Raw genomic sequence first — 115,343 nt, 5'->3', positions numbered from 1 at the left:
GAGCGAAAATCTCCAACCCAAGATGAAGAGAGCGAGGATCACAAGACCCACGTTGATGATATTGTAGGGATAAGATGCCGGGATCTCGAACGCCCAACTGATGACAGACGCGATACCTGCAAGACCCCCTGTGGTGATCTTGTGCGAGAAGATCAGACCTTGCCACGCAAAGCCATAGATGAGGATACTGACGAAGATGAACGCGTAGTCCTTGATCGCATTGATAAGATTTCTTTTTGTATTCATTTTTTGTGAGTAAATATTGTTTTTATTGTTGTTGTGACATTACATGACGATGTTGACGATACGCCCGGGGACGACGATGACCTTCTTGGGGGACTTGTCGCCAAGGGCTTTTTGTGTTTGTTCGTTGCCGAGGACGACCTCCTCGACCTCCTTGGGTGAGAGGGTGGCAGGGAGTTCGAGCGTGAAGCGTACCTTGCCGTTGAAAGAGATGGGGTACTTCACCGAGCTCTCCACGAGATAATCCTCATTACACTCGGGATAAGGGACGGTAGTCACTGTACCCTCGTGTCCGAGCAAGTGCCAAAACTCTTCTGCCAAGTGTGGCGCAAAAGGAGAGATGAGCACCGTGAGTGGTTCGAGGATCGCACGCTTGTTGCACTTGAGTCCCTGGAGCTCGTTGACACAGATCATGAAGGCACTCACGCTCGTGTTGAACGAGATACCCTCGATGTCGCTGCTCACCTTCTTTATGGTCTTGTGGAGGGTTTTGAGCTCTTCGGGTGTGGGAGCTTCGTCACTGATGGAGAGGTTGTCACCGTCGAAGAAGAGGCCGTTGAGCTTCTTCAAGAATCGGTGTACGCCATCGATGCCGTTGGTGTCCCAAGGTTTCGACTGCTCGAGTGGTCCGAGGAACATCTCATACAGCCTCAAGGTGTCTGCCCCGTAGTGTTCGATGATGTCGTCGGGGTTGACCACGTTGAAGTACGACTTGCTCATCTTCTCGACCGCCCAGCCACAGACATACGAACCGTCGGCTTCGAGGACGAACTCCGCATCCTTGCGATCGGGGAGCGACGTGCGGAACGCTTCGAGATCCAGCTTGTCGTTGTGTACGATGTTGACATCCACGTGGATAGGGGTCACATCATAATTATCTTTGAGTCCGAGGGAGACATAAGTGTTTGTGTCCTTGATGCGATAGACGAAGTTGGACCTGCCCTGTATCATCCCTTGGTTGATCAACCTCTTGAACGGCTCATCCTCGCAGATGTAGCCAAGGTCGAACAAGAACTTGTTCCAAAATCTACTGTATATCAAGTGTCCCGTAGCGTGCTCCGTACCCCCGAGGTAGAGGTCTACCTGTCTCCAGTACTCGTTCTTGTCACGAGCCACGAGTGCATCCTCGTTGTGCGGATCCATGTATCGGAGGAAGTATGCCGACGAGCCCGCAAAGCCCGGCATCGTCGATAGTTCGAGCGGATAGCCCTCCTCTGTGTGCCACCCTTCGGCACGACCGAGCGGAGGTTCGCCTGTCTCGGTAGGGAGGTACTTGTCGATCTCCGGAAGGAGAAGGGGGAGTTTGTCCTCGGGTAGGGTATAAGGCATCCCCTCCTTGTAGTACACGGGGAATGGTTCGCCCCAATAACGCTGACGACTGAAGATCGCATCACGCAGACGGTAGTTGACACGCCTCTTGCCGATGCCTTTTTCCTCGACAAAGGCACGCATACGCTCGATGGCCTCATCGACATTGAGACCGTCAAGGAAGTCCGAATTGATCATCACGCCCTCGTGGCTGTCGATGGCATTCTCCCAGTTGGCCGTATTTTCGTCAAAGTCATCACCACCCTTCACCACAGGGACGATAGGGAGGTCGAACTTACGCGCAAATGCGAAGTCTCTCGTGTCGTGTCCGGGTACGGCCATTACAGCTCCCGTGCCATAACCTGCGAGGACATAGTCGCTGATCCATACCGGTATCTCTGCTCCCGTCACAGGATGGATGGCATAGCCACCGCTGAAGACACCTGTCACTGCCTTGTCCATCATACGCTCACGCTCCGTGCGCTTCTTCGTGCGGTCGAGGTAAGCCTCCACGGCTTCACGCTGTGCCGGCGAAGTCACCACGTCGACGTAGTCGCTCTCTGGCGCAAGCACCATGAAGGTGACACCGAAGAGTGTGTCTGCACGTGTCGTGAAGACCGTCATCACCTCGTCGCTACCCTTGATCGCAAACTTCACCTCTGCCCCCTCGGAGCGACCGATCCAGTTGCGCTGAGTCTCCTTGAGCGCATCGCTCCACTCGAGACGCTCAAGGCTCTTGAGGAGACGATCGGCATAAGCCGACACACGGAGACACCACTGCATCATACGCTTCTGCTCGACAGGATGACCGCCACGGATGGATACGCCATCGCTCACCTCATCGTTGGCAAGGACGGTACCCAGCGCAGCGCACCAGTTGACCATCGTCTCACCGAGATAAGCCAAGCGGTAGTTCATCAGCGTACGACGACGGCTTTGCTCGTCCATCGCCTTCCACTCCTCAGCGGTGAAGCAAAGGTCTTCGCCACAAGCCACATCAAGGTCTGCCGTGCCTCGTGCCTCGAAGTGCGCCACGAGATCGTCGATGGATCTCGCCTTCTGCACCTTGTTGTCGTAGTACGAGTTGAACATCTTGACGAAGGCCCACTGCGTCCACTTGTAATACTTCGGGTCGGAGGTGCGCACCTCACGATCCCAGTCGTAACTGAACCCTATGTTGTCCAACTGCTTGCGGTAACGCTCCGTATTCACCTGAGTCGTCACCTCGGGGTGCTGACCCGTGAGGATCGCGTACTGCTCCGCAGGCAGACCATAAGCATCATAACCCATGGGGTGTAGGACATTGTAGCCCTTATGGCGCATGTATCTCGAAATAATGTCCGAAGCGATGTAGCCCAGAGGGTGTCCCACGTGTAGCCCTGCCGCCGATGGGTAGGGAAACATGTCCAAGACATAAAACTTTGGTTTAGAGGGGTCTTCTGTCACCTTGTAGGTGTCATTCGCCTTCCAAAAAGCCTGCCACTTCTTCTCTATTTCGGTAAATCTGTATTCCATATCATTGATGCTAAAAGGGTTCGACGTCAATTATCCTGCAAAATTACACAAAAGTCGGCAGATAATACATTTATTTTCGTCAGACTTCTATCACTCTGACTTGTCAAATCCCTGCCCCGATCCCTCATCCCTCAACACCTCTCTCCTCCAAACGAATAGCTCCGTTTTTTTTCTCCTCACGGCATCCTCCGATCTTTGGGGGCTGAAAAAAGTCCTAGGACTCGATGACGAAAGTCGTAAGATTCGTTTTCGAAAGTCCTAGGATTCGTTTTCGACCTTCCTACGACTTTATTTTGCCCCTCTTTACACGTGGCTCAGGGGGCGAATGAAGCTACTCGGATGTGACCCGAAATCCTGAATCTGTTTTCGAAACTTTTTTGATGGTCGCGATTTTCTTTTCCTTTTGAATATCAGATCATTGTGTTTTTTAGATGTGAGGTGAGATTTTCGAAAATACTTGCGGATGCTCTTATCTTCACTCTATTTTCGAAGAAATGCTGTTTTTGTTCATTCTAATCTCCTGATTATCAGTGGTGCTCTGCTGTCAATCTTCGAAAATTGAAAATCGTGAAAATTCCTCTCCGAATTTTCGAAAAATGAAATTCTTTATATATCTTTGTCTCGCAGTGGATTAAATAGAGGTTGTGACCACATGATGTTCACGTAGGAGCATCTCCGAATAGCGATTTTCGAAGAAATAATGACTGCTGATTTTCAGCGTGTTAAGAAAAGGTTTCTATTCAAGTTGCTGATAATCAATCTCTATCTATACATATTCAGTCATTAAGACTATTAAGACAACTCCTTGCTACCTCTTAGGACGGTGATATGAGTCTATCTATACATATTCAGTCATTAAGACTATTAAGACTGCTCTTAGCTTGTAGAAAAGTGCAAAAGATAGGATGCTCTATCTATACATATTCAGTCATTAAGACTATTAAGACAGCAGACGTTTCTTTTTCTCCTCAATCGAGGTAGATCTATCTATACATATTCAGTCATTAAGGCTATTAAGACGCCGTCGGGCTTATATATCTGCATATTGTCTTATATCTATCTATACATATTCAGTCATTAAGACTATTAAGACCGTATTTCGAGCTTCATTCGATTGGTTTTCGATTATCTATCTATACATATTCAGTCATTAAGACTATTAAGACTTCAGAGCCATCGCTGTTAGTCCGCTCCCCATTTGAGCTATCTATACATATTCAGTCATTAAGACTATTAAGACATTTGAGTATGTAAAGTATCATGGATTTAGTTTTCTTTCTATCTATACATATTCAGTCATTAAGACTATTAAGACATCATTAAAGTGTTTTCTAAACCCATCTTCTTCGGTCTATCTATACATATTCAGTCATTAAGACTATTAAGACCCCGACCCAGCTCCGTGTCCAGCTTGTAATGTTCAACTATCTATACATGTTCAGTCATTAAGACTATTAAGACCCCGACCCAGCTCCGTGTCCAGCTTGTAATGTCCAACTATCTATACATGTTCAGTCATTAAGACTATTAAGATCTCTATCGAGGTGGCTCTGTAATGCTCTCCCTTGTGATACACTTATACATATTCAGTCATTAAGAACATCAAGGCTTTTGAATTATTTGTCGTATCTTTGCAGTGAAGAGGTGTGAGCCTCTCCGGTGAGATGTCCGTAAGACATCGCGCCCCAGAGGAGATGAGAAGTTGTCTCCTCTTACTTATTTATATCCACTCATTGATCGAGATCATGGGGACACTGCTTATAGCATGGTTATAAGATAGGGCGTTGCCCTTTTTCGAAATATGATCGGAAAGAAGACAAACAAGACCGCCCCCGAAAAGTCGAATGAGACTTTTCGGGGGCGGTCTTGTTTGTCTGGTGTGCCGTATGGCCGTCTTAGGGTGTGGTCACACTTCGGGCTCGATGTTGCCCGAAGCGACATAGGTGCGCCATTTCTCGATCAAGGCTACCATGTCGGAAGGAAGGGGGGCTTCGAAGGTCATTTCTTCCTTCAATATGGGGTGATAGAAGCCGAGGGTCTTGGCGTGGAGGGCTTGTCGGGGGCAGAGGGCGAAGCTGTTTTCGACAAACTTCGTGTACTTGCTGAAGCGATTGCCACGCAGGATCTCGTGCCCTCCATAACGTTCGTCATTGAAGAGGGTGTGTCCGATGGACTTCATGTGCGCTCGGATCTGGTGGGTGCGGCCTGTCTCGAGGCGGCACTCGATGCGAGAGATGTAGCCGAGGCGTTCGAGCACACGATAATGGGTGACGGCGGTCTTGCCTACCTCCCCTTCGTAGGGGAAGGTGGTCATCTGCATGCGATCCTTGGGGTCACGTGCGAGGTTGGTGCGGATGGTCCCTTCGTCCTCTTGGACCGATCCCCAAACGATGGCTTCGTAGAGGCGATGGGTCGTCTTGTCGAAAAACTGTGCGGAGAGGTGTGTCTTCACCTCGGGGGTCTTGGCGATGACCAGGAGACCGCTGGTGTCCTTGTCGATGCGGTGGACAAGTCCCAAGCGTGGGTCGGAGGGATCGTACTCGGGCGTGTCTTTGAGGTGAAAGGCGATGGCATTGAGCATCGTGCCTGTGTAGTTGCCATGCCCGGGGTGGACGACGAGTCCGGCCTGCTTGTTGATGACCATGACGTAGTCGTCCTCGTAGACGATGTTGAGAGGGATGTCCTCGGGGATGATCTCAAACTCGTACGGAGGACGCTCAAGCCTGAGGGAGATGACATCGAGGGGCTTGACCTTGTAGTTGGACTTGACCGGCTTTTGGTTGACAAAGATGACGCCTGCATCGGCGGCCTGCTGGACACGGTTGCGCGAGACATTGGGCATCCGGTCGACGAGGTATTTGTCGATACGTATGGGTTGCTGGCCTTTGTCTACCGTGATGCCGAAGTGTTCGTACAGTTCGGTCGGTGTGGGGTCTCCGTCCTCATCGATGAGGTCGGAGAGGTGTTCGTCGTTTAGGTCTGTCATGTGTGGGGGATGTCGAGGGCGATCAAAACCAATTTTCGTCTTCGGTCTCTTCGATGATGACCGGTGCGGACTGCATCAAGGAGTCTTCTCGCATCATGAGCGAAGGGTCGCTGATGGAGACTTCGAGGACAAGGGCGGTGTTGTAAGGGATGTTTTCGCCTTTGCTGAGGAGACGTCCGCTCTCTGTCTTGAGTGCCAAGACGAGGTCGTTGTGCGCTCCGCCGACATACTTCACCGTGATGCTCTCGAAGCCGGCGGCACGAAGGGTCGCCATGGCTTGGCGGAGAGAGACGTTGTTGACATCGGGGACTTGGCGTTTGAGGACACCTGTGGCGTTGACGATGACGAAGAGGGAGCGTTGTCTCTTGATCATCGAGCCTACCTTGGGAGTGGTCTCCAGGATGATGCCGGGAGCCATCTTCATGTTGAAGACGGAGTCGGCAATCACGAGGGTGAGATCTTGCGCTTCAAGGACTTGTGTGGCTTCTGCTACCTTCATGCCTGTGATGTCGGGGATCTCCACGACATCGTTGTGGCGGGTGTAGCTTTTGAGCCAAAAGAGTACGCCGAAGACCACTGCGCCTACGAGGGCGAGCATGAGGGCGATATTGATGAGTAAGATGTTTATTCGTTTCATTTTTTTTACTGCGTGAAAGAGTTATTTACTTGTTGTCGAGAGGATACGCACGACCTCTTTGACGATCTTGGCATCTGTCTGTGTGGTGCTGTACTCGTCGATGGTGACGGTGCCGCCCATGGAGACATGAGGATTGCGGTAGAGCATCTGACTTGGGATATCGGTGCGGAGGGAGCCGTGAAACTCGCTTGCGCCACTTTCGAGAGCGATCCGGGCGATGTTGGATACCCCTATGCCACAGCCGGGCATGATGGATATGCGCCCTGCACTCTTGTCGACCAAGTGGCGGATGGTACTCAGCCCCTCGTGGGCTGTCGGAGCACCGCCCGAAGTGAGGATGCGATCGAAGCCCAAAGCGATGGCATCTTCGAGTGCCTCATCAAGGTCACGAGCCATGTCGAAGGCTCTGTGTAGTGTGACCTGACGGCCTTGGGCTGCTTCGATGAGTCGTGCACAGACCTCTTTGTCGATACGACCTTCGGCTGTCAATGCCCCGATGACGACTCCCGGCACTCCGAGGTCGACGAACATCCGGATGTCGCACTCCATCGTGTCTATCTCTTCCTTGGTGTATAAGAAGTCTCCACCCCTTGGCCTGATGATCGGGAAGACGGGGATGGATACACGCTCAAGGGCACAAGTCACCATGCCTATCGAAGGTGTGGTGCCGCCCTCGGGGATACCTGCACAGAGCTCGACACGTGATGCCCCTCCACGCTCGGCTTCGATGCACGAGGCGATGGAATTGGCGCAGATCTCCAGAGTGAACTTCCTGTCCATCGGCGGATGGGTCTTTAGAGACGCTTTTCGAGCCACTCCTTAGCCTCTTCAAGGCTCTTCACCCTGAGCTCTATGACCCCTTCTTTGTTGATGATGAAGAGCGAAGGGATCGAAGTCAGGTTGTAGTACCCCACGAGCTGAGAGTAGACACCGTTCTTGTCACGGACGTTGGTCCAAGGGAGGTGCTGTACGGTGTTCTTCCAGATATGGCTGTCTTCGTCAAAGCCCACCTGGTATATGCGCAAGCCTTTCTTCTCGAACTGATCATACAGCCCCGACAGACCGTTGTTGTAACGTGTCGTCCAGTCCGTCGCCATCGATGTGAACGAGAGCAGGGTGTAGTGTCCATCGGCGATGTCGGAGAGCTTGATCATCTTGTTGTTGAGGTCCGGAAGCTCGATGTCTACATAACCGATCTCCGAAGCCATGTCGCTATTGATGATGCTGTCCGCCTGCATCTGCGCTCTGTCTCGCTGCTCCTGAGCTCTTACGACGGCTATCGAATTGAGGGCAAGATTGTACAAGTGCTTGGTGCGTGGGCTTTCGGGATAAAGAGCCTCGAAGATGTTCGCAACGACAGCGAAACTCTTTGAGTCAGCCTTGTCGTAGGGCGAGAAGATCAACTCCTTGCCTACTTGTTGGAAGAGTGCAAAGTAAGCCACCGAAGCTATCGGTGTGTTGAAGATGTATTTGTTGGCGATCTCCTTGTACTCCCTTGCTGCGTTCTCTTTGCCGAGGAGGAGGTCGTCTATGGTTATCTGACTTTGGTTGTATTGATTGACGAGTGAAGATATCTTCACATTCACATCGAGCTGAGCGAGCCATATCTCTTTGATGAGCATGGCATCCTCACTGCCGGAGATGTTGTACGATGTCGCGAAGTTGCGTGCATCGGCGGTCACCGTGAGGTGTTGGGCACTGTCTATGGCGAAGGGGATGAACTGCTTCTCCAGCCTCAAACGGTAAAATTCGGGGGCTTCGGGTGCGGGTTGCTTGAATGCAAACTCCCCATTGCGAGGGAGCTTGACAGAGTCAAGGACATGGATCCCGTTCAGATTGAGCTGTTCGAGATAGAGGACCTTGTCTATGGCATCGGACACGTGTCCGGATATTTTGAAGTTACTTGTTTTATTGCAACTCGTCATCACGAGGAGTAGGCACAGTGTCGAAAGTAACGCTAATCTCTTCTTCATAAATAATTGGTTTTGTCAGGACGTTAAACAGCAGGGAAGTAGGCTTTGACGGACTCCTCCTCGCCACCTCGTCTTACTCTGAAGATCAGTACTCCCAGACCCTCAAACGCCTCTCTCGGTAGTACCAACAAAGGTGTCGTGAATGTCTTCTCGTAGAGTCTTCGTCCGCCCAGGTCGAAGACTTCAAGGGTGCTCGGTGTCTGGTTTGTACCTGTATTTTCCCTGTTAATACTTATCACGATATTATTGGCATAAGAGTTTTTGATGGTGAATAATTCTATGGTTTCTTCATCCTCCAAGGAACTTGTTTCCTTGGATGTCAGTAGAGGATCGATCCACAACGCTGCGCCTCCGGCAAACGGAGCAGACATCCTCGATGCCGGTTCCCACGTGTCTCCACGTCGGTAGTACAATGTATTTCTCTCTCCCGACTTCTCTTGTGCGAGCGGAGTCAACGACGAAGCGATGCTTTTGATGTCCAACGCTATGAGGTATTCCTTGTGAGCATCGCTCTTGATGGGTGTCGGGAAGGGGGTATAGACCTCCATGTAGGGTGCCGGAGATCTTTTCTTGTCCGAATGCTCCTTGTCAAGGGTGGTATAGGTCACCAGTTTTTTGAGACTGATCTCTCCCTCCAATACCGGTGCCGGAGCATTCTTGGTGTACACCGCATACTTTATCGGTTGGTCCGAGACTTCTGCTCCTTTCTGTCTCAACACAGTGTAGAAGCCTGCCATCTCCGTCCCCTGAGAGAGGACAAATCGCTCTCCGATGGCATTGATGTCATTGCCTGTGTTGAGGAGTTTGTCTCGTTCGATGTTGCTCAATAGATGGTGCAGGCTGTCTCCCTTGTGAAGCCCCGAGATGTGCGAGACTCGGAAGAGGCGTCCGCCGGAGCTGAAAGGGTCGAAGGGCTCACACTTCTGTGCCGAACCTCCATCGGGATTCAAAGCCTTCATGATTGCTGTACTGCCCGGAGTCCCGAGGCGTGACAACTTACTGAAAGCATAGAAATAATCCTCATTCTGGGGTGCATGACACTCTGAAGAGCCTCCCGTGAGTGCCCCGATGAAGAGGTGATCCTTGTCGAAGAGTGGCGAGCCCGAGGATCCCGGCTGTGTCGTGCCTATATCCCATCCCGGGATGACCCAGTGGCGCTGTTTTTCGAATGGGCATCGGGGAGATCCTCCGTCTGTCGTACCTATTCGGATGGCTCTGTTGCAGACGCCTATTCTCTTCGGTAGGACTCTGGGGTGATGTATGTTCGTAAATTGGCCTTGAGGAGCTTCTTCTGCATTCCATCCGCAGTAGTAAGGACTGTAGTCTCGGGGTGGAGCACTGTTCAGCTTGATCATGATTGCATCCGAAGTCGGTTCGACACCCACGAGGGTCGCCCCTGCGACAGACTGTTCTTCGGTGCCTCTTACCTCACCGGAGCAGGTAGGGGAAGTGTAGTTGAAGAAGGCTACGACCGTCTTTGCCAGATGTTCCATGCTTGCAAAACTCACACACTCACGAGTAAATACGTGATAAGCGGATATGAGGTACGGTGTGCCATCGTTTCGGGTGTTGTTGATGAGAGCCGCAGTACCCATAAGGGTGCCATTGACCGCCAGCACCACCACACTCTGAGAGAGGCGGGTCAGCTCCGGCAAGCAAGCCACGTTTGGTGCACAAGTCGTAGTCTTGAGAGGGCCTGAACCAAATCTCGGTTCGCCTGCGATGTGTATGTGTCTCACCCCATGATTGACCTCTGTGAGTCTGAGCCTCGGGGTCGTAGCTCCTTTGGGGGCTTGGCATTCGATGATGACCTCGTCGCTGTTGATGATACCTGTAGGCAGGGTGTTTGCAGCATTGTTGTTGACAGCTCCCCAACCACCCAACATCCTCTTCATGTCGGGTGTATAGACGAAGAGAAGACCTCCCTCCGGTAGATGGAAGTCTTCGAAAAGAAAATTGAGACTCTCTGCTCCTTTCGAGCGGACACGATAAAACCAAGCCGTACGATCAGCCATGTCTACCCTACGACCCTCACGGATGATATCGACATTGGCGTACAGCTTGTGTGCAAAGACAAATGTCCTATTACTCTTCAGATCCTCTGCTTCCATCGCCATACGCGCCGAATCCGTGTCGAAGTGGGGCATCCTCAAGGTCGGGAGCTCGGACACCGTCCGCAGTCCTCCGCCGGAGTCCCAGCCCAAAGGCTGTCGAGACGACACAATCTGTGCTTCAAGCGAATGTAGTGAGAGGACGAACAGTAGACCAAGGAGCACCGTCACCCTCCTCAAGGATGAGTTCAGTCTGCTTATGGCTCTGTCTCTCATACAGTTCATATACATGATGATCATCAGTATCACTTGCAGTTTCCACAAAATTAGTCAAAAAATGTCAATTATCCATCCGATTGAGAGAATGAGTACTGCATTCTTAGAGTCGCAGGGCGTGAGTGGTGAGCCTAAACGCCTTCTGTCACAGAGGTTATGCGGTTCAGGGTGATGAAGTGTGCCTCGGGGTGATGGTGGCTCACGAAAGCACGGAGATAACGCTCTGTCTCTGCGGTGATGTTGTCATCCGTGGAGATGCCTTTGTTGTAGACAAGAGCCGAAAGCGTCAGCCCACGTTTCTTCAGCACTTCGAGTGTGAGGAGGGTGTGGTTGATACTGCCAAGTTTGGCTGTGGTGACAAGGATTACAGGCAGCTTTTCGTCTGAGATATAGTCCACCGTGATGTATTCTTCCGTAAGTGGAACCATCAGTCCCCCTGCTCCCTCTATGAGTACTTTCTCATACTTTGAGAGGAGTTGTGCAGTGGATTGTTGTGCCTTGGAGAGGTTCAGGTCTTTACCATCGATGCACACTGCCATGTGGGGCGAACAAGGGTAGGAGTAGACGAGAGGGCAAGTCACTCCGTCATGATCTTCGGGGGTAAGTCCTCGTCCTTCGATCTTACGGTGTGAGAGGATGTCCTCAGACAATCCTCCACAACCTGTTTGGATGAGTTTTTGGGTGATGGCATCCACACCCTCGTCAAGCAATCTCCGAGACAACATCGCTGTGGCGACGGTCTTTCCGCTATCAGTGTCAATGCCTGTGACAAAGTAAGCCCTCTCGGGGAGAAGCTCCTTGAGGCTCTCTCCATCCAATTCGATCGGTGAATGCGTATTGTTCTTCATATTCAATATGATAGGATTGTAGAAATCTCTGTAGGGTTATTTTTTTGCCGTGCCGATGAGGGCGTGATAGGTCAAGGGTAGGAGACCTTCCGGGGTGGCGAAGCGTTGTCGGTAAAGGGACTCTGCCTCGGTGAGCATCCTCGGGGTCCAAGTGACGGCCGGAGTGATGGCGTTGACACCCGTGAGTTTGAGGTGACGGAGGAGTGAGACGAGGTCAGGGAAGAGCAAGGTGTGTGTGCTTTCTTCGACATGGATGTCTCTGAAACCACTTTCCTTGAGTCTTCGGGTGATCGTCATCAGGTTGTCGTAGGTCAAGCCTTGTCCCGTCACGTTTCGGAGCTCGTGAAGGTTGCGTTCGCCGTACGTGCCGAAAGCCAAGAAACCACCCTCCTTGAGGTGTCGATGACTTTTTGTGAAGAACTGTCCGGGCTCGTGCCACCACTGTATACAAGACGCGGCAGCGATGAGTGCACAGTCGTTGTCCCACTCCGAGTGCTCTGCATCCGATGCCGTGAAGAGAGGTGTCTGTCCTACTTTTTCTCTAAGTGGGCTCTCCATGTCGGCACTGATGTCGTTGAAAAGCATCGGATGAGACGCCCCATAGCGATGCCACAGCTTTTCGCTCAAAAAACCTGTACCACAGCCGATCTCAAAGACAAGGCCTTCGGGCAGGTCGGTGCGCTCCCCGAGGAGGGTGTCGATGCGTTCGGCCACAAGTCTCTGAGGGGAGGCTTCTCTGTCATAGTGAGCGATGGCGGAGGAGAACCTCTGCTTCACGAGATCCTTATCTATCATAGCACTTCGTCCCATGTCGCAAAGAGGGTGAATGGGTAATGCCCTATACCATCCAATATCCGTACTTCCGTGCCGAAGCGAGACCAGTAGTTGGCCTGATTGTCGGGCGGTACGATAAGGTCTTTGGTGCCGACATAGGCCTTTCGCCAAGCCAATGACGGAGTGGAGGCATCGAGACCCTTGACTTGCTCGTAGACACTCAGGAGTTCGCCCCGAAGGTCATCCGTGCTACGAGCTGAGAAGGACTGATACAGAGCCAAGAGGGACTTACCTCCACACATCCGACGATCGAAACGTGCACGGTTTTCGTCATTGAGTCCGTCCAACGTGCCTTGGAATATGAGGTCGGGGATGCCGTAGTCGTTGTGCATCGGCAGGGGCGTGCCATTGATCGCAACACCATACGTGTCTTCCGGGAAGAGGTGAGCGAGCTTGTCGGCAGCCCATACCCCCATCGACCATGCCACGACGATGACCTTTCGGTACTGTGAGAGGTCGGGCAGATCGCCATCCTTGAGTGTCGTGTAGTCCCAGCATGTGAGATAATCCCATCCCTCCGGTACGGAGAGATGCCCCACCACTTCGGGTGTCGTGCCCCAGCCGGTGAAGTAGATGAGCAGCCTTTCGGCTTTTGTATCGGAGCTGTATTGATGCAATAGGGTATTCATGTCTATGGAATCAGTCTGATCGGCGACAATCCGCCTCTCAGGAATAAAAGGTGGTCACAAAGGGTAGAGAGTTCGTCGATGGTCATGTCTGCCGAGAGGGAAAGGCGGAGTCGCTCCTGCCCCTCGGGGACGGTAGGTTTGCGGATCGGACGGACGTAAAATCCGAGAGCGGTAAGGTGTTCGGCAGCCTTGGCACAAGCCTCGTTGCCCGGTATGATGATCGGTATGATCTGCGAATAGACCGTCATGCCGAGACGGACACCCATATAGCTCATAAGGTGATACAGATGCTTGCGCTTGTCGTCCATCTCCATCATCTTGCGGAAAAGGTGGGCGCCCCAGGCGACACTGATAGGAGGGAGAGCCGTGGAGTAGATGAATGGTCGTGCCGTGGAGACGATGAGGGAGCGCAACACCTTCTTTTGCAACGAATAAGCCCCCACAGCACCGAGAGCTTTTCCTAATGTGCCGACCAACACATCGACATCGTCGAGGATCTCCTCACGTGCCGATAGCCCCAACCCTCTGTCCCCGAAGACCCCTACGCTGTGTGCTTCATCGACGTAAAGAAAAGCATTGGGATACTCCCTCTTGATCTTGGCGATCTCCCGGAGCGGAGCGATGTCACCGTCCATGCTGAAGAGGGCTTCGGTGATGATCCACACCTTGGCGTAGCTGTGTGCCTTCTCAGCCAAGATGCTCCTGAGGTGTCCGATGTCGTTGTGACGGAAGCGTGTAAATTCGGCCTTCGACAGTCGGATGCCATCGATGATGCTGGCATGGATGAGTCGATCTGCCACGATGAGCGTATCGGTATCCGCCAAGACCGGGATGAGCCCCGAATTGGCATGATAACCACTGTCCCATACGAGGGCACTCTCGGCACCATAGGCTGAGACAAGCAGGTCTTCAAAGTCTCTGTACGCTTTGTCATTGCCCGTAAGCAGTCGCGACGAAGCCGATGTCCACTGCCTACTCCAAGGGTCGAACCCTTCCCGAAGTTCCGAGGTGTCACTGAGCCCGAGATAACCGTTGCCGGAGAGGTTGAGGAGGGTACGACCCTCATGTCGTACCCATTTGCCCGCAAGGTCGAGATCGGTTAGTGTGCGCTCCACACCTGAAGCCCGAAGGTCGTCCAAGCGTTCGTTGTAAGAAGAATATCTGTCAGTCATTGGTCGGATAATGTTCGATAACGTTTGTCAATCCCCTCAGCAGCGCATCCAGTTCGTCATCCGAGATGATGCCGAAAGGCGGCATGACATACACCAGACGACCGAATGGTCGTATCCACACCCCCTCTTTCACAAAAAGAGGGATCAGGCGTTTCATATCGACAGGCTCACGCATCTCCAGCACGCCGATGGCTCCGAGACAACGCACCTTGGCGACGGCAGGGTGTCCTCCGAGCGGTGTCAGGGCTTCTCTCAACCTCGTCTCGATGCTACGCACCCGCTCCTGCCAAGGCTGAGAGAGCAAGAGCGACACCGAAGCGTGAGCCACGGCACAAGCCAAGGGGTTCGCCATGAACGTAGGGCCGTGCATGAAGCACCCTGCCTCCCCACTGCATATTGTGTCTGCGATGGCTTTGGTCGTTGCCGTCACGGAGAGGGTCATGTATCCACCGGTAAGAGCCTTGCCGAGACAGATGATGTCGGGGGTGATGGCGGTGTGATAGGTCGCAAGGAGCTTCCCCGTGCGTCCGAAGCCTGTGGCGATCTCATCAAAGATAAGGAGCACGCCGTGACGATCGGCAAGGGCTCTCAGCCCGTTGAGGTACTCGGGATGGTAGAAGTACATCCCTCCTGCCCCTTGTACTATGGGTTCGATGATGATGGCCGCAATCTCTCCCCCATGGGTCTCCAAGAGGTCTCTCATGGGGGCAAGACAAGTCTCGTCCCACTCCCCATCGAATGCCACTGAGGGCTGAGGAACAAAGAATTGTATCGGCAGGGCGGTGCCAAAAAGTCCGTGCATCCCTGTCACGGGATCGCAGACAGACATGGCGTGCCATGTGTCGCCGTGGTAACCACTTCGGATGGTGGCAAACTTCGTCCGCCCCTTCTCTCCCCGAGAGATCTGATACTGTAGTGCCATCTTGAGTGCCACTTCGACGGAGACCGAGCCGCTATCTGCGTAGAAGAGCCGGTCGATACCCGAGGGAAGCACCTCGTCCACGAGCAATCTCCCCAGCTCGACCGCAGGGCGGTGTGTGAGTCCACCGAACATCACGTGAGACATCTCTGCCGTCTGTCTCCCTATGGCTTCGTTGAGCATGGGATGATTGTAGCCATGTATCGCAGACCACCACGACGACATACCGTCGATGAGTGTCGTGCCGTCCTCAAGGACGATGCGTGCGCCCTCGGCACGTGCCACCGGATACACGGGTAGGGGATCGATGGTCGAAGTGTAGGGATGCCACAAGTGGGTGCGGTCCCATTGGAGGAGTTGTTCGGTCGTCATAGTCATTGCCAAGTCGTTGGAGCGGAGGTGTCGTAATCCATCTCTTTGAAGAGCTTCATATCCTCCTTTGTCACCGAAGCGACGGTGGTCAGGAGGTCGCCGGTGATGGCGGCATTGACCCCGATATAGAGGGCTTTGCGCTGGGTGTCACGGTCGAGCTGCCCTCGTCCGCCCGAGAAGCGGATGTAGGCTTCGGGATTCGCCAGTCTGAACATACATACGGCAAGGAGCACCTCCTCGGGAGTGAGTCGCTCGACACTCTGAAGTGGTGTGCCCGGGATGGGCTGGAGGATGTTGAGTGGGATGCTGCGGATGCCGAGAGAGGCAAGATAGAGCGCAAACTCCGCCCTCTGTCTGCGGTCTTCACCCATGCCGATGATGCCGCCCGAGCATACCCTCATGCCGACACGTTGGGCCGCTTTGAGGGTCTCCTCCTTGTCCGCCTGCGTGTGGGTCGAGCACAGAGTGTCGAAGAACGAAGGGGCACTCTCCATATTGCAGTGATAGGTCTCTACCCCTGCTTCCCTCAGAGGGCGAAGGGTCTCTTCGGTCGCCAAGCCGAGGGAGGCGCAGCAGGCGATACCGCTGTGTTTCTTGATGTCCTTGATGAGGCGTACATACTTCTCTGTCTCCTTCATCGAGGGGCGACGACCGCTCGCCACGAGAGAGAAACGCTTGACACCGAGGGACTCGTTGTGCAGAGCTTGCTGAGTGGTACGTGTCGTTTCGAGGATGTCGTAAGTGTCACATCCCGTAGAGTAGTGTGCACTCTGCGCGCACCATTTACAGTCCTCGGGACAGAGACCGCTCTTGACGTTGATGATCGTGCAGGTGTCGAAGCCGTCACCGTGGAGTGTGCGGGTGAGACGGTGGCAAGCCTCGTGGAGAGCTTCGGGCTCAGTCCCCTCGACGATGGTGAGGAGTTCGTCGATGTCTTTGATCCTATATCCTGATATGATGTCGTCTATGAGTTTGTTGATATCCAATGTGATAAGAGTTAGAGTGAGATGAGTGTGTGTCACGTGGCTCCAAAAAGTGGTAGGACGCAACAAAAAAAGTCGTTAAACTTGATGACGAAAGTCGTTAAGTTCGATCTTGAAAGTCGTTAAAGGTAAATCCGAGAGTCCTACGACCCTTTTTGGGGAGAGTTGAGGACGATGATCTCCGCAGGCATCTGTCTCTTAGGTGGGCGATGCGCAGTCCTCCCTGATCTGAAGTGCAGACGGTCGAACGCTGACTTTTGTCCGGATACAAATAAGGGCTGTGTCGAAATCAATGTTTCGACACAGCCCTTGCATTTATAGGGTGTGTATCAAGCCGGTGCTACCTCCTTCGGCGGTGACTGATGGGACAGAAGGAAGCATGATCGCTTCCGAAAGGGAGAGGAGGCAGGCTCTCTCGTGGAGACCCTCCTCGTCCTCTGTCTTTGTGTCGTGTCGAAAGAGTATGCCGTCACGTGTCACGGATGTGCCTCGGGTGCTCTTGAGCGAGAGGCGTTCGACGACGTTACCTGCGAGATGACCGATGGTGACTTCCCTGCCTATGCTGTGGAAGGTCGCCGATGAGCGACGGCTCCAACGCACGAAGCGGAGCGGACGGACGGTCTGTCGAGGTGGCGTGACGGAAAGCATGAGGCCTGTACTGTCAGTGACGTATTATTTTGTGCTCTGACCTGTCACTCTGTTGAGCCACTTCACCATAGAAAGCATGATGAACATAGAGATGATACAGACGATGACAAATACTGCCCAAGTGATGTAAAGTGCGGTGTTCTTGTAAAGGATAGCACCGATGAAGAGCAATTGGTTACCAAGACCGGTTGCGAGCAACCACAGACCTTGCATGAGACCTTGGAGCTTAGGAGGAGCCACCTGTGATACGAACGATAGTCCGAGTGGGCTGATGAAGAGCTCAGCGATGGTGAGGACGAAGTACGTACCTACGAGCAACCATGGTGAAGCGAGGTATGGTGCGAGTTCTTCAGGGCTCATGTTCTTAGCTTCGCTGAGAAGTGGAAGATCGAACGATCCAAGAGTCATGATCAAGAAACCTACCGCAGCGAGTCCCATACCGATGGTGATCTTCATAGGTGTGGTGATGTTGAGGCCACGAGCAGCCATAAAGCCGAAGAAGGCAAGGACAGCAGGTGCAAGTGTCACCACGAAGAATGGGTTGAGGCTCTGGAAGTTTTCAGGTGCAAGAGAGTAGCTGAACGAGCCGATGTTGATGGTTGGAAGGAATGTGAAGTCCTTTGCAAAATAAGTCAGCGTGAGACCGTTCTGGTGGAATGAGAACCAGAAGAAGATAACAACAGCCATAACCGCGCCAAGAGCGAAGATACGTTGTCTGACTTCTGCAGGATCCATCTCTGCCACAGGAGCTTCTTGTGCACCGGTCTTTGCCACCTTTTGTCCCGGATCGGGGAACTTATTTTTGTTGGTGATGAAGATCACGAGTGAAATCAACATGGTCACGATAGCCACCGCGAATGAGTAGTGGAAACCGGTGTTGAAGACATCGAGATAAGAAGCCGCAAAGTCTCCGAGAGAAGTGCTGAGACCACCGATAGACACCTTGTTCGCAAGCTGTTCGAAGATCGCCGACTGCTCAGGTGTGATGTTGCCTTCCATAAATCTGTGGCAGAGCTCAGGGAGCTTCGCATCGTAAGTGAAGTTGTGGGCGTTGAGCCACTTTTCACGGATGACAGGTGCAACGAATGGAGCAAACATCGAACCGATGTTGATAAACATATAGAACAATGTGAAACCTGCGTCACGCTCCTTGTTTGTGTAGTCGCCACGGTCGTACATCTGACCGACAAGGGCTTGGAGGTTACCCTTGAAGAGACCATTACCGAATGCGATCACGAAGAGTGCAAAACAAGTGAAGATAAGCATCATTGTCTTGTTGTCCAACGTAATCGTTGTGGGGATAGACAGGATGGCATAACCAATCGTCATGAAGACCAAACCTGCAAGGATGGTAGTCTTGTACTTACGTGTGCGGTCGGCTACGATACCACCGATAAGCGCAAGTGCGTAGATACCGAAGTAGAAGGTTGAGTAGATAAGACCTGCCTCTGACTCAGATAGACCGAACTTTGCGCCCAGGAAGAGCACGAGGATAGCCATCATCGTGTAGAAGCCAAAACGCTCACCCATGTTTGCCAACGCCGCAGCAATCAGCCCATTAGGATGTTTCTTTCTTTGTGCCATAAGTTAATTAGTAGTTAGTTTGTGTATGAAATTGATTGTATATTTTGCGTCGATTATATGCTTGTTGCCTATCGGGTGATCATTGCAACTCTTTGACCTGGCGGATACTGCCGGTCTCCGGATTGAAGATGATGCTTGTGCGAGCACCCTTTGCTGAGAATAGTGATGGGTTGAGATTTTCTCTCGTGCCGAGTTGAGCGATGTCGAAGTCGCCTGAGAGGAGACGACGACCGTCGGCTATGAGTGTGGCTTGGATCTTGCCGGGGATGTTGTAGATGATACTCTTGAGGAGTGACTTTTCTTTCTTTGCCGTCTCTTTTTCGGAGAGCTCGGGTGCACGTTCGAGTATCCTTATGTCAAGATATACCGGTTCGCCTCGGAGATCGTCACGATCCAAAAGCCCCAATGTTTCTGAGAAACGGAAAGCTATCCCCTTGCCCTCTTCGTCTGCAACGATGTCACGAATGACGAAAGTCTGTGTACGTACCTTCGTCTTGCCCATGAATCTTTCGGTAAGGGCATTTTCCTGCTTGTCAAGTCCTGCGATGGCGAGCTTCATTGCCGTACCATCGGGGAATGGCTGTTCGGCTTCGCCACTGACTATGGCAGTGCGGCTCTCACGGATGCGGAAGATCTCTCCCGCTGTGATCTCAGCTTGCTTCATAGCCGAAGTGGCTTGGACATACTCTTCTGACATCGCCGAGTAACGATCGGTAGGTTCTTCGATCGGGAAGTCGGTGCGGCCCTCTTCGGGGATCTGCCCAAGGGGGATGTACTCCGAGTTGATCGCACAGATGATCCCATCGGGTGTCAGTTGGAGGTATGTGGCTGTCGAATTGTTTTTGAATCGCACGGTATAACGCCTGTCGGGATCGGGGATACCATAAGTCCCCATCTTCACATCTTTGATGCGGAAAGTGCGAGAGGCTTTCATCGGTGCTGTCCTGATGCCGAGGTACTTCTCTGCATACAGAGCAAACTCTCCCGGGGTGGAGACCGCCTCTTCGACGGTGACCGCAACATAAAGACGTGTCCGGGGAAGACTGTAGGTGACACTGTTGCCGTCCCCTTCGGTGACATCGTAGCGTTGCACACGCACTTGAGCCTGCGAGAGAGTACCGCTTGCAATCAAGGTGAGCAGAGCAAAGATATATTTGTACATACGACTGTTCACTTTATTGTTACGCATGTGTGTCGAAAACATCAGAAACTCCTGACTTTAGGACACACGACGTACAAAGATATTATTTTTTTCGACATATCTCAGTACACCGTCGGCACAAAAGCCTCCTCATAGTGCATTATCTCATACTTCATTCCCGTCATGTCGACAAAGACGTAATCGAAGCGACAACTGTCAAAGTCGCCTCGGGAAGACGAAGCATAGGCATCCGCAGCGATGATGAGACGGCGTTCTTTGGCCGGGGTGATGAGTTCGGCCATCTCCTCCATATCCATAGCACCGGAGCGTGCCTTGACCTCCACAAAGACCAAGACACGCTCCCACATGGCTATGATATCTATCTCGTAATTGCCGATCTTGAGGTTTTGATCAAGGATGACAAATCCCTTGTCCCTCAGGTGATCACAGACGAGTGCTTCGACGGCTTTTCCGAGCCTTGAGCCTTTCATCTCCATCACCGTCATACGACGATGTCTACACAAGCCCTCTTGGCGAGGTTTGGCTTGATGAGCCCTGTGACGATGGCCATGTGATCGGGATTAAGGGCATATACCTCCACATCCTCAAACTTGTCCAAGTCGGCGATCAAAGAAAAATGATACTCCTCCTTTGGGTTGACGTTCGTATAGACCTTGAGGTCGCGCAGGACATCGATCTTAGGTACGAGAGCTTCGAGCTCAGTCTTGGCACGAGAGATGATGTCGGTAAGGTCACGTTCGGAAAGCTCTTCTTTGAGCTTGAACATCACTATGTGTCTGATCATAAACTACCGAGATTATAATGATTAGATGTTGAACTCCACTTCGTCGATGATCGAGTCTTTGTAGCCCAAGAAGTAGAGGATACCGTCCAAGCCCATCGTTGTGATCGACTGACGAGCCGACTCTTTCACCTTTGGCTTCGCATGAAAGGCGATACCGAGACCGGCTGTCGTGATCATCGGAAGGTCATTGGCTCCGTCTCCGACAGCGACGGTCTGGCGGATGTCTACCTTCTCCACCTGAGCGATGAGTTTGAGTAGCTCAGCCTTACGCTTGCCGTCGACGATGTCTCCGAGGTGACGACCGGTGAGTTTGCCGTCTTCTCCCACTTCGAGTTCGTTAGCATAGACATAGTCGATGCCGTACTTGTCCTGCAAGTACTTTCCGAAATAAGTAAATCCCCCCGAGAGGATGGCGATCTTGAAGCCCACCTTCTTGAGGATGCGCATCGTACGATCCACTCCGTCCATGATCGGAAGGTTTACGGCAATATCTCTCATCACCGAGACATCCAATCCCTTGAGGAGAGCCACACGTTGGATGAAGCTCTCGTTGAAGTCGATCTCTCCTCTCATTGCAGACTCGGTGATCTCCTTGACCTTATCGCCCACGCCGGCACGCATCGCGAGTTCGTCGATGACCTCTGTCTTGATGAGTGTCGAGTCCATATCGAAGCAGATCACACGGCGCATACGGCGGAACATACTCTCCTGCTGGAATGATATGTCCATCTCGTACTTCTTTGTGAAGTCCATGAAGTGCTTCTGCAATAGTTCTTTGTCTCTCGGTGTGCCACGCACGGAAAGTTCGATACTCGCCTTGGGGACACGATCCTGCTCGACAAGTGGGATACGACCCGTGAGACGCTTGATGTCGTCGATGTTCATCCCCTGATCGGCGATCTCACGAGTGATCGAAGCCACCATGTCCGCCTCGATCTTCTTCGCAAGGATGGTGATGATGTACTTGTTCTTACCCTGATTTTGCACCCATCCCGTGTAGTTTTCGGGGTCGATGGGTCTGAAGGTCACGTTGACATTGAGCTTATTGCTCATGAAGAGCAGGTCTTTGAGGATGCTCCCCGAAGTGCTCTTATCTGCGCTGAAGAGGATGCCGAGACTCAGGTGGCTGTGGATGTCTGCCTGACCGATGTCGAGGACGGTCGCCTCATGCTCCGCAAGCACTTCTGTTATCGCCGCCGTCACACCGGGGCGGTCTGTACCATTGAATATGGCAAGGATTATTTCATTCTCCATACTATATTGGTTTCTATTGTTAAAATCATGAGAATCTCCACCCCATAATCTTCAAATTTAGTCGTTTTTTCTTAAAAATGATCCAAGCCGAAGGGGATTTTTAGAGGCTTATTCGGAGGCTTTTCCTAACGATCTCTCGGATATTTTTATCTTTGCAGCTGTTATAGCACAAACTATTTGATTTTTATGGACTCAATAAATCTCTCAAACACAGAAGCCCTGTTGTCCAAATGGGGCAAGATTGCCCTCGACTTCGGTATCAAGGTGCTCTTGGCTATCGTCATCTTCATCGTCGGACGCTGGCTCATCAACATTGTTGTCAAGTGGATCAACAAGATCCTTACGCACAGAGATGTCGATAAAGGTGTGATCTCCTTCATCACCAGCGGAGCTCGTATCACTCTGCTCATCCTTCTCGGGGTGTCGATCCTCTCCAAGATTGGTTTTGCAGCTGTTTCGTTCGCTGCTCTTCTTGCTTCGATGGGTCTCGCCATCGGTATGGCTCTGAGTAATGACCTCAAGAACCTTGCCGGTGGTCTTGTCCTCCTCATCACCCGTCCCATACGTGTCGGTGATGTCGTCGAGGCGCAGAATCTCCTTGGTACAGTCTCCGAGATACGTATCTTCCATACCATCCTCATCACTCCCGACAATAAGAAGATCTTCATCCCCAATGGGGTCATGAGCAGTGGTGCGATCATCAACTACAGCATGAGTGACACCCGCCGTATCGACAGGTCTGTGAGCATCGAGTACGGAGATGACTTCGAGCGTGCAAGACCTGTTATCGAGGCCCTTATCAAGAGCGACAGTCGTATCCTTTCGGATCCTGCTCCACTCATCCTTCTCGATAGACTCAATAGTAGTTCGGTTGATATTCTTGTGAGGTTCTGGGTGCCTTCTGAGCACTATTGGGATGTGACATGGGATTTCAACAAGAGGGTCTATGCAGAGTTCAACAAGCAAGGTATCTCGTTCCCATTCCCTACCGTCACCGTCAAGAAGTGATATGGAAAGCCATAGGATAAGGGACACCAAGCACATGCTCTATGATCCTCTCAGTACGCTCTGTTCGGCGAGTTTCCCGATCTTTGAGCAAAGGACCGAATAGCAGCAACGAGCAGTCTTCATGCGCCCCGAATATCATCTCATGGGGTATACCGAAGGTCACTCATTTGTGGGTTTTATCGCTTACCGGGCATTCGACGACTATGTGTATGTCGAACACCTCGCTGTCTCTGCTGAAGTCAGAGGGAAAGGGCATGGCACAAAGCTATTGGAGGCCTTTGTCCACTCTGTCTCTAAGACCGTACTGTTGGAGATAGATCCCATCGTGGATGCCATATCTGAGGCTCGCTTGAGATTTTACGAGCGGTGTGGTTTTCATCAGAACCCCTATCCGCATACCCATCCTCCTTATAGGGGGGGTATGAGTCCCATCCGTTGGTGGTTTTGACCTCCGGAAGGAGGATAGCCGAGGACGAATATCATAGATTCAAGAGCGATCTTGAGACTGTCGTCATGGCATAAGTCTTATATCCAATATCGGATGAATCATCCCTCATAGACACCTCTTTTGGGTTTATGAGGGATAATTCGTTTATAACCTCTGCGACTAAAAATAAAGCAGAGAGCGGAAGCAAGTCCGTCTCTCTGCCTTGATTATCTTTTGGGATCTTCCGAGCCTACGATCTGTCAAAATCGATAGGCTGTCACCTTGAAATGGGTTCTGTGTGAGTTCTTTCGCCTCTTTTTCGACCTTGACGTTTATTCCTGAATAACCTTCTTCGGATGATGGATGTGAGATGCTTCTGAGTAAGGCAACGCAGATTGATTATAAGAATAGAGCTGTGTCAAAATCAAGTTTTGACACAGCTCTATTTATTGGTGTATATCGTCAAGGATATATTAGTTGTTCTTAGCCTTTTCAGCCTTGAGCTTTTCGTTGAGGATAGGTACCACTTTGTGGAGGTCACCTACGACACCGAGGTCAGCTACTTGGAAGATAGGAGCGAACTTGTCCTTGTTGATGGCAATGATATACTCAGACTCTTCCATACCTGCAAGGTGCTGGATAGCTCCTGAGATACCGATAGCGAAATAGATGTCAGGACGTACGGTCTTACCTGTCTGACCTACTTGGCGTTCGTGCTCGATGAGGCCTGCATCGACCATAGCACGAGAAGAAGCCACCTCTGCATTGATGGTCTGAGCGAGGTTGCGTAGCTTGCTGAAGCCATCTTGTGATCCGACACCACGACCTCCGGATACGAGGATGTGTGCTTCGGTGATGTCGACCATGTTCTTCTCTTCGCGGATCTTCTTGATGAGGCGGACACGGCTCTTGCTCTTGTCGAATGGTACTGTCACGGCTTCGACTTCACCTTGACGAGTAGGATCGGCAGGCTTGCGGCGCATCACACCCGGACGTACTGTAGACATCTGTGGGCGGTGATCCTTACATACGATGGTTGCCATGAGGTTACCACCGAAAGCAGGACGAGTCATCATGAGGTTGCGGTCTTCTGCGATTTCGAGTGATGTACAGTCCGCTGTAAGACCTGTGCGCATACGTGCAGAGATACGTGGCCCAAGGTCACGACCGATGGTGGTAGCTCCAAGGAGGAAGATCTCCGGCTTGTATGTGCGAAGGACGTGTACCACAGCTTGTGCAAATGGTTCTGTGAGGTAGTCCTTGAGCATCTCATCATCTACGACGAGGACACGGTCAGCTCCGGCAGCGATGAGTTCTTGAGTAAGGTGACCAACGTTGTGACCGCAGAGGACTGCTGTTACCTTTTCGTTGATACCGTCTGCGAGTTCGCGTGCTTTACCTATGAGCTCGAACGCTACATTTTGTATGACACCTTCGCGTTGCTCGGCAAAGACTTGTATGCCTTTATATTGTTCTTTGTCCATAGTAAGATCAGATGATGAATTTTTCTTTGAGTTTTTCAAGGATGATGTCTGCAGCTTCTTCAGGAGTAATGTCATCGTAGAGCTTACCCATAGCCTTAGCACCCTTGGTAAATGACTTCTTCACGCTTGTTGGCGAACCCTTGAGACCGAGGCATTCGGGATCTACGGGGAAGCTGTCAGCGTTCCACTCTGTGATCTCTTTGCCGAACGTAGTCATGATGTCACGCACATTCATGTAGCGTGGCTCGTAAGCCGATGCCAAGAATGTAAGCATACATGGGAGCTCCACTTCGAGCTCTTCGTGACCTTCTTCGACATTGCGACGGACGGTGAGGGTCTTGTTGCCGTCGAACTGTACGTCTTCGACATAAGTGATCTGAGGGAGGTCGAGCTGTTCGGCGATCTGAGGACCTACCTGTGCAGTGTCACCGTCGATAGCCTGACGACCTGCGAGGATGATGTCGTACTCTACATTTTTGAGTGCTTGAGAGAGTGTGTAGCTGGTCGCGAGGGTGTCTGCACCTCCGAAGCGGCGGTCAGATACGAGGATACCCTTGTCCACACCCATAGCGTATGCTTCACGGATGATAGCCGCTGCTTGGGGAGGACCCATGGTGATGACAGTGACTTCGGCACCGTACTTGTCTTTGAAGAGAAGGGCTTGCTCGAGAGCACCCTTGTCATCGGGGTTCATGATGCTGGGTACACCGTCACGGATGAGAGTACCTTTCACGGGGTCAAGTTTGATCTCAGTAGTATCAGGGACTTGTTTGATACAAACAACTATTTTCATTGTCTTTTTCCTCCTAAATTACTTGAATAGGTTAGCGGCAATAACCATACGTTGTACTTCGCTGGTACCTTCATAAATCTCAGTGATCTTAGCGTCACGCATCATACGTTCGACAGGGTATTCGCGGGTGTAACCATAACCGCCGTGGAACTGTACTGCCTTTGTGGTCATGTCCATGGCTGTCTCTGCGCAGTATAGCTTTGCTTCTGCTGCTTCGAGAGAGTATGGCATACCCTTATCCTTCTTCCAAGCTGCGATGCGCACGAGGAGAGAAGAGGCGTCGATACGAGCCTTGAGGTCTGCGAGCTGGAACTGTGTGTTTTGGAACTGTGCCAAGCTACGACCGAACTGCTTACGCTCCTTGGTGTACTTCACTGTCTCATCCATCGCACCACGAGCGATACCGAGTGCCTGAGATGCGATACCGATACGACCGCCATCGAGGGTCTTCATCGCTACCTTGAAGCCACCACCGATCTTACCGAGGAGGTTTTCTTTGGGTACGATACAGTTTTCCATGATTAGCTCACAAGTAGCCGAGCCACGGATACCCATCTTGAGCTCCTTCTTGCCTACGCTGAAGCCGGGCATGTCCTTCTCTACGATGAAGGCAGTGATACCCTTGTTGCCGAGGCTCTTGTCTGTCATCGCGAAGATGATGTACACGTGAGCGTACTCAGCGTTGGTGATGAAGATCTTGTTACCATTGAGGATCCAGTGGTCGCCGGCATCTACAGCAGTGGTTTGCTGAGACGAAGCGTCTGTACCTGCGTTAGGCTCAGTAAGCCCGAAAGCTCCGATCCATTCGCCCGAAGCGAGTTTTGGGAGATACTTCATCTTTTGCTCCTCTGTACCGTGCTCAAGGATTGGGGCACAGCATAGAGATGTGTGTGCAGATACCACGACACCGGTGGTCGCACATACACGGCTAAGCTCTTCGACGCACATTGAGTACATTTGGTTTGTACCTCCTGCGCCACCGTATTGAGTGGGGATAGGGATACCCATGATGCCGAGTTTGGCCATCTTCTTTACGGTCTCGATAGGGAAGCGCTCTTGCTCATCAATCTCTGCTGCGAGGGGTTTTACTTCCTTCTCAGCAAAAGCTGTAATCATCTGCAAGAAAAGCTCTTCTTGTGGAGTTTTAGAAAAATCCATAGTCTCTCTTTAGTGATGTTTTGAATAAAAGGTATTAACTCTATTTTTTTGTATATCTGTCTTCAGACGACATCGACCACACCCATCTGAGATGAGCTTCGGAGGTCGTCCCGGCACGCAAGGATGTCGTGATACCCGGCGGTCGCCTGCCTTCGTCCGATGTGATATACTCCACCACAGAATATACCTCGGAGCATAAGGCTCTCAAAGTTACCGAAAATATCCGAACTCACAACCTTTTTTCTTTAATAACGTCTTTTGTGATTTGAAGGGGAAGTGATGCTATCTTCCGAAATGTCATAAAACGGTCTGAAAGAACCCACTTTGCCCTGCTAAAGAAGCAATAAGGCATTTGAGATGAGGACTCCTTCTTGATCCATAAACCGGATGTCTCGTGCTGAAGAATCCATCACCCGAAGCACTCTTCAAAACGGTGTTGTTCGGGTGGTGGATCCCCTTTTGTCAGAGGAGACGCAAGAGAGGTCATGCTCCGTCGATGCGCTCGACCTGCTTGACCCCTTTGACGGTGCGGAGTCTCTTGATAAGGGCGGTGAGGGCACTGAGGTTGTTGACATAGACCGTGAAGTAGCTTGAGAAGAGTCCGTCGGTCGAGTCTATTTTGAAGCTTCTCAAGGTGACGGCATCTTCCTTTGTGATCTGGCTCGTGATGTTGCTGACGATGCTGATGTCGTCGTGTCCCACGATGCGGAGGCGCACCTCATAACCACCTTTGCTCTGTCCCGTCCACTTGGCTTGGAGGATACGATAGCCATAACGCTCGAAGAGGTCGGGAGCGTTCGGACAGTCCATACGGTGGATGCGTATGCCGTTTTGGGAGGTGAAGGCGAAGACCTCATCTCCGAAGATGGGGTTACAGCACTTTGCCAGCTTGTACTCGATCCCCGAGAGGTTTTTGTCGATGAGGAGGACATCGCTCTGCGACGAAGACTCCTTGTCCGTCGGAGCGTGCATCACGAACGAGTCCGCACGCTCACGTTCGGTCGGCTCCACGACCTTGTTGCGCTCCTCAAGGGCAATCTTGTAATCATCGAGGACGGTGTTGATGTCCAACTTGCCCTCCGAAAGTGAGAGGAAGAAGTCTGTGATGACCTTGAAGCCCTTCTTTTTGATGAGTTTGACGAACGTCGCCTCGTCGTACTCCATCTTACGGTTTTTGATCCGTCGCTGTACCTCCTCCTTGGCATCCTTGAGGGCCTTCGCGGACTGTTCGCGGAGGAGCTGTTTGATCTTCACACGAGCCTTCGAGGTGGTCACAAACTGGAGCCAGTCGGGCTTGGGGCTCTGAGTGTTGGATGTGATGATGGAGACCGAGTCACCATTCTGGAGCGTGTGACGGATGGATACATTGCGGTCGTTTACCTTGCCCGATACGCACCTTGAGCCTATCTTGCTGTGGATGGCAAAGGCGAAGTCGAGCACCGTCGCCCCTTGGGGCAGCTTGATGAGGTCTCCCTTCGGAGTGAAGACATAGATCTCCTTGTCGTAGAGATCCATCTTGAAGTCCTTGATGGCCTCCTCTGCATTCGTCTCCTTAGACTCCAGCACCCTGCGAACACTCGTGAGGAAGTCATCCACACCGGCATCGGGCTTGATCCCCTTGTACCGCCAGTGTGCCGCCAGCCCTTTCTCTGCCACCTCGTCCATCCTTCGGGTGCGTATCTGTACCTCCACCCATTTATTTTCGGGTCCCATCACGGTGATGTGGAGGGACTCATAGCCGTTGGACTTCGGGATGGATATCCAGTCCTTGAGGCGGTTCGGATTGGGGCGGTACATATCCGTCACGACCGAATACGCCTGCCAGCACTGACTTCGTTCGCGAGCTTCGGGGGCATCGATGATGATGCGGATGGCGAAGAGGTCATAGATCGCCTCGAACTCTATGTTTTGCTTTTTCAGCTTGTTGCGTATCGATGAGATTGACTTTGTTCGTCCCTTGATGTCGAACCTCAGTCCCTCTGCCGTCAACCGCTTCTTGAGCGGTGTGATGAAGGCATCTATATAAGCATCACGCGAAGCCTTCGTCTCGTTGAGTTTGCGCTTGATGAAGCTGTAAGTCGTCCTGTCCGTGTACTTGAGACACAAGTCCTCCATCTCACTCTTGATCGTGTACAGACCCATGCGGTGAGCCAGAGGGGCATAGAGAAACGAGACCTCCATCGCCAGAGTACGTTGATCCTTCTCGGAGAAGTACACATTCGCCAGCCTCATCTGCACAAGACGGTCACCGATGAGGATGAGTATGACCCGCACATCGACGGCAAAGGAGAGGAGGAAGTGGCTGAAGTTTTCGCTCGTCACGACGGCATTGCGGTTGTACAGCTCCGACAGACGGAGGAGAGACGAGAGGAGATCCGCCACATCCGCACCGAAGTCTGCCTTGGCCTCCTCGACCGAGTATTTGCCTTTGAGCACGGCTCTGTATATCAGCACGACGATGACCGCCGATTGCTTGAGCCCGATCTCATCCACGAGCGCAATTGCCGACAACAGCGTACGGATGATACCATGGATGCCATAGCTGTCCTCATCATACACCCCCTCCGTGATTGCCTTCCGCATGACACGAGAGACCATGAGTCTCTGCTCCTCCGAGAGCCCATGATCCGAGCGGTACAAGTGCTTGACGAGGTCGACCCATGCCGACAAGTTGATCTTCTCCTTTATCCTCATACTTCTGTATATAATATATGTGTTAGGCCTACAAACAAAGGTAGTAAGTTCCCCCAAGAGTATCAAGGGGAAGGAGCTCCCCGGGCTACACTTTATTTGAGGGTGATCCCGGCCGATAGGCGGTTCCGAAATAAAGTCCTTGGAGGATCGAAATCAAGTTTAACGACTTTCGTCATCGAATCTTACGATCGTCGTCATCGAATCTTACGATCGTCGTCATCGAGTCTAACGACTTTTTTTCTCCTCCTATCATCTCCTTTATGACATCTGTCATCAGGGGAGGATTGGGGTTTTATGAATCCATGGGGATAGGTTAAATTTTCTTTCGTCTTTTATTTTTCTGTTACGATAATTTCGTATATTGGCGGAGTTAATTAACCACCGAATGAAAATGAAGACTATGAGAATACTCCTTTTGGCCTGTGCGCTTTCGTCACTATTCGTGAGCCGGACCTATGCGCAATATCCCAGGATAATGGATCCTTCTACCGTCAATCAGATCCCCAATGACACGGTCAAAAAAGAGATATTCGACCACACTTTGTGGCGTATTTATTACGATTATGACCTCGTGATCAACCCTCGGAGACCCACTGACACGAAGGTCAGCACCATCGGGCTGTTGACGGTCGGCAGACAAGCAAACACGTTCAGAGACTATTATGAATATCGTGTGGACTCGATGTCGGATGTAAATGCCAAGGCAGGAGTCCTTCTCTCCGAGTATATCAACGTCCTTCTGAAAGAGGGGCATAGAGCAAAGTTCGATCACATTGTGCTGTATGATCGTCGCACGAAGTCTTGGGTGGAGCAGGAGTCTGTGCCTTTCGAGATGCGTAGTCGATACAGTGAGGCTTCGCTCCCGATGCAGTGGACGATCATCGAGGGAGACACGGTGATCGCAGGATACAAGTGTCATGGAGCGACGACAAGTTACCGAGGCAGAGACTATGTCGCATGGTATACCGAGGAGATCGGGATGCCTTACGGACCATATAAGTTTTATGGCTTGCCGGGGCTTGTGATGAAGGTCTCGGACAGCATGGGACACCACATATTTACATTCAGAGGCATGGAGCAGGTGAAGGACTATGAGCCTGTCTACCTATCCTCTTCCAACCTCGTCTTGAGAGAAAGGGACACGCACCGAAAGATCCTCCGAAATGCACGAGAAAATCTGGGTAAGGTCGTCTCCGAGTCCGGGAGGGTACAAGCCTCCGAAGAGGATAAGGCAAAGAACACCAAAGGTAAGAGACCTTATAACCCCATAGAGTTGGAATGATCTGTGCTTTTTTGACACAGAGCCTCTCCAAAAACCGAAAAATACCAAGACTATGACACATATATCAAAAATCTTGTTGCTTATTGTACTCCCTTTTTTGCCGGAAATTCATCTCCAAGCGCAGACCATCAGAGTGGAGTCCAAAGATGGGACATTTAGATCCGATACTGTCGCAAAGCAGGTATTGGACTATCCCCTGTATCGGGTGTATTATGACTATGTCTGTGTCGTTCAGCCCGATGCAACCCCTTTGATGGGGCGTGAAGGTATGACTGTCCTTTTGATCGGAAAGCAGTATAATATGTTTCGGGACTATATGAGTCTCAGGAAAGACTCCATCTTTGATCTGAGTGCGAAGGAAAAGTGGCCTTCGGGAGAAGCCCTCAACATGACTCTGAATCTCGGTGCCAAGACGATGCCCGGTGTGGTCGTCTTCGATCGAAAGGCTAAGACATACAGCATGAATTTGCGTCTCCCTTTGAATGGTGAATATATCTACGAAGAGGCGGCAGGTGATATGGCATGGACACTTGTTCCCGGAGATACGATCATCTCCGGCTTCAACTGCAAGAAGGCTACTCTTGCCTACCGTGGACGATCTTATGTGGCATGGTACACCGAAGAGATCGATATGCCGTATGGACCGTATAAGTTCAACGGACTTCCCGGGCTGATAATGAGGATAAGGGATACCCAAAAGCATCACACCTTTACATTCGTGGGTATGACAAAGACGGCTCCCACAGACTTGATATACACCAATCCGAGAGCCTTTGGCTGTAAGCGTGAATGGATAAGAAAAAGTATCCGAAACTATTACGATGACCCTGTCAAGGGCTTGGAGGCTTCGGGGCGAGTCGTGATTACTGCCGAGGATAGAAAGGACATCAAGAGGTTGCCCTACAACCCCATAGAGTTGGAATGATGTATTGAAATTTGCTACTCCACCGTTTATGAAGAAATATAAGGTCGCATTCAAGGCTTTGTCGGTGCTCCTCCTTATCATGGGAAGCGAACTGCAAGCTCAAAACATCAAAATACAGTCTGATCAAGCGGGATTTAGTTCAGATACAATTGCTAAGATGCTACTTGACCTCCCTCAATATCGGATATATTATGAGTATCTCCATGTGCAGAATCCTAAAGCTAAGCCATTGATGGGTCGAAAGGGTATTACACTCCTTCTTCTCGGAAAAGAGAGATACAATATGCACAAGGATTACACCATATTTAGGAGCGACTCTATATTGGATGTTGGCGCAAAGCAGAATTGGCCTTCCGGTAAAGCTCTCAATATGGGGTTATCTATGAATAGAGAAGCTATAAGTCGGGATGTTGTCCTCACAGATCGTAAGCAAAGAGAGTTTATCATGGAGGTGTCAGTGCCTTTGGTGGCAAGATATACATACAAAGAATCGGCGAAAGACCTAAAGTGGCAACTCGTACCCGGAGACTCTGTCGTGTCGGGCTATAAGTGTAAAAAGGCGACAACAACCTATCGAGGACGTTCGTATGTGGCATGGTATACCGAAGAGATCGATATGCCTTATGGCCCTTATAAGTTCATCGGACTTCCCGGGCTTGTGATGAAGGTGGGAGACACACAAAGACATCATACTTTTACATTCGTGGGGATGACAAAGGCGACACTCACAGACCTCATATACAGTAATCCTCGTGCCTTCGGAGGCAAACGTGAATGGATAAGAAAAGGGATATGGAACTTTCACAACGAACCTGCAAAGGCATTGGAGGGGGATGGTCGATCTCAACTCACTCCCGAAGAAAAGAAAGACCTCAAGAAAACACCCTACAACCCCATAGAGTTGGAGTAATCTTTAGGATGAAACAATGACTTGAACTTTGAGTGTATGGGTTTTGGAGCTGTTGATGCTATGATATACATTCTCTTATACTTATAATGTTATGAAGATATTGCCATTAGTTTTGTTCGTATTATCTTTATTTTCTGTGACTTTTCGAGCAGAAGGACAGAATATTAAGGTTACTTCCGATGAAAAAGGAATAGATACAGATACCATACCTAAAACGGTATTGGACTACCCGCAGTATCGTGTATATTATGACTATGTCTGTGTGCTTCGTCCTGATGCAAAACCACTGATGGGTCGTAAGGGGATTACGGTCCTTTTCGTAGGAAAGGTGTACAATATGTTTAGGGACTATAATGGCTTCAGGGGGGATTCGATCCTTGACGTGGGAGCAAAGGAAAAATGGCCCTCAAACAAAGCCCTTAATATGGCTCTGAGCGTCGGACCTGAAACTACATACGATGTCGTCATCTTTGATCGAAAGAACAAGAAATACAGTATAAGCATTCGTGTCCCTTTTGCTAATCGATACATCTATGAAGAGCCTGCCAATGACATGAGATGGAAGCTTGTCCCGGGAGATACGATCATATCGAACTACAAGTGCAAGAAGGCAACTCTTACCTACCGTGGACGATCGTATGTGGCATGGTACACCGAAGAGATCGATATGCCGTATGGGCCGTACAAGTTCAACGGACTTCCCGGACTCTTGATGAGATTGAGAGACGATCAAAAGCACCATACCTTTACCTTCAGTGGGATTACAAAATCAAGATCCACGGACTTGATATACACCAGCCCGAGAGCTTTTGGCGGTAAGCGTGAATGGATAAGGCAAGCCGTAAAGAATAGTTGTGAAGACCCTACAAAGGCCATCATGGCAAGTGGTCGGATGACTCTGACCGAAGAGCAGAAAAAGAATAACAATAAACTCCCCTACAACCCCATAGAGCTTGAGTAAATCTTATGATGAAGCTAAAAGTCATCCTTCTTGTGCTCCTGCTATTGGGGAGTGCGATGCCCCTTTGGGCGCAGACTGCGACGGAGGGAGTCCTCAAAGTCACTGTCCTTGATGCCGGTGACAAACGCCCCGTGGCGGATGTCGTGTGTCGGGTCTTGTCTTTCGATGGGCAGATGGTGAGTTATGCCCTTACCGATGGTGAGGGCAGAGTCGAACTGCCCACGGAGAGAGGGATGGAGGTGTCTTTCTCACTCATCAACTACGCTCGGGTGAAATTGCCCATCGACGAACTGAGACGGCTCGGCGGTCGGGTCGAACTGACCTCGAAGCCCGAACAACTCCGCGAAGTGCAGGTCAATGCACCCCCTATAAAGCTTGAGGGGGATACACTCAAGTACAATGCCGGCTCGTTCGTCAGCAAGGGAGACAAGTACCTTGAGGACTTGTTGCGTAAGCTCCCCGGTATCACGATCTCAAAGACAGGACATATTTCGTACCAAGGCGAACCGATCAGCAAGTTCTACATCGAGGGGCAAGACCTCCTCGGGCATCGTTACAACCAAGCCACACGCAATATGTCTGTCGAAGCGGTGGCACAGGTGCAGGTCCTCGAAAATCATCAGAATGTCCGTGCCCTCAAGGGAAAGGTGTTCACAGACAAAGCCGCCCTCAACATCAAGCTCAAGGACTCGTACAAGGTGCGTCCTTTCGGAGAGGTCGCCCTCGGTGGTGGGGTCGCACCCGAGATATGGAACAACAGGCTCTTCACCGCCATCATTGGTCGGACGAATCAGATGATGATCACGGGGAAGATGAACAACAGCGGTACCGACCTTTCGACCGAAAACATCGAGCACTTCGACCTCTTCAACAGCGATCTCCACATCTCTGCACCCGAACCCTTCGTCTCACAAAAGTCGATAAACGTACTGCCGGACTTCGAGGAGCGTTTCCTCTTCAACAACGCCAAGGTCTGGAGCATCAATGATCTCCAGCGCACAGGGGAGACCTCACACATCCGACTCAACCTCTCGGGCTATGCCGACAAGATCCGCCGTGAGGATCACAGCATCAACAAGTATGGCGGTCCGATGCCGGTCGAGGTAGATGAACGCAACCGCTTGCTGAACAAGGCAGCGTCCTACAACGGTACGCTCTTTTACGAACTCAACTCCGACAAGACTTTCCTTTCCAATGAGCTTTCCGGGGTGCTATCCTCCGACATACAGGAGCGAGAAGTGCTTTTGCACGGCACATCGGAGATCCGCCAATCCTCGGACTTCGCCCCTCGTCACATCCAAAATACCTTCAATGCGACATTCACCCTCGGAGAGCAGATCTTCGTCATCAAGTCCCGCACCCGCTATCATCGCGATAGCGAGCATCTTGACTTTGTCACGGACAAGTCGCCAAACGCCATGGTACAAGAGCTCAAACGGCACTCGTGGGTAAGTCGTAATTTCCTCAACACATCCGTCCCGCTTTGGGGCAACCACAGGGTGGGGATGGAAGCCTTCTTCAACCTTGTCAGCCGTGACTTCGAGAGTGTTGTCGGGGTCGAGCCGAAGGGGCATGCTTCTTTTGGAGAGATAGAAGCGGGAGTGTCACCTTCGTACAGATGGAAGTATGCCAATTCGACACTGTCACTTTCCGTGCCATTGGGATACATCTCCACACGATTGGATATGGGGAAGGAAAAGGAGCGAAGAGGGTATTGGTTCGTGATGCCCCAAGTGGACTACCATCATCGTATCGGAGGGCTTTGGCAAGCATCGGCAAGGGCTTCGTTCCGCCGGGCGGGCAGTTATGAGTCTTTCTACGCTCCCGTTGCTCTGTATCGAGACTACCGTAGTCTTCACCTCCCCTTGCCTCTGTTGCGTGTCAATAGTTCGGCCTCCGCCTCTTCGACCCTCCGCTACAAGGATCTTGCCGAGATGCTCTTCGGGCACCTCCTGCTGACCTATACCGTGAGACAAAGGGAGGCCTATACCGATGTCCGACACGAGCAGTCGCAGTCCACGACAGAAGCCGTCCGTAGCTCGCACCTCTCCCACAGCTTCTTTGCCCTCATGTCGATCGACAAGACATTCACCGAGATAGGTCTCGGCATCAGAGGTACGCTCGACTACAACTTCAACAAGATGCCCGTATCTCGTGCCACCAAACGCTTCGATGTGTCTGCCCACATGTTGATGCCCGGTATAGAGGTGACATTTCGCAAGTGGGAAAACTCGATATTCAGTTACACCCTGACGTCTCCCATTTTCCGAGAAGTAAGCACATACAGTCCGAAAGGCCTCAACATACAGTTGCGCCGAGTCTTCTACACCTCCTTCGGTATCGGAGAGAAGTGGCAGGGCGGTGCCAAATGGCAACACTCCATGTCCCGAGGTATCAGCGACAAGTATGAGCACCACCACTTCTGCGATGCCTACCTCACCTACACTCCCACTCGCCGTGTCGACCTCAGTCTGAAGATCACCAACCTCTTCGATCACAACCGCTACTCTTCCTCAGAGATCAACGACATCGGCTACCACTCCTACGAAGTCTCTCTCCGCCCGAGAGAGTTCCTCCTCTCGTGCCTCCTCCGCTTCTGATGCGTTATGGGGGTAGATACAGACAGAGCCGAAAGTCCGTTCTCGGGCTTTCGGCTCTGCTTTAATCGACGACGGCGATGTCCTTGTGTGTTATCTTTGTATCGCCATGATACAACATTAAAGGAGTGTTCACAGTCCTTTGATCCACGCGACGATGTCGGTGAGGACTTCGGGGGAGATGGTCTCTTCTATCTTATGGTACTCTTCGACATGGCCGGTGGAGGCGTGCTGGAAGAGGTGATTGAGATCGGGATATTCTTTGATGAGGTTCTTGGGGTGGGAGGGTAAGAAGTTGCGAATTTTGGTGAGGTTGAGTGAGGCTCTGACTTGTGTGTCGAGACTACCGTTGATCGCCATCGTGGAGACCTTTGTGCCCCGGATGTCCTCGCTTGGGTCATAGGTCATGAAGAACGACATCCATGGAGAGGCTTTGAGTTTGTTGAGCTCGTTGAGGATGAACTCTTCCGATATCTCAGTAGCTCCCATCTTTTTTGATTGAGTGATCATCTGATCTCGAAGTATCTCTTCGCCCGCAACGCCCGGTGCTGCCAAGGCGATGACGAAATCTGCGACACCTTTGTGACCCAGCATGAATGCCACACTTCCACCTTCGCTGTGTCCGAGGATACCTACTTTGTCGAACCCTTCGTGCGCCCTTAGATATTCGATGCCTGCTTCTGCATCTTGTGCAAAGTCGGCTGTCGTCGCTCCCTCAAATCTTCCCGTGGATGCGCCTGTGCCTCTGTCGTCATAGCGAAGAGAGGCTATCCCATGGCGTGCGAGGTGGTTGGCGATGACGGCAAAGGGCTTGTGCTCGAATATCGTCTCGTCCCTATCCTGTGCACCGCTCCCGGTGACGAAGATAACGACAGATGGAGGGGACTTAGGGTCATGGTTAAGGGGAAAAGAGAGGGTGCCGCATAGTGTGGCACCCGCTTTAGGATTGGTAAATGTTACTTCTTTTGTCTCGTAGCGAAAGGGCGGCTTGGGGGTCTGAGGTCTCTTGACCTCTTCGGCTTTACCCTTGGTCAGATCGAGGGGGAAGACCATCCCGCTTTGTTTGAATGTCCCTTTGATGATTTCGCCCGAACGTTTGCCTGTGTACTCGATGGTCAGCATCGGGATGGCAATGCTTACGGAGTCTGCGCTGATGTGTCTGACAGTCATGGGGACATCTTTTGCAGATTGGGCAGGTACATCCATCTTGGCCACGGGTTTACCATCTTCGGTTGAGAACTTGAAGATGATTTCGAGTTTGTTGCCCATGACATCCAGTGTGCCTTTCCAGCTCCCGGCGATCTCTTGTGCTCGCATACTGCATACCGTAAACAGGAGAGCGGCTGATAGTAGAAGTGTCTTCATAATTAAACGAATTTGTAGGTAATGCCCTAAATATATAAAAAATGTCTGTGAAGACAATCATTTTGTCGACTACTGCCTGTGTATAGCTCTGAAAAAGTTCTTTTTGAGAAGATTGTCTTATATTCTGCTCAAGGATCGGGGGTGTCGGAAGGACAAATATTCAAGTCCGAAAGAACTTTATCCGAAAAATCTTGTACATTTGTGATAGACCCACAATGGTCTCTGTGCAGATGAAATACTTAGAGTGTTCATTTAGATTTCCTTATGATGCCGAGGGACAAGAGCATGAGGTGAGGCATGATGTCCTCTCTTACTATCTCGGCGAACTGGGGTTCGACAGCTTTGAATCGAAGGCTGACGAGCTCCTCGCTTATATCCCTCGGGAGGCCTATGATGAGAGTGTGCTCCGTACGATGCTTGACAATGCCTATGACGGAGATGATCGCCCCGCCTTCGTTGTCAAGGAAATGGAAGATAAGAACTGGAACGAGGAGTGGGAGCGCAACTACTTCCGTCCCCTTTGTATCGATGATGTCACGATACGTGCTACATTCCATACCGACAAAGTGACTACTCCGATGGAGATCATCATAGATCCTAAGATGGCATTCGGCACGGGCAATCATGCCACCACGGCATCGATGTTGCGCTTGATCAAGACAGTCTCTCCCAAGGGAATGTCCGTGATCGATATGGGCTGTGGCAGTGGCATCCTCGGTATCTATGCGATGAAGTTGGGGGCAAAGGAGTGCTTCGCCATCGATTTCGATGAGTGGTCGGTACGCAACGCCATCGACAATGCCGGGCTCAACTCCGTCACCCTCGATGTCCGTCACGGCGATGCCACGGTGCTGGCAGACTGTCCTGTCGTGGATCTTTTCGTCGCAAATATCAACCGTAACATTATCCTGGCGGACTTGTCCACATACCTCAAGCATCTCAAGCCGGAGGGGACTCTCCTCCTCAGTGGCTTCTATATCGACGATGTGCCTATGATCGATGATGCGCTCTCTGAGCATGGGCGAAAGATCGTCACAGTCTTGGAGGACAACCGTTGGGTCGGCTTGCTGTGCCGATAATCAATAAGTGTCTAACCAAAAATCACGAATATGAAAAAGTTGTTTCTAAGAGCGGTATTCGTCCTTGTGGCGGCTGTAGCCTTCTCCGGTTGTGCTGCCTTGTCGATCAGATCGACGCTCAACTCCCTCAAGCCCGGACTTTCTCGCGAACAAGTCATGGAAAACCGAACAATACAGTATAACCTCCATGCCACCGAGTTCGAAAATGACAGCTATGGCAATCGTATCGAACGCCTGATCTTCCGCCTTGAGGTCTACGATACCAATGTCCTTGTGGGACATGATTGGGTCACTCTTTGGTTCAAAAACGGAAAGCTTGTCGAAAAGCGAAACGAATTTGTACCTCTGCCTCCGGCATTTCCTCCCCTCCCGATACCTATTCAAAACAATAACAACAGTAAATAATAGACATCATCTGTTATGAAAAAACATATCATCACCACACTTCTTGTCATGCTGTGTGCCGTGGCATTGTCGAGTTGTGGTTCGAGCCGTCGTGTGCAGGATCCGAGACTTGAGCTCCGCCTTGAGAACGTCCGCCCCGGCATGTCGTTCAGAGATGTCATGATGAGCCCTTATATCAAGTATGATGTCTTCGACACCGAGTTTGAGATGCAGAGTGACAGCGTCCTTATCGACAGGCTCATCTTCCGCAGGGATACGTCGGGCAGAGACGGTGTGATCGGGATCAACTGGACCAAGCTCATCTTCCGTAACGGCATCCTTGTCCAGAAGATCAGCCGGTTCGAGGCCTTGCCTGCCCGTCCGACAAACCACAGAGATGGTCCGGAGACAAAGAACTGAGGAACCAAAGTATGAAACCTTTCGGACGAAAGTCTATCTATGCCAACAAGGTGCTCCGACGCTGGCGTTACCGAGCCGGACACAGTGTGCACTCCACCTTTGCCTTCCGTCTCATTCGGGAGGTCATGGCTCCGCCTTATCCCTATTATGCCGACAACGCCCTCAGAGCCAGGTATCACGCCAAGTCCGAGCAGGAGCGTAGGGAGGGGATCGGTCTTGACGTGGGCTTGTTGTGGTTCAGACTCGTTGCCCGTATGCACCCTTCGGTGGCTTATTATGCCCTCTCCAAGGGTGTAGATGATGCCCGACACTATGGTCTGTCTGCCGATGGGAGGATCAAGCATGCCCTCATGACGGGCGCACCGTACTCTCATCCGGGGGACGGACAGCGCACCATGCTCATCTGTGATCAGGTCGACGAAGCCCTAAGCTTCCTCACCCACTGTTTGCCCGATGATGAGGCCGTGGTACTGATCTCCGGGATCCGTCGGGACAGGGCAAGTTACTCCGCGTGGCGAACGATGATCCGCAACCTCGACCAAGGTATCGTGCTGGATGCCTACGACTGTGGCGTCATCATCAACCGCAACAAACATCTGTCCGTATATCGTGCAGCATACTAAACTCTTAACAATGAAACACCAATCTTGAATGGAAAAGAAAAGTAAACTATACACCAAGACCGGCGACAAAGGCAAGACCTCTCTCGTCGGTGGGCAACGAGTCCCGAAGTCTTGTAACCGTCTCGAAAGTTATGGCACGGTGGACGAGCTCAACTCCTTCATCGGTCTCCTCATGGCTTACTTGCCCAAGGAGGATCGAAATCAGGAGACCTTGAAGTTCATCCAACATAAACTCTTTACCGTCGGAGCCTATCTCGCCACCGATAATTCGCAGCCCATGGACTTCGAAGTCCCCAGTGGCATCACTGCAGAGACGATCAAACGTATCGAAGGTGAGATCGACCGTCTCGATGCCGCTGTGCCTCCCATGAAGCTCTTCATCCTCCCATCGGGAGGGAAGGCTACAAGCGCAGCACACATCTGTCGTGTCGTTGCTCGCCGGGCAGAGCGATGTATCTACCGTGTGGTGGACGAAGGTGCTGAGGTCGAGGATGGTGTGTTGAAGTTTGTTAATCGTCTTTCGGATTACTTCTTCATCCTCGCACGAAATCTTGCCCGAATGGAGTCAGGCGAAGAAATTACGTGGGATCAGACTTGTCAGTGATGAAAAAAATCTTACTTTTGCAGACTGAAATAGAGTGCTATTGAATGAATTATTAACCCTAACCAAAACGAATCGACGCTTTATGTACTGGACATTAGAACTCGCTTCAAAACTCGACGATGCACCATGGCCTGCGAGCAAGGACGAACTCATCGACTATGCTCAACGCTCGGGCGCACCCCTTGAAGTCATCGAAAATCTCCAAGAGATCGAAGATGAGGGCGAAATATATGACTCCATCGAAGACATCTGGCCGGACTACCCAAGCAAGGAGGATTTCTTCTTCAACGAGGAGGAGTATTGAGAAGATCAAAGAAAACAACTAAAAACGACCATTGAGAAAGCCAATGCAATAGGCGGACCAATCCGAACTGAGATTGGTCCGCCTATTGTGTTTCGGTGCTTCTCCTCCGATGATGGTGTCGAGGCTCTTCACCGGTGCAAAAAAAGTCGTTAGACTCGATGACGAAGGTCGTAAGATTCGATACATCGAGTCTAACGACCTTTTTTGTTGCCTTCCATGACTTTTGTGGGATGGCAGTCCGACGCTTCTGATGGCTTGAAATGAAAGAATTTAGGCTGCCGACCTTTGATAACCCATTGTTTTGTGTACATTTGCGATAGAACGTATTAGATATTTTCCACATGATAAGAAAGCATATTTTACGATGGGTTATGGGATGTGCCCTGATGGCTTGCCCCCTCTTGGGGTCGGCGCAGGAAGCCAAGGAGACAGAGTATGAGGTAGAAGTGGTGCGTGGCTATGAGGCTTTGGATAAGGAGCAGGTGGACAGTGCCTTTGTGTACTTCTCTCGTGCGCTTGCCTTGATGCCCAAGGCTCCGACCAACTACATGCTCCGTAGCAACCTTGCCGAGATACACCTCGCTCGTCGTGATACGACCCTTGCACTCAAGGAGATGCACGAGGCAATCTCTTTACAGCCCGACCTCATCGCTCTGAGGGAGCGTAGAGCGGAGATCTTGGGCAAGTTGGGGCGTTATGACGAAGCCCTCTTCGACTATGATCGTATCGTGGAGATCAACCCCAAGCGAGAGCTGTCGCTCTTCAACCGAGCCTTGCTCAAGACCGATATGAAGCTCTATGATGCTGCCATCAAGGATCTTGAGACGATCATAGAGGCGAATGAGAAGGCCTATCTCCCTCGCATTGCCCTTGCTTCGGCCGAGCTGAAGAAGGGCAATCCCGAGAAGGCGGAGAGGATCTACCACTTCCTCATCTCCTCTTTCCCGAAGATCCCCGTGGCCTACCGTGAGCGTGCACGACTTTATATTGCTCAGGATCGCAAGGCTCTTGCGCTGAAGGATGTGCGTGAGGTGATGAAGTACCCTGAGCGTGTCACGTATGAGGATTATCTCCTGCGTGGACGGATATGGACGATGTATGGGGAGGGGAAGGAGGCTCGTCTCGACTTCGACAAGGCCCGACAGATGGGGGCTTCGGAGGAGGAGGTCAGGCAGGCTCGAAAGTTGAAATGATGGTGTAGTGACTAATCCCCAAAAAATCGGATAGAGATATGAGATACAAAGTTGTCAGTCTGCTCGTCATCTTATCACTGTTTGCCGCTCTCTTGTGGCGCGTGGGAGCTGCGACCCGCAGTACGATCCTCGGTCCCGAAAGACTTACCAAGAGTGCAATCATGAGTGATAAAGAGAAAACAGACATACTTCCGCAGATGCTTGCGCTCAATAGGTTGAGTGCAAATTACAACAGAGTCATCAGAGAATATGACGAGGAGGCGACTTCGACAGATACCTTGAAGTGGGGCTACGAACGGACGACCGAAGAGGTGATGGCGACCTTGAGAGGTCTGCTGGCACAGCGAAAAGTTCTGGCTCAGCTCCCCGTCAAGGATCTCATCTATCAGATACAGGTGCGGAGAGCTCAGAATATCTTTCTGTATGGAGATATAGACAAGATGAGCCACCGGTATGATGCTGTCTTGTCGACGCTGATGAGGTTTTGGGAGCTTGTCCGTTACAGTGACTCCGAATACTCACTCAAGGAGAAGATGGATGCCTTTGTCGCCGACGAAATCTCATCCGCTTGTGGTGAGGGCTTCTATGCCGAGGGCTTGGTGCTGTGTGAGTTCTTGTGTGGTAAGAAGAGCCGAAGCGATGAGAGGATCAAGGCTCTGGAGGGCTTTCGTCCCCTTTTCGAGGGCAAAGATGAGGAGGTGATGATCGACTTCCTTATCCTGCGGGAGCGAGAATGGGAGAAGGTCAGCGATCTGAAGAGTCAGGTCTTGTCGTTCGACGCGAGTGCGGAGGATGAGCGGGCTTGGGTGCAAGCAGAGCAGGCTCTTGTGCGTGGATATGAGAGGTTGGTACAGAAGTTGACGATCTCGGATTATAAGAAGCGCATCAATGCTGCAAAAGCGGAGGTGTTCGCTCCTGTCGGTAGGTTGGCTCTCAAGGATTATGAGGCCGGGGACGGGTCTGTTACGGTGCAGGTTGTGGCCATCACCGATCAAGAGGTGGAGGTGAAGAGCCTGCGGACAAAGTCCTCCGGTTGGTATGAAGAGGGAGGGAGACGGACTTCTGCTCGGGTCCTTGCGCCCAAGGCGAACCGTGTCGTTCGGCAGAACTTTAGGGAGGCTCTCTCCGGGACGGGGCATTATCATTATACTTTGGGACATAAGTCGTCCGACAGATATTTCGACAGAGAGACCATCACTCATGATCGTCTCAGGGTGATGGATCATGGTCTGGACGATCGTCACGAATTCTTTGCTCTGGATCCCCACGATGGCAAGCCGATAAAGGGCGTGAGGGGGATACTCTATGATCGTACCGAGCAAAGAGAGATCAGCACCGTGATTTTCGATGACAAAGGGCATGCTTCGGTCTTGAGGCAGACGGAGGATATGTATCTTGTCATCAAGGACGATCGTCTTGCGGATGACAAGTACAGGTCATACATATATCGTATCTATGACACGAAAGTCATAAGAGAGATGCGTAGGGAGGTCAAGGTCTATACCGACAGACCGATCTATCGCTATGGTCAGGTGGTCAAGGCGGGGTTGGTGTTTTACAATGATAACCCCGAAGGGTTTGAGATCGTGCCGAATCACTCGGATCGGGTCATCATCTATGCCGACATCGATGGCAAACGCACGAGGTTGGCGACCATGCCGATCAAGACCAATGCCAACGGTGTGGCGGAGATTGCCTACGCACTCCCGAAGGATGAAGCATACACGAATTTCGTTGTCGCCACTGAAGGGGCGTATCAGACACAGTACTACATCAATGTCCAATCCTATAAGCTCCAGCATCTTCAGGTCCATATCGACAGCATCCCTTCGGGTTATGTCATCGGTCGACCCATGATCATCCATGGCCGGATGACCGACCTCAACGGACACCCATCTTCGGGAAGAGTGACGATCTCCTATGACACGGATAAGTCCGAGAAGACGATATCCCAAGACGTCGATGAGAGCGGTCGTTTTGAAGTTCGGACACTGCCCATATCCGACCTTAGGAGCTACTACCGAGACTATCTCAGGGTCTCTGCCATAGATGCGCTCGGTCGTATAGCTACGACTTCTCTCGGTATGCAGAAGGACAGCACAGATCTGCCACTGAGTGCAGGTGCGCTGATCTCCGTGTCTGCTCTCGACAAGGCCGACTTCACGCTTGGTACGGAGTCTCAACCCTATGCCAAGCTCCCCCTCGGTGACCTCGATCGATACAGTGTTTATGCTTATCTGAAGGGTGCTCAGGGAGAAGTGGTGGAGCTTGGCCGACTGCCCATCAAAGGCAGTAAGACCTTCTCGATGCCGACCCTCAAAAGTGGGGCATATACCCTTGGGCTGAGAGCTACCGATGGCTATGGAAATCAAGTCGTCAATGAACTGAAAGAAGTGTATGTCTACGGTCGAAAGGACAAGCACCCCCCTGTACCTATGCCGCTATGGGTGATGCCTTACAGCCCACAGGAATCTAACCCCAAAGACCTGCTGATACGTGTCGGTAGTTCGCATGACCTATCCATCTTGATGATTGTCAAGGATAAGGAGGATATCGTTCATTATGACATCATTCGTGCCGATAAGAACATGGTTACGGTGCGTATCCCCCGAAGATTCCTTTCCGGAAGTGAAGCCAAGGTGACATTCTCCACGATAAGGAATGGAGACACGTTCAGAGAGGAGTTGGAGATACCCCTTCAGCGTCAAGAGGATGCCAAGGGTGTCACCATCGAACTATTGGACGAAAATAAGACCTTCGTGCCCGGAGCAGAAGTATCGCGCAGATATATCATCAAGGATGGCGGTAAGCCATTGACTGATGCGGCCGTCCTTGTGACAGTCTTTGACAAGGCCGTACTTGATGTCGCAGGAGGTCGCTCTTTCTGGCAGAAGATCTCTCGTGTCTTCGAGTTCTATGGGCAGCCTCGATTGGCAAGTGTCAGAGATATGGGTATGGAGGTGCAGACCATGAATGTCGCTTCGCTCGAGATGGCCACATCCCGAAGTGCACCGATGGCCGCCAAAGGAGGAGGCTTTGATGAGGTCGAGATCGAGACGCGTTCCGACTTCTCTGAGACGGCTTACTTTACCGCCCTCCTGACGACGAATGCCAAGGGAGAGGTCGACTTCAAGTATTCGTTGCCACACACTCAGACGAAGTATGTCGAGAAGGTGTTTGTCTTCGATAAGAAGTTGGAAGCACAGGAGATCGAAGACCACCACTTCGATGTCTTTGCACCTGTGTCTGTCGAGATCAATCTCCCACGCTACCTCACCCGAGGAGACAAGATGATCGGCGAAGTCCTTCTGCGCAACACACAGAAGATCGCTCTTCCGATCTCGTATCGTGTCCTCATCGGCGATGACGAACTCACTTCGGGTACCCAAACGGTTGCGGCTGAAAGCGCAACGGCTGTCCGTTTCGAACTCCTGCCTGCACACCTCATCGGAGACAGTCTCTCGCTCACCGCACAGATCATCACCGATGGCTATTCGGATGCTGTCAAGCGGACGATACCGTTACGCTCACATCTCATGGAATACGGTGTTGCCGTACCATTTTCTCTATACAAAGGTACTCAGGTCAGGCTTGACCTGCCCAAGTCGGACAAGTTCAGTTCTGTCCCCAACCTCTTTGCCTACTTCAATCCCACCAACCTTGTTCTCACTCGCCTTGCGCAAGAGTACACCATGTCGATGGAGCACAGTGTCGATCAGTTGTCCATCTATGGAGCACTGCACCACTTCGTTGTCTTTTCCAACATCAGGGCACTCTTCCGCACTCATCCCGAGGTGAGAGCTTCGATCGTTGAGGCACTGCCCGATCTTCACGAAGCCGCCAAGAGAAGTCCATCCGTCGATCTCAAGTCCGATCGCGGACACTTCATGTCACAGAGACTGACCGATCCACGCACGTTGGTGTATTTCTATGATTTCGTTACCGATGATCATCGGCTCGAAGAGTATCTCAAGCACCTCACGAAGAGGATCAAATCCGCTGTCCATGCCGATGGTGGGTGGACTTTCGTGCGAGGATACCCCTCTACATGGCTTACACTTTATGTCCTCAAGATGCTCGGTGACGCCCCCGAATCCGAGCGAGTGTCAAGGCTGTCCAAAGAGATAGGAGAAGCCTTCGCTTTTCTGGACAAGGAGTATAAGAAGGAGCGAAATCGTTATCTCAGTCTCATCGATTATGCTGTCATCCGTCATGCTCACGGTCTTGACATCAAGACGATGGACAAAGCCTTCACCTCTCGTCTGAAGGAAGAGGCCGACACCGCACGTAAGGGCTACCGCAACTTCTGGGTCAGCGCTCTCCTTCGCTATGGCAGGTTTGCTCGCATTTATGGTGATGTCAAGCACAACAGCGAGGTGCAGACCTTCATCGACGATATGAGCCGTCACACCTTCAGCGATAGCGAACAAGTCGGCTTCGAGCTGTACAAACAAGCTCGGGACAAGATGCTCCTCTCCGAGAACGTCATTGCCCTTCTCCTTCGCCACAAGCAAGGTGTCATCTGGGACGATACTTACTCCATCGAAGCCATCAAACTCCTTCTCACTCATGTCACACCTACCAAGGTCGATCGGGGTGCGACCCTCGTCATCGACGGCAGGGTGACAGCTCTCACCGATGTCGAGCGAGCCATGGGTTTTGTCACACGACAACTTGACGGTGTCGGTAGTAGTGTAGAAGTCGCTTTGGATCAAGGTATCACCACCGATTTCTTCTTCGGAGGGGTTGTCTATCATGTCACTGAACCGATGGTCGAAGTCACACCTACGGGCGAACATCTGAAGGTCTCCAAGGAAGTCTTTGCTCGCCGTGTTCGGGACGAGGGCAAGACCGCCATCGTTCCCGTGACCATCGATGCTCCGGCATTCAAGGGCGAAAAGCTCATCGTACGCTATACTGTCGAAACGAATAGAGACCTCTCTCTCGTCACCATCCGAGACGATCGTCCGGCAGGGAGCGAACCGGGTTACAACCTCAACGGCTACAAGATCTCCGATCGAGTTTGGTGGGCTTATCGCCGCACCGAGAGTGCCGACCAACTCTTTGTGGACTATATCCCGAGAGGGCGACACGTCTTCGAACTCGAAGCCACAGCCACCACCGAAGGGGCATTTGTCTACGGACCGGCCGAGGTCGTCTCCTACTATGCCCCCGAGTTCAGAGGCAATAGTGCCGGCGGTGCACTCTCAGTCGTTCCACACAAGCGCAAATAGCACTGCTCTCACAAGATAGTGGACTGTCTCCTTCGATCTTTCACGAGGTCGAAGGAGACTTTTTTTGTGGATGCAAAGATAATACCACGACTCACCGAGTCGGTCGATTACCGTCGGTTATCGTCGGTTATGGATTGAAAAAGACTACTGCTATCTGCTAGCATTTTTTAGGCGTAAACAACGATCACAATTTATCGAACTCTAAGGATTTCGGATAGCTCCTCTTCATGCCTAAGTATGTTTATGGTTTTAACAAAGATGCCCTTATGAAACAGGTACATATTGTACATCCAAGAGTCATTTTCTTTGATAGCCCCATTTGTCAGCTCTGAAATAAACTTTGGAGAATATTTGTAAACAAACTTCGTTTTGTAGGCTTTTGAGTCAGCTACATAGCAAATAAAATCATTTGATGACTTGCTAAATAGATTATTATCAAAGTAGAATGATAATATAATAGGCTCTGCCCCATATTGAGTACATATATCTAAAAAAGTTTTGATTGGGATGCATATTTCTGAAGGACAGTCAGGAATGTATTCGTATAATAATTGATATTCACTCCTGCTGTTTAGGATAATATTTTTTAGTGTATTGGCAGATACTACGTATACAGAATCCGGAGTTGCTATGTGTTTGAATTTTCCCGTCGAAAGGGAGGCTAGTCTGACTACCCTCTCTTTATGCTCTTTAGACAAACTCTTGTATCCATCAGTTAATCCTTTGATGCTAATGCAGGAATAACTGAGAAATAAAAAGAACGATAATGATAAGAATATTTTTTTACTCATAGTTTTTAAAAGGAGTTCTATACCCACCAAACTTTTCTATATTCTTTGAAGAATTTGTATTCTTCACTTTCTGTGAGTTTTCCTGCTTTAAATGCGTTTTTACCACTGTTGGATATTTCAAGATCTCTCAATGACAAGAGAAAGTTCTTCTGGTTTAAAGGACGGCTTTTCTCGTAATTCTATTGTGATATGTTTTTTCGATTTTTATCCACCTTGATTATTGCATTTTGATTTTGTTTGGGATGTGTATTTCTTTAATAGACTTGCAAGGGTTTAAAGAAAAAACAACAAGCTAGCTGTAATGCATAAGAAAAGTTTTGCTTTTATATTGACCTTGTTTTTGGTTAAAAAAATAACCGCAGTAAAGATAATAAAAAAGTTACGAGTGGAATGTTGCATTCAGTTTTTTTGAAATAGGTATATGTTAGCCTTAATGTGAGTTCGATGTGAGAAAATATTTTTGTATATATGTTTGTAAATCAGTCTCTCTATATCAGGTTCTTCATGGGGAGCCTGAGTTGAAGAATCATTTTTTGTGGCGTTATAGTTAAGTAAAAAAGGTATTTGATAGTAATATAACGTTAGTTTGATCTAAAGAAATCCGCCATGAGGTGAATAAGTGGCTGTAAATTAGTTTGTTTTGTGTGTTCTTGGATCGAGAAGATATTCGCTTGGAGGGAGTTTGCGCTCATATGGACTTTTGTTATTGTAAACTTAAAAGCGGTAAACTCGGAGTAGATTCATATGCCCTTTGGGTACGAAAAGGTAAGATCTGTCGGTATGTTTACAAGAAGCATATCCTGCCAGATAAGCAGGGTTTGATAGAGATGGTAATTACAATCCCTATCAGCTGTGCAGACACTGTCGCATTTCCTGATTTTGATCAAAAAACAAGTTGTCACTAGGTCTGTGTGTCGGTCAACAAAGGGTGTTTTGTAGTAAAGAGTCTGCCTTAGGTTTGAGACTATATCTCTTCGATCTTTCAGGAGGTCGGAGGAGACTTTTTTTGTGGATGCAAAGATAATACCACGAGTCACCGAATCGGTCGATTACCGTCGGTTATCGTCGATTACAGTCTGAATGAATTACTTGTTTGCTCTCTTGTTATTGAAAATAATATGTGACTTAAAACCATAAAATCTGGTTGTGGCGTATTTTTATTTTGGACCAACCTATTCATTGCGTTATGACTTTGTGTTAGTTTGGTATGGGGAATTCTGACTGAGGAGCAGATAAAAAGTCTTCAAGTCTCGGAGCCTGTCATGCCTTCCTGTCAGTCATTTGGTTCTATGAGCAGTATTATGATTGTCTGATCAAAAAAACTTTTAGAACTCATTTGAAAAGCAAAAAAATCAACTACATTTGTCTTACCTAGGGCAGTATGTTATTGGAATTTATTCTTGTCGTTTTTTTCAGATGCTAATACGCAAATAACTTATTTCTTCCTTAACCTCTAATCCCGAATAACGGCCGGTCAGATCAAGCCGAGTCAGTTGTAGATAGTACAAAATCGACTCTCTAGGGGAGCAAAGGACATATCACTCTTCTCCTCTTGAATAAACCATAATAAAAGTATATATCTATGAAACGATGTGACAACCTTTTGCATTTGTGCATATCTCACACGCAGAAAAAGAGCGGTCTGATTTTGTTCTGCTTACTGCTTTGTGTTTGGACAATGGCTTGTTCCTCTGCCGGTAAGTCTGAGCAAGGTTCTATCAATTTGGAGAGGCTGGAGAAAGGGGAAGATATAGATACTTTACCTCATCATTTATGGCGGTATGTTGCCGTACCTAAGGTCGGTCTATATGCATCTGCTGACAGCACGGAGCAGCCCATCTTGTTTATGTCCTATGGTAGTCAATTGGGTCAAGCAGAGGTGAAAGGAGCTTGGACTCTGATACATTTTTACTTATACTATGAGCTGGGGGAATTCATGGGGTATTACAAAGCCTGGGTGCCGACAAATGCCATAGCTCGGGTAGAAGATATGCGTTTGACAAACAGCTTGGTACAGGTAGAGCAGAATCCTGTCGATGGAGATATTCTCCAAGAACAATTATTTGATGTGGAGCTTATAGATGAGTCGGTGTTCGTAGAAGCCAAGAGGCGAGAGATCCCTCGCATTCAGGGGGAGAAGTGGACACAGTTCCCCCTGACAATAACTCGCTCCAGTAGGACGATGACCATAACAGCCGAAGAGGCTACTAATGAATATGACGGTTTGGGCTACATCAAGGAACTTGATTTATACTACAATCTAGTCTGTGGTAATCGTTACTGCCGTTGGGATCTCTTCCCTTTTGACGAAGACCGTGTCGAAGATTGTAGTGTTAGCGCCCCTCCTCTATGCTCCCCCAATCAGAAATGGCTCTATGACGAATATTGGGAGGAACCAACTTCTCTAGGAGCGGTCCTGATCGAGGATGGAGAGGCGAAGCGAGGAATTCAGTGTCGCTTCCCCTATTGGAGAGCAACGGTTGGGTACCGTTATGGGGACAAATTACCCTTTATGGATGCGGAGGGTTGGATTTATCTTGAGGTCTGTCCCTCTGTGGATAATCTGATGCTTATGGAAGAGGAAATTCCTCACTCATTTCTACGTATCCGCCTCAAGGAGTCTGTAGCTCACTAGACTTAATTGTCTTACCCTTCTTGATGTCTTGTAGGAGGTATTGCTTAGCGGTTTGAGAGGTTGGGTAATGGGGGATAGAGCATAGGCTTACAGGTCGATAAGAAGTGATTAGGACTATTGTTGGCGTTTCACGATGTGTCACTGCCTTCAACCTCTCATCAATGGATGTGGCGTTTATTTGTTCCCCTCCTTGTTATTGTCCGACACAAATATCGAAGCGATGTAGGCAGTGAATGTGCCGAAGAGTCCGACTCCGGCAGTCATCAGGAACATTGCGATGATGCGCCCCTCTGTTGTCACGGGGAACTTGTCTCCATAGCCCACCGTGGTGATCGTCACGTAAGCCCACCAGATGGCATCTTCGGCCGTCTTGATGTTACTCTCGGGATCGGTCTCTACTTGGAGGATGGCGATCGACGAGAAGATGATGAGCAGGATGGCGAGGATCGTTGCGGAGGTGAACGCCCCTTGGGACTTGTTTTGGAAGATGTAGGTCACAAACTCTTTCGTTGTCCTGAAAGCTCTCAATATCCTTAGCAGTCGGATGAGTCTGAATACCCTGCCGAACCTCAAGAAGTCTATCATCGGTATGCTCGAAATCAAGTCGATCCATCCCCAGCGCATAAATTTCCACTTGTCCTTTGCGTGAGATAATCTGACGCAAAAGTCGAAAAAGAAGAAGATACAGATAGCGATGTCGATGTAGTTCAGCAGCCTCGATGTCTCCTCAGGCAGCTTGAATGTCGTGTCGATGATCAGTGCGCAAAGGACGTAGATCGACAGCACAAGGACTGCCGTGTTCAAGAACCCGAATTTATGTTTGCAATGCTCCTCCATTTTGATGTTGTTATGTTTTTCGGTCACCTCCCCCTCATCGGCAAGAGGGTAAAAATCCCTCGTCTATATAGTGCTCATGGCGGGTCTCAAATACACTGTTGCCACAGAGTGAGAGTTACGCCTGCAAAGGTATAACATTATCTCTCTTTTTAGAAAAAATCCGAACGAAGAAGCGGGGGAGATATAAGGAAGATCCCTTGGGGGCGACAAGAAGGCTTCCGAACGGAGAGGTCAGTGCTCTTTTTTATCCGTCTTATTCGGGCAGAAGTGGCATAAATAGTCTGAGCAATACGGTCAAAATCAGTAAGCCTATAAGAGCACGTTTTGTGGAAATGATATTGGGAGAAAGTATGCTTGCCGGTAGTGAAAGGCCGAATATGATGACAACCTCTATGAGATTGGACAAACTTTGGGCGCCTATCCCTATCCCCGTGAGCAGGAACCAGAGTGTGGAGGGGAGGACGATGATGGCTATTTTGGAGAGTATTGCTTTTATCATGATTTCGACGAGGAGACCTCGGATGGGCTTTGTGTTATAAGGTGATGCCTTGACAAATATAGGCATAAGAATTAGGCTTTTATGTCTTTTGGCTCCGAATAATGTATGAGTTTGGAGCAATGTTTTTGGGGATTTACAAGAAAACATCGTTCGTCCCCAATAGTCCCGATTGCTCTGCTTACATTCTCTCTTGTTGCGCAGAGAGAACTCTCGTGATATTTCTTGAAAGTATCTTTATCAGCCCTCGTACCTTGCAGGATTATCGAGACAAGGACATTATTCCCTACACCCAAATCGCTGGCAAAATACTCTATCGCCTCTCTGACATCAACCGATTACTGCAAGAGAACTATCGGGAATAAAGATTTCGCAAGAGGATGATCTCCCCTTTTTTCGTCTTTCTAATTGTAAATGAGTAACTTTGTGGCAAACCCTATAATGTATGACTTATGAGACAGAAATTCACTTTAATCACATTGGGAGTAACAGACTTTCAAAAGGCATTAGCTTTCTATGAGGGCTTGGGATGGAAGAAGTCGGAACAGAGTCAGGAAGCCTATGCCCTATTCCCTCTCGGTGGAATAGTTTTGGGACTGTATCCACTGCAGGAATTGGAAAAGGATACTACATTAAGTCATCAGCAGACATCCTTTTCGGGCATGACAATCAGCTATAATGCCATATCAGAGGAAGAAGTCGATACCGTGATGCAGGAAGCCGAACAGCTCGGGGCAACTATCGTGAAACCGGCACAGAAAGTATTTTGGGGCGGTTACAGCGGCTATTTCAGGGATTTGGACGGCTATGTGTTCGAGGTAGCCTACAATCCTTTTTGGCAGATTGACAACGAGGGAAACCTTGTTATATAGTTCGTCAGATGCGATGACCAAAGAGCAGGCCATTAAGGAACTAACGGTAATTCCCGGGATAGGAAAATCGCTTGCAACCGACTTGTGGAATATCGGAATATCCTCCATTGACGACTTGAAAGACAAAGACCCTGAAGTACTCTTTGCTTTGTCCAACGACTATGCCGGAGTGGTGCAAGACCGTTGCGTATTGTATGCTTTCAGATGTGCCGTTTACTTCGCACAAACACCGCCGGAGAATCGGGAAAAGGAAAAGTTGAACTGGTGGTTTTGGAAGGACTAATACATTGCTTAGATGTAAAACATTGTAATACAAAGCATAAGCATCGTAATAGCAGAAAGATGAGTTGCCGAATACTCTTCTGTTGGTTACCTTCTCCTACCTCTTCATTACCATTCGAGGAATGGACTAACGATTTGGTAATGGAACTTCTGGATAAATCCACACTTTCTGCACTTTAGCCCGCTGTGCAAACCTCTGTATGTGGCGCAAATCAGCTTCATTTCCATTTACTTACCTCTCCCGCTACCTAACCCCCCTTCCACTAATAGTTCCTAATCCTCGTAAAAAAACTCCGAGACGGTTATCCCAACCATCTCGGAGAAAAAAGTACAATGTTCTGACCTGACAACAGGTCTCTGTTAGAGAAATATTAATCTTAGTCCTATGTTTCTTTTGCTTATGACAAGACGTAGAAGAACAGCATGAACCATCCTATGATGAGGAGGATCTTGATGATGATGTGGAATGGAGTCTTGAGGATCACACCTATGGGCACGATCAAGATCGCCAGACCGAGTAAGAAGAACAGGATCCCACAGAGGATCATGAGCGGTATGATGACGATGCTCAAGAGCCCCAACCCTCCCGCAAACATGTAAGCGATGCTCTCTAAGATATGCTCGGGATCATCGATGCTGTAATAGCCTGCCCTGAAGCCTTCCACCAAGTCCGGCGAAATGAGATAGAGGAAGCCGAAGCATAGTGCAAGTGCGATGATGATCCCGAGGATCCCCCAAAGCCAGCTTGTCCAAGATCTTTTGGGCTTCTTCTCGGCTGTCGTCTCACTCTTTTCGTAGCCCAGATTGTACTTCGTGCGCACTTTAGAGAAGCCATCGGAGATCTTGTCGCCGAAGTCCTTGGACTCCTCCGAGATCTTTTTCCATATCGCATCGGGGGAGACGGCCTCGCCCTTCATCTCAAGTCGCTGATTGACGGTGATCGCAGGGTCGATAAAGATGGCGCAGGCGATGTAGAAGACGATCAAGAAGAGCGTGATCGGTGTGAAGAGCAGGAATATGAACACAAGTCTCAATACCCATACATCGATATTGACATATGCCGCAAGTCCTGACAGTACCCCTGCCACCCATTTGTTCGAGATGTCGCGGTAAAACTTCCTTTGGACCTTCTCACGCTCCGGCTCCGAGGTTGTCTCGGTATAGGTCGTTCCTGCAGTGCTCGAGGTCTCTTCGTCGGTGTCGATGAAGTCGCTCATGTCTCCCATGCGGTGGATGACCTCCGAAGTGATGTCTACGGTGATGACCTCATGACCGAGGCGTTTCTTTTCGGCAAAGAGTTCGCTGATGCGGTTTTCGATATCGTCGGTGATCTCTCCATCGGGATCGGTACGCTTGAAGTAGGCTCTCAACCCGTTGAGATATTGCTCAAGCATCATGTATGCGTCTTCTTCGATCTGGAAGACACGGTTGGCAAGATTTATCGTAATCGTTTTCTTCATAAAGCGATGATATTTTCAACATTATCGGTGGGTGTGTTTTCGTCTTGAGGGATACCTTGCATGAGGAGATCCACGGTGTTGCGTATCTCGTGCCATGCGGAGTGTAGTTCGGAGAGAAACTCCTCGCCCTTCTCCGTGATCTTGTAATACTTACGGGGTGGCCCCTGTGTGCTCTCCACCCATGTGTACGAGAGAAGTCCTGCCGTCTTGAGACGTGAGAGGAGGGGATAGAGCGTGCCTTCGACCACAATCAACTCATTTTGCTTGAGTGCGTTGATGATGTCGGTGCTGTACGCCTCTTTGCGGTGAAGGATCAGGAGTATGCAGTACTCCAAGATCCCCTTTCGCATCTGGGACTTCACTTTTTCTACTGCTTCATTCATTATCAGTCGTTTAGATGGTGTTTAGTATTCACTGTGATGTGTTGTTCAGTTCCTTACTTGCCACAAAGGTATATAATTTTTTGTACTTTGCAATACAAACTACATAAATTTTTAACTGAGCGTTGTTTTTCATGCCGATAGCTGTCGACAGAGGCAGTTCTCAGTTATGTCTATACGCCTTACCATGGGGTTCTCTGTTCCCGATGGGAGGCGAAGTGCGGATGACTTCCGGTGTGACAGGTCGGAGGTCGCTCGCAAAGTCGTTGGAGGGTCAAAATCAAGTTTAACGACTTTCGTGATCGAATCTAACGACTTTCGTCATCGAGTCTAACGACTTTTTTTGACCCCGGTGGACTTCTCTCGTAGGTGCGGATCGAGGGGCAGGCTTTTTCTCCCCCAAAAGTGGAGCAGGTCTCGAAAGTATTGGTTACATTTGTAGATAGCACTTTTCGTGATCATCAGAATAAAAACACAAAATATCCAGATTATGGCAAATATCGATAACTTCAATTTCAAAGGTCTACGCACCTTTGTCCGTGTGGACTTCAATGTCCCCCTCGATGACAAGTTCAACATCACCGACGACACCCGCATCCGTGCGGCTCTGCCCACGCTCCACAAGATCTTGGGCGATGGTGGCAGACTCATCCTCGGATCGCACCTCGGTCGTCCAAAGGGTGTGGAGGACAAGTATTCGCTCGCTCACATCAAGGATCAGATCTCCAAGGCTCTGGGCGTGGAGGTGAAGTTTGCGCCCGACTGTGTGGGTGAGGAGGCTGTCCGTATGGCTGCCGAGCTGAAGGATGGAGAGGCATTGTTGCTCGAAAATCTCCGCTTCTATGCCGAAGAGGAGGGCAAGCCTCGTGGTCTTGCCGAAGATGCGAGCGAGGAGGAGAAGGCTGCTGCAAAGAAGGCCGTGAAGGAGTCGCAGAAGGTCTTCACCAAGAAGCTCGCCGACCTTGCCGACGTGTATGTCAATGATGCTTTCGGTACAGCGCACCGTGCACACGCTTCGACAGCACTGATGGCGGATTATTTCGACAAGGATCACAAGATGTTCGGCTACCTCATGGGTAAGGAGGTCGAGGCGGTAAAGAAGGTGATGAGCGACATCCGACGCCCATTTACAGCGATCATGGGGGGCTCCAAGGTGTCGAGCAAGATCGACATCATCGAGAACCTCCTCACCAAGGTGGACAACCTCATCCTCACGGGCGGTATGACTTATACCTTCTCCAAAGCCCGTGGAGGCAAGATCGGTGTCTCCATCGTTGAGAACGACAAGCTCGATCTCGCTCTCGACATCATCAAGAAGGCTGAGGAGCGTGGCGTGAAGCTATACATCGCTGTGGACAGCAAGGTGGCGGATAAGTTCAGCAACGATGCGAATACACAGTTCGTGCCATCGAACGACATCCCCGACGGCTGGGAGGGTATGGACATCGGCCCCAAGACGATAGAGATGTTCAGCGAGGTGATCAAGGGCTCCAAGACGATCCTCTGGAACGGCCCTACGGGCGTGTTCGAGTTTGACAACTTCGGGCATGGCTCCGAAGCCGTGGGTAAGGCAATCGCCGAAGCGACAAAGGCGGGAGCGTTCTCCCTCGTCGGTGGCGGAGACTCCGTCGCTTGTGTCAACAAGTATCATCTTGCCGACAAGGTCTCCTATGTCTCCACCGGTGGCGGTGCCCTCCTCGAAGCGATCGAAGGCAAGGTGCTTCCGGGCATCGCTGCGATAGAGAAATGATTGTAACTCTATGAGAGTGAATGAGTGAAGACGTGGATATAGGCGTGTTCTATATCGATATAAAGATAGTCGATTGTCAGTGATGCGATCTTTCGGTACATTTGTAAAAAGCATACATAAATACAACAAAATATGAAGGCAACAATACTGTACCAGAGTAAGAAAGGACGCACGGCAGGATGGGCACGAGCAATGGCTATGTACTTGTGGAGCAAGGGTGTCAATGTGAGTTATGGACCGATCTCCGACTTCAAGGAAGAACAGCTCCGAGACTCCGATCTTTTGTTGCTTGGGAGCTGGACGACCGGCTGGTTCGTCGTCAATCAGAGCCCGAGCAAGGTATGGATCGAAGCCTCCAAGAAACTCCCTGCAACACTTCCTCCTCATCTTGTTCTTTTTGCGACTTATAAGGTGCGCACAGGGGCAATATTCAAAAGGATGAAAGGGTGTCTCAATCTGTCCGATGTAAAACAGGTAGATACAATGAAGTCCAAGACCGGTATCCTCTCCGACGAAGACAAGCAGAGGCTTGACGCCTACATTGAAAGGATCAAGGCTCTTCGTAACAGCTTGTGAAAGAGAGTTGGTCTGACGCCTTTTTGTGTCCGTACCTGATATTTTATTAACTTAATACTGAAAACGATGGAACAAAAGAACAAACTGACAACAGCTGCGGGTGCTCCCGTGGCTGACAACCAGAATGTCGCGACAGCCGGCAAGCGTGGCCCGATGTTGCTCCAAGACATCTGGTTCCTCGAAAAACTCGCCCACTTCGATCGCGAAGTTATCCCCGAACGCCGTATGCACGCCAAAGGATCGGGAGCGTTCGGTACTTTCACTGTCACTCACGACATCACAAAGTACACGAAGGCAGCCATATTCTCGGAGATAGGTAAGAAGACTGAACTTTTTGTCCGCTTCTCTACCGTAGCCGGTGAGCGTGGTGCTGCCGATGCCGAACGCGACATCCGTGGCTTTGCCATCAAGTTTTACACCGAGGAGGGCAACTGGGACTTGGTCGGAAATAACACTCCGGTGTTCTTCTTGAGAGACCCTCTCAAGTTCCCCGACCTCAACCACGCCGTCAAGCGTGATCCTCGCACCAACATGAGAAGTGCTCAGAACAACTGGGACTTCTGGACGCTCCTCCCCGAAGCTCTTCATCAGGTGACCATCACGATGAGTGATCGTGGTATCCCTGCGAGCTACCGTCATATGCACGGCTATGGTAGCCACACGTTCTCGTTCATCAATGCTGAGGGTGTGAGACACTGGGTGAAGTTCCACCTCCACACTCAACAAGGGATCAAGAACCTCACCGATGCTGAGGCAGAAGCCATCGTGGGCAAGGACCGTGAGAGTCATCAGAGAGACCTCTACGAAAGCATCGAGCGCGGCGACTTCCCTCGCTGGACACTCAAGATCCAGATCATGACCGAAGAGCAGGCTAAGCAGATGCCTTTCAACCCATTCGACTTGACGAAGGTGTGGTCACAGAAGGAGTTTCCGCTCATGGAAGTGGGTGTCATGGAGCTCAACCGCAATCCTGAAAACTACTTCGCAGATGTCGAGCAGGCTGCATTCAACCCTGCCAATGTCGTGCCCGGTATCAGCTTCTCACCCGACCGTATGCTTCAAGGACGTCTCTTCTCTTACGGAGACACCCAGCGTTACCGCCTCGGTGTGAACCACCACCAGATCCCTGTCAACAAGAGCCGTTGCCCATTCCTCAATATGTACCATCGTGATGGTGCTATGAGGGTCGATGGCAACTACGGTTCGCGCCTCGGTTATGAGCCCAACGGCTATGGTCACTGGCAAGATCAGAACGAGTACAAGGAACCACCTCTCGAGCTCGATGGAGCTGCTTATCAGTGGGACTTCAGAGAAGACGACAGTGACTACTATTCACAGGTCAAGGCCCTCTTCGACCTCATGTCGCCTGAGCAACAGCAAGTCCTCTTCGACAACACTGCTCGCTCGATGGGAGACATCCCCAAGGTGATCAAGCTACGTCACATCTCCAACTGTTACAAGGCAGATCCTGCTTATGGTAAGGGTGTGGCAGATGCCCTCGGCATCGACGTCAACGAAGCGTTGCAATAAGGCTTATACGCCTTCCGCCAATAAAAGAGCGGCTAAGTACCCCGATGGGTGCTTAGCCGCTCTTCTTTTTTATGTCCTTCGGTGAGGGATTACCACGCGAAGATAGGACGTTCGGACATCATCTCGTTGACCTCCTTGCGTACAGCTGTGATGACAGCTTCGTCTTCAGGAGCAGAGAGGACACGGTCGATGAGGGTGACGATGGCCTTCATTTCCGAAGGTTGTACACCTCTTGTAGAGATCGCCGGCGTACCTACACGGAAGCCCGAAGTCTGGAATGCCGAACGGGTGTCGAATGGCACCATGTTCTTGTTGATGGTGATGTCCGCACGTACGAGGCTGTTCTCAGCGACCTTACCTGTGAGTTCGGGGAACTTAGGACGGAGATCCACGAGCATACTGTGGTTGTCTGTACCATCGGAGATGATCTTATAACCAAGCTCGATGAACGCCTTCGCCATGGCCTGAGCATTGTCCTTGACAAGCTGTTGGTACACCTTGAATGATGGGTCAAGAGCTTCGCCGAAAGCGACAGCCTTGGCAGCGATCACGTGTTCAAGCGGACCACCCTGTACACCCGGGAAGACTGCAGAGTCGAGGAGCTGTCCCATGGTCTTGAGTACCCCCTTTGGTGTCTTGAGTCCCCAAGGGTTTTCGAAGTCCTTGCCGAGGAGGATGATACCACCACGAGGACCACGTAGAGTCTTGTGTGTGGTCGAAGTGACGATGTGAGCATACTTCACCGGGTTGTCGAGGAGACCTGCTGCCACGAGACCTGCAGGGTGAGCCATATCCACCATGAGGAGCGCACCGATCTTGTCTGCGATGTCACGCATGCGTTGGTATTCCCACTCACGAGAGTAAGCCGAACCACCTGCGATGATGAGTTTGGGCTTGTGTTCGAGTGCAAGGCGTTCCATCTCATCGTAGTCTACACGACCTGTATCTTCCTTGACATTGTATGCGATGGGGTTGTACAAGATGCCCGAGCTGTTGACAGCCGAACCGTGAGAGAGGTGACCACCATGAGCGAGGTTGAGACCGAGGAATGTGTCGCCGGGCTTGAGTACTGTGAGTAGTACCGCCATGTTTGCCTGAGCACCTGAGTGAGGCTGTACGTTGGCCCACTCTGCACCATAAAGTTGCTTGATACGATCGATCGCAAGCTGTTCGGCTTGGTCTACGACTTCGCAACCACCGTAATATCTGCGTCCGGGATAACCCTCGGCGTACTTGTTGGTAAAGCAGCTGCCCATGGCTTCCATGACTTGATCACTGACAAAGTTTTCCGAAGCGATGAGCTCGATCCCTTTGCGTTGTCTCTCGTGCTCCTCTTGGATGAGGGCAAAGATTCTTTCGTCTCTTTTCATAACGATCTTGAGGACTTTTTTTGTTTGTTATTTTGGATTGTAATGAATTTCCTACGTCTCACAAATATAGTTATAAATCGTATAACACCAACGACCGCTCTGCCCTTTTCGCTCCTATTCCCGGACTCTCTTGTCATGGAGATACCGCCTTGGGTGTGGTGATCGCAATAAAAGTGCAACAGAATCCATCCTGCCCCACGACAGACGGTGTGCTGTCCCTTGCCGGAAGATATTCTGTCACCGGACAGAATGTGCCATGATCCGACCTCCTGCAACGAGCAATGTGAAAGCCTGAAACAACAATCCCCCAAGAAGACCATTGAGCCTCTTGGGGGATTGTTGTCGTTGCCTATCTCTCAGGATCAGAAGATCGAGAAGTGTACGTATCGTTTAGGATTTTTCTTCAAGTCCATGAGCAGTGTGTCTGCCGAACGTGTCGTCTTGTAGATGCTCTCGAAGAGGGCTTTGTCGTTGAGCAGAAGTCCGAGGGTGTTGTCCTTGGAGTTGAGACGCTTCGTCATGCCTTCGGTGTCGGAGAGGACGCGGTTGAGTCTCATGACAGTGCTGTCGAGAGCCATATTGTTGACCTTTGTGGAGATGGAGCTGAAGTTCTTGCTCATCACCTCGACTTCATTCATGATCCCGGGCACCTTGGTGGTCATCATGTTGCGAAGGGTGCGGGTGGACGCGCTGAGGTTTTCGGAAGCCTCTGCGATCTCTCTGAATGCGGTATGGATATGGGGATTGTTGATGACCTTGTCGAAGTTGTAGAGCATCGTGTCCATTTTGCTGAGCAGACCTGCGATGGCAGGCAGAAGGTCGTCAGAGACCTGAGACATGAGGTCTCCACTCGAAAAGGCCATGAGAGAGTCCCCGGGGGTGTGGAAGGCGGTGTAGGTCTTTGGCTTGGCGATCGAGAGCTCTGCTCCGCTTAGGGGGTTGCCCTTGATGATGACCTTACTGCCCTTGGGTATCTTGATGTTTTTGTCCAAGGCGAGCTCCGCTGTGACACCCTTGAGGTGCTCGTAGTCGAAGTGCAGACTGCGTACAAGACCGACACGGTAGCCATCCATGGATACGGGTGTGGACTTGGTCACATCCTTCAGATGCTCGAAGGTGACATAATAGACATTGGTGCGCTCGAAGATGTTGGTCCCTTTCAAGAAGTTGAACCCAAAGTAAAACATCAACAGCGCCATCAGGGCCGTGAGGCCTATGGAAAAGAGCTTTTTTCTCTTAGCGTTAGTGGTCGGCATATCCTAAAATCCTATTGTAAATAAGTGTATTATCTGTTTTTATGTGTCACAAAGATACAACTATGCTTTCTTTCCGTCGATAAATTTTACAACAAAACAACCCTTGTACTTCTTATTCAACTCTTTTTGGAGCTTCTGCGCCTCTTTCAGTGTCCCCACATCGTAGAGCGTGTACTTGTGCATCTTACCCTCCTTGAAGTGGTTGAGATGCTTTTGGTACCCCTTGAAAGTCTTTGCTGTGTTTTTTACAGGTTTGTCACTGGCATAGACCTGCACCCGATAGGTGACCTTGCCTTTTGTCTCGACGGCTGTCGGGGTAGGAGGGGTGGGTGTTTCGATCTCGTTCGTCTCGACAGGAGTCGGTGCTTCTTCCACTACCGTGGGGGGCTCTTCTACTGAGGTAGGACGCGTCTGACGAGCCCCGGCCGAACCATCTCTGGAGCAGATCTTCTCCGCATACGCCACAATGGCTCCGGCGATGCTGCGCCCCATCTCATCTACCCCCTTGGCAGACCCCATGTAGGCTTCGTCCGAAGGGTTGGTCACGAACCCCAGCTCGATGAGGATACTCGGCATGGAAGTCCGGCGGAGTACGAGAAATCCGGCTTGCCTCACACCCCGATTGTGAAACCCTCTGCCCACAAGCCCCTTGTGTACACGCTGTGCGAGGTCGAGGCTGCTTTCGAGGTGCTTGTTTTGCATGAATTCGAAGATGATGTAGGACTCGGTCGAGTTCGGGTCGAAGCCCTCATACTTCTGTGTATAGTTGTCCTCCTTGAGGATCGCGGCATTCTCCTTCATTGCCACGGCGAGGTTTTCGGCTGTGCGAGCGAGACCGAGGACATAGGTCTCTGTGCCTTTGGCTTTGGGGTTTTTGAGTCCTGCCGAATTGGCATGGATGGAGACGAAGAGATCGGCCTTCTTGTTGTTTGCGAAGTCCGCACGCTCATTGAGTCCGATGAAGACATCTTTGCGACGTGTGTAGTGGACGATGATACTCGGATCCAAAGACTTGATGTACTCTCCTACCTTGAGGGCGACATTGAGGGTCACCGTCTTTTCATAGATCTTTCGTCCCAGTGCGCCACTGTCATGCCCGCCGTGTCCGGGGTCGATGACAACGACAAAACGCCCCTTGGCATCTCTCCCAAAGGCATCTCCGTCCAAAGCGAGCAGGGAGCACATCAGCCCCAACAACAAAATCCTGACGATCGTCCGCATCTTATCTCAATTCCAAAGTGTTAATCATCCAAAAATACCACTTTTTTCTCACTCTTCAATTTTTTGTTGTACAATCTCTCCTCCGATGCCGACATTTCTTTTGCTATAAAACGTTCGGAGGGTAGGAGATGTCGTCGTGTGATATTGAAAAAATGCGTATCATTGCACCTTGAATTCAAATCCGAACAAAAAGTTTACCGACTATGAGACAGATTATAATGACGGTCGTGCTCGTCGCCATGGCATGCGGTACGGCTTTCGGACAGTGGCGCAAGGGTGTGCATCTGGGTGTGGGTCATTCGGATACGTCTACGGAGATAAAGCACAAGGGGGCGGTGTCCCTGACCGCCGGGGTGTTGGTTGAGTATCAGTTTCACACCGGTATCGTCCTGCATGGCGAACTGAACTATGTCAACAAAGGGCTTTCGATCCAAAATCGTAGAGAAAACACCGTATACAGAGGGCTCGAATCGTACGACTTTCGGCTCTATTATCTCGAACTCCCGCTCTCTGTCGGCTATGCCTTCGAGATGACGGATGGCGTGAGAGTCACTCCGAGGATCGGTATGTACGTGGGCTATGCCCTCGGTGGAGCCGGTCAGGCTATTCCTCAGAATCTCCTGCCGGACTACGCTCCGGGCTCGGGTGGCAATAGACCCAACTTCGGCCTTCAGGATGCTCTCCTTCAGAGGCATCCGTACGTCTTCGGCTCGTCTCCCCGCCAAGATATAGGTGGTGTGGCTGGTATAGATGGCGACATCTCCAAGCGTCTGCGACTCTCATTCGATGTGGGTCACAGTCTCTTTTATCCCTTGAGCAGTTACTTCGAAAAGAACGATAAGTTCTATTTCCGCAACATCACTTTTTCCCTTGCCTATCTGTTCTGACGGACAGATAGCGTGAGTAGGCGATCGCCTTACCTGTATGGATAAAAAAGCTCATCCCCCACCGTGACACTCCTTGGTGCACGGTAGGGGATGAGTCATTTATGGGTGGAAGGACGGTGAGGGGTTACTTCATCTTTGACCATCCTTTTTTTTACCTCCTTCGGTAAGCCTGCCGATCGGGGACGATGTGCAAGGCAAAAATATTCGGTGCGGATGAGGGCGAATAATAAGAAAATAAGTATCTTAGCGGAAGATAGGGCTTCGAATATGTAAGTCCTTGTCTCAATGACATCCACAAACAAATATTTAACGAACAAAAAACCATGTCACAAGCAATCAAAGATCTAAATCCTAAGTCCGTATGGAGCTACTTCTATGACCTTACACAGATACCTCGTCCTACAGGTCAGGTCAAGGAAGTATGCGCTTATGTCGAACGTGTAGGTAAGGAACTCGGACTCGAGACCTTGACGGACGAAGTCGGTAATGTCCTCATCCGCAAGCCTGCCACTCCGGGCATGGAGGGTCGTAAGATCGTCACCCTGCAATCACACTTGGATATGGTCCCTCAAAAGAATAGCCATGTCACTCATGACTTCTCCAAAGATCCCATACAGCCTTGGATCGATGGCGACTGGGTGAAGGCAAAGGAAACAACCCTCGGTGCAGACAATGGTATCGGTGCTGCCATGGCACTTGCTGTGATGGCAGATAAGAGCCTCGTGCACGGTCCGCTCGAAGCACTCTTTACCATCGACGAGGAAGTCGGTATGGTCGGAGCTTTCGGTCTCAAACCGGGTTTCTCCAAGGGTGACATCCTCCTCAATCTCGACTCCGAAGAGGAGGGCGAACTATTCATCGGCTGTGCCGGTGGTGTGGACATCAATGTCTCTCTCGGCTATAAGGATGAAGAGCCTGCTCCTGAAGGCGATGTGGCTGTCCTGCTCAAGCTCTCGGGGCTCAAGGGTGGTCACTCCGGTGTAGACATCCACTTGGGCAGAGGGAATGCGAATAAGATGATGTTCAGATTTTTGAAGAAAGCTGTCGAAGAACTCTCTATCTGTGTCGCTTGGGCTGAGGGTGGCTCGCTCCGCAATGCCATCCCTCGTGAGGCGACAGCACTCATCACTGTTCAGAAGGAGAATGCAAGTGCACTCTGGGAGATGGTCAGCGACTTCGAAGATCTCTACAATAAAGAATATGCCGGCATAGAGGAAGGTATCAAGTTCGTTGCCGAAGAGCACGAGATGCCTAAGACGATCGTCCCCGATGCCATCAGCAACAATGTCATCCATGCCATCGAGGCTTGTCAGAACGGTGTCATCACCTATCTGTCTGACTTCCCCGGTACGGTCGAGGCGTCTTCGAGCCTTGCATTCGTGAAGCTCAGAGATGGTGCTCTCGAGGTGAAGTTCCTCACTCGTAGTTCGTCCGAGACACGTAAGTACATGGTGGCTTCGTCCATCGAGAGTGCTTTTGCCCTCATCGGTGCGAAGGTGGACTTCGATGCGCCATACAATGGCTGGCAACCCAACGCACACTCATACATCCTCGAGGTGATGTGCGATACTTACGAAAAACTTTACAAGGTGCGTCCTGCCGTCAAAGTCATGCATGCCGGTCTGGAGTGCGGTATCATTCAAGGTGTGATGCCCGACATGGAGATGATCTCCTTCGGTCCTACCATCGCACACCCACACTCCCCCGACGAAAAGGTCAACATCCCTACTGTTGCAAAGACTTGGGATCTCCTCGTGGCTGTCCTTGCAGCGGTCTGATCTCTCAAGCGACGCTCAAACGCTACTTGTTGCTATGCTGACGGATACCTCTGCCGTGGTTCTTAAAGCGGTGCGCTACTCAGACACCAACTGCATAGTACATACTTATACGGAGCGGTTTGGCTCCACATCTTACTTGGTCTCTCGATCCTCCGGACGTAAATCCGGAGGGTTGAGAGCTCTTTTTTTGCCCCTCAGTGTGGTGCAGATCACGACGGATCACCGTCCCAATAAGGACATCCAGCGCATACGTGAAGCCTCCATACTGCATACGCCGATGCGCCCATCCGTCGATCCCATTGCGAATGCCATAGCCCTCTTCGTGGCCGAACTCCTGGATCGCATCCTGCGCTCGAGCGACTGCGATCCACAGCTTTTTGCCTTTGTCACCGACGAGATCCGCCGGATGGAAGATGTCGATGCCCGGTCGATGGCTTCCTTTCATCTGTATTTCTTGGGTGCGTTGAGCTGGAGGCTTGGGATCATGCCCGATGTCGAGGGTTATCGGAGGGGAGATGTCCTCTGCTGCGAAGAGGGGAGGTTCAGACCTGCCGTCGGACGTCATGAGACCGAACGCTCCGAGGTGTCGTACCTCCTGCACAAGATGCTTACCATGCCCCGTCAAGAGGGACTTGTCATCGATCGCAACGGACGCAACAAACTCCTTGCTCTCCTTCTTCAGTATTTCGATCACCACTTCCCCGGGGTGTCACAGCTCAAATCTCCTCGCATACTGCAAGAACTTTTTACCTGACCTGCGTCTGTGAGAGTGACAGACTCGAAGGGAAAGGATTGTGCTGTAGGGAATGAGCTCTGATCATCAGTGATTTACACTCTCCTTGGTGCTGTTTGTCCTGCTTTCAAGGTGTGACCTGAATCTGTCATCCTCGCCGTGGGGCACGCAGTCCGTGAAAAAGTCATATAACTTGATAACGAAGGTTGCCTGATTTGATGAAACGAGTTATTAAGCGTAATTTTGGCGGTTGTATGACTCAGGTTCGAGGATTGTCCTCGGACTGACACACCGAACAAACCGTTAGACCACACTCACGCATGACTACAATGATTCCCGAAAAAGACCTGAATACCAACGCAATCACCGATGAGGAATACACCCTCCATACCCTCATCCTCAATGCCAAACTCGATGATGAGACCCGTGCCGCTGTGGAGGATGTCATCGACATGATGCTCGAGGAGGAGCGTCTCGGATTTGTCGGGGACAGCGGGACTTATACCCTTGCCAAGGATGGTTCGGTGGAGACGTGCAGTATAGACATTGCACTATTTGCCAAGGAGAAGAAAGCTCCCGAGCGATTGTTGAAGTACGTTGCCGAGCAACTCATCCTCCCCAAGGGCTCAAAGATCGTCCACCACGGTGCGACCCCCGATGCCGATAAAGTCATCGAAATCGGTGAGGCCGAAGGGCTTGAGATCGCGCTTAATGCGGTGGATCTGCCCCAAGAGGTGTACAAGAGCTCGGACATTACGAAGGTCGCTGAGGCTCTCGAAAAGGCCATGAACGGCAAAGGCTTCTACTACGGCTTTTACAACGGTGAGTACTACACCTCGCTGTACTTCTATGGTGACTCCTACGAAGCGATGAAAGCAGCCATCCGACTTGTCGTGGAGAAGACCCCCTTGTGTCAGAAGTGCATCATCAACCGTATAGCTTGAGCCGAAAGAGATATGACACTTACATTCTTGGGGCACAGCACCTACCTTGTAGATACAGGGGAGAGCTATCTCCTCTTTGACTACTACAAAGACTTCGCAGGCTGTCCGCCGGTCGCCTCCCTGCTGGAGAGGGACGGTGATCCGCTCTATATCGTATGTACCCATTCGCATGGCGATCACTACTCGCACAAGGTCTTCGACCTCCCCATACGTGGGCGTAGGGTGAAGTATATATTCCACACCGAGGTTGCTTCGGTCGTCCCCGACGAACACCTTGAAGATGTCCTCTTCGTGAGTACTGCCGAGCACTTCGAAATCGATGAGCGAGTGAGCGGTCGGGCTTACGGATCCACCGATATCGGAGGGTCGTTTTATGTCGAAGTCAAAGATCCTTCGGCACCTCGTCCCGTCAAACTCTTCCATGCCGGCGATCTCAACAACTGGCACTGGAACGAAGAGGCCGATGCTCACTATATCGGTCTGTATGAAGGTGCTTATGCCGATGAGCTCAAGCTTTTCGGAGAGTTCCCGATAGCTCCCGACCTTGTGATGTTCCCGACAGACTACCGTCTCGGGAAAGATTATCTCAAAGGCTTGAGCCAATTTTTGGAGATCACCTCATGTCGTTATGTCGCTCCCATGCATCTCAATGGTTCGCCACGAGAAGATGAGCGACTCGACGCCCTTTGCGATCGACATGGGATAACCCTCCTCTTCCCCTTCCGAGAGGGTATCAAGTATTCATTTACCGCTGAAGTTTAGCCGTCCTGCTCGCTTCTTTGAAAAAAATGACAACGTCTCCGATAGATGCGAACTGCCTATCGGGGACTTTGTTGTTTGTGTCAGGCTGTAGATGCTTCATGGGCAGCCTTCTTGTAATGATGTGGGGAAATGTGTCGATCTATCCAAAATGATGTGATAGGTCAGATGTTTTTTTGGGGGGGGACCCACGACTGCCGATGTCAGGGTGGGGACTTTTGGGCCGTTTCGAGGAGGTATATAGGGCTCTGAGTAAGGCTGAAAAGGGATTTGAGGGGTGGTTTTTACTTGTTTTGTAAATTCAAAAAAGAACAAAAAAGTGTTTTTGTTTGGTAGACCGGCCGATAAGCGGTGAAAAAAGTGTACATTTGTGATATTGTAGTGTAATTTGGACGTAATGTATGATAAAGAATAAACTATATACACTCTTGGCGTCGGCCATCGGCTTTGTCACCCTTTTTACTTCTTGTAATGAGAATCGTGGTTCGATATCCGCGCCTCCTTCTTTGACGGACTTTCATACCCCCGGATTGGTATCGATCAGGTTTCCCAAGGGTTCAAAGTTGCCCACAGAGACCTACAACATCGACAACATCAGGAAGCTCATATACAACGAGAGACCTTATCCATATCAATCGAAATTCGACTCTGCGTACCTCAACATGGCAGTCTCTACCGAGAGTAAGGTGAGGATCACCAATGAGCTCACGAAGAAGTCGATAGACTGGTCTGTGCGTGACACCGGTAAGATAGATGTGTCTGGAGGTAAACTACTTGTCGAGGTCTCACGCAAGGGCTACAATCCGATTGTGTACAAGATGCGTCTTCAGATCTATGGTTACAATCCTGACAAGCTGACTTGGAAGAAGGTCGCTTCGGGGCTTCCGATAGCCAGTGAGGATGGCCATATCTTCTCGATCGAAGGGGAAAAGTGCTGGATGACACGACTTGGCAAGAAGGTAAATCTCTATCAGGTGAAAGACCTCGACAAGGGGGAATTTTTGCTCATGAGGGGTGTCTATCCCGAGGGTTTGCGCCCAAAGACTCTCGTCAAGGACAAGCAGGGTAAGTTTTGGGCTCTCGACGATGAGGGCTTTCTACATCATGCAGAGAGCAGCATAGCCAATTGGGCGAAGATCGAGACCGGCTCTGTCCGTCTCACAGGTCTTCTTTATGATATTTCGACCGAAGATGATATGAGGACTGTCCTTGCAGCCATCGGGCATTCGCTTGATACGCCTGATGTGTATCATACATACAAGGTCTCTCGGGGTAAGGTCGAAGCAATCAGCGAGCTTGATCCTCCCATGCCTGTGCGCAACTCATACATATATCTATATGAGACGGCAGGACAGACCAATGCAAACATCATCGGTGGTGTGAATAAGCTCGGGAATGCCGTGAATGCCAATTATTTTACTTCCGATGGTTTGAGATGGGGCAAGATGCCTTACTCGGGCAAGGGATTCAGTACACCTATGGAAGGTGCACTCTACTTGAGGCAGGGTAACAGCATCTTCATCGTAGGTGGTAAGTACGACAAGGTCGGTGTCCAAAGCAAGATGTACAAGAGTTTGGACAGAGGTCTCACATGGGTAGAACTCTCGAAGGAGCAAGACCCCGGGCAGGAGTTCAAGCCTCGTGTAGGGGTGTCGGGTATCCTTGAAGGGACTGAGAAAGCTCCTAAGTTTTACCTCCTCGGTGGGGTCGTGGACGGAGTGCCTACGAAGGATCTCTGGCAAGGATTTTTGGATACCACGGGTGGTATCATCAACTCGATCACAGAATAACCGCCGAGAATGCCTATGTCTCAGATTGCCGATGCATCCCTCAGCCTCGTGCCTCGTCACGTGGCGATCATCATGGACGGAAACGGTCGTTGGGCTCAATCGAAGTCCAAAGAGCGTGCCTATGGCCATATCCATGGCATCGAGCCCGTGCGCAAGGTCATCAAGACCGCTGTGCGAGAGGGGATAGAGGTATTGACTCTGTACACCTTCTCGGAAGAGAACTGGCACAGACCCCAGGAGGAGGTCGACGCACTCATGTCACTCCTTATCACTTCGATCAAAAATGAAGTCGAGGAGCTCTCTGCCAATGGTGTACGCTTGCAAGCGATAGGAGCCTTGGACAAACTGCCCCCACTTGCACTCGGTACGCTCCGAGAGGCGATAGACGCGACGAAGCACAACACGAAACTTACTGTCGTGCTGGCACTGAGTTATTCGAGCCGCACGGAGATCACTTCGGCTGTGCAGAGCATCACAAAGGCAGTGGTTGATGGGACTTTGGCCATCGATGATATAGATGAGACCCTCATCTCTTCGCATCTGTACACGGCTCATCTGCCTCCTCCTGACCTGCTCATCCGCACAGGTGGAGAGTGTCGCATCAGCAACTTCCTTCTTTGGCAGATCGCATACACGGAGTTGTATTTCTGTGATGTGTTTTGGCCGGACTTTGGGGAGACCGAGTTTTTGGAGGCTTTGGAGGATTATGGACACAGGCAGCGTCGATTTGGCAAGACAGGCGAGCAAGTCATGGCTTCTGCAGACTATTGCGGAGAGGAGTGTTCGGACAAAAGATAAGACAACTGAAACAGATATCAGAATAAACAGAGAATATGAAGATACGTAATTATACATCCGGGATCGGCAAGATATGGGGAGCGTTGCTCTGCTGCACTGTGGCAACAACAGCGTGGGCCCAAGAGGCTCCAAAGGACACCGTGCCCCCTTCCAAAGAGGTGCCGACTATCTCTTACGCTCACCCTGTCAATAAGATGATCGCGGGTATCGAGGTCCGAGGCAACAAGAGCTACGATGCCCCCATAGTCATCAGCGTGTCGGGTCTTGCAGTAGGACAGCGTGTCGACATCCCCGGGGATGCGATCACCAATGCGGTACATAATTACAATCGCAACGGACTCTTCTCTGAAGTGAGTATAGAGGCAAGCCGTATCGAAGGCGACAATGTTTGGCTCGTCATCAACATCGTCGAGCGTCCACGTCTCTCTGAACTCCGTATCAATGGGGTGAAGAAGGGTGAAGCAGAGTCTTTGATGAAAAATCAACTCGCTTCTCTCTCTCAAGGTGCACACATCACACCAAACATCATCGACAGAGCTAAGATCGTCATCTCAAGGTTTTTCGACGAGAAGGGATTCGGCAATGTGAAGATCGATACACGTGAGACGCCCGATCCGAGCCGTGAGGGGTATGTGCTCTTGGACTTTGACGTGCAGAAGAATACGAAGACCAAGGTGCATCAGATCAACTTCATCGGCAACAAAAATGTTACGGACTTCCAGCTACACAAGGCGATGAAGAAGACCAACGAGCGTTTTTCGCTTGTGCGTAACCCCTGGAACAGTATCTTGGAGATCTTCAATTCGAGCAAGTTTGTCCAAAAAGACTATCAGGAGGATCTGAACAACATTTTGTCGCTCTATCACCAGCACGGTTATAGGGATGCCGAGATCATTGCTGATACCGTTTACCGTCACAACGACAAGAGATACAACATCGACATCACCATCGATGAGGGAAAGAGATATTACATCAAAGACATCAACTTCGTCGGTAATACGAAGTACACCACCGAGACCCTCGAACGCCTCTTCGGGATGAAGCGTGGAGATGTCTACGACCAGAAGAAGCTTGAGGCGCGTCTCAATATGGATGAAGATGCGATCAGTAACCTCTATACCAACAACGGCTATCTCTTTGCAAATATGCAACCGATAGAGACAGAGGTCGCAGGCGACTCGGTCACCCTTGACATACGCATATTCGAAGGCAAGCCTGCAACGATCAACAAGGTCATCATCAATGGTAGTGATCGCCTTTACGAAGATGTCGTCCGTCGCGAACTCTATACCAAGCCCGGTATGCTCTTCAGCAAGGATTATATCATTCGTTCGATACGTCAGTTGGCACAGATGCAGCACTTCGACAACGAAAAGATCGTGCCTAACCCCATCCCAAATCAAGAGAACGGTACTGTGGACATCGAATGGGATCTTGTCTCAAAGAGTAACGACCAGGTAGAGCTTTCTCTTGGCTGGAGCCAGACCGGTCTCATCGGCCGTGCGGCATTGAAGTTTACCAACTTCTCGATGAAGAACCTCTTCAACCCCAAGACCTACAAGGGGATCATTCCACAGGGTGAAGGGCAGACTCTCACACTCAGTGCGCAGACCAATGCTCGCTACTACCAGTCGTATAGTATTCAGTTCATGGATCCATGGTTCGGCGGTAAGCGACCCAATATGTTCAGCATCTCTGCATGGTGGTCACGCCAGACCCAGATCAACTATAAGTTCTATCAGTCTCAGCTCCAAAATCTTCCTTATGATCCGATGTATGGAGGATACGGCTATGGGGGGTATCCCGGTTACGGCTACGGAGGCTATCCGGGAGCTTATGGTTATGGAGGGTACGGTGGTTACAACTATGGAGGGTACGGTTATGGCTACGATGCTTCGGCCCTCTTGGAGAGTGCTTACGACCCCGATCGTACACTCGATATCTTTGGTGGTAACATCGCTTATGGTAAGCGACTCATGTGGCCCGATGATAACTTCCAGGTTCAACTCGGTCTCAACTATACCGTTTACAGGATGAGAAACTGGAACCAGCCTTACCTCAACTTCGGTCTTGAGAACGGTATCTCCAACGACCTCAACCTCTCTTTCAACATTGCTCGTGTCTCCATCGACAACCCCGTCTACACTCGTCGTGGGTCAAACTTCTCGCTCAACCTCGCAGCGACCCCCCCTTACTCACTCTTCGATAAGATCGACTACTCCGATCCTACCGTCTCACCCGAGAAGCGCAACAGGTTCATCGAGTACTACAAGATCAAGGTGAAAGGACAGACCTTCTTGCCACTCATCGACGAGCGTACTTATAAGCGTGTGCCGGTGCTCATGACAAGAGCAGAAGCCGGATTTATCGGGTCATACAATCCCAATAAGCAGTCACCGTTCGGTACATTCTTTGTCGGGGGCGACGGTACTTCGGGTTACTACGGGTCAGGTTACCTCAATGAGACCATCGGGCTCCGTGGTTACAAGAACGGTAGCATCGCCGGCTCCGCTTACTCGTACACTCGTCTCAGCATGGAGTTGAGATACCCTCTCGTGTTCGAAAATAGCACTACCATTTGGATTCTCGGCTTTGCCGAAGCCGGTAATGCTTGGACACGCCTGAAAGACTTCAACCCATTCCAACTCAAACGCTCTGTCGGTGTCGGTGCGCGTATCATCCTTCCGATGATCGGACTCATGGGTATCGACTGGGGTTACGGTTTTGATGTGCCCAACAACGGTTTCGAAAGAGGTGGTAGCAACCTCCACTTTGTCATCGGTCAAGAGTTCTAACACACAAGATACCAAGTGATATAATAGTTGCCAAACGGCTACGTTTGGTCAGTGCAAACTAACTAAAACATAGTGTCATTATGAAACGATTACTACTGACTATCACACTACTTATGGGCTCCCTCTTCGGTGTCGCCCAAGCACAGAATGCCAACTACGCACTCATAGATATGCAATATCTCTCTTCGAAGCTCCCGGCTTACAAGAAGGCTACCGAACAACTCAAGGAGATGACTGAGAAGTGGGAGAAGGAGATTAACGCTTACCGCGAAGAGGCGAAGAAGATGTACATCAGCTATCAGAAGGACATGGCTCGCCTCTCCTCTCAGGCAAAGGTCGAGCGTGAGGATGCCATCGTCAATGTCGAAGAGCGTGTACGTCAGCTTCAGCAAAAGTACTTCGGTCCCAAGGGTGAACTTGCCAAGAAGCAGGAAGAGCTTATCAAACCCATCCAAGACAATATCTACGAGGCTGTCAAGCTCATATCAGCAAGGAGAGGTTACCTCATGGTGCTCGATAGAGCTTCCGTCACAGGTATTATCTTCGCAGATCCCAAGGCCGACATCAGCAATGATGTCCTCGCCGTGCTGGGTTACAGAGAATAAACAACACAGAATTAACTAACAACACAAATAAAAACAAGAATTGAAAATGAAAAAGTATCTATTAGCACTCGTACTCCTCATCCTTCCATCGTTTGTCTTCGCGCAAGAAGCACAGAAGGTGGCAGTCGTCAACACACAGATGATCTTCGCCGAAATGCCGGACACAAAGGCAATGCAGAAAGAGCTCGAAAAGCTCCAAAAGACGTACGAAGAGTCTATCGAACTCATGAAGCAAGAGCTCCAAAAGAAGTATGAAGACTACGTTGCGAAGCAAGACACTTACATCGAGACCATCAAGGCAGCTAAGCAAAAGGAGATCCAAGACATCAACCAGCGCATCCAAGACACTTTGCGTGTGGCGGAAGAAGACCTTCAGAGCAAGAGCCAAAAGCTCATGGCTCCTATCCAACAGAAGATCAAGGATGCCATCAACAAGGTCGGTGCTGAAAATGGTTTCGCTTACATCCTTGATGCACAAGCAATGCTTTATGTCGGCTCAGCCGGTATCGATGCTACCGATCTCGTACGCAACAAGCTTGGCTTGAAGAAGTAATCCTTCCTCCGTGCCTCATACAGAAGGGTCAGTATCGGACTTGATTTCGGATACTGACCCTTTTTCTTTTTTGAGGCCTCTTAGTCTTCTCTTTCGGTGCATCGTATCGTAAGGGAGGTGATGTGAGGGTGGCGGTTAGGAGGACAGGGTTTTTACTCATTGCCCATTCGTAATAGTCTTCGTATATTTGTCCTCTCTTAGGGAGTTTTTTTGATGACTTACAACACTTATACACAATACAATGAGCAATTATCTAAGTACCGATACGTGTAAGATCACGACGGCAAGACTATTGGAGATGAAGCGTAAGGAGGAGAAGATCTCGATGATCACGTCGTATGACTTCTCGATGGCTCGGCTGGCAGATGCTGCCATGGTCGATGCTATCCTCGTGGGAGACTCGGCAGCCAATGTCATGGCGGGGCATGCCACAACACTACCGATCACCCTTGATCAGATGATCTACCACGCACAGTGTGTGGTGAGGGGTGTACAGAGGGCTTTTGTCGTGGTCGACCTCCCTTTCGGGACATATCAGGGGGACTCCATCGAGGCACTCAAGTCGGCAGTCAGAGTGATGAAAGAGACCGGTGCAGACTGTCTCAAGATGGAGGGCGGAGCAGAGATACGTGAATCTGTCGAACGCATCCTCAGTGCCGGTATCCCGGTGATGGCTCACCTTGGTCTCACGCCACAGTCGATCAATAAGTTTGGTTCCTACGGCGTCCGAGCTCAGGGCGAAGCCGAAGCTCGCAAACTCCGTGAGGATGCCCTCCTGCTGGAGAGCTTGGGTTGCTGTGCCCTCGTGCTCGAGAAGATCCCTGCAAGTCTCGCCGAAGAAGTGTCCAAGACCCTCTCCATCCCTGTCATCGGTATAGGTGCAGGCCGGAAGGTGGACGGACAGGTGCTTGTCCTTCAGGATATGCTCGGGATCACTCAGGGCTTCTCTCCTAAGTTTTTACGCAGGTATGCCAATCTCGGTGAGGAGATCAAGGATGCGATCAACCGCTATGTCTCCGATGTCAAGACTCTGGACTTTCCCAACGAGAGTGAGCAGTACTGATGTCCATATATCATGATCTCATCAATATTATTTTATTATGGTAGACTTCGTTACTCTATGTGACTATCTCGGGACTTTTGCTTTTGCTGTCTCCGGTATCCGATTGGCTTCGAGCAAGAAGATAGACCTCTTCGGTGCTTATGTCGTCGGCCTTGCGACAGCTGTGGGCGGAGGTACGATCAGAGACTTGCTCTTGGGGCTTACCCCTTTCTGGCTCACACAGTCTTCTTATGTCATCATCACCTTCATCGCCCTGCTGTATGTCGCCATCTTCCGTAAGATCGTTATCCGTATGAGTCCGACGGTGTTCATCTTCGATGCCGTCGGTCTCGGACTCTTTGTCATCGTCGGTATGGACAAGGCCTTTTCGCAAGGTTATCCCGAGTGGGTCGCCATCATCATGGGGGTGATCACGGGATCGTTTGGGGGGTTGATCAGAGACATCTTCTTGCAGGAGATACCGCTCATCTTCCGTAAAGATCTCTATGCCCTTGCCTGTGTCTTTGGGGGGCTTGTGTACACGGCGTTGTTTCACCTCGGTATTACTCAAGGTGTGGCTCAGGTCATCTCGGCAGTGAGTATCATCCTCTGCCGTATCTTGGCGGTCAAATACCACCTCGGGCTTCCCACACTCAAGGGCGAAGACTGACGCTCCTCTGTTTGCCGAAATATGCTTCTTGATATAGCTTCGAGGAGACAACTCGATAGATGAACATAAAAAACTCCCTCTCGGTAATGAGGCTTGACAGCTGATACCGAGAGGGAGTTTTTTATGTTTTGTGTGGCCTTGTCTCAGGGATTAGTCAAGTCCTTCAAATGTCTGGTCAAACTTGATGTCGCGGACATTAAAGTAAGCATCCGACATGTAGACGAGGAAGTACTCGTTCTTTGGATCCATGTTTTCTTCGTCATGTCTTGTGAGCTTGATGATTGCATCCTTGTCGCTACCATTGTTGACGATGTAGAGGTTGAGGTAGATGATGTCGTTGCCGGATTTTCCGTATTGGCGACCTTCATCCACCTTGACACGGATGGTGTAAGGCTTGGTAGGCTTGTAGCCATTGTCATATCTTGCGCCATCGAGGTATGCAGCGTATTGGTAAGGCTTCTTGACCCCACCTTTGAGCTTGTTCATGAGCGCACCCTTTGGAGCGACATAGTTCTTTGTGCCGATGATTTCGAGGCACTGCATACCGATGTTGGCATTGCGACGATACATTTCAAGAGCCATGATGTTGAGTGCAGCTGCTCCGTGAGGAGTCTTGCCGATCTGGTTGCGCACTTGCTTGAACTCTTCTACCGAAGCAGGAAATCTGTTGAAGGATACCGATCCCTTCTGTCCTGATACGAAAGTGGTAGGGTTGATCTCTCCCTCGATGCTTACCGAAAGGGCAGGGAGGTTGCCTGTGTTTGGATTGTTGTCGGGGTTTTCTTTCTTTGTGTCTTCGGGTGTTTGTTTCTTTCCGTTGTCGGGAGTTGTTGAGCCACCGCAAGAAGATAGTGCCAACGATGCCACAGTCGCAAGTGAGAGTAGCGAAAGGTGGAGTCTGTTCAGTTTCATGTTTGTTTTACTGTATTATAAAAGTTAATAAAAGAAGTGAGCGAGTCACGGACGCACAGAACACACCAGTCTTCAGTCATGGAGATATGTCCACGACCAAACCGGGATGCAAGCATCCACATCTGTGCATTACACGTATTCGGTAAAACTTCACAAGAACTGAAAATCCCTTCCCCAGTCCTCTCCCCAAAGTCTTAGCTGTGATAGCGTGTTTTCGGTGGGCAAAGATACAAAAAATCTTAACTGAGCAAAGGACCTCGGACATGTTTTGATATTCCGGAGGTGGACAGAACGTATTCTGTGATGCGACAGAATGTTTTCTGTCCCGTGCCAGAATGCTTTCTGTCGTAAAAAGTGAAGAGAATCTTTGTGTAGAGACGAATTGTCTTTCATCGCTTTTTGTGTCCGGATCCCTACTTCTTGTTAGCGAGGGTAGCCATTAGGTAGAAATTAAGTGCAGACAGCTTTGTGTGGAATGTGTAAAGGGTTGAAGAATTAATTTGTAATCAGTGGGTTGCGTTGTTTTAATGTTTAGTTAAATGATGGATAAATTGTAACGTGGAGATTGCATAATTAAAAAATAATACCTACTTTTGGGGATGAAATTGAGAAGGTGTAGGTAGATCCCGCTCTCACCACTTAGGGTGGGATATATTTCGCTCGAAACAATGAACGAATCGTAACCAAAACATAAGAGGACCGAGAGCCTATAATGGACGCATTTTACAAGATACACAGACGACTTTTGGATCACCGCTCCAAGCATGTGCGACGTACGCTCATGGATGAGATCGATCCTACGCACAGGTTTATCTGTGTAAGGGGTACCAGAGGTATCGGTAAGACGTCTTTTCTGTTGGATTATGTGGCTGAGCACTATCGTCCCGTAGCGAGTGAGTGCTTGTATGCCAATCTCAACCACTTCTACTTCTCCGAGCATACGCTGTACGACTTTGCGCGTGCTTTCGTTGAGAGGGGAGGGGAGCTCCTTCTTCTGGATCAGATCTTCAAGTATCCTAACTGGTCTGCCGAGCTGCGCCGTTGTTACGAAGACTTCCCGACTCTGAGGGTCATCGTGGCTGCTTCGTCGGTGATGAGTCTGTCGGAGGAAGCGGACTTCATCAAGGTGTATGATCTGAGAGGTTTTTCGTTCAGAGAGTACTACGGCTTCGTGCACAATGTGGAGCACCCCGCATACACGCTCAAGGATATCCTCATGCACCACGAAGACATTGCGTCGACGATAGTGAATGAGCAGCATCCTGCGGAGGCATTCAACGACTATCTCAAGCAGGGCTTCTATCCGTTCTTTCAGGAGAATGAGGCTTCGTTCGGCGAGACACTTGTCAAGATGATGAACATGACCCTTGAGGTCGATGTGGTATACATCCATCAGATCGAGCCGGCCTACCTCTACAAGCTCCGCAAGCTGCTTTATCTCATTGCTTCGAGTGCGACGAATACCGCAAATGTCTCGACGATGAGCAAGGAGATAGGGACTTCGCGCGCCACGGTGATGAACTACCTCAAGTACCTCGCCGATGCCGGGATGATCACCATGCTCTACAAGCAGGGTGAGGAGTACCCAAAGAAACCACATCGTCTCTATCTCAACAACACAAACATCGCTCAAGCCCTCTCTCTGCACGAACCGCAGGTGGATGACTTGCGCAAGATCTTCCTCCTCAGTCATCTCACGCCATACTACGACGTATGTGCTGCGGAGAGCAATGCCGCCGACTTCCTTGTCGAAGGGCAGTATGCACTCAAGGCGACGGACATCATGAGGAAGCGTGGCGACATGAGCACTTACTTTGTGGTCGATGACCTTACCGTGGGACACGGACGTCAGATACCGCTGTGGCTCTTCGGATTTTTGTATTGACTTTTTATTCACAGACTTATCAATAACTAAACCATTTCGGTGGTTTGCAATCTTAATAAACTAATTACAAGTGTTTTGCTATGAGTAAGGGAAAAACATTTATTACTTGTGATGGTAATCAGGCTGCTGCGCATATCGCATATATGTTCAGCGAAGTAGCTGCGATCTACCCTATCACACCTTCGACAACAATGGCGGAGTATGTGGACGAATGGGCTGCATACGGCCGTAAGAACATCTTCGGAGAGACCGTCCGAGTACAAGAGATGCAGAGTGAGGCCGGTGCTGCCGGTGCCCTTCACGGTTCGCTCCAAGCAGGTGCGCTCACCACTACATTTACGGCTTCTCAGGGTCTTCTCTTGATGATCCCTAATATGTACAAGATCGCAGGTCAGCTATTGCCTTGCGTCTTCCACGTATCGGCTCGTGCCATCGCTGCTCAAGCCCTTTCTATCTTCGGTGACCACCAGGACGTGATGTCTGTGCGTCAGACAGGTTTTGCACAACTTTGCTCGGGCTCGGTGCAGGAGGTGATGGACATCGCCGGAGTCGCACACTTGGCAACCATAAAGACAAGCGTACCTTTCGTCCACTTCTTCGACGGCTTCCGTACCTCACACGAGATCCAGAAGATCGAAGCGATGAACATGGAGGATATAGCTCCACTGATCGACCAGGAAGCACTTGCGAAGTTCCGCAAGAGAGCACTCAACCCCGAAGCACCTGTTGCTCGTGGTACTGCTCAGAACCCCGACATCTACTTCCAAGCTCGTGAAGCATCCAACCCATTCTATGACACCGTACCGGAGACTGTACAGATGTACCTCGATGAGATCGCAAAGATCACAGGTCGTCAGTACCACCTCTTCGACTATTACGGTGCAGAGGATGCTGAAGATGTCATCATCGCTATGGGCTCGGTGACAGAAGCCATCCGCGAGACAGTGGACTACCTCATGGCCAAGGGTCGCAAGGTGGGTCTCCTCAGCGTTCACCTCTATCGTCCTTTCTCTGCAAAGCACTTCTTGGCGGCTATGCCAAAGAGCGTGAAGCGCATCGCTGTGCTTGACCGTACAAAGGAACCCGGTGCCAACGGTGAGCCTCTTTACCTCGATGTCAAGGACTGCTACTATGGCAAGAAGGATGCTCCTCTTATCGTAGGTGGTCGTTACGGTCTATCTTCCAAGGATACCACTCCTGCTCAGATCCTCGCAGTGTATGACAACCTCGCGATGAATATGCCTAAGAACCGCTTCACCATCGGTATCGTCGATGACGTTACGTTCACTTCACTTCCTGTCAAGAAGGAGTTGGAGTTTGACAACGGTTTCGAAGCTAAGTTCTACGGTCTTGGTGCTGACGGTACCGTCGGTGCGAACAAGAACTCTGTCAAGATCATCGGTGACAACACAGAGAAGTACTGCCAGGCATACTTTGCTTACGACTCTAAGAAGTCGGGTGGTTTCACTTGCTCTCACCTCCGCTTCGGTGACACACCTATCCGTTCGACATATCTTGTCAACAACCCTCACTTCCTCGCTTGCCACGTGCCGGCATACCTTCGTCTCTATGACGTGACCAAGGGTCTCCGTAAAAACGGTACGTTCCTCCTCAACTCCATCTGGGGTCTTGATGAGATCGAAGAACACTTGCCAAACAAGGTGAAGGCTTACCTTGCCAAGAACAATATCTCGTTCTATATGATCAATGCGACACAGATCGCACAAGAGATCGGTCTCGGTAACCGTACCAACACCATCCTCCAGTCTGCGTTCTTCAAGATCGCAAACGTCATCCCTTACGAACTCGCAGTCGAACAGATGAAGAAGTTCATCGTCAAGAGCTACGGTAAGAAGGGTGAAAACATCGTCAACATGAACTACGCTGCGGTAGACCGTGGTGCAGAAGTCATCCAAGTCCCTGTGAAGCCTGAGTGGGCTACACTTGAGCCCGAAGCTCCGGTGATGCACGAAGGCGATACAGAGTTCATCCACCATGTCGTACGCACCATCAATGCACAAGAAGGTGACAGCCTCCCTGTATCGGCATTCAAGGGTCGCGAAGACGGTACTTGGGATCAGGGCACCGCAGCTTCTGAAAAGAGAGGTGTGGCAGCGTTCGTCCCAGAGTGGAAGGCAGAGAACTGTATCCAGTGTAACCAGTGTGCATTCGTCTGTCCTCACGCAACGATCCGTCCATTCGTCCTCGACGAGGCAGAGCAAGGCAAGAAGCCCGAAGGCTACGACACTCTCAAGGCTATCGGTAAGCCATTTGCAGATATGCAGTTCCGTATTCAGGTCAATGTCCTCGACTGTCTCGGTTGTGGCAACTGTGCTGATGTCTGTCCGGGCAACAAGAATGGTAAGGCCCTCGAAATGATGCCTATCGAAAGCCAGATGAACGAAGTGCCACGTTGGGACTACTCTGTCAAGTCTGTCAAGTCTAAGGCGCACCTCGTCGATGTATCGGCTAATGTCAAGAACTCACAGTTCTCTCAGCCTCTGTTCGAGTTCTCCGGAGCATGTGCAGGTTGCGGTGAGACACCATACGTCAAGCTCATCACACAGCTCTTCGGTGACCGTCAGATGGTAGCGAACGCGACAGGTTGTTCGTCTATCTACTCAGGTTCGGCACCTTCTACTCCATACACCGTAAACGAAAAGGGGCACGGTCCTGCATGGGCTAACTCTCTCTTCGAAGACAACGCAGAGTTTGGTCTCGGTATGCTCATGGGTACAGAGAAGCTTCGCGATCGTCTTGCTGAGCACGCTAAGAACCTCATCGAAAACGAAAACGCTCCTGCCGAACTCAAGACCCTTCTCCAAGAGTGGCTTGACAACCGCAATGACGGTACCAAGACTCAAGAACTCGCAGAGAAGATCCGTCCGCTCGTAGCTGCAGGTATCTGTCCTGACTGCAAGGGCATCCGTGACTTGTCACAGTATCTCGTGAAGCGTTCACAGTGGATCATCGGTGGTGACGGTTGGGCATACGATATCGGCTTCGGTGGTCTTGACCACGTCATCGCAAGTGGTGAGAACGTCAACATCCTTGTCCTCGACACCGAGGTGTACTCAAACACAGGTGGTCAGAGCTCTAAGTCTACACCGGTAGGTGCTATCGCTAAGTTTGCCGCATCAGGTAAGCGCATCCGTAAGAAGGACCTCGGTCTCATTGCGACCACTTACGGTTACGTTTATGTGGCACAGGTCGCAATGGGTGCGAACCAGGCTCAGACCCTCAAGGCGATCAAGGAGGCCGAAGCATACGACGGACCATCTATCGTCATCGCTTACTCTCCATGTATCTCTCACGGTCTCCGTGCAGGTATGGGTAAGACTCAGAATGAAGCCAAGCGTGCGGTCGAGTGTGGTTACTGGCACCTCTGGAGATACAACCCACAGCTCGAAGCTGAAGGTAAGAATCCATTCCAGATCGACTCGAAGGAACCACAGTGGGAACTCTTCCAAGACTTCCTCAAGGGAGAGGTTCGTTACAACGCACTCCTCAAGCAGTTCCCTGCCGAAGCAGAAGAACTCTTCAAGGCTGCAGAAGAAAACGCTAAGTTCAGATATACAACTTACAAGCGTCTCGCTGCAATGAACTGGAACGAAGGCGAACAAACAGCTGAATAAGCGCAATCCTTTCGGACTACATAAGGAGCGGTCGACCCCCGACCGCTCCCACCTTTACGAGAGCCGTCGGCTACCCATTACGTGGTAGTCGACGGCTCTTCCTTTTGGAGCAGGTAGCTCCTCAAATCCCCTCTCATTTCAAAATGAAGTGCCGGAGGCGGCAAAGCGTTTTTTTTTGTTCCCGTCCCCATCTTTACAGACTTTTTTCGCCACGACAGAGTTCAAACAGCCTTTGGCTTATCAATCAAAGAGGTATGACTTGTTTCATCGAGTAGTGTCAGGCTTTCGGAAAAGGTTGTGGAAGGGTCGAAATTAAGTCGTTTGACTTGATGAAACAAGTCAAACGACTTTCGTCATCAAGTCAAACGACTTTTTTGTCGGGATATATTGTTGTGCTTTCGGGTATTGTGCTTTTGGGTCGAGCCTCATAGACACAGAAAACCCACGGGAAGAAGTGTGGACTTCTTATCCCGTGGGTTATGATTGTCACCAATTAGAGCCGTTCACTTATCGGTCGTGAGAAAGAGGGCTCCCCTTCTCCGGGCGAGACGTCAGAGACCCGCCGGGAGGACTTCGGAGAGAGATAAGGGATTAGATGCGACATCCAAGAGGGCTTTGGCGATGTCTTCACTGTCGTTGAGACAGGGGATGAAGACCAATTCCTCGCCCCCGGCATGGAGGTAATCTTCTTTTGCTTCGAAGCCGATCTCGTCGACACTCTCCAAGCAGTCGCAGATGAAGGAGGGGCAGACCACGACGATGCGCTTCTTTCCCTCCGAGGGTAGGGCTTTCACGCGATCTGTCGTCGCAGGGGAGAGCCATTCGTGATGACCGAAACGTGACTGATAGCAGATCTCGTGTGTCAATCCATCGATGGTGGAGAGGGCAGGGTGCTCCAGCACATCTCGCACCGTTGCCTTACACTGTCGGGGATAGTCTCTCATCGGTTGGCCTACGTAGGGCTTCACCTGATAAAGTGGGATGCCGTGGAAAGAGAAGAGTAGGTGATCTCCCGGACGAGTCTGTGTGGCGATGCTTCGAGCCAGACTCTCGACATAGAGAGGATGATCATGATAGGGGGCTACACAACGCAGGGAGAGTCGCTCCGCACCCAACTTCTGTGCAATGTCTCTGACATGGAGTACCGCCGTCTCGTAACTGCTCATCGCATAGTGAGGGAAGAGGGGTACGAGGATGATCTCTCGCTTGCCCATCGAGACGAGTTCGCGCAGGATGATCTCTGTTGTCTTGTGCTCGTACCTCATCGCACAGCGGACAGGGATACCCGAGAGAGTCTCCATCCTATTGGCAAGGCGATGGGAGTAGAGCCTTAGGAGTGGTCCTTCGTCTGTCCAGATACGTTCGTACTTCTTGATGGACTTCTTTGCTCTCAGAGGGGCAATGATGCCTCTGACAAGTGCGTGACGCAACGGAGCAGCGAGCCCTATGATGCGAGGATCCGTGAGGAAGTTGATGAGGTAGCGTCGCACCTCTTTGAGGGTGAGTGCGAGGGGTGATCCCGTATTGATCAGCACGATGGCTGTGTCGCTTGATTTATCTGAGGTGGGGGGCATATTGTTTTTTGTTGATGGGAGCTGTCAAGCCCATTTGGGGGTGCAAAATATATTCTCCGGTTGGCAAATAGTGCTATTACATCTCTAATAAATGTAAAAAAGCTCAAAGCGTTTATGATAATTCATTCTTCTAATTATCTTTGTACCCGAAGGTTTTGTAGAGAGATGAACAATCCTCGCAAAGGTACCTTTTTTCTGCAAATCTAAGAGTTATACTTTCGATCATTTGGAGGCTTTATGTGCATAACAAAATATAAATCGATATGGCATCGATTGTTGTTTTTGTCTTGTGTTTTCGTCGCAATATCAGGACATACTTCTTGTGCACCCCAAACCCATTTCATAGACACCCATACCAGGCGAAACGAGGTGGGAGACTATGTCATTCACTGGGAGACCTTGCCCCTGATGGAGGGCAAGGTGGATATCTTTGTCTCCGATAACCCGCACCGCTTCCCGGATTCGCCTATGATGACCGAGATGATTTCCAATCAGATGGCGACCTATGATGCTTCGGATGATGTCTCTCGAAAGTTTTTCCTCCTTGTCTTCAACGACAGGCAGGCCGCCATCACCGCTGCGCGACTCCCCATCACCGACAGCTCGATCAATATGCGTGACATGGGAGGCTATATCACCGCCAGCGGATACCCCGTGAGGTGGGGTATGATCGCTCGTTCGGGTGCTTTGCTTGGCATGACCGATAGGGACTCTGCATTGATAGACAACTTCAAGATCAAGTCTCGTCTCATCTTGTCCGAATCCGTCGACCACAAAGAAAATCATGGAGACCTCCCGGGGGTGGAGACACGTATCATCCCCACGATAGTGCCTTGTAACTACGATAAGCGTCTCAGCCATATCCTTGACGGGGATGTCACGCCGGATATGGTCAAGGATATGCAGGTGCAGTATCTCACCGACCTGGCTTATCAGAACAAAGCCCAGTTCTCCGAGGCTTTGCATTTCTTCCTTGATCACAAGAACTATCCCATCCTTATCTCCGACAGGCTGGGTAAGGATCGTGTAGGCTTCCTCGTCATGCTCATCCAGTGCATCCTCGATGTCAGCCACAACGACATCATTCATGAGTACTTGGAGTCCAACCAAGTACTCTCCGCCTCTCGCATGGTACCTTCGGGCTACACTTATCCGAGTGAGGTGCAGGAGAGTCTCACAGAGTACTACCGTTGTCGTGAGAGTGATCTCAATGCTGTCATGGGGACGCTCATCCGTCGGCATGGCAGTATCGCAAAGTACATTGAAGATGTGTTGGACGTCAGGATGGCTGAGCAGAGGTTGCTTCGAAAGATGCTCCTCTTTACAGGTAAGGTGACGCCCCTCTCGAAGTGATAGGTCGTGAGCCTTCTGCTCGCAACAACATGGTATAAGTACAACGCCCTCATCATCCATATCTCGGATGATGAGGGCGTTGTTTTTTTTTCTTGAATGAGCATTTTTTCGTCGAACTCTGTATGGGAAGGTCCTTATATTGTGTCGTTGAGGTGTTAAAATCAGGGCTTTAAGGTCGATGTTGTTTGTTTTCTTGCAAAGAAATTATATCTTTAGGATGTGACTCGGGATGTAATGATGAAGCACAGGAAAAACTCCTTCCCGAGTGAGTGTTGAGGCCCTCACTTCACAGAACTCGATTATGAAGAAGATAAAAACACGTTGGCAACGTCTCAGAGACTACTTCTTACCTACCTATCGTGCCAAGATAGTTGCAGTGCTGTGTGCAGGCACGGTAGTGGGACTGGTCGTCTACCTTGTCTATATGTCGAAGGCATACAGCTATCTCAGTGATGAACCTTCGGTGTGTATCAACTGTCATGTCATGGAGCCTTACTATGCGACTTGGAACCACAGTTCGCACGCCCTCCATGCTACCTGCAACGACTGTCATGTCCCTCACACGTCGATCTTCCATAAATACTTCTTCAAGGCCAAGGACGGTCTCCGTCACTCCTATGTCTTCACGATGAGGGGCGAGCCTCAGGCGATGCAGGCGATCCCGGAGAGCCAGGCTGTCATCTACCAAAACTGTGTACGCTGTCACTCTCAACTCAATCAGGAGTTCGTCCACTCCGGCCGTGTCTGCCCCGTACAGATCAAGGAGGGCTCCGAACAAGCCTGCTGGGACTGTCATCGGGATGTCCCTCATGGTGGTAAGATAGGGCTTTCGGCCACTCCTGCGGCAAGGGTGCCTTTCCCCAAGTCTCCTGTGCCGGATTGGCTCCGTAAGGCAGTCCGTAAGAACGATACGAAATAACATAATACCCAATAAGTAAGACTACAAGTTATGAAAGAAAATCAAAGACGACTTAAATCCTGGCAGGGGTGGTTGCTTTTCTGTGCTGCCGTTGTCGTAGTCTTTTTGCTTGGTATGCTGGCTGCTTCAGTGACCGAGCGACGAGCAGAGATCCGGTCCATCTATGCCAATAAGAAGGTGGAGCTCACGCCTTTTGAGTCTCGTAATGGCATCTATCGAGAAAATTATCCACGACAGTACGACACTTGGACGAATACTGCCGATACCACATTTACTTCGGAGTACAACGGCAGCCAACCCGTCGATGTCCTTGCCCAACGTCCTCAGATGGTGATCTTCTGGGCGGGCTATGCTTTCTCTCGGGAGTACAACACGCCTCGGGGGCATATGCACGCCATCCATGACATGATCGACATCCTCCGCACCGGCAATCCGGGTGTGGATGGTGAGGGTGATCTTCAGCCCGGTACCTGCTGGGTGTGTAAGAGCCCCGACGTCCCTCGTATGATGCAGGCGATGGGGGTGGACAACTTCTACAAGACGAAGTGGAGCGAGCTTGGTAGCGAGATCGTCAATCCTATCGGTTGTGCCGACTGTCACGACCCGGAGACAATGGATCTTCATATCTCTCGTCCTGCCCTCGTGGAGGCTTTCGAGCGCAGAGGTATAGACATCACCAAGGCGACACACCAGGAGATGCGTTCTCTCGTCTGTGCCCAGTGCCACGTGGAGTATTATTTCAAGCCGGATGGCAAGTATCTCACCTTCCCTTGGGACAAAGGGATGACCATGGAGGATGCGGAGAAGTATTACGACGGACTTGAATACTACGACTACATCCATCCGCTGAGCAAGGCTCCCATCCTAAAGGCTCAACATCCTGACTTCGAGCTCTTCACCCAAGGGATCCACGGTCAGAGGGGCGTGTCTTGTGCCGACTGCCATATGCCTTATATGAGTGAGGGGGGGATCAAGTTCAGCGATCACCACATCACCAGCCCACTAAGGTATATCGATCGTACCTGTCAGGTGTGCCACCGTGAGAGTGAAGAGACCCTTCGTCAGAATGTCTATGAGCGTCAGCATAAGGTCATGGAGGCTCGTAATACGCTTGAGAACGAACTCCTCCGAGCTCACATCGAAGCTGAGTTTGCGTGGAAGAAGGGTGCGACAGAGGCTGAGATGGCTTCGGCTCTGAAGCTCATCCGTCAGTCGCAGTGGAGATGGGACTATGTCGTAGCGAGCCATGGGGGATCGTTCCACGCACCACAAGAGTGTCAGCGCATCCTCAGCGCAGGTCTCGAGAAGGCGATGGCCGCACGCCTGTCGATCGCTCGTGTCTTGGCGAAACATGGTTATACGGATGAAGTACCTCTACCAGACATCTCGACCAAGGAGAAGGCTCAGGAGTATATCGGGCTTAATCCCAAAGAACTTAATCGCAAGAAGAAGGAGTTTGTGGAGACCGTAGCTCCAAAGTGGCTTGAAGAGGCCAAGGCTAAGGGGCGTCTCTATATGGCAAAGAAATAAGTTTCATGTACTTCTGCTTTTCGCACAAAAGCCTGTGGTGTCATTAGGCTATGAACATCACAGGCTTTTGTGCGGAAGTAGTGTATTGTGAGGGAATAAGGACCGTTGTGTGTCGCCATCCGATCGGTGCTGTACTCCGTGTTCGAGAGAGTGATACAGCCCTTTGTCTTCGAAGTGTTTTAGGTGTAGTTAGAGATAAATGACCGATAGGAAGTCTTGTCGGGCAGATGCTTTTGTTGAAGAAAAAAAGATCATTCAGATGTGGAACAATAAATGGGGCTATAAGGAGGCCTTCGCCATCGTCGGTATCCCGATCATCATAGGGTGGGTCATGCAGCTCATCCTCGGACCTGCACCTCGGACGGCTTTCGCCTTTCCGACCAATATCATCGCAGGGATAGCCATCACTCTCATCGGTGTGGGTGTGGCTCTCATGGGTAAACGCAAGGGACGGAGACCCTTCTTGGCAGGAGGCCCTGCGACCCTCTCCGCCCTGACTGCCTTCATCGTCCTGACACTTATCGTGGGTTTCACGAAGCAGATCCCTGCAGGCATGGCAGCGGGGCTATCGGGTTGGTTCCACAAGATAGGGCTGAGTGCCATGCTTGAGTCGAGAGCCTTCCTCCTGCTCTATGCCTACTTTTTGCTCGTCCTTGCCACGGCCACGGCTTACCGTCTGCTGAGGTTCAGTCTCTGTGTCAGGGATGTCGCTTTTGCCCTCAACCATATAGGGCTGTACCTCTTCCTCTTGTTCGGGCTCATCTCTTCGTCAGAGATGCGGAGGTTCACGATGGTGCTTTCGAGCGAAAGTGACCAACCCGAGTGGCGTGCTACGGACAACCTCACCAGAGCAATGGTGGAGCTCCCTCTTGCGCTCGAACTCAAACACTTCGACCTCCAAGAATATCCGCCCAAACTCATGCTGCTCGACCTCCCCACGGGCGAACTCGTCCCCAAGGGGCGTCCCGAGCATCTCCTCATCGACTCGACCCTCACCCGAGGCCGACTTCTCGACTGGCAGATCGAAATCCTCGAACACCTCCCTCTCTCTGCCCCCCTTGTCGGTGCGACAGACATTGTGTTCAAGGAGTTTCGTTCCACCGGAGGTGCGGCATCCGTCCGGGTGCGTGCCACGAGAGGTGACGAAGCCTACGAAGGTTGGGTGAGCTCAGGGAGTTATCTATTCCCTTACCGTTCACTCTCGTTGACCGACTCTCTCGCCATCGTCATGCCCGAGCGTGAGCCCAAGCAATTCACCTCTCACATCGTCTACTACACTCAGGCTGGAGACGTGGGCAAGTACGATATCCGTGTCAATCACCCTCTCCGCCACGGCAACTGGTACATCTATCAGCTCGGTTATGACCGCGAACGTGGGCGATGGAGCACGACGTCCGAACTTGAGATCGTCTACGACCCATGGCTCCTCCCCGTCTATGTCGGTATAGCGATGATGCTCCTCGGTGCCTTGTGCCTCCTTCTCGGTCCTATCTCTCACGACAAAAAGAAAGAAGCCCTATGAACTTCCTCCTCGACTGGCACGACTTCATATACTTCGCCCTCCCGACCGTAGCCATCTGTGCCTTGGGTGCTTATTTGGGATTTAAGGAAAAGTTTGCCCCTGCCATCACCGTCACCGTCCTGGCACTCATCGTCTTCGGGGTGTACATCGCAGGGATGTGGCATTCGCTCGAACGCCCACCGATGCGCACTATGGGCGAGACACGGCTCTGGTATTCGTTCTTCGTCATCATTGCAGGGCTCATCGTTTACAGCCGTTGGCGTTATCGCTGGATCCTCGGCTTCTCGACCGTCCTTTCGACGGTCTTTATCTGCATCAATATCTTCAAGCCCGAGATCCACTCCAAGACGATGATGCCCGCCCTCGAAAGCCCCTTCTTCGTCCCCCACGTGATCTCCTACATGTTCGCCTACGGGATGCTCGGCGCAGCCCTCTTGCTGGCGATCTATATGCTCTACAAAAAGGAGGATAAAGACCCTCACCGCCTCTATGTCACGGACAACCTCGTCTATACGGGCACAGGCTTTCTCATCGTCGGACTCCTCCTCGGGGCGATCTGGGCAAAGCAGGCATGGGGCACTTATTGGGGCTGGGATCCCAAAGAGACTTGGGCGGCGATAACCATGGCTGCCTATATGCTGTACATCCACCACCGCCGTTTCCACCCCAAACGCTTCAAGCAGTCGGCGATCATCCTCATCGTCAGCTTCCTCTTCCTCCAGATGTGCTGGTACGGCGTCAACTTCCTCCCCTCCGCCTCTGACAGCATCCACATGTATTCAAACTGAGAAAAAAGACTATCCGTACATCAAAAAGGCTATGTCACAACGCAAGTGACATAGCCTTTTTGCTAATCCCCTATCCTCATAAGGTGAAAGAGCTGTAATCCACTCAAATCATGCGACTTGAGCATCAAGCTCTAACGCAACTCCAAGCCCTCCCCAAAACAAGATATATAACTCACCGAAAAAGGTTGTCTAACTTGATGACGAAAGTCGTCTAAGGTGATGAAACAAGTTAGACAACTTTTTTCAACGATACTGTCCTAAAAAAGTGTGTAAGCCCCATTAGTCCTTAACTTTGAGGTAAGAAAAAAAATAAACCTAAGAACAATGGAGCTTACAACAACACAAAAGTCGGCATTTATTTCTGAAATGCTATCATCAGAGGCAGGTATTAACGAACTTATCCGTGTACTATTGGACACCTTCTCGAAGCAAGAACGTGCTCTCTTTGTCGAAGAGCATGAGGGTGAACAATGCAATGGTTTCCGTCCTCGTCGATGGCGAGGCTACGGCTGTAGCTTTGAATTACGGATTCCTCGAACACGTTCGGGCAATTTCCAACCCCTGATTTTGGGAATCCTTTCCAGCCAAGAGAGCGAACGAGCCTTGTTGTTTCACGAGCTTTATACCCGAGGCCTTTCGTGCGAAGACATTGGTTCGGTGTGCGAACGGATCTACGGCTATCACTATAGCAAGCAGCAAGTCAGTTTTCTCTCGAACACGAGTAAAGAGGAGATCTACAAGTGGTTGGAACGCCAACTGTCGCCCCACTATTTGGCGGTGTACATCGATGCTACCTTTACCTACACACGGCGGGAGGATCGTGTGGCTCAGGAAGCCTATTACACGATGTTGGGGTTGCTTCCTGACGGTAGTCGGGAGGTGCTTTGTGTGGTGAATCATCCCACGGAGGGAGCGTTGAATTGGGAGGCAGAGTTGAAAGCCCTCAAAACACGTGGAGTCGAACGTATAGACCTGATCATCTCAGATGCTTTACAGGGGATTGAACGAGCCATCGCCTCGGCTTTCCCTCACTCCTCCCATCAGCTGTGTGTCGTTCATTTCAAGCGTCACGCACTTAATGCCGTATCGAAGAGGGACAAGGATCAGATGAGACAAGAGTTGGAAGACTTGTTTCCGATCTCGGGTACAAGTCTTACACCCATCAAGGCATTTGAGAAATTGTGTACATTTGCAGAACGTTGGGGGAAAAGCTACCGGAGCCTGCTCTCCTTGTCGGCACCTCGCAATATAGGCTACTTCACTTACCTGATGTTCCCGGAGGGTGTTCGTCGTATGATTTACTCGACGAATTGGGTGGAGCGTCTCAATCGCAGCTATAAGCGTACGCTGCGTATGCGTGGGGCTCTACCCTCGGCTGATGCCGTCGTCTTTCTCTTGGGCTCTGTAGCCCGAGAAATGACTGAAAGGACTTATGCTAGGAGGTTACCCTATTTCCAAGAGTGGAGTACCAAATAAATGAGTAATGAGTAATAACACGAAAAACTCAAAGTTTTTCCCCTGGGGCATGCCCCAGGGGAAAAAGGGAGAACTAACCTTACACACTTTTTCGGACACTACCGAAAAAAGAGACTATCCATACAACAAAAAGGCTATGTCACAACGCAAGTGACATAGCCTTTTTGCTAATCCCCTATCCTCATAAGGTGAAAGAGTTGTAATCCACTCAAATCATGCGACTTGAGCATCAAGCTCTAACGCAACTCCAAACCCTCCCCAAAACAAGATATATAACTCACCGAAAAAGGTTGTCTAACTTGATAACGAAAGTCGTCTAAGGTGACGAAACAAGTTAGACAACTTTTTTCAACTGAGGGAAGGAGTGTCGCAATGACAGACAGACGGTATCCTTTTGATATGCTACTTCTTAGCTTTTTGATAGCTCATCTATCTTTTGATTTATTTTGTTTACAACATCTTGGTATTTGGATACCCTAACTGGAAATTTTCTTATCGTCTCTAATAAACTCTCTGCTCTTTTTAATGTTATTTTCCCATCCTTGACTAATTCATCAAATTTGTGCTCAATCTCTAACACCTTTTCTAAATTATTGCACGCCGTTTTAAGATGCCATTCCGTATCATATTGGATATCTTCATAAAGGGAAAACACTTCATAATTATTTCCTTTGTATAGGCTCCAAAATTTCTTGATCTTATCGGGGATTTTTATGCTGTGTTTTCGATCGGTGAGGAATTTATCTAAATCCCCTTTTGTCCCAAATATTTTCTCAGAAAGAATTGTTAATCCAAAAGATAAACAGTCTTCATACATAGGTGGAATTTTGACAAATAGTTTCCTGAAGAACTCTTCAGATCCATAATTGTCCAGTGATGTTATTACAGCTTCTAACATCTCTTTGTTCAACTCTGTTTTCTCTTTCTCCATGGGTTTTATGTAGGATTCCAATAAGTCCATATGACGGGTCTTAATCTCAGGTTCTTTATGTATAAGGTTTAAAAATGAATCTTTTACAATCTCACGAGCTTCAGATAGATTAAATAAGCGTTTTGAAATACAGGGATGATCATCATTAAGTGCATGTTCGGATATATCTAAGGCGCATCTACAATATAAGTGTATATGTAGTTTTTTTAGCTCATCTTTGATCCATATTTTATATTCTTCATTGGAGGCAAAAAGGCGGTCAGATGCAGGTGATATTTTATAAATATAATGGTGCGAGAAGCATTCAAAATTAGATGGTTTTAATTGGGTATATTCATGAGTATAAGGTTTTCTCTGATCTGGTGCTGTTTTCTCTAAGCTCTTACTGTTTTGCTCTGATTTAGATTTGATCTCTTTATCTTTTTCATACGCATAAATAGCTACTGATAGAAATTTAGAAAGATCATGTTTGTCCATGATTTTTCCTTCATAATAGCTCAAATATTCAAGTATGTCACGATCATATCCTTCTTGAAACCAAAGATCTATGATGGGTAGGGAGTTGCAAGCGTCTTCTTTTAAAAGATGTTCTAAAGTGTTAAAGGATAGGTTGCTATTGACTCTCTCTTGGAAATATATTTCAAACGCTCTTATGCTTCGAATAGATTTGATCCTATAAATATGGCCTCTTTTTCTTATCGTAACTTCCTCCTTTTCAAATAGTAGGTGTAGAATTTTCTTAAGTAAATGACTGTTTTCTACATTAATATCAACCTTTTCACTGATAACTTCCCATTCACTATTAGTTGGGTTGAGATATTGCTTCTTTTTGAGGCGATAGTATTCGTTTTCCCAATTGTATTTAATGAGCATCAGGAGAAAATAGTCTCTGAAATTTACGTCGTTCTGAATTTTCTCAAATCGTAAGAATAAATTTGAAAATCGTTTCAGGTCTCGTAAAGTAGGTAGTATCTGATTTAAGATGAAATATAAGATAGACTCTTTTTCGTATAGCTCCTTGAAATATGGATCATTATTGTTCATACAAGGTATTTTAGTTATCTCATTCCACAAAGCCTCTTCCGAGATGAAGGGGATAGATTGCTCTATCGAGAAATACTTATCACTAAATAGTTTCGTTTCACTGGTGTTTTCGGAAACAAGGATTTTATTAAGATATTGCTTGTCGTAAGCTGCGAAGAATATCATATTAGAAAAGGAAGCATTGCCATCGATGAGCTTCAACACCTCAATGACCTCTTCTCGTAAAAGACGATCAAAGTCATCAATGAACACAACCACTCTTTTGCCGAGTCTCTTTATTGCTTCACTGATTTTTTGTTTTTCTCTTCCACTGTTCCAAAGCTGATGTATGGATAGGAAAGAGGATAAAAACTTGTTTTCCCCAATTATATTTATGGCTTTCAGGTAATCCTTGAAAGAACTTGAAAATCTCGAATCATATTTCTTCAATGTTGAGAATAACTCGTGGAAGAAGTCCTCTTGGATCGTACAAGCATTGAGTGAATGACGAGGGTTAAACTTGATGACAATGAACTGCTCTTTGTTCAGCTTCTTTTCTAAGAGGTTTAGGTAAGAGGTTTTTCCGCTACCCCAAGAGCCTACAATCCCTACACTGTATGCCTGCTCTGTCTCTTTAGGCAGTTTGCTTATTAAAAGGTCGATGTCTTCGGAGAAGCCTAAGCGATCATCATCCTTATTTTTGATTGGAGTGTCTATACTTAAAAGCTTTTCCTCTTCCGCTTGTGTCTCTGTTCCACTTTGACAAGGGAAAAAGTTTATGAATGAGAACATCCAGAAGCAGAGAATGGCAACTAATACGAAAAATATGAGTATTTGGATCTCTATACTTGAATAATCTAATAGCAGACCATTGAATAAGAGGATAATAACAAGTGTGATAAGTAGAAATGAGAATACAGAAATTCGATAGTTATTCTTCACACATTGCCACACATAGTGAAGATGGAAGATGCCTAATAGAGAAAGTATGCTCCAACTTACGATCCCAAAATTCATCCTATTCATGACAGGTAAGACCTTATCGTAAAAGAGAGCTTTCGTCTCATCTTCAAAAAGAAAGAGTAGAAGAAGAGCTATAAGGAATAGAATGATACTTTGGGCTTCTTCAAAGATGAAAGATTTCGTTTGTTTCAGGAGTTCATTCAAGCCCTCTCTGAATTTGGAGTTGGTCTCAGATTTGGTATTGTTTTTCTCGCTCATATATAGATTTTATATTTTAATACAAACTTAACAATAACCCTGCGATTAACATTCGGTCGTAGAGTCATCTTTTTTCACCCAAAGCGAAAAATCTTGGTGTCGAGGCTTTTAATTCGTGAATATCTGTATTCGTGGAGCTTGGGGAGGTCAAGAGGTTGATAAATAATGCGTACCTTTACCATGATATAAGAAAAAGAAACACAAATAAACCTATGACCAAGATATCGCACATGGCAGAGGTTGCCGTCAGGATGAACAAGAAAAACGGTAACGATACCTGCCTCATTGTCAAGAATAAAGAAAAACAAGTTTGGGAAAAACAGTCGTGGAACCATGTCTATGAGTATGTGCGCCGTACAGCTCAGGCTCTTATCGAATTCGGTGTGGGATCACAGGAGTGTGTGGGGATGTATTCGGAGAATATGGACAAGTTCATATACAGTGACTTGGCAACCCTCAGCATCGGTTCTATCGCTGTGCCCCTCTATGCGACCTCTTCGTCCGCACAGGTCGAGTACATCGTCAATGATGCGAGGATCAAGCTCCTCTTTGTCGGTTCGCAGTTTCAGTACAACAATGCTTACAAGGTGAAGAAGGAGAGCGCAGTGCTGGAGCATATCGTGATCTTCGATCCCACGGTGATTCGTCACCCTGACGACCGTACTTCGTTGATGTACGAGGACTTCCTCAAGCTTGGTGACACGACCACGGCGGAGGCCGAGGCGAAGTTGCGGCGTTCGAACAGCGAGCTCTCTGACATCGCCTGCCTTATTTACACTTCGGGCACCAGCGGGCAGAGCAAGGGCGTGGAGATCTCTCACAGTAACATCTACAATGCCCTTGTCGCTCATGTCGAAGCCATCCCGAACATGGGGCACAAACACATCTCGATGAACTTCCTCCCCCTCACGCATGTCTTCGAGAAGATGTGGGTCTTCCTCTGCCTCCAGAGAGGGGTCAAGGTTGCCGTAGGCGAGAACCCCAAGGAGATCCTCACCAACCTTAAAGAAGTGCGCCCTCACTTCATGTGCAATGTGCCTCGCTTTTGGGAAAAGGTCCACATCGGAGTGCAGGAGAAGATCTCGACCTTCTCTCCCAGGGTGCAGAAGCTCATGCGCAGTGCCATCGATATCGGCAAGGAGTACCACTTCGAGTACAGGCAGAAGGGGCGCAGAGCTCCGTTTTGGTTGATGATGAAGTACAAGTTCTTTGCCAAGAAACTCTTTGATCTCGTGAAGAAAAATGTGGGTATCGAGCGAGGGAAGCTTTTCCCCACTGCCGGTGCAGCCCTTGCCGATCCTATCAATGAAGCACTGAGTGCCATGGGTATCCCCATCGTTGTGGGTTATGGACTGACGGAGACGACGGCAACGGTGTGCTTCTGTCGTCCGAAGAAGAATGCTTTCGGATCCATCGGTACCGTCCTTCCCGGTGTGGAGGTCAAGGTCGATCCTCAGACGAGCGAACTTATGGTCAAGGGTGCTACAGTCTCCAGAGGATATTTCAATAAGCCGGAGGAGACTGCTGATGCTTTTGGGACTGACGGATGGTTCCGTACGGGAGACATCTGCACGATAGACGGAGAGGGCAACCTCTTCTTCAAAGAACGTCTCAAAGACCTCTATAAGACCGCCAACGGCAAGTATATTGCGCCACAGATGATCGAGGGCTTGATCTCTGCCAACAAGTACATTGAGCAGGCCATGGTCATTGCCGAGGAGCGCAACTTCGTCAGTGCCCTCATTTATCCGGCTTGGGATGTGGTACGTGAGAAGCTCAAAGGTAGGGCTATAGACACGGATGACATCGACGAACTCGCAAAGATGCCCGAGGTGTATTCGCTCATCGAGGGGTATCTCGAAGAGGGACAGAAGACCCTTGCATCGTATGAGAAGGTCAAGAAGTTCGTCCTCCTCACCGAACCTTTCAGTGTCGAAAATGGGATGCTTACCAATACCCTCAAAACAAAACGAAAAGTCGTCTCGGCACACTATGCCGATCTCATAGAGGGTATGTATCGATAAGGGTGCGTTCTACCTCACAGATCGAGGGGGCTTCCGCTTGTGGGGAGTCCCCTTTTTCTCTTGATTTTTTCTTGATGTGGGAGACTTCCTTTCTGAGCCGGGTGGGGTAGAGCCAAAGAGCTTTTCGATCAGATCAGGACGTCCGATCTTTTGCAACGAGCGGATGATGTGTGGACGCTCTTCGGGCTTGTACCAGAAGAAGTATTGGCGTTGAGCATCTTTTTCGTCCTTTGAGATGGCTGTATATACCTTTTCGAGTGTGTAGGGGTGATAGCCACTGTAATAGATGACCGTTGCGACTGTCATCGGTGTCGGTGTGAAGTCTTGCACCTGTTCGAGCTTGAAGTTCAGCTTTTTTGTGAGGAGTGCAAGTTCTGCCATGTCTTCGCTTCGGCATCCGGGGTGAGACGAGATGAAGTAAGGGATAAGCTGTTGATTGAGACCATGCTTTTCATTGATTCGATCGAAAGCTTTCTTAAACTTCTTGAACAGCTCGAAGGACGGCTTGCGCATCAGGTTGAGGACTCTGTCTGAGGTGTGCTCAGGCGCGACTTTTAGTCTTCCCGATACATGTTTTGAGACCACCTCCTCGGTATACTCTTCAGTAGCTTTTGCAAGCTTGGGATCTTTGTACTCATGCATCAGGAGGTCATAGCGAATCCCACTGCCGATAAAACTCTTTTTGACTCCCGGCAAGGCATCCACCTTGCGGTAGATCTGTGTCAGAGGGCTGTGGTCTGCGTTGAGGTTAGGGCAGATGTCCGGATGTATGCACGATGGCCTGAGGCAACGTGCGCAGGCCTTTAGCCGATGTCCCTGCATACGATACATGTTTGCCGAAGGTCCCCCGAGGTCGCTCAGGTAGCCTTTGAAGTCCTCCATTTTTGTTACCTCTTGGACCTCCTTGATGATCGAGTGTTCGCTACGAGAGGAGATGAACTTCCCCTGATGCGCAGAGATTGTACAGAACGCACATCCTCCGAAGCAACCACGGTGCATGTTCACCGAATGCTTGATCATCTCGTAGGCAGAGATTACCTTCCCCTTGTATCTCGGATGAGGCATTCGGGTGTATGGCAGGTCGAACGAACGGTCGATCTGCTCCGTGGTCATGGTTGGATAAGGAGGGTTGACGACTATGGTTCGATCTTCGATCCTTTGGAGGAGTCTGTGGGCATGCATGGCATTGCTCTGTTCCTCGATGTGTCGGAAGTTGGAAGCATATTTCTTTTTGTCACGGAGACAATCCTCATGACTGTTGAGGAGGATGTCGTCCTCTTTCTCTTCCACTTCGTCGGTGGGTATCGTGAAGGCGATCTGTGGGATATCCCTGAGATCTCGGATGCTTGCTCCTTGTTCTATGCGTCGAGCAATCTCTACGATCGGAAGCTCGCCCATGCCATAGATGACGATGTCCGCTTGGCTCATGAACGGCATCCCCGGTAAGAGTTTGTCCTGCCAGTAGTCGTAGTGTGTCAGACGGCGGAGTGAGGCCTCTATCCCTCCAAGCACGATGGGTGTCTCGGGGTATAGGTCTCGGAGAATCTTGCTGTATACTATGCTCGGATAGTCGGGGCGCATATCGCTGCGACGATCCGGAGTGTACGCATCTTCGGAGCGCAGCCTTTTGGCCGCTGTGTAGTGGTTGACCATGGAGTCCATGTTTCCCGGAGAGACACCGAAAAACAGGCGTGGTTTCCCGAGCTTTTTGAAGTCCCGGAGGTCGTCGCGCCAATTTGGCTGGGGGACGACGGCGACACGATAGCCGGCATCTTCCAGGGTGCGACCGATGACTGCCGCTGCAAATGAAGGGTGATCCACATACGCATCACCGCTGAATAGGATGATATCTACTTCATCCCACCCACGCATATCCATCTCTTTTTTTGAGATGGGCAACCATCTTTTTAAGTCTGCCCTTTCACTCATTGGCGCAAAGTTACGACAAATAAGGTATTGTTGCCGAAAAGTCTCGAAATCGTTGACACCGCACGGCTCATCTTCGGTGAAAAGTGATTCGATGAAAGCCTCACAACTTCACTGTATCTCTACAATGAATACGGAATTTGAGGTGAGATGAGTCACGTTCTTGACCTTTGCGTTTATTTTTACTTTTTTGCAATCTCCTATTTTTTACATATATTTGTCCAAGGTTTTAGGCGTAGGCATGAGTAGAACAGACGAACGACTGATAAAGGATGTCGAGGAGCGACTCGATCAGCTCATTCGCTTGTGTCATTCTCAAGCGGAACACTTGGGGATACTCTCTGCCGAAAAGGATCGACTTGCTTCCATTGTCCGGGAGCAGGACGTTCAGATCCGAGACCTGAGCCGACAGCTTTCTGTCGCAACCATGGCACTGCAAGAGTCTCCTGATGCCCACCTTCAGTTGGAGGCATTCAAGCGAGAGATCGATGCCGTTGTGAAAGAGGTGGAGGGCTGTATCGCTTATTTGGAAAAGAACGTATGACGATGATGAGGACATCGTGTCGATGAGGGGCATGGCCCTTTGAGTGATGTCCTCTTGATATATTGGCTTCTGCTGTGAGTGCAAATACTTCAAACACCCCCAGAACCCCCAAGCCCTACAACAAACTTGATATAACCGTTAAAGTAGGCGGAGAGGTCATTTCCCTCAAGATTGATAGGGAAGACGAGGGTGCGATTCGATCCGGAGCTGTTGCGTTGAGCAGGGTCTTGGAGTTGTACCGCAGGAAGTATGGGGAGGCGGAGACCACCGAAGCAGACCTGCTGAGGTACACAGCCTTACATTTTGCATCCATTGTTGAGGATGCTCGTCTCAAGGCCGAAGATCAGGCTCTCGGGATTCGCTTGGAGCGACTTCGAGATAAACTTGACGAGGTGCTTTATCCTCATCCCAAGGACTGAACTGATGACCTTCTTTTCTTACTCAAGCGTTACATGAAAAAAAGATTGTCGCGTATCCTCCGGTATGCGTCATGATTGTTTATTTTTTTGAGTTAGATTAACGCTATTTTTATTACATAGAACAACAACGATGAATACATTTTTTTACGTGCTGATCATCGTGCTCGTTTTGATCTTCGTCGCTCTTGGCTTCATCATGTGGAAGATGATGAACAAGGCTGTCGACAAGAAGACCGACGAGTACATGCAGAAAGCCAAAGAAGAGATCGAGGTGATCAAGAAGAACAAAATGCTCGAAGTCAAAGAGCAGTTCATCAAGCAGAAGTCCAACCTCGACAAAGAAATTTCCCAGAGACAGTCTAAGCTTCAGGGTATCGAAGCCAAGCTCAAGAGTCGTGAGCAGGCTCTCCAGCAGAAGCAGGATGAACTCTCTAAGAAACTCAAAGAGAATGATGCCATTCGAGAAAATCTTCAGACCCAGATAGAATGTCTCAAGGTGCGTGAAGGTGAGATCGAAGATCTTAAGAAGAAAGGCCTTGCAGAGCTTGAGACAATCTCCGGTCTCTCTGCCGACGAGGCCAAAGAGCGCATCATCGAGTCCATCAAGGATGAAGCTCGTGGTGATGCTTCGGCATATATCGCGGAGATTATGGACGAAGCCAAACTTACTGCCAATATGGAGGCTAAGAAGCTTGTCATCAAATCTCTCCAGCGTATTGCTACCGAGACAGCCATCGAAAATTCTGTGACTGTCTTTCATATCGACTCTGATGAGATCAAAGGTCGTATCATCGGTCGGGAAGGACGCAATATCCGTGCACTTGAAGCAGCTACCGGTGTCGAGATCATTGTCGATGATACCCCCGAAGCTATTGTTTTGTCATGCTTCGACCCTGTGCGTCGTGAGATTGCTCGTCTTGTTTTGCATCAACTCGTTCAAGACGGACGTATTCACCCTGCTCGTATCGAGGAGGTAGTGGCTAAGGTGCGCAAGCAGATCGAAGAGGAGATCATAGAGACCGGTAAGCGTACCGTCATCGATCTTGGTATACACGGCCTGCATCCTGAGCTTATCCGTCTCGTGGGTAAGATGAAGTTCCGTTCGTCCTACGGTCAAAACCTCCTTCAGCACTCTCGCGAGACAGCCAATCTCTGTGCCGTCATGGCTGCCGAGCTTGGTCTCAATCCTAAGAAAGCCAAGCGTGCCGGCCTCCTTCACGATATAGGTAAGGTGCCTGATGATGAGCCGGAGATGCCACACGCACTTCTTGGTATGAAGCTTTGTGAGAAGTATAAGGAGAAGCCCGATATCTGCAATGCCGTCGGGGCACACCACGACGAGATTGAGATGGAGACGCTCATTGCGCCCATCGTGCAGGTTTGTGATGCTATTTCCGGAGCACGACCCGGGGCACGTCGGGAGATAGCCGAAGCTTATATCAAGAGGCTCAATGAGCTCGAAAAGCTTCCACTCTCTTATCCCGGTGTTATCAAGACCTATGCAATCCAGGCGGGTCGAGAACTTCGTGTCATTGTCGGTGCCGATAAGGTGGATGATATCCGTACCGAGCAACTCTCATCTGAGATCGCCAAGAGGATTCAGGATGAAATGACTTATCCCGGTCAGGTCAAGATTACCGTTATTCGTGAAACTCGCTCTGTTGCTTTTGCGAAGTAAAAGCGTGGCTCATACAATAATCTATATAAAGTTGTGTCGATTTGTTCGACACAACTTTTTTTGTGACACTACGTGTTTCTCGATGAGAGATCCGGCTCGGTTCTGTGGGTTTATCGTCTTGTCTTTGTTCCTTTCATTCGACGTGTTCGGTATGTCTTTTTTTGTCAAAATGTCTATGAGCGCATTTGCTTGTCGGCAAAGGTAATTCGTATGGATATGTGTGCAGTCGGTTACAGTCGATTACAGTCGATTGTGATCGAGTTCGGTCGATTGTCGTCGATTGTGTGGTTCTTGGGGCGGATTGGTTGCTGTGTGTTTACGAAAAGAGGTGAACGTTTTTATAGATTTTGTATTCTTGTCTTGATTTTGCTTCCTATTTTCTGCGTTATCTCCACTTGTCAAGGCGGATTGCTGTGTTATTTTTCTTGAAAACGAGTTGAGTTTTTGTTTGTTAGTATAAGATTTATTTATACCTTTGTCATGAAACATAGCTACTTGAAACGCTGTATTTCAGAGGAAAAGCACTTCTTGCAAGTTGTTTTATGTCATTAACTGCTTGTCGTTTAGTGTGTTCGCTTCTAAGGTTGTTTTTTGTTTTGCTGTGTTTTTTGGTGGAGTTTTGCTTGTCGAGAGTAAGGTAAATGTGCTTGCCTTGCCCTCGTAGATTGGTAGATATTTGCCTTGAGAGAAGAAATTTTGTTTATAACAATTGAAATAAATACTATTACTCACAATTAAATTTTTGTCACATGAAAAAGAATTTTTCTTTAAAGTTCATGGCTATGGCAATGGCTGCTGCGCTTGTTGCAGCTCCAGGCTGTAAGGACTATGACGATGACATCAACAACTTGAGAGAGCAGACAGCCGGGATCAAGAGTGATCTTGCGAAGGCTAAGACTGATCTTACCGCTGCTATCAAGGATGTTGAGGCTAAGGCTGCTGCTGCTCAGAAGGCTGCAGATGATGCTAAGGCTGCTGCTGACAAGGCATTGAAGGATGCTCTTGCTGCAGATGCAAAGTTGAAGGCAGAACTCGAGGCTCTCGCTGATAAGGCTCAGAAGGCTGCTGAAGCTGCACAAAAGACTGCTGATGAAGCTCACAAGAAAGCTGATCAGCTTAGAAAGGAACTTGATGCTCTTGTTGAAAGAGTAGATGCTCTTGAAAGAAATAGTGCTACCAAGCAAGAGTTGGAGAATGCTAAGAAGGAACTTAAGGCTGAGATCGATAAGGTCATGAAGAGAGTAGAGGAGTTCGTGGGTAACCGTGTGACTTCTATCGCTCTTGTTCCAAGAAGTCATGTCAACGGTATCGCATCTGTCGAGCTTCTTGGTGTTGCTTACAAGGCTCAGGAGCACGTGGATCATCAGGCGTTCTATTTTACTACTACTGATGTCGCTAACGCAACCAAGGTTCTTAAGCCAAGTCAAGGTGTCGCAGAATTCCGTCTCAGTCCAAGTCGTGTGACTGAAGCGTCTTTCACTCACCCATCTTTCAATACTTGGGTGTCTAAGAATAGACTCAGAGTTGACGAAGATGAGACCGGCGTTGATAAGCCATTCAAGCCTATGGCTTACAGACTCCAAGGGAATCATCTCATCGTTGATGTTGTGAAGACTTCTTCTGAGTCCCTTAATCAAGGTGAACACTGGAAGAATCAATTTATTTCAGACCCTTGGTGTGATAATCCAACTACAGAGTCTGAGGTCGAAAAGTTCTATATGGGCGCATTGAGCTTGCCTATCGCTGAAAAGTATTGGACTGCAGAAGAAAAAGCTGCTACTGAAAAGCCGGCTGTTATCTCTGAAGGATTCAGAGTCGAAGAGATCTATGTTGCTCCTGTCATCAAGAGTAAGATTGCTTCGGGTAGAGAAGTTGGTTATATTACCGTTAATCCAGGAGCAGTAGGCCCTCAATTGAATCAAGGTACTCACCATGCTAAGTGTTTTGGTGATTACAAGCCTTATGCTTATGACGATGTCGAGTCTCCTACACACTATTGGGATGCTAATGGTAATGGCAAGAAGGACAATGGTGAACTCTCTTGGGGTCGTCCTACTCACTTCTCTGACTCTACTCTTCTATATCGTTCTAAGGAGAATCAACTTATCGACCTTGAACTTGAGTGGAATGAAAAGTATGACTTGATGCAGTACGTTACTGCTTCTACAAGAGCAAGTCACGAGGATTTCGATTATAAGAAGCACGGTCTTGGCTTCCACTTCGAAGTTGCAGAAGCTAAGTACCTACAAGGTACTAACCAAACTGACCAACAACAGTTTGCTAAGCTTGAAGGCTCTGTCTTGACTAACAAGGTTTATACAGTTCCTGGCATGTCTGAGACAGCAATCGGTCGTGAGCCTATCATCCGTATCACTCTTTATGATCTTGAGACAAAGGCTGTTGTTGACCAACGCTATATGAAGGTTAAGTGGATCAGAACAGCTGAAGTTAAGCCTATCGGAACTTCTAAGTTTGATGACTTCTATGTCTCTTGTAAGTTTGAGACACTTCGTCTTAACACTCAGAAGATGAACGAAGATATCTACAGAAAGGTTGAAAAGGAGTATGGTATCGCTAAGACTCTCTTCACTGATAGATATACTCGTCTCCAAGTCCTCAATCTTACTAAGGATGGTGAGTATCTTGTGAAGGATGGTAAGTTTATTGCTAAGGGTATGGAAAACTATAAGGTTTCTTCTATTGAGGAGACTGGTAGTGCACACTGGCTCAGAGAACTTCCTCTATACTACATCCCAGAACATGCCGAAAGTAACTCTACTACTACACTTCCTCCTGATCAAAATGCAGGTAACACCTCTTTCAATATCTTGTGGCGCTTGTATCCGCAGGTAATGCGTACAATTGCTCCTGCTGGTTCTACGTTCGTTCTTGAATTTAAGTTTGTTGACCGTTTGAACAGACTTCACTTGACACACAAGTTCGAAGTTGTCGTTAAGCTTCCAGAGCAAAACTTCAACTATGAAGAAACATACTGGTCTGCAGGTAAGATGGGTACTGAGTTCAAGGTTAATCCACTTGTCTATACTCCTGTCTCTGCTACAGGTGACAAGACTCGTAAGGCTGATCAAGCTGATTACGATAATGTAGACTACAATGATGGTTACTTTGTACATGGTCACACACCTTATGATGTTGTCGGTGATAGCCACATCCAGACAGACCTTGTTAACGGATTTATCTACAAGGGTAAGAAGGTCGCTAACGTAAACCAACTCATCCAGTATATCCGTGAGTGTGCTAAGGTTCGCTTTGCATTTGACGAGAGCCGTTTCGGTGAGTTCGCTCACCTCAAGGGCTTCACTGTCTCTGACAATGCTACAAGACTTTGGGATGGTGCTGCTCCTGCAGTAGCTCCAGCTAACAAGGATTTTGTACAGCCAAATCTTGACAACTATGCTGCTTCTATTTTGAACTTCTTGTCTGTTGATGCTGCTACAAATGACGATGATAAGGCAACACTTCCATACAAGCTCAATGAGGCAATCGTGAACGATAATCCTCACGGAGCTGTAAATGAAGCACGTGCACTCATTCGTCTCCACGAAACTGATACAGAAATTGGTGACGGAGCTTCGGATCTCGGTACTTCTGCTGCAATCAAGCTTGTTGGTAACATTGTTCCTGTAATGATCGTTGCTGAATACAATGAGTGGAACAAGGTGCCTGTGAAGAGATATGATGTGAAGATCATCGATCCTCTCAAGGTTAAGGGACAAAGTCTCGGTTATTTGGTTGATGCTCAGATCGGTGGTTCGTTCACCGGAAGACTTGCAGACAAGTACACATTCACAGACTGGAACTTCCAGAACGTGGCTGACAATAATAAGTCTTACGACAAGGAATTGTGGAAGTACTATGCAGTGAAGACATTGTTCTTTGATGTCAACAATGCTAAGACTAACATCAAGAACATCGATGGCAACAACATTGTGACTGATGAAGACTACAAACAAGGTAACCTTCCTGCAGGACGTATCCTACAACAGGTTAAGGTAACTAACACAGCTTCTAAACCATACGAATTTGAAGAGGTTGCTAACAATCCTACTCACCTTCGTTACCACAACAACTCTGGTACACCGGTGAACAAGGAATACAAGATCTTCTTGGATGTGACTGCATCTTACAAGTGGGGTGTCATCAAGTCACCACAAGAAATCCTTGTCAAGGTTGCTCCAGGTACTCCTGACGATAACTAATAAACAACCACAAGACATCCGTCTTCATACTGACCGTATTTGACGAATGATCTGACTCCATAGCAAAGGTGTCCACATGGGCACCTTTGCTTTTATCAAGCGATTACTAATTGGATTATTACTTGTATCTTTGTGATAATCTATGAATAGTAACTTAATAATTTATTGATTATGAAAAGAACAGTTTTTGCATTGGCTGCAACTCTTGCTTTCTCTTCTGTGGCATTTGCTCAGACGAATGAAGAGATCAAGATGGAAGCTGATAAGATCCGTCAAGAGATCAAGAAAGATTACTCTCACTGGACGATTGGTATCTATGGTGGTCTTCCATTTTACCAAGGTGCAGATATGGCTACCCTCGGTCACGAAAAGACTCACTTCGGTTATGTAGGTGGTCTTCAGATTGGCTATCAATTCAATCCATTCTTCGGTATCAGCCTTACAGGTCAGTATGGCAAGGGTGATGCAGGATACAAGAAGGGAGAGGATGTCTTCCGTGTAAAGCCTGACGGTATGGTCACTCTCGACACCAATGGCTCTATGAAGTTTTCAGAAGTGTATGCTTCTATCCCTCACATGAGTGCAGGTCTACACTTTGACTTCAATATCGCACCTATCTTCAGCAGCTCTGCAAACCGTAAGGTCGCTGTTATCCTCAGCCCTGCTGCGTATGTACAGAAGTTCATGCCTGAGCTCAAGAAAATCTCTGACAAGGCTGTCTATAGCAATCCAAAGATCGGTCAAGATCTTACCTTCAGCTTTGGTGGTGATCTTGACATCCGTTTCCGTGCTTCTAAGCACCTTGACCTTCTTCTTAAGGGTGGTGCGGCTTGGATCTCTAACAACCCAAGCCACGATGGTATCAACCACGAGGCTTATACCAAGCTAAAACACGCTGTCGTAGGTCAGGTAGGTCTTGGTCTTATCTACAAGATCGGTAACAGCGACAAGGTAGACAACATCATCTATGCTCCTACAGCTCGTACCATCAACAAGATGGCTGCTGAGCGCGTAGCTGCTCGTCTCGAAGCTGAACGCATCGCTAAGGAGAAGGCGGAAGCCGAAAGACTTGCTCGTGAAAAGGCAGAAGCTGAGCGTATCGCTCGTGAAAAGGCAGAAGCTGAAAGACGTCGTCTTGAAGAAGAAGCAGCTCGTCAGGCTCAGAAGGTGGAAGTCAACCTCCCAAGCATCCACTTCGTACGTGGTAGCGCTGTCGTCAACAAGAAGAAGTATGCTAAGGAACTTGCTGAAATGGTAGAGTTCTTGAACGCTAACCCAACTCTTTCTGTCGATGTAGTAGGTTTCTGTGACCACACAGGTACTGAAGTTCTCAACGACAAGCTCTCTATCAAGCGTGCTGAAAACGTGAAGAAGTACCTCGTAAGCAAGGGTATCGATGCTGCTCGTCTCTCTACAAGAGGTATGGGTAAGGATGAAGCTCTCTCAGGTAAGGCTGCTCTTTCTGTGAAGGCTCGTCGTGTAGAAGTGAAGTAATCACTCTACTATTGTAGAAATAGTATTTATATATGAGGGGTTGCCAAAATTTATATTTTGGCAACCCCTCTTTTTTGTATTCGAGATGTACACGAAGCACAGCATCCAAGAGTCTTACTCAGAGCTGTGTCTTTTTTCCGAGGACATGAAGTTTGATCTTGTAAGTGACTCTTCATTCTTCAATCTGTGTATGATGTCTACTTTCTTTTTGAGGTATCTCCGTAGTATGGTTTTTGAAAGTCTAAGCTCCGTCACTCATCATTACAAAAGTGGATGCATGAAGGGGTGAAATCAAGTCGTTAAACTTGATGACGAAAGTCGTTAAACTTGTTAGATCAAGTCATACGACTTTTTTGTTGACCTTCCGACCCTCCCTCTATAGCTCGAAGAGCGGGAATGAGTATGTGTTCTTTGGGCTGTGATTTGAGGTAAAGAGTATGAGCCTTCTTTGGGAAAGGCTTTACTTTTAGGATTCGGCTCCGTTTACTTCAGAGGTCTTTCATTGTAGAGAAGTGCCTTTCGAGCTTTTTGTCTTCTTCTCTTTGTCTTTCTCTACATATCGTACGGGGTGGGGGTGGAATTGGGCGGACTCAGAGGGGAAAATAGGTGTAAGTGTATTCGGATGTGAGGGAGTCTACCTTGATACGGCTCTATTTCGGAGCTTTCGGCACGAAAAATCACTATTTCGAGGTATTGTGTGAATTTTCGTCAATACCGAACTTTACAAAGCAGAATAACACACCACAATGCAGAAGATCAAAGACCACACACGCTTGCAGTTGCTCAACACCGCTCGGGAGGCTTTCTTCAAGAAAGGCTTCAAGGCTGTGTCCATGCGTGAGATCTCTCAGAAGTCCGGTGTGGGGCTGAGCAACATCTACAACTATTACCCCAACAAGGACAGTCTGCTGGCCGATGTGCTCAAGCCGCTCCTTGATGACATCGAGTCCATGATGCAGGAGCACAATGCTCCGGGAAGGTTTACCGTGGAGATCTTCACATCCGAGGAGTTGCTGAGACACTGGATCGAGCGGAGCCTGCGGATTGTATTTCATTATCGCAGGGAGCTGAAACTCTTGCTCTTCGAGTCGCAGGGCTCGGGCTATCAACATCACGTGAGGGAATGGGCGGAGAGTGAAGCCTCGGAGATGGGGCGGATCTGTTTGGATGAGATGAAGACCCACTATCCTCAACTCTATACGGATATATCCCCTCTGTTCATGCACTTTGCATCGTCCCTCTGGCTCAATATGCTCAGGGTGGTGGTGCGTCATGAGGAACTGACCAAAAAGGAGGTCGAAAATTTTGTCGAAGAGTTTGTACGCTTCAGCACAGGGGGCTGGGGAAAACTCTTGCGGGCAGAGCAGGCAATCCCCTCCGACCTCTTAACTCACCAAAGATCATAAGAATGACAACAACGAGTATCATATCTATCATAGAGCTTCATATATCGAGCCATCCGAACAGGGTGGCTCGATTTGTTTTTAGAACGATTATGACTTTTGTTCTCTTTTCGGGACCTTGATGAGGCTTCTTGTGGGGAGCTGACCCCGATACTTTTACGGCAGAACACACACACATTTTATCAACAAAAATAATATGACTTATGTCTGAAGAAAAAAAACAAAAGAAACAGTCGATCCTGAGACGGCTCATGTCTTATGCCGGCAAGAGGGGCTATATGCTCTACCTGGCCATGCTCTTCTCTGCGCTCTCCGGGATCATGATACTCATGCCTATGATATACATCCATAGGATCGTGAGTGGGATCATCATCAGTGGTACGGTCGATGCTGTCGGTATTCGTCACGATGCCATGTCGGCAGCAGGATTTGCCGTGGCAGGGATGTTTTTGTACTTCATTGCTCTCATCGTCTCTCATCTCTTTGCCTTCGAGGTCGAAGAGAACATTGTCAAAGTCAGTGTCAAGAGATTGATGGCCAAGCCTCTCGGATTCTTTGCTCATCGGGAGAGCGGGGCTCTGCGTAAGGTCATCGTCGATGGTGCCGCAGAGACCCACTCGATGCTTGCACATCAGTTGCCCGACTTTGCGATGACGGTGATCACCCCGTTTGTCCTTTTCACCTTTCTCTTCATTTTTGACTGGCGTTTGGGACTCATGAGTGCCATGCCCATCGTCATCGGGATGATCCTCATGGGTACGATGCTGACGGAGAAGAATAAGAAGGTGCGTGACGAGTACTACCAGGGCCTCTCGGAGCTCTCCGCCGAGTCGGTCGAGTATGTACGAGGTATCCCTGTGGTGAAGACCTTTGCACAGAGTGTCGAGAGCTTTGATCGTCTCTATGCCCTCATTATGAGGATGAAGGACTTGGTGCTGGGTTGGAGTATGAGCTTCAGGGACAAGATGTCTCTCTACGAGACTGTCGTGGGGTCGACAGCCTTTTTCCTTGTCCCCCTTGCGATTTTCATGATCACTGCGGGCGCAGATATGCGTGAGGTGCTTGGCAACAGCGTCATATACCTTCTCATAGGGCCTGCTTTCGGGATCTTTGTCATGCGTAGTGCTTCGATAAACAACTTCGTTTACTTTGCGGAGATGGCATTGGACAAGATCGAGGAGACCCTCGATCACAGCGATGCTACGTATGGGGAGACGACGACCATAGGCGAAGGGATCGAGTTCAGAGAGGTCTCTTTCTCTTATGGGGGAACGAAGGTGCTGGATCGGATCTCCTTCAAGGTCAATAAAGGGGAGACCGTCGCACTGGTAGGCACCTCGGGTGGTGGCAAGACGACCATCGCTCGTCTTGCCGCACGCTTTTACGATGCCGAAGAGGGTGAGGTACTCATCGGTGGCGTCAATGTCAAGGAGTGTGAGAAGGAGACTTTGATGAAGAAGATCGCTTTCGTGTTTCAGAACTCCCGACTCTTTAAGATGACCCTTCGTGAGAACCTCCTCATCGCCAAGCCCGATGCCTCCGAAGAGGACATACGGAGCGTGCTCCGTCACTCTCGCTCAGAGGAGATCATCGATCGCTTGGAGGAGGGACTCGACACTTATTATGGCAAGAAAGGGACTTACTTCTCCGGTGGTGAGGTGCAGAGGCTGGCGATAGCTCGAGCGATGCTCAAGGATGCCGACTTCGTCATCCTCGATGAGGCCACAGCCTTCGCAGATCCTGAGAATGAGCACATCATCCAAGCATCGTTCAAGGAATTGTCTAAGGACAAGACGACCCTCCTCATCGCACACCGACTCTCTACCGTCATCGGTGCGGATAGGATACTTGTCGTCGACAATGGACGGATCGTCGAGAGCGGGACTCACCAAGAATTATTAACCCAAGGCGGTGTCTACAATAAATTGTGGGAGCAGTACCAAAGTGCCGCCAACTGGAAGATAGGAGGTAACAGATGAAGACTATGACAGAATATTTCAAGAAAAGATATGCGATGTCGGAGAAGGGGGCGCAGAACCTCCGTAAGTCGATCCTCTCGCATACGTTGGTCAATATCACAAAGGTATTCCCTCCGATGGTAGGGTTCATGTTTTTGTTTCAGTACCTTGGTGGTGCAGAGGGGGCTTCGGATTTTGCCGATCTGAGACTCCTCGACTATCTTGTGATCATTGGTGTGATGTGTGTGGTGATGTTCTTCATCGCGAGGTGGGACTATACACGACTCTACAACAATGTCTACAACGAGAGTGCCAACCTCCGTATAGACCTTGCCAATCGTCTCAAACAACTACCTCTCTCCTACTTCTCAAAGAGAGACCTCGCTGATCTGTCTGCCACGATGATGAGTGACCTCACACTGTACGAGCAGATATTCTCTCATGCCGTGCCACAGCTCTATTCGACAGCCATCTCGACAAGCCTCATTGCTGTGTCTCTCTTGGCGTACAACTGGCGATTGGCCTTGGCCGCACTCTGGGTGATCCCTGTGGCCTTCTTTGTCTCCTCCTTCTTCAAAAAACGACAGAGAAGTCAGGTCGATGCCTGGGTGATCGCCAATCGTGAGGTCTTCGATGACTTGCAAGAGAAGATCGAACAGGTGCGGGAGATCAAGTCGTACAATCTTGAAGAGAAAGCGTTGGGAGAGTTCTTTGACAAACTCGAAGTGAGTACGAAGATGAAGATCAATGCCGAATTCTTTACAAGCATTGCGAATGCCCTCCCCGGTATACTGCTCAAGCTCGGTATCGTCACCGTTGCCGTCTTTGGTGCAAATATGTTGATCCAAGGAGAGACCGACCTCCTTACCTATATCGCCTATCTCATGCTCACAGCCAGCATCTATCTGCCCATTGAGGGTCTTTTGTCCTTCCTCACCATGATCCTCATGCTCGACAGTGTCGTGGGACGTATCAAGGAGATCAAGACGATGCCGATACAGGAGGGTAAGCACGAGATGAATATCAGTGGATATGACATCGAGTTCAGAGATGTAGAGTTTGGCTATGAGGATCATAAGGTCATCAACGGAGTGACCTTCACCGCACGACAGGGTGAGGTGACAGCCCTTGTCGGACCTTCGGGCTGTGGCAAGACGACACTGACGAAGCTGGCGGCTCGATTTTGGGACATTCCCCGGGGACAGATACTCCTCGGGGGAGAGGATATCTCCAAGGTCGATCCCGAGACTTTGCTCAAGCACTACGCAATAGTCTTTCAAGAGGTGATCCTCTTCAATGCTTCCATCCGGGATAATATCCGCATAGGCAAGAAGGGGGCTTCGGACGAAGAGATCCTTCGGGCAGCAAAGATCGCGCGTTGTGATGAGTTCGTCCGACGTATGCCGGAGGGGATGGATACCATCATCGGAGAGAATGGTGAACGTCTCTCCGGAGGCGAGCGTCAACGCATATCCATCGCTCGTGCCATCCTCAAGGATGCTCCGATCATCCTCTTGGATGAAGCTACGGCATCCCTCGATGTGGAGAACGAAACCCTCATCCAGGATGCTCTCTCGGAACTGATCCGCAACAAGACCGTCATCGTCATTGCCCATCGTATGAGGACAATCCGCAGTGCGGACAAGATCATACTCCTCAATAACGGCCGCATCGAAGCTGTCGGAACAGACGATCAGCTCTGCTCTTCATCACCTACTTATCTCAAGATGCTGGAGGGGCAAATTAGCTGACGGTTCTTCTCTTGACAACCATCTCTCTAAACAGCTTCAGGGGAGTGCGAAGACAAAAGTCTTGGCACTCCCCTGAAAGTCATTCATTGTGTATGCGGACTCTTTCAAGATATCCTTCGAGGCATCTTACTGTATTCGGACGAATGTCATACAAGATTATGGTTCGATCTCTCAACGCCGAGCTTCAGCATTTTAGATAAAAGAATACTATGTCGCAGTCCATTCGGACCGCGACATAGTATCAACTTATCCCTTTTCGATAAAACTTTGTTTCAACTCACGCAGCCCGGATGGGCTGCGACCGTGAATAAAAGTTTTATATATTCCCATCCTACGTTTCAATTCACGCAGCCCGGATGGGCTGCGACGTCCTCAAGTTCATCCCATCGCTCCGACTCGATCGTTTCAATTCACGCAGCCCGGATGGGCTGCGACTTATAGTTATTTTCATATTTATTTTTTTTTGTAAGTTTCAATTCACGCAGCCCGGATGGGCTGCGACTGATTATAGACTATGGACAAATTTCCTCAATATGTTTCAATTCACGTAGCCCGGATGGGCTGCGACTTTCGAGTACTTCTGTAGCCTCATCCGAGACAAGTTTCAATTCACGCAGCCCGGATGGGCTGCGACCACGTCGTTTCTGTTCCGTCAAAGCCTGCTCTTGTTTCAATTCACGCAGCCCGGATGGGCTGCGACAATCAAGTGTCTCAGCAACGAAAAAGGATACCCGTTTCAATTCACGCAGCCCGGATGGGCTGCGACGGTAGTCCGCAAGATACCCCATGGCCTTGTCCGCCGTTTCAATTCACGCAGCCCGGATGGGCTGCGACTTGTACCACTTTTGCCCCGGCAAAGGGGCGGTTTGTTTCAATTCACGCAGCCCGGATGGGCTGCGACCTATGCCCTTGACACCTACTTGAGCAAGATCCGCGTTTCAATTCACGCAGCCCGGATGGGCTGCGACGGTAGTCCGCAAGATACCCCATGGCCTTGTCCGCCGTTTCAATTCACGCAGCCCGGATGGGCTGCGACTTGTACCACTTTTGCCCCGGCAAAGGGGCGGTTTGTTTCAATTCACGCAGCCCGGATGGGCTGCGACCTATGCCCTTGACACCTACTTGAGCAAGATCCGCGTTTCAATTCACGCAGCCCGGATGGGCTGCGACCCCCTTGGATGATGGCACGATACGCCCAACCTTCAGGTTTCAATTCACGCAGCCCGGATGGGCTGCGACCTATGCTCTCCTGAACCGTATGGAGGGCGACAAGGTTTCAATTCACGCAGCCCGGATGGGCTGCGACTCAGCGACAAATCTCCCTTGTTTCGACCTCGTGTGTTTCAATTCACGCAGCCCGGATGGGCTGCGACTTCTGACTCTGCTTGGGCTTATCAAGGTCGATATGTTTCAATTCACGCAGCCCGGATGGGCTGCGACTGAGTTTTGATGAGCAATTTGATGAGCTTAAAGAGTTTCAATTCACGCAGCCCGGATGGGCTGCGACAAGATGATCGTTTTGTTCGAGGTACTGCTCAAATTGTTTCAATTCACGCAGCCCGGATGGGCTGCGACTTATGACGATGACAAAATTTCATCTCTTGACCTTGTTTCAATTCACGCAGCCCGGATGGGCTGCGACTCTTGTCTAATATCTCTTGCAAAATGCCAAAAACGTTTCAATTCACGCAGCCCGGATGGGCTGCGACCGCATAGGTCGAAGACTTCAAGAGCCTCCTCGTTGTTTCAATTCACGCAGCCCGGATGGGCTGCGACACTGTTTGGTGAGTACTGCATCCGAGATGTGGAGGTCGTTTCAATTCACGCAGCCCGGATGGGCTGCGACCCCCATCGGCTCACCCTTATATTCTTGCGAGATGTTTCAATTCACGCAGCCCGGATGGGCTGCGACAGCGATCTCTCGGAGACGGCTATCGCAGAGCTGAAGTTTCAATTCACGCAGCCCGGATGGGCTGCGACATATCCATGTACTTAAGTGGCTCCATGATTGCCGTTTCAATTCACGCAGCCCGGATGGGCTGCGACGAAGCAACAAGGAAGTTTAACGGACATAAATAACGGTTTCAATTCACGCAGCCCGGATGGGCTGCGACCCGGGCTTACGACCACGAGCTTGGCTAACGACGATGTTTCAATTCACGCAGCCCGGATGGGCTGCGACTTTTGGAATACCCTGAAATAGTTCGATATATTCGAGTTTCAATTCACGCAGCCCGGATGGGCTGCGACATCGAATATGCTTTAGGTCAACAAACGCTCGATTGGTTTCAATTCACGCAGCCCGGATGGGCTGCGACAACCATCTAATATTTATGACAACAAAGAACACTAGTTTCAATTCACGCAGCCCGGATGGGCTGCGACCTCCGAGTACGTGCAGTTGCATGACTTCGATGAGGTTTCAATTCACGCAGCCCGGATGGGCTGCGACAGTATGCCACAAAGATATAGATTTTATATCGGTTCTGAAGGCTTGATTTGCGAGAGGCTTTTCGTTGAAGTCGATAGTGGATTAAATACAATGCACAAGCAATTTAAGACCCTGATTATCTGTGGGTGCGAATTTGCCTGCTTTTTGCTGTGCACTATTGGTTCGCAGATGAGAACTTTTTGTTGTTGGTTTGTTTGTGTGGGGTGATCTGATTGTTGAGACTGAAGATATGTCTGTATGCTGAGGGATTCCTCTTGTTGTTATGTATTTAC

At 49.8% G+C, this 115,343-nt stretch carries 87 protein-coding genes, 1 pseudogene and 2 CRISPR repeat arrays (1 of these 90 running past the window's edge); of the genes and pseudogenes, 51 read left to right on the top strand and 37 right to left on the bottom strand.

Translation table 11 applies throughout. The annotated features are described in order from the left end of the window. From EL262_RS06450 to serB, 19 genes are all read right to left on the bottom strand, one after another. Positions 1-246, bottom strand: the beginning of a protein-coding gene (locus tag EL262_RS06450; protein WP_036847841.1) for a YitT family protein. 639 nt of this gene lie to the left of the window's left edge; only the first 246 of its 885 coding nucleotides appear in the window; its start codon is at positions 244-246; its stop codon lies beyond the left edge, outside the window. 39 nt (positions 247-285) lie between these two features. Then, positions 286-3,066 carry a leucine--tRNA ligase gene (gene leuS, locus EL262_RS06445; protein ID WP_078735689.1) on the bottom strand — a complete coding sequence of 927 codons (2,781 nt, stop codon included), beginning with the start codon at positions 3,064-3,066 and terminating at the stop codon, positions 286-288. A gap of 761 nt (positions 3,067-3,827) precedes the next feature. Further along, positions 3,828-4,600: direct repeats of the CRISPR family, unit length 38 nt; unit sequence TCTATCTATACATATTCAGTCATTAAGACTATTAAGAC. A gap of 372 nt (positions 4,601-4,972) precedes the next feature. Further along, positions 4,973-6,052, bottom strand: coding sequence for an RluA family pseudouridine synthase (locus EL262_RS06440; RefSeq protein WP_025837379.1), 1,080 nt, complete (start codon positions 6,050-6,052; stop codon positions 4,973-4,975). 22 nt (positions 6,053-6,074) lie between these two features. Next, positions 6,075-6,689 (bottom strand): PASTA domain-containing protein, encoded by a 615-nt coding sequence (locus EL262_RS06435; protein ID WP_025837381.1) that lies wholly within the window; start codon positions 6,687-6,689, stop codon positions 6,075-6,077. Between the two features lie 21 nt (positions 6,690-6,710). Beyond that, positions 6,711-7,469 carry a copper homeostasis protein CutC gene (locus EL262_RS06430; RefSeq protein ID WP_025837383.1) on the bottom strand — a complete coding sequence of 253 codons (759 nt, stop codon included), beginning with the start codon at positions 7,467-7,469 and terminating at the stop codon, positions 6,711-6,713. 14 nt (positions 7,470-7,483) lie between these two features. Then, positions 7,484-8,662 carry a redoxin domain-containing protein gene (locus EL262_RS06425; protein ID WP_025837385.1) on the bottom strand — a complete coding sequence of 393 codons (1,179 nt, stop codon included), beginning with the start codon at positions 8,660-8,662 and terminating at the stop codon, positions 7,484-7,486. Between the two features lie 23 nt (positions 8,663-8,685). Beyond that, positions 8,686-10,998 carry a trypsin-like serine peptidase gene (locus EL262_RS06420; protein ID WP_126464384.1) on the bottom strand — a complete coding sequence of 771 codons (2,313 nt, stop codon included), beginning with the start codon at positions 10,996-10,998 and terminating at the stop codon, positions 8,686-8,688. Positions 10,999-11,120: 122 nt separating this feature from the next. After that, on the bottom strand, positions 11,121-11,837 hold the full coding sequence (bioD, locus tag EL262_RS06415; RefSeq protein ID WP_025837391.1) for a dethiobiotin synthase: 717 nt from the start codon (positions 11,835-11,837) through the stop codon (positions 11,121-11,123). 36 nt (positions 11,838-11,873) lie between these two features. Beyond that, the gene (locus EL262_RS06410) at positions 11,874-12,632 is read right to left on the bottom strand and encodes a methyltransferase domain-containing protein (RefSeq protein ID WP_025837393.1); all 759 of its coding nucleotides are present in this window, start codon (positions 12,630-12,632) and stop codon (positions 11,874-11,876) included. Continuing rightward, positions 12,629-13,300 (bottom strand): DUF452 family protein, encoded by a 672-nt coding sequence (locus tag EL262_RS06405; RefSeq protein WP_025837395.1) that lies wholly within the window; start codon positions 13,298-13,300, stop codon positions 12,629-12,631. The genes EL262_RS06410 and EL262_RS06405 overlap by 4 nt, the downstream gene beginning before the upstream one ends. Positions 13,301-13,302: 2 nt before the next feature. Next, positions 13,303-14,472 (bottom strand): aminotransferase class I/II-fold pyridoxal phosphate-dependent enzyme, encoded by a 1,170-nt coding sequence (locus EL262_RS06400; RefSeq protein ID WP_078735692.1) that lies wholly within the window; start codon positions 14,470-14,472, stop codon positions 13,303-13,305. Continuing rightward, positions 14,465-15,763, bottom strand: a complete 1,299-nt coding sequence (gene bioA, locus EL262_RS06395) for an adenosylmethionine--8-amino-7-oxononanoate transaminase (RefSeq protein ID WP_078735708.1) — start codon at positions 15,761-15,763, stop codon at positions 14,465-14,467. The genes EL262_RS06400 and bioA overlap by 8 nt, the downstream gene beginning before the upstream one ends. Positions 15,764-15,765: 2 nt before the next feature. Then, positions 15,766-16,743, bottom strand: a complete 978-nt coding sequence (bioB, locus tag EL262_RS06390; RefSeq protein WP_025837397.1) for a biotin synthase BioB — start codon at positions 16,741-16,743, stop codon at positions 15,766-15,768. A 318-nt stretch (positions 16,744-17,061) separates the two neighbouring features. Next, entirely contained in the window at positions 17,062-17,394 is a 333-nt protein-coding gene (locus EL262_RS06385; RefSeq protein ID WP_025837399.1) for a hypothetical protein, read from the bottom strand. 24 nt (positions 17,395-17,418) lie between these two features. Continuing rightward, entirely contained in the window at positions 17,419-18,978 is a 1,560-nt protein-coding gene (locus EL262_RS06380) for a peptide MFS transporter (RefSeq protein ID WP_036847796.1), read from the bottom strand. 79 nt (positions 18,979-19,057) lie between these two features. Then, entirely contained in the window at positions 19,058-20,140 is a 1,083-nt protein-coding gene (locus tag EL262_RS06375) for a DUF4831 family protein (protein ID WP_036852867.1), read from the bottom strand. A gap of 101 nt (positions 20,141-20,241) precedes the next feature. After that, positions 20,242-20,610 carry a YraN family protein gene (locus EL262_RS06370; RefSeq protein WP_036853452.1) on the bottom strand — a complete coding sequence of 123 codons (369 nt, stop codon included), beginning with the start codon at positions 20,608-20,610 and terminating at the stop codon, positions 20,242-20,244. Positions 20,611-20,621: 11 nt separating this feature from the next. Beyond that, complete coding sequence (locus EL262_RS06365) at positions 20,622-20,924, bottom strand: Dabb family protein (protein ID WP_025837404.1); 303 nt, start codon at positions 20,922-20,924, stop codon at positions 20,622-20,624. Positions 20,925-20,945: 21 nt separating this feature from the next. Next, the gene (gene serB, locus EL262_RS06360; RefSeq protein WP_025837407.1) at positions 20,946-22,178 is read right to left on the bottom strand and encodes a phosphoserine phosphatase SerB; all 1,233 of its coding nucleotides are present in this window, start codon (positions 22,176-22,178) and stop codon (positions 20,946-20,948) included. 186 nt (positions 22,179-22,364) lie between these two features. Between serB and EL262_RS06355 the strand changes: the two genes are divergently transcribed. Then, positions 22,365-23,186, top strand: coding sequence for a mechanosensitive ion channel family protein (locus EL262_RS06355; RefSeq protein ID WP_025837409.1), 822 nt, complete (start codon positions 22,365-22,367; stop codon positions 23,184-23,186). 121 nt (positions 23,187-23,307) lie between these two features. Beyond that, positions 23,308-23,634 (top strand): GNAT family N-acetyltransferase, encoded by a 327-nt coding sequence (locus EL262_RS10160; RefSeq protein WP_234394677.1) that lies wholly within the window; start codon positions 23,308-23,310, stop codon positions 23,632-23,634. A 452-nt stretch (positions 23,635-24,086) separates the two neighbouring features. On the opposite strand, the gene EL262_RS06345 is transcribed toward EL262_RS10160, so the two are convergent. From EL262_RS06345 to EL262_RS06330, 5 genes are all read right to left on the bottom strand, one after another. Further along, positions 24,087-25,097, bottom strand: a complete 1,011-nt coding sequence (locus tag EL262_RS06345) for an electron transfer flavoprotein subunit alpha/FixB family protein (RefSeq protein WP_025837411.1) — start codon at positions 25,095-25,097, stop codon at positions 24,087-24,089. 7 nt (positions 25,098-25,104) lie between these two features. Then, on the bottom strand, positions 25,105-25,890 hold the full coding sequence (locus EL262_RS06340; protein ID WP_036847787.1) for an electron transfer flavoprotein subunit beta/FixA family protein: 786 nt from the start codon (positions 25,888-25,890) through the stop codon (positions 25,105-25,107). Between the two features lie 18 nt (positions 25,891-25,908). Continuing rightward, positions 25,909-27,048 (bottom strand): acyl-CoA dehydrogenase, encoded by a 1,140-nt coding sequence (locus EL262_RS06335; protein ID WP_025837413.1) that lies wholly within the window; start codon positions 27,046-27,048, stop codon positions 25,909-25,911. Positions 27,049-27,110: 62 nt separating this feature from the next. After that, entirely contained in the window at positions 27,111-27,281 is a 171-nt protein-coding gene (locus EL262_RS10065; protein ID WP_159100502.1) for a hypothetical protein, read from the bottom strand. A 250-nt stretch (positions 27,282-27,531) separates the two neighbouring features. Next, entirely contained in the window at positions 27,532-29,742 is a 2,211-nt protein-coding gene (locus EL262_RS06330) for a RelA/SpoT family protein (RefSeq protein ID WP_036847784.1), read from the bottom strand. 391 nt (positions 29,743-30,133) lie between these two features. On the opposite strand from EL262_RS06330, the gene EL262_RS06325 reads away from it, so the two are divergent. From EL262_RS06325 to EL262_RS06305, 5 genes are all read left to right on the top strand, one after another. Continuing rightward, positions 30,134-31,024, top strand: coding sequence for a GLPGLI family protein (locus EL262_RS06325; protein WP_164715437.1), 891 nt, complete (start codon positions 30,134-30,136; stop codon positions 31,022-31,024). 52 nt (positions 31,025-31,076) lie between these two features. Beyond that, positions 31,077-31,949 carry a GLPGLI family protein gene (locus tag EL262_RS06320; protein WP_078735694.1) on the top strand — a complete coding sequence of 291 codons (873 nt, stop codon included), beginning with the start codon at positions 31,077-31,079 and terminating at the stop codon, positions 31,947-31,949. 28 nt (positions 31,950-31,977) lie between these two features. After that, positions 31,978-32,859 (top strand): GLPGLI family protein, encoded by an 882-nt coding sequence (locus EL262_RS06315; RefSeq protein WP_025837422.1) that lies wholly within the window; start codon positions 31,978-31,980, stop codon positions 32,857-32,859. A 136-nt stretch (positions 32,860-32,995) separates the two neighbouring features. Beyond that, the gene (locus tag EL262_RS06310) at positions 32,996-33,820 is read left to right on the top strand and encodes a GLPGLI family protein (protein ID WP_159100504.1); all 825 of its coding nucleotides are present in this window, start codon (positions 32,996-32,998) and stop codon (positions 33,818-33,820) included. Positions 33,821-33,825: 5 nt separating this feature from the next. After that, entirely contained in the window at positions 33,826-36,420 is a 2,595-nt protein-coding gene (locus tag EL262_RS06305) for a hypothetical protein (protein WP_078735696.1), read from the top strand. A 129-nt stretch (positions 36,421-36,549) separates the two neighbouring features. Here EL262_RS06305 and EL262_RS06300 read toward each other — a convergent pair whose 3' ends face one another. Continuing rightward, positions 36,550-37,782, bottom strand: coding sequence for an alpha/beta hydrolase family protein (locus EL262_RS06300; protein ID WP_036853427.1), 1,233 nt, complete (start codon positions 37,780-37,782; stop codon positions 36,550-36,552). 230 nt (positions 37,783-38,012) lie between these two features. On the opposite strand from EL262_RS06300, the gene prmA reads away from it, so the two are divergent. The 8 genes from prmA to EL262_RS06260 all read left to right on the top strand — a co-directional run bounded on the left by prmA (position 38,013) and on the right by EL262_RS06260 (position 47,623). After that, complete coding sequence (prmA, locus tag EL262_RS06295) at positions 38,013-38,861, top strand: 50S ribosomal protein L11 methyltransferase (RefSeq protein ID WP_025837432.1); 849 nt, start codon at positions 38,013-38,015, stop codon at positions 38,859-38,861. Between the two features lie 30 nt (positions 38,862-38,891). Next, positions 38,892-39,266 (top strand): hypothetical protein, encoded by a 375-nt coding sequence (locus EL262_RS06290; protein WP_025837434.1) that lies wholly within the window; start codon positions 38,892-38,894, stop codon positions 39,264-39,266. A gap of 15 nt (positions 39,267-39,281) precedes the next feature. Further along, positions 39,282-39,665, top strand: coding sequence for a hypothetical protein (locus EL262_RS06285; protein ID WP_025837436.1), 384 nt, complete (start codon positions 39,282-39,284; stop codon positions 39,663-39,665). Positions 39,666-39,676: 11 nt separating this feature from the next. Next, positions 39,677-40,288, top strand: a complete 612-nt coding sequence (locus EL262_RS06280; RefSeq protein ID WP_078735697.1) for a hypothetical protein — start codon at positions 39,677-39,679, stop codon at positions 40,286-40,288. Positions 40,289-40,316: 28 nt separating this feature from the next. Further along, entirely contained in the window at positions 40,317-40,892 is a 576-nt protein-coding gene (locus tag EL262_RS06275; RefSeq protein WP_025837442.1) for a cob(I)yrinic acid a,c-diamide adenosyltransferase, read from the top strand. An 82-nt stretch (positions 40,893-40,974) separates the two neighbouring features. After that, positions 40,975-41,196 (top strand): DUF2795 domain-containing protein, encoded by a 222-nt coding sequence (locus EL262_RS06270; RefSeq protein ID WP_025837444.1) that lies wholly within the window; start codon positions 40,975-40,977, stop codon positions 41,194-41,196. A gap of 371 nt (positions 41,197-41,567) precedes the next feature. Next, positions 41,568-42,389, top strand: coding sequence for a tetratricopeptide repeat protein (locus EL262_RS06265; RefSeq protein WP_223191289.1), 822 nt, complete (start codon positions 41,568-41,570; stop codon positions 42,387-42,389). 38 nt (positions 42,390-42,427) lie between these two features. Further along, positions 42,428-47,623: an alpha-2-macroglobulin family protein gene (locus tag EL262_RS06260; protein WP_078735699.1), complete on the top strand. Its 5,196-nt coding sequence runs from the start codon at positions 42,428-42,430 to the stop codon at positions 47,621-47,623. A gap of 191 nt (positions 47,624-47,814) precedes the next feature. Here the strand turns inward: EL262_RS06260 and EL262_RS06255 are convergent, their stop codons facing one another. After that, positions 47,815-48,414: a hypothetical protein gene (locus tag EL262_RS06255; protein WP_078735700.1), complete on the bottom strand. Its 600-nt coding sequence runs from the start codon at positions 48,412-48,414 to the stop codon at positions 47,815-47,817. Positions 48,415-50,092: 1,678 nt separating this feature from the next. Between EL262_RS06255 and EL262_RS06250 the strand changes: the two genes are divergently transcribed. Further along, positions 50,093-51,049, top strand: a complete 957-nt coding sequence (locus EL262_RS06250) for a hypothetical protein (protein WP_126464381.1) — start codon at positions 50,093-50,095, stop codon at positions 51,047-51,049. Positions 51,050-51,223: 174 nt separating this feature from the next. Here the strand turns inward: EL262_RS06250 and EL262_RS06245 are convergent, their stop codons facing one another. Both EL262_RS06245 and EL262_RS06240 read right to left on the bottom strand, forming a co-directional pair. Continuing rightward, positions 51,224-51,886 carry a potassium channel family protein gene (locus EL262_RS06245; protein ID WP_025837455.1) on the bottom strand — a complete coding sequence of 221 codons (663 nt, stop codon included), beginning with the start codon at positions 51,884-51,886 and terminating at the stop codon, positions 51,224-51,226. 253 nt (positions 51,887-52,139) lie between these two features. Further along, complete coding sequence (locus EL262_RS06240) at positions 52,140-52,451, bottom strand: hypothetical protein (RefSeq protein WP_025837458.1); 312 nt, start codon at positions 52,449-52,451, stop codon at positions 52,140-52,142. A 158-nt stretch (positions 52,452-52,609) separates the two neighbouring features. Between EL262_RS06240 and EL262_RS10155 the strand changes: the two are divergent. From EL262_RS10155 to EL262_RS06225, 3 genes and pseudogenes are all read left to right on the top strand, one after another. Further along, positions 52,610-52,747 (top strand): annotated as a pseudogene (locus EL262_RS10155) (helix-turn-helix domain-containing protein); the annotation flags it as partial. Positions 52,748-52,834: 87 nt separating this feature from the next. Then, positions 52,835-53,254, top strand: a complete 420-nt coding sequence (locus EL262_RS06230; protein WP_025837461.1) for a VOC family protein — start codon at positions 52,835-52,837, stop codon at positions 53,252-53,254. A gap of 13 nt (positions 53,255-53,267) precedes the next feature. Further along, positions 53,268-53,537, top strand: a complete 270-nt coding sequence (locus EL262_RS06225; RefSeq protein WP_025837463.1) for a helix-hairpin-helix domain-containing protein — start codon at positions 53,268-53,270, stop codon at positions 53,535-53,537. A 397-nt stretch (positions 53,538-53,934) separates the two neighbouring features. On the opposite strand, the gene EL262_RS06220 is transcribed toward EL262_RS06225, so the two are convergent. Next, positions 53,935-54,996, bottom strand: coding sequence for a PspC domain-containing protein (locus EL262_RS06220; protein ID WP_025837465.1), 1,062 nt, complete (start codon positions 54,994-54,996; stop codon positions 53,935-53,937). Next, positions 54,993-55,379: a PadR family transcriptional regulator gene (locus EL262_RS06215; protein WP_025837467.1), complete on the bottom strand. Its 387-nt coding sequence runs from the start codon at positions 55,377-55,379 to the stop codon at positions 54,993-54,995. The genes EL262_RS06220 and EL262_RS06215 overlap by 4 nt, the downstream gene beginning before the upstream one ends. 487 nt (positions 55,380-55,866) lie before the next feature. On the opposite strand from EL262_RS06215, the gene EL262_RS06210 reads away from it, so the two are divergent. The 3 genes from EL262_RS06210 to EL262_RS06200 all read left to right on the top strand — a co-directional run bounded on the left by EL262_RS06210 (position 55,867) and on the right by EL262_RS06200 (position 59,232). Further along, on the top strand, positions 55,867-57,126 hold the full coding sequence (locus tag EL262_RS06210) for a phosphoglycerate kinase (RefSeq protein WP_036850594.1): 1,260 nt from the start codon (positions 55,867-55,869) through the stop codon (positions 57,124-57,126). Positions 57,127-57,258: 132 nt separating this feature from the next. Then, positions 57,259-57,702 carry a flavodoxin family protein gene (locus EL262_RS06205; protein WP_025837469.1) on the top strand — a complete coding sequence of 148 codons (444 nt, stop codon included), beginning with the start codon at positions 57,259-57,261 and terminating at the stop codon, positions 57,700-57,702. 66 nt (positions 57,703-57,768) lie between these two features. Next, positions 57,769-59,232: a catalase gene (locus tag EL262_RS06200; RefSeq protein ID WP_025837470.1), complete on the top strand. Its 1,464-nt coding sequence runs from the start codon at positions 57,769-57,771 to the stop codon at positions 59,230-59,232. Between the two features lie 89 nt (positions 59,233-59,321). Here EL262_RS06200 and glyA read toward each other — a convergent pair whose 3' ends face one another. The 3 genes from glyA to EL262_RS06185 form a co-directional block, all read right to left on the bottom strand. After that, a complete protein-coding gene (gene glyA, locus EL262_RS06195; RefSeq protein WP_025837471.1) occupies positions 59,322-60,602 on the bottom strand; it encodes a serine hydroxymethyltransferase in 1,281 nt (426 codons plus the stop codon). Positions 60,603-60,964: 362 nt separating this feature from the next. Beyond that, the gene (locus EL262_RS06190; RefSeq protein WP_036850588.1) at positions 60,965-61,858 is read right to left on the bottom strand and encodes an MlaD family protein; all 894 of its coding nucleotides are present in this window, start codon (positions 61,856-61,858) and stop codon (positions 60,965-60,967) included. Between the two features lie 60 nt (positions 61,859-61,918). Continuing rightward, positions 61,919-63,079: an N-acetylmuramoyl-L-alanine amidase family protein gene (locus tag EL262_RS06185; RefSeq protein ID WP_126464380.1), complete on the bottom strand. Its 1,161-nt coding sequence runs from the start codon at positions 63,077-63,079 to the stop codon at positions 61,919-61,921. A gap of 203 nt (positions 63,080-63,282) precedes the next feature. Between EL262_RS06185 and EL262_RS06180 the strand changes: the two genes are divergently transcribed. From EL262_RS06180 to EL262_RS06125, 12 genes are all read left to right on the top strand, one after another. Further along, on the top strand, positions 63,283-63,966 hold the full coding sequence (locus EL262_RS06180; protein ID WP_078735701.1) for a porin family protein: 684 nt from the start codon (positions 63,283-63,285) through the stop codon (positions 63,964-63,966). Positions 63,967-64,289: 323 nt separating this feature from the next. After that, positions 64,290-65,744 (top strand): aminoacyl-histidine dipeptidase, encoded by a 1,455-nt coding sequence (locus EL262_RS06175; protein WP_025837482.1) that lies wholly within the window; start codon positions 64,290-64,292, stop codon positions 65,742-65,744. 34 nt (positions 65,745-65,778) lie between these two features. Then, a complete protein-coding gene (gene recO, locus EL262_RS06170; protein ID WP_025837484.1) occupies positions 65,779-66,498 on the top strand; it encodes a DNA repair protein RecO in 720 nt (239 codons plus the stop codon). A 299-nt stretch (positions 66,499-66,797) separates the two neighbouring features. Then, positions 66,798-67,421 carry a hypothetical protein gene (locus tag EL262_RS06165; protein ID WP_126464379.1) on the top strand — a complete coding sequence of 208 codons (624 nt, stop codon included), beginning with the start codon at positions 66,798-66,800 and terminating at the stop codon, positions 67,419-67,421. A 12-nt stretch (positions 67,422-67,433) separates the two neighbouring features. Continuing rightward, complete coding sequence (locus tag EL262_RS06160) at positions 67,434-68,183, top strand: MBL fold metallo-hydrolase (RefSeq protein ID WP_025837487.1); 750 nt, start codon at positions 67,434-67,436, stop codon at positions 68,181-68,183. Positions 68,184-68,581: 398 nt separating this feature from the next. Further along, positions 68,582-69,970 carry a DUF6242 domain-containing protein gene (locus EL262_RS06155; protein WP_078735702.1) on the top strand — a complete coding sequence of 463 codons (1,389 nt, stop codon included), beginning with the start codon at positions 68,582-68,584 and terminating at the stop codon, positions 69,968-69,970. Positions 69,971-69,985: 15 nt separating this feature from the next. Further along, a complete protein-coding gene (locus tag EL262_RS06150) occupies positions 69,986-70,768 on the top strand; it encodes an isoprenyl transferase (RefSeq protein ID WP_025837491.1) in 783 nt (260 codons plus the stop codon). Positions 70,769-70,803: 35 nt separating this feature from the next. Further along, positions 70,804-73,563 carry a BamA/OMP85 family outer membrane protein gene (locus tag EL262_RS06145; RefSeq protein ID WP_025837492.1) on the top strand — a complete coding sequence of 920 codons (2,760 nt, stop codon included), beginning with the start codon at positions 70,804-70,806 and terminating at the stop codon, positions 73,561-73,563. Between the two features lie 80 nt (positions 73,564-73,643). Continuing rightward, a complete protein-coding gene (locus EL262_RS06140) occupies positions 73,644-74,168 on the top strand; it encodes an OmpH/Skp family outer membrane protein (RefSeq protein ID WP_025837495.1) in 525 nt (174 codons plus the stop codon). 46 nt (positions 74,169-74,214) lie between these two features. Beyond that, positions 74,215-74,721, top strand: coding sequence for an OmpH/Skp family outer membrane protein (locus tag EL262_RS06135; protein ID WP_025837497.1), 507 nt, complete (start codon positions 74,215-74,217; stop codon positions 74,719-74,721). A 241-nt stretch (positions 74,722-74,962) separates the two neighbouring features. After that, the gene (gene panB, locus EL262_RS06130) at positions 74,963-75,784 is read left to right on the top strand and encodes a 3-methyl-2-oxobutanoate hydroxymethyltransferase (RefSeq protein WP_025837500.1); all 822 of its coding nucleotides are present in this window, start codon (positions 74,963-74,965) and stop codon (positions 75,782-75,784) included. Positions 75,785-75,821: 37 nt separating this feature from the next. Then, positions 75,822-76,433, top strand: a complete 612-nt coding sequence (locus EL262_RS06125) for a trimeric intracellular cation channel family protein (RefSeq protein ID WP_036847722.1) — start codon at positions 75,822-75,824, stop codon at positions 76,431-76,433. A gap of 150 nt (positions 76,434-76,583) precedes the next feature. Here EL262_RS06125 and EL262_RS06120 read toward each other — a convergent pair whose 3' ends face one another. After that, a complete protein-coding gene (locus EL262_RS06120) occupies positions 76,584-77,345 on the bottom strand; it encodes a DUF6935 domain-containing protein (RefSeq protein ID WP_025837502.1) in 762 nt (253 codons plus the stop codon). A gap of 712 nt (positions 77,346-78,057) precedes the next feature. On the opposite strand from EL262_RS06120, the gene EL262_RS06115 reads away from it, so the two are divergent. Continuing rightward, positions 78,058-79,230, top strand: coding sequence for an AAA family ATPase (locus EL262_RS06115; protein WP_025837503.1), 1,173 nt, complete (start codon positions 78,058-78,060; stop codon positions 79,228-79,230). 80 nt (positions 79,231-79,310) lie between these two features. Continuing rightward, positions 79,311-82,865, top strand: coding sequence for a pyruvate:ferredoxin (flavodoxin) oxidoreductase (nifJ, locus tag EL262_RS06110; RefSeq protein ID WP_078735703.1), 3,555 nt, complete (start codon positions 79,311-79,313; stop codon positions 82,863-82,865). Positions 82,866-83,416: 551 nt separating this feature from the next. Here the strand turns inward: nifJ and hemH are convergent. Beyond that, positions 83,417-84,439 carry a ferrochelatase gene (hemH, locus tag EL262_RS06105; RefSeq protein ID WP_025837505.1) on the bottom strand — a complete coding sequence of 341 codons (1,023 nt, stop codon included), beginning with the start codon at positions 84,437-84,439 and terminating at the stop codon, positions 83,417-83,419. A 369-nt stretch (positions 84,440-84,808) separates the two neighbouring features. On the opposite strand from hemH, the gene EL262_RS06100 reads away from it, so the two are divergent. The 6 genes from EL262_RS06100 (at position 84,809) to EL262_RS06075 (ending at position 92,027) form a co-directional block, all read left to right on the top strand. Next, positions 84,809-85,792 (top strand): tyrosine-protein phosphatase, encoded by a 984-nt coding sequence (locus EL262_RS06100; RefSeq protein WP_025837506.1) that lies wholly within the window; start codon positions 84,809-84,811, stop codon positions 85,790-85,792. A 301-nt stretch (positions 85,793-86,093) separates the two neighbouring features. Continuing rightward, on the top strand, positions 86,094-86,711 hold the full coding sequence (nrfH, locus tag EL262_RS06095; RefSeq protein ID WP_025837508.1) for a cytochrome c nitrite reductase small subunit: 618 nt from the start codon (positions 86,094-86,096) through the stop codon (positions 86,709-86,711). 30 nt (positions 86,712-86,741) lie between these two features. Then, complete coding sequence (nrfA, locus tag EL262_RS06090; RefSeq protein ID WP_025837510.1) at positions 86,742-88,241, top strand: ammonia-forming cytochrome c nitrite reductase; 1,500 nt, start codon at positions 86,742-86,744, stop codon at positions 88,239-88,241. Positions 88,242-88,500: 259 nt separating this feature from the next. Continuing rightward, positions 88,501-89,763: a cytochrome c biogenesis ResB family protein gene (locus EL262_RS06085; RefSeq protein ID WP_025837512.1), complete on the top strand. Its 1,263-nt coding sequence runs from the start codon at positions 88,501-88,503 to the stop codon at positions 89,761-89,763. After that, positions 89,760-90,551: a cytochrome c biogenesis protein gene (locus EL262_RS06080; protein WP_078735705.1), complete on the top strand. Its 792-nt coding sequence runs from the start codon at positions 89,760-89,762 to the stop codon at positions 90,549-90,551. Before EL262_RS06085 ends, EL262_RS06080 begins: the two co-directional genes overlap by 4 nt. Positions 90,552-90,875: 324 nt before the next feature. Beyond that, positions 90,876-92,027, top strand: a complete 1,152-nt coding sequence (locus tag EL262_RS06075; RefSeq protein ID WP_126464378.1) for an IS256 family transposase — start codon at positions 90,876-90,878, stop codon at positions 92,025-92,027. Between the two features lie 409 nt (positions 92,028-92,436). Here EL262_RS06075 and EL262_RS06070 read toward each other — a convergent pair whose 3' ends face one another. After that, positions 92,437-95,202: a KAP family P-loop NTPase fold protein gene (locus EL262_RS06070; RefSeq protein ID WP_025838011.1), complete on the bottom strand. Its 2,766-nt coding sequence runs from the start codon at positions 95,200-95,202 to the stop codon at positions 92,437-92,439. Between the two features lie 212 nt (positions 95,203-95,414). On the opposite strand from EL262_RS06070, the gene EL262_RS06065 reads away from it, so the two are divergent. Further along, positions 95,415-97,226 (top strand): AMP-dependent synthetase/ligase, encoded by a 1,812-nt coding sequence (locus tag EL262_RS06065; protein WP_025838013.1) that lies wholly within the window; start codon positions 95,415-95,417, stop codon positions 97,224-97,226. 9 nt (positions 97,227-97,235) lie between these two features. Here the strand turns inward: EL262_RS06065 and EL262_RS06060 are convergent, their stop codons facing one another. Beyond that, entirely contained in the window at positions 97,236-99,155 is a 1,920-nt protein-coding gene (locus tag EL262_RS06060; protein WP_025838015.1) for a YgiQ family radical SAM protein, read from the bottom strand. Between the two features lie 238 nt (positions 99,156-99,393). On the opposite strand from EL262_RS06060, the gene EL262_RS06055 reads away from it, so the two are divergent. The 8 genes from EL262_RS06055 (at position 99,394) to EL262_RS06020 (ending at position 112,619) form a co-directional block, all read left to right on the top strand. Beyond that, positions 99,394-99,696 (top strand): hypothetical protein, encoded by a 303-nt coding sequence (locus EL262_RS06055; RefSeq protein WP_025838018.1) that lies wholly within the window; start codon positions 99,394-99,396, stop codon positions 99,694-99,696. 74 nt (positions 99,697-99,770) lie between these two features. Then, positions 99,771-100,115 carry a cell division protein ZapA gene (locus EL262_RS06050; RefSeq protein WP_159100516.1) on the top strand — a complete coding sequence of 115 codons (345 nt, stop codon included), beginning with the start codon at positions 99,771-99,773 and terminating at the stop codon, positions 100,113-100,115. 205 nt (positions 100,116-100,320) lie between these two features. Beyond that, positions 100,321-101,793, top strand: coding sequence for a ribonuclease Y (gene rny / locus EL262_RS06045; protein WP_420875240.1), 1,473 nt, complete (start codon positions 100,321-100,323; stop codon positions 101,791-101,793). A 749-nt stretch (positions 101,794-102,542) separates the two neighbouring features. Further along, positions 102,543-106,013, top strand: a complete 3,471-nt coding sequence (locus tag EL262_RS06040) for a hypothetical protein (RefSeq protein ID WP_126464377.1) — start codon at positions 102,543-102,545, stop codon at positions 106,011-106,013. Between the two features lie 171 nt (positions 106,014-106,184). Further along, on the top strand, positions 106,185-107,507 hold the full coding sequence (locus EL262_RS06035; RefSeq protein ID WP_078735974.1) for an OmpA family protein: 1,323 nt from the start codon (positions 106,185-106,187) through the stop codon (positions 107,505-107,507). 746 nt (positions 107,508-108,253) lie between these two features. Next, positions 108,254-108,913 (top strand): TetR/AcrR family transcriptional regulator, encoded by a 660-nt coding sequence (locus EL262_RS06030; protein WP_078735972.1) that lies wholly within the window; start codon positions 108,254-108,256, stop codon positions 108,911-108,913. Between the two features lie 200 nt (positions 108,914-109,113). After that, a complete protein-coding gene (locus EL262_RS06025) occupies positions 109,114-110,889 on the top strand; it encodes an ABC transporter ATP-binding protein (protein ID WP_025838030.1) in 1,776 nt (591 codons plus the stop codon). Between the two features lie 5 nt (positions 110,890-110,894). After that, the gene (locus tag EL262_RS06020; RefSeq protein WP_025838032.1) at positions 110,895-112,619 is read left to right on the top strand and encodes an ABC transporter ATP-binding protein; all 1,725 of its coding nucleotides are present in this window, start codon (positions 110,895-110,897) and stop codon (positions 112,617-112,619) included. 269 nt (positions 112,620-112,888) lie between these two features. After that, positions 112,889-115,071: direct repeats of the CRISPR family, unit length 33 nt; unit sequence GTTTCAATTCACGCAGCCCGGATGGGCTGCGAC. Between the last annotated feature and the right edge of the window lie 272 nt (positions 115,072-115,343).

The organism is Porphyromonas cangingivalis, from assembly GCF_900638305.1.
GTDB lineage: Bacteria > Bacteroidota > Bacteroidia > Bacteroidales > Porphyromonadaceae > Porphyromonas_A > Porphyromonas_A cangingivalis.
This window is presented reverse-complemented; position numbering and strand designations above follow the sequence as displayed.

Excerpts from the sequence above, each read along its gene's own strand:
- leuS (WP_078735689.1), bottom strand. The coding sequence starts at position 3,066 with ATGGAATACAGATTTACCGAAATAGAGAAGAAGTGGCAGGCTTTTTGG.
- EL262_RS06440 (WP_025837379.1), bottom strand. The coding sequence starts at position 6,052 with ATGACAGACCTAAACGACGAACACCTCTCCGACCTCATCGATGAGGAC.
- EL262_RS06435 (WP_025837381.1), bottom strand. The coding sequence starts at position 6,689 with ATGAAACGAATAAACATCTTACTCATCAATATCGCCCTCATGCTCGCC.
- EL262_RS06430 (WP_025837383.1), bottom strand. The coding sequence starts at position 7,469 with ATGGACAGGAAGTTCACTCTGGAGATCTGCGCCAATTCCATCGCCTCG.
- EL262_RS06425 (WP_025837385.1), bottom strand. The coding sequence starts at position 8,662 with ATGAAGAAGAGATTAGCGTTACTTTCGACACTGTGCCTACTCCTCGTG.
- EL262_RS06420 (WP_126464384.1), bottom strand. The coding sequence starts at position 10,998 with ATGAACTGTATGAGAGACAGAGCCATAAGCAGACTGAACTCATCCTTG.
- bioD (WP_025837391.1), bottom strand. The coding sequence starts at position 11,837 with ATGAAGAACAATACGCATTCACCGATCGAATTGGATGGAGAGAGCCTC.
- EL262_RS06410 (WP_025837393.1), bottom strand. The coding sequence starts at position 12,632 with ATGATAGATAAGGATCTCGTGAAGCAGAGGTTCTCCTCCGCCATCGCT.
- EL262_RS06405 (WP_025837395.1), bottom strand. The coding sequence starts at position 13,300 with ATGAATACCCTATTGCATCAATACAGCTCCGATACAAAAGCCGAAAGG.
- EL262_RS06400 (WP_078735692.1), bottom strand. The coding sequence starts at position 14,472 with ATGACTGACAGATATTCTTCTTACAACGAACGCTTGGACGACCTTCGG.
- bioA (WP_078735708.1), bottom strand. The coding sequence starts at position 15,763 with ATGACGACCGAACAACTCCTCCAATGGGACCGCACCCACTTGTGGCAT.
- EL262_RS06385 (WP_025837399.1), bottom strand. The coding sequence starts at position 17,394 with ATGCTTTCCGTCACGCCACCTCGACAGACCGTCCGTCCGCTCCGCTTC.
- EL262_RS06380 (WP_036847796.1), bottom strand. The coding sequence starts at position 18,978 with ATGGCACAAAGAAAGAAACATCCTAATGGGCTGATTGCTGCGGCGTTG.
- EL262_RS06375 (WP_036852867.1), bottom strand. The coding sequence starts at position 20,140 with ATGTACAAATATATCTTTGCTCTGCTCACCTTGATTGCAAGCGGTACT.
- EL262_RS06370 (WP_036853452.1), bottom strand. The coding sequence starts at position 20,610 with ATGAAAGGCTCAAGGCTCGGAAAAGCCGTCGAAGCACTCGTCTGTGAT.
- EL262_RS06365 (WP_025837404.1), bottom strand. The coding sequence starts at position 20,924 with ATGATCAGACACATAGTGATGTTCAAGCTCAAAGAAGAGCTTTCCGAA.
- serB (WP_025837407.1), bottom strand. The coding sequence starts at position 22,178 with ATGGAGAATGAAATAATCCTTGCCATATTCAATGGTACAGACCGCCCC.
- EL262_RS06355 (WP_025837409.1), top strand. The coding sequence starts at position 22,365 with ATGGACTCAATAAATCTCTCAAACACAGAAGCCCTGTTGTCCAAATGG.
- EL262_RS10160 (WP_234394677.1), top strand. The coding sequence starts at position 23,308 with ATGCGCCCCGAATATCATCTCATGGGGTATACCGAAGGTCACTCATTT.
- EL262_RS06345 (WP_025837411.1), bottom strand. The coding sequence starts at position 25,097 with ATGGACAAAGAACAATATAAAGGCATACAAGTCTTTGCCGAGCAACGC.
- EL262_RS06340 (WP_036847787.1), bottom strand. The coding sequence starts at position 25,890 with ATGAAAATAGTTGTTTGTATCAAACAAGTCCCTGATACTACTGAGATC.
- EL262_RS06335 (WP_025837413.1), bottom strand. The coding sequence starts at position 27,048 with ATGGATTTTTCTAAAACTCCACAAGAAGAGCTTTTCTTGCAGATGATT.
- EL262_RS06330 (WP_036847784.1), bottom strand. The coding sequence starts at position 29,742 with ATGAGGATAAAGGAGAAGATCAACTTGTCGGCATGGGTCGACCTCGTC.
- EL262_RS06325 (WP_164715437.1), top strand. The coding sequence starts at position 30,134 with ATGAAGACTATGAGAATACTCCTTTTGGCCTGTGCGCTTTCGTCACTA.
- EL262_RS06320 (WP_078735694.1), top strand. The coding sequence starts at position 31,077 with ATGACACATATATCAAAAATCTTGTTGCTTATTGTACTCCCTTTTTTG.
- EL262_RS06315 (WP_025837422.1), top strand. The coding sequence starts at position 31,978 with ATGAAGAAATATAAGGTCGCATTCAAGGCTTTGTCGGTGCTCCTCCTT.
- EL262_RS06305 (WP_078735696.1), top strand. The coding sequence starts at position 33,826 with ATGATGAAGCTAAAAGTCATCCTTCTTGTGCTCCTGCTATTGGGGAGT.
- EL262_RS06300 (WP_036853427.1), bottom strand. The coding sequence starts at position 37,782 with ATGAAGACACTTCTACTATCAGCCGCTCTCCTGTTTACGGTATGCAGT.
- prmA (WP_025837432.1), top strand. The coding sequence starts at position 38,013 with ATGAAATACTTAGAGTGTTCATTTAGATTTCCTTATGATGCCGAGGGA.
- EL262_RS06290 (WP_025837434.1), top strand. The coding sequence starts at position 38,892 with ATGAAAAAGTTGTTTCTAAGAGCGGTATTCGTCCTTGTGGCGGCTGTA.
- EL262_RS06285 (WP_025837436.1), top strand. The coding sequence starts at position 39,282 with ATGAAAAAACATATCATCACCACACTTCTTGTCATGCTGTGTGCCGTG.
- EL262_RS06280 (WP_078735697.1), top strand. The coding sequence starts at position 39,677 with ATGAAACCTTTCGGACGAAAGTCTATCTATGCCAACAAGGTGCTCCGA.
- EL262_RS06275 (WP_025837442.1), top strand. The coding sequence starts at position 40,317 with ATGGAAAAGAAAAGTAAACTATACACCAAGACCGGCGACAAAGGCAAG.
- EL262_RS06270 (WP_025837444.1), top strand. The coding sequence starts at position 40,975 with ATGTACTGGACATTAGAACTCGCTTCAAAACTCGACGATGCACCATGG.
- EL262_RS06265 (WP_223191289.1), top strand. The coding sequence starts at position 41,568 with ATGGGATGTGCCCTGATGGCTTGCCCCCTCTTGGGGTCGGCGCAGGAA.
- EL262_RS06260 (WP_078735699.1), top strand. The coding sequence starts at position 42,428 with ATGAGATACAAAGTTGTCAGTCTGCTCGTCATCTTATCACTGTTTGCC.
- EL262_RS06255 (WP_078735700.1), bottom strand. The coding sequence starts at position 48,414 with ATGAGTAAAAAAATATTCTTATCATTATCGTTCTTTTTATTTCTCAGT.
- EL262_RS06250 (WP_126464381.1), top strand. The coding sequence starts at position 50,093 with ATGGCTTGTTCCTCTGCCGGTAAGTCTGAGCAAGGTTCTATCAATTTG.
- EL262_RS06245 (WP_025837455.1), bottom strand. The coding sequence starts at position 51,886 with ATGGAGGAGCATTGCAAACATAAATTCGGGTTCTTGAACACGGCAGTC.
- EL262_RS06240 (WP_025837458.1), bottom strand. The coding sequence starts at position 52,451 with ATGCCTATATTTGTCAAGGCATCACCTTATAACACAAAGCCCATCCGA.
- EL262_RS06230 (WP_025837461.1), top strand. The coding sequence starts at position 52,835 with ATGAGACAGAAATTCACTTTAATCACATTGGGAGTAACAGACTTTCAA.
- EL262_RS06225 (WP_025837463.1), top strand. The coding sequence starts at position 53,268 with ATGACCAAAGAGCAGGCCATTAAGGAACTAACGGTAATTCCCGGGATA.
- EL262_RS06220 (WP_025837465.1), bottom strand. The coding sequence starts at position 54,996 with ATGAAGAAAACGATTACGATAAATCTTGCCAACCGTGTCTTCCAGATC.
- EL262_RS06215 (WP_025837467.1), bottom strand. The coding sequence starts at position 55,379 with ATGAATGAAGCAGTAGAAAAAGTGAAGTCCCAGATGCGAAAGGGGATC.
- EL262_RS06210 (WP_036850594.1), top strand. The coding sequence starts at position 55,867 with ATGGCAAATATCGATAACTTCAATTTCAAAGGTCTACGCACCTTTGTC.
- EL262_RS06205 (WP_025837469.1), top strand. The coding sequence starts at position 57,259 with ATGAAGGCAACAATACTGTACCAGAGTAAGAAAGGACGCACGGCAGGA.
- EL262_RS06200 (WP_025837470.1), top strand. The coding sequence starts at position 57,769 with ATGGAACAAAAGAACAAACTGACAACAGCTGCGGGTGCTCCCGTGGCT.
- glyA (WP_025837471.1), bottom strand. The coding sequence starts at position 60,602 with ATGAAAAGAGACGAAAGAATCTTTGCCCTCATCCAAGAGGAGCACGAG.
- EL262_RS06190 (WP_036850588.1), bottom strand. The coding sequence starts at position 61,858 with ATGCCGACCACTAACGCTAAGAGAAAAAAGCTCTTTTCCATAGGCCTC.
- EL262_RS06185 (WP_126464380.1), bottom strand. The coding sequence starts at position 63,079 with ATGCGGACGATCGTCAGGATTTTGTTGTTGGGGCTGATGTGCTCCCTG.
- EL262_RS06180 (WP_078735701.1), top strand. The coding sequence starts at position 63,283 with ATGAGACAGATTATAATGACGGTCGTGCTCGTCGCCATGGCATGCGGT.
- EL262_RS06175 (WP_025837482.1), top strand. The coding sequence starts at position 64,290 with ATGTCACAAGCAATCAAAGATCTAAATCCTAAGTCCGTATGGAGCTAC.
- recO (WP_025837484.1), top strand. The coding sequence starts at position 65,779 with ATGCTGACGGATACCTCTGCCGTGGTTCTTAAAGCGGTGCGCTACTCA.
- EL262_RS06165 (WP_126464379.1), top strand. The coding sequence starts at position 66,798 with ATGACTACAATGATTCCCGAAAAAGACCTGAATACCAACGCAATCACC.
- EL262_RS06160 (WP_025837487.1), top strand. The coding sequence starts at position 67,434 with ATGACACTTACATTCTTGGGGCACAGCACCTACCTTGTAGATACAGGG.
- EL262_RS06155 (WP_078735702.1), top strand. The coding sequence starts at position 68,582 with ATGATAAAGAATAAACTATATACACTCTTGGCGTCGGCCATCGGCTTT.
- EL262_RS06150 (WP_025837491.1), top strand. The coding sequence starts at position 69,986 with ATGTCTCAGATTGCCGATGCATCCCTCAGCCTCGTGCCTCGTCACGTG.
- EL262_RS06145 (WP_025837492.1), top strand. The coding sequence starts at position 70,804 with ATGAAGATACGTAATTATACATCCGGGATCGGCAAGATATGGGGAGCG.
- EL262_RS06140 (WP_025837495.1), top strand. The coding sequence starts at position 73,644 with ATGAAACGATTACTACTGACTATCACACTACTTATGGGCTCCCTCTTC.
- EL262_RS06135 (WP_025837497.1), top strand. The coding sequence starts at position 74,215 with ATGAAAAAGTATCTATTAGCACTCGTACTCCTCATCCTTCCATCGTTT.
- panB (WP_025837500.1), top strand. The coding sequence starts at position 74,963 with ATGAGCAATTATCTAAGTACCGATACGTGTAAGATCACGACGGCAAGA.
- EL262_RS06125 (WP_036847722.1), top strand. The coding sequence starts at position 75,822 with ATGGTAGACTTCGTTACTCTATGTGACTATCTCGGGACTTTTGCTTTT.
- EL262_RS06120 (WP_025837502.1), bottom strand. The coding sequence starts at position 77,345 with ATGAAACTGAACAGACTCCACCTTTCGCTACTCTCACTTGCGACTGTG.
- EL262_RS06115 (WP_025837503.1), top strand. The coding sequence starts at position 78,058 with ATGGACGCATTTTACAAGATACACAGACGACTTTTGGATCACCGCTCC.
- nifJ (WP_078735703.1), top strand. The coding sequence starts at position 79,311 with ATGAGTAAGGGAAAAACATTTATTACTTGTGATGGTAATCAGGCTGCT.
- hemH (WP_025837505.1), bottom strand. The coding sequence starts at position 84,439 with ATGCCCCCCACCTCAGATAAATCAAGCGACACAGCCATCGTGCTGATC.
- nrfH (WP_025837508.1), top strand. The coding sequence starts at position 86,094 with ATGAAGAAGATAAAAACACGTTGGCAACGTCTCAGAGACTACTTCTTA.
- nrfA (WP_025837510.1), top strand. The coding sequence starts at position 86,742 with ATGAAAGAAAATCAAAGACGACTTAAATCCTGGCAGGGGTGGTTGCTT.
- EL262_RS06085 (WP_025837512.1), top strand. The coding sequence starts at position 88,501 with ATGTGGAACAATAAATGGGGCTATAAGGAGGCCTTCGCCATCGTCGGT.
- EL262_RS06080 (WP_078735705.1), top strand. The coding sequence starts at position 89,760 with ATGAACTTCCTCCTCGACTGGCACGACTTCATATACTTCGCCCTCCCG.
- EL262_RS06075 (WP_126464378.1), top strand. The coding sequence starts at position 90,876 with ATGGAGCTTACAACAACACAAAAGTCGGCATTTATTTCTGAAATGCTA.
- EL262_RS06070 (WP_025838011.1), bottom strand. The coding sequence starts at position 95,202 with ATGAGCGAGAAAAACAATACCAAATCTGAGACCAACTCCAAATTCAGA.
- EL262_RS06065 (WP_025838013.1), top strand. The coding sequence starts at position 95,415 with ATGACCAAGATATCGCACATGGCAGAGGTTGCCGTCAGGATGAACAAG.
- EL262_RS06060 (WP_025838015.1), bottom strand. The coding sequence starts at position 99,155 with ATGAGTGAAAGGGCAGACTTAAAAAGATGGTTGCCCATCTCAAAAAAA.
- EL262_RS06055 (WP_025838018.1), top strand. The coding sequence starts at position 99,394 with ATGAGTAGAACAGACGAACGACTGATAAAGGATGTCGAGGAGCGACTC.
- rny (WP_420875240.1), top strand. The coding sequence starts at position 100,321 with ATGATGAACAAGGCTGTCGACAAGAAGACCGACGAGTACATGCAGAAA.
- EL262_RS06040 (WP_126464377.1), top strand. The coding sequence starts at position 102,543 with ATGAAAAAGAATTTTTCTTTAAAGTTCATGGCTATGGCAATGGCTGCT.
- EL262_RS06035 (WP_078735974.1), top strand. The coding sequence starts at position 106,185 with ATGAAAAGAACAGTTTTTGCATTGGCTGCAACTCTTGCTTTCTCTTCT.
- EL262_RS06030 (WP_078735972.1), top strand. The coding sequence starts at position 108,254 with ATGCAGAAGATCAAAGACCACACACGCTTGCAGTTGCTCAACACCGCT.
- EL262_RS06025 (WP_025838030.1), top strand. The coding sequence starts at position 109,114 with ATGTCTGAAGAAAAAAAACAAAAGAAACAGTCGATCCTGAGACGGCTC.
- EL262_RS06020 (WP_025838032.1), top strand. The coding sequence starts at position 110,895 with ATGACAGAATATTTCAAGAAAAGATATGCGATGTCGGAGAAGGGGGCG.